63 protein-coding genes and 1 pseudogene are annotated in these 84,152 nt (G+C 63.7%); 18 read left to right on the forward strand and 46 right to left on the reverse strand.

Annotated elements, in window-relative coordinates:
• Positions 1-99: 99 nt before the first annotated feature.
• Positions 100-870 (reverse strand): Crp/Fnr family transcriptional regulator, encoded by a 771-nt coding sequence (locus F615_RS18080; protein WP_019560880.1) that lies wholly within the window; start codon positions 868-870, stop codon positions 100-102.
• Positions 871-1,139: 269 nt separating this feature from the next.
• Between F615_RS18080 and F615_RS0109150 the strand changes: the two genes are divergently transcribed.
• Positions 1,140-1,709 carry a hemerythrin domain-containing protein gene (locus F615_RS0109150; RefSeq protein ID WP_245558346.1) on the forward strand — a complete coding sequence of 190 codons (570 nt, stop codon included), beginning with the start codon at positions 1,140-1,142 and terminating at the stop codon, positions 1,707-1,709.
• Here the strand turns inward: F615_RS0109150 and F615_RS19400 are convergent.
• Together F615_RS19400 and F615_RS18090 are read right to left on the reverse strand one after the other, a co-directional pair.
• Positions 1,690-3,960, reverse strand: a complete 2,271-nt coding sequence (locus F615_RS19400; protein WP_019560882.1) for a PAS domain-containing protein — start codon at positions 3,958-3,960, stop codon at positions 1,690-1,692. The two genes, F615_RS0109150 and F615_RS19400, sit on opposite strands and share 20 nt — an antisense overlap.
• Positions 3,961-4,135: 175 nt before the next feature.
• The gene (locus F615_RS18090) at positions 4,136-4,630 is read right to left on the reverse strand and encodes a thermonuclease family protein (RefSeq protein ID WP_019560883.1); all 495 of its coding nucleotides are present in this window, start codon (positions 4,628-4,630) and stop codon (positions 4,136-4,138) included.
• A 133-nt stretch (positions 4,631-4,763) separates the two neighbouring features.
• On the opposite strand from F615_RS18090, the gene F615_RS0109165 reads away from it, so the two are divergent.
• Complete coding sequence (locus tag F615_RS0109165) at positions 4,764-4,928, forward strand: FmdB family zinc ribbon protein (RefSeq protein WP_019560884.1); 165 nt, start codon at positions 4,764-4,766, stop codon at positions 4,926-4,928.
• A gap of 64 nt (positions 4,929-4,992) precedes the next feature.
• Here F615_RS0109165 and F615_RS0109170 read toward each other — a convergent pair whose 3' ends face one another.
• Positions 4,993-7,449, reverse strand: coding sequence for a ligase-associated DNA damage response DEXH box helicase (locus F615_RS0109170; RefSeq protein WP_019560885.1), 2,457 nt, complete (start codon positions 7,447-7,449; stop codon positions 4,993-4,995).
• Positions 7,450-7,453: 4 nt separating this feature from the next.
• A complete protein-coding gene (locus tag F615_RS0109175) occupies positions 7,454-8,305 on the reverse strand; it encodes a DUF429 domain-containing protein (protein WP_019560886.1) in 852 nt (283 codons plus the stop codon).
• A gap of 70 nt (positions 8,306-8,375) precedes the next feature.
• On the opposite strand from F615_RS0109175, the gene F615_RS0109180 reads away from it, so the two are divergent.
• On the forward strand, positions 8,376-9,488 hold the full coding sequence (locus F615_RS0109180; RefSeq protein ID WP_051090223.1) for a DUF748 domain-containing protein: 1,113 nt from the start codon (positions 8,376-8,378) through the stop codon (positions 9,486-9,488).
• On the opposite strand, the gene F615_RS0109185 is transcribed toward F615_RS0109180, so the two are convergent.
• From F615_RS0109185 to F615_RS0109225, 9 genes are all read right to left on the reverse strand, one after another.
• Positions 9,466-9,897: a BLUF domain-containing protein gene (locus F615_RS0109185; protein WP_019560888.1), complete on the reverse strand. Its 432-nt coding sequence runs from the start codon at positions 9,895-9,897 to the stop codon at positions 9,466-9,468. The two genes, F615_RS0109180 and F615_RS0109185, sit on opposite strands and share 23 nt — an antisense overlap.
• 9 nt (positions 9,898-9,906) lie before the next feature.
• A complete protein-coding gene (gene folE, locus F615_RS0109190; protein ID WP_019560889.1) occupies positions 9,907-10,629 on the reverse strand; it encodes a GTP cyclohydrolase I in 723 nt (240 codons plus the stop codon).
• A gap of 95 nt (positions 10,630-10,724) precedes the next feature.
• Entirely contained in the window at positions 10,725-12,440 is a 1,716-nt protein-coding gene (locus F615_RS0109195; RefSeq protein WP_019560890.1) for an ATP-dependent DNA ligase, read from the reverse strand.
• 8 nt (positions 12,441-12,448) lie between these two features.
• Positions 12,449-13,444, reverse strand: a complete 996-nt coding sequence (locus F615_RS0109200) for a ligase-associated DNA damage response exonuclease (protein WP_019560891.1) — start codon at positions 13,442-13,444, stop codon at positions 12,449-12,451.
• Positions 13,445-13,448: 4 nt separating this feature from the next.
• Positions 13,449-14,768 (reverse strand): cardiolipin synthase ClsB, encoded by a 1,320-nt coding sequence (clsB, locus tag F615_RS0109205; RefSeq protein WP_019560892.1) that lies wholly within the window; start codon positions 14,766-14,768, stop codon positions 13,449-13,451.
• 3 nt (positions 14,769-14,771) lie between these two features.
• Positions 14,772-15,572: an endonuclease/exonuclease/phosphatase family protein gene (locus tag F615_RS0109210; protein WP_019560893.1), complete on the reverse strand. Its 801-nt coding sequence runs from the start codon at positions 15,570-15,572 to the stop codon at positions 14,772-14,774.
• Complete coding sequence (gene nudB, locus F615_RS0109215) at positions 15,569-16,057, reverse strand: dihydroneopterin triphosphate diphosphatase (RefSeq protein ID WP_019560894.1); 489 nt, start codon at positions 16,055-16,057, stop codon at positions 15,569-15,571. Before nudB ends, F615_RS0109210 begins: the two co-directional genes overlap by 4 nt.
• A 136-nt stretch (positions 16,058-16,193) precedes the next feature.
• The gene (aspS, locus tag F615_RS0109220; protein ID WP_026330182.1) at positions 16,194-17,993 is read right to left on the reverse strand and encodes an aspartate--tRNA ligase; all 1,800 of its coding nucleotides are present in this window, start codon (positions 17,991-17,993) and stop codon (positions 16,194-16,196) included.
• Between the two features lie 105 nt (positions 17,994-18,098).
• Positions 18,099-18,422, reverse strand: coding sequence for an FmdB family zinc ribbon protein (locus tag F615_RS0109225; protein WP_019560896.1), 324 nt, complete (start codon positions 18,420-18,422; stop codon positions 18,099-18,101).
• Positions 18,423-18,637: 215 nt separating this feature from the next.
• Between F615_RS0109225 and F615_RS0109230 the strand changes: the two genes are divergently transcribed.
• Positions 18,638-20,068, forward strand: coding sequence for a high affinity choline transporter 1 (locus F615_RS0109230; protein WP_019560897.1), 1,431 nt, complete (start codon positions 18,638-18,640; stop codon positions 20,066-20,068).
• Between the two features lie 28 nt (positions 20,069-20,096).
• Here F615_RS0109230 and ubiB read toward each other — a convergent pair whose 3' ends face one another.
• Together ubiB and F615_RS0109240 are read right to left on the reverse strand one after the other, a co-directional pair.
• Positions 20,097-21,653 (reverse strand): ubiquinone biosynthesis regulatory protein kinase UbiB, encoded by a 1,557-nt coding sequence (gene ubiB, locus F615_RS0109235; RefSeq protein WP_019560898.1) that lies wholly within the window; start codon positions 21,651-21,653, stop codon positions 20,097-20,099.
• Positions 21,650-22,198: a hypothetical protein gene (locus tag F615_RS0109240; RefSeq protein WP_019560899.1), complete on the reverse strand. Its 549-nt coding sequence runs from the start codon at positions 22,196-22,198 to the stop codon at positions 21,650-21,652. The genes ubiB and F615_RS0109240 overlap by 4 nt, the downstream gene beginning before the upstream one ends.
• Positions 22,199-22,299: 101 nt before the next feature.
• Here F615_RS0109240 and galE point away from each other — a divergent pair, with 101 nt between their 5' ends.
• From galE to F615_RS18095, 4 genes are all read left to right on the forward strand, one after another.
• Positions 22,300-23,316, forward strand: coding sequence for a UDP-glucose 4-epimerase GalE (gene galE, locus F615_RS0109245; RefSeq protein ID WP_019560900.1), 1,017 nt, complete (start codon positions 22,300-22,302; stop codon positions 23,314-23,316).
• Positions 23,317-24,127: 811 nt separating this feature from the next.
• The gene (locus tag F615_RS0109255; RefSeq protein ID WP_019560902.1) at positions 24,128-25,525 is read left to right on the forward strand and encodes an undecaprenyl-phosphate glucose phosphotransferase; all 1,398 of its coding nucleotides are present in this window, start codon (positions 24,128-24,130) and stop codon (positions 25,523-25,525) included.
• Between the two features lie 74 nt (positions 25,526-25,599).
• Positions 25,600-26,850, forward strand: coding sequence for a porin family protein (locus tag F615_RS0109260; protein WP_019560903.1), 1,251 nt, complete (start codon positions 25,600-25,602; stop codon positions 26,848-26,850).
• Positions 26,851-27,009: 159 nt separating this feature from the next.
• Positions 27,010-28,074 (forward strand): hypothetical protein, encoded by a 1,065-nt coding sequence (locus F615_RS18095; RefSeq protein WP_051090224.1) that lies wholly within the window; start codon positions 27,010-27,012, stop codon positions 28,072-28,074.
• On the opposite strand, the gene F615_RS0109270 is transcribed toward F615_RS18095, so the two are convergent.
• The 9 genes from F615_RS0109270 to F615_RS0109310 form a co-directional block, all read right to left on the reverse strand.
• Complete coding sequence (locus tag F615_RS0109270) at positions 28,068-29,351, reverse strand: glycosyltransferase family 4 protein (protein WP_019560904.1); 1,284 nt, start codon at positions 29,349-29,351, stop codon at positions 28,068-28,070. The two genes, F615_RS18095 and F615_RS0109270, sit on opposite strands and share 7 nt — an antisense overlap.
• A 9-nt stretch (positions 29,352-29,360) precedes the next feature.
• Positions 29,361-30,341 (reverse strand): glycosyltransferase family 2 protein, encoded by a 981-nt coding sequence (locus F615_RS0109275; RefSeq protein WP_019560905.1) that lies wholly within the window; start codon positions 30,339-30,341, stop codon positions 29,361-29,363.
• Between the two features lie 22 nt (positions 30,342-30,363).
• Positions 30,364-31,635: a glycosyltransferase family 4 protein gene (locus F615_RS0109280; RefSeq protein ID WP_019560906.1), complete on the reverse strand. Its 1,272-nt coding sequence runs from the start codon at positions 31,633-31,635 to the stop codon at positions 30,364-30,366.
• Positions 31,632-32,693 (reverse strand): glycosyltransferase 61 family protein, encoded by a 1,062-nt coding sequence (locus tag F615_RS0109285; RefSeq protein WP_169452424.1) that lies wholly within the window; start codon positions 32,691-32,693, stop codon positions 31,632-31,634. The genes F615_RS0109280 and F615_RS0109285 overlap by 4 nt, the downstream gene beginning before the upstream one ends.
• Positions 32,694-32,719: 26 nt before the next feature.
• Complete coding sequence (locus tag F615_RS18100; protein WP_019560908.1) at positions 32,720-33,451, reverse strand: 4'-phosphopantetheinyl transferase family protein; 732 nt, start codon at positions 33,449-33,451, stop codon at positions 32,720-32,722.
• A complete protein-coding gene (locus F615_RS0109295) occupies positions 33,438-34,547 on the reverse strand; it encodes a DegT/DnrJ/EryC1/StrS family aminotransferase (protein WP_019560909.1) in 1,110 nt (369 codons plus the stop codon). Before F615_RS0109295 ends, F615_RS18100 begins: the two co-directional genes overlap by 14 nt.
• 50 nt (positions 34,548-34,597) lie before the next feature.
• Positions 34,598-35,584, reverse strand: a complete 987-nt coding sequence (locus F615_RS0109300) for a glycosyltransferase family 2 protein (RefSeq protein ID WP_019560910.1) — start codon at positions 35,582-35,584, stop codon at positions 34,598-34,600.
• A 74-nt stretch (positions 35,585-35,658) separates the two neighbouring features.
• Complete coding sequence (locus tag F615_RS18105) at positions 35,659-42,237, reverse strand: type I polyketide synthase (RefSeq protein ID WP_019560911.1); 6,579 nt, start codon at positions 42,235-42,237, stop codon at positions 35,659-35,661.
• A 36-nt stretch (positions 42,238-42,273) separates the two neighbouring features.
• Entirely contained in the window at positions 42,274-46,962 is a 4,689-nt protein-coding gene (locus F615_RS0109310; RefSeq protein ID WP_019560912.1) for a MupA/Atu3671 family FMN-dependent luciferase-like monooxygenase, read from the reverse strand.
• Between the two features lie 601 nt (positions 46,963-47,563).
• On the opposite strand from F615_RS0109310, the gene F615_RS20285 reads away from it, so the two are divergent.
• Complete coding sequence (locus F615_RS20285) at positions 47,564-49,534, forward strand: PKD domain-containing protein (protein WP_156824590.1); 1,971 nt, start codon at positions 47,564-47,566, stop codon at positions 49,532-49,534.
• Positions 49,535-49,596: 62 nt separating this feature from the next.
• Here F615_RS20285 and F615_RS0109320 read toward each other — a convergent pair whose 3' ends face one another.
• From F615_RS0109320 to F615_RS0109340, 5 genes are read right to left on the reverse strand one after another with little or no spacing between them, the layout of a single operon-like run.
• Positions 49,597-50,871, reverse strand: coding sequence for a glycosyltransferase family 4 protein (locus F615_RS0109320; protein ID WP_019560914.1), 1,275 nt, complete (start codon positions 50,869-50,871; stop codon positions 49,597-49,599).
• A gap of 8 nt (positions 50,872-50,879) precedes the next feature.
• The gene (locus F615_RS0109325) at positions 50,880-52,142 is read right to left on the reverse strand and encodes a glycosyltransferase family 4 protein (protein ID WP_211211797.1); all 1,263 of its coding nucleotides are present in this window, start codon (positions 52,140-52,142) and stop codon (positions 50,880-50,882) included.
• Positions 52,135-53,784 carry an asparagine synthase (glutamine-hydrolyzing) gene (gene asnB / locus F615_RS0109330; RefSeq protein ID WP_026330186.1) on the reverse strand — a complete coding sequence of 550 codons (1,650 nt, stop codon included), beginning with the start codon at positions 53,782-53,784 and terminating at the stop codon, positions 52,135-52,137. Before asnB ends, F615_RS0109325 begins: the two co-directional genes overlap by 8 nt.
• A 38-nt stretch (positions 53,785-53,822) precedes the next feature.
• Positions 53,823-54,740, reverse strand: coding sequence for a glycosyltransferase family 2 protein (locus F615_RS0109335; protein ID WP_019560917.1), 918 nt, complete (start codon positions 54,738-54,740; stop codon positions 53,823-53,825).
• A gap of 31 nt (positions 54,741-54,771) precedes the next feature.
• Positions 54,772-55,797 carry a polysaccharide deacetylase family protein gene (locus tag F615_RS0109340; protein ID WP_083932439.1) on the reverse strand — a complete coding sequence of 342 codons (1,026 nt, stop codon included), beginning with the start codon at positions 55,795-55,797 and terminating at the stop codon, positions 54,772-54,774.
• A gap of 241 nt (positions 55,798-56,038) precedes the next feature.
• Here F615_RS0109340 and F615_RS0109345 point away from each other — a divergent pair, with 241 nt between their 5' ends.
• Both F615_RS0109345 and F615_RS0109350 read left to right on the forward strand, forming a co-directional pair.
• A complete protein-coding gene (locus F615_RS0109345; RefSeq protein WP_026330187.1) occupies positions 56,039-56,413 on the forward strand; it encodes a DMT family transporter in 375 nt (124 codons plus the stop codon).
• A 5-nt stretch (positions 56,414-56,418) separates the two neighbouring features.
• Complete coding sequence (locus tag F615_RS0109350) at positions 56,419-57,846, forward strand: UbiA family prenyltransferase (protein WP_019560920.1); 1,428 nt, start codon at positions 56,419-56,421, stop codon at positions 57,844-57,846.
• A gap of 12 nt (positions 57,847-57,858) precedes the next feature.
• On the opposite strand, the gene F615_RS19665 is transcribed toward F615_RS0109350, so the two are convergent.
• From F615_RS19665 to F615_RS0109430, 15 genes and pseudogenes are all read right to left on the reverse strand, one after another.
• Positions 57,859-58,476 carry a methyltransferase domain-containing protein gene (locus tag F615_RS19665; RefSeq protein ID WP_169452425.1) on the reverse strand — a complete coding sequence of 206 codons (618 nt, stop codon included), beginning with the start codon at positions 58,474-58,476 and terminating at the stop codon, positions 57,859-57,861.
• A gap of 89 nt (positions 58,477-58,565) precedes the next feature.
• Positions 58,566-59,873, reverse strand: a complete 1,308-nt coding sequence (locus F615_RS0109365; RefSeq protein ID WP_019560923.1) for an ArnT family glycosyltransferase — start codon at positions 59,871-59,873, stop codon at positions 58,566-58,568.
• 13 nt (positions 59,874-59,886) lie between these two features.
• On the reverse strand, positions 59,887-60,798 hold the full coding sequence (locus F615_RS0109370) for a hypothetical protein (protein WP_156824592.1): 912 nt from the start codon (positions 60,796-60,798) through the stop codon (positions 59,887-59,889).
• A 5-nt stretch (positions 60,799-60,803) separates the two neighbouring features.
• Positions 60,804-61,754, reverse strand: a complete 951-nt coding sequence (locus F615_RS0109375; protein WP_033371173.1) for a glycosyltransferase family 2 protein — start codon at positions 61,752-61,754, stop codon at positions 60,804-60,806.
• Positions 61,726-63,288, reverse strand: a complete 1,563-nt coding sequence (locus F615_RS18115) for an oligosaccharide flippase family protein (RefSeq protein ID WP_083932442.1) — start codon at positions 63,286-63,288, stop codon at positions 61,726-61,728. Before F615_RS18115 ends, F615_RS0109375 begins: the two co-directional genes overlap by 29 nt.
• A gap of 23 nt (positions 63,289-63,311) precedes the next feature.
• Entirely contained in the window at positions 63,312-64,889 is a 1,578-nt protein-coding gene (locus F615_RS18120; RefSeq protein WP_019560927.1) for an O-antigen ligase family protein, read from the reverse strand.
• Between the two features lie 87 nt (positions 64,890-64,976).
• Positions 64,977-65,879, reverse strand: a complete 903-nt coding sequence (locus F615_RS0109390) for a polysaccharide biosynthesis tyrosine autokinase (RefSeq protein ID WP_019560928.1) — start codon at positions 65,877-65,879, stop codon at positions 64,977-64,979.
• On the reverse strand, positions 65,876-67,291 hold the full coding sequence (locus F615_RS18125; RefSeq protein WP_019560929.1) for a Wzz/FepE/Etk N-terminal domain-containing protein: 1,416 nt from the start codon (positions 67,289-67,291) through the stop codon (positions 65,876-65,878). The genes F615_RS0109390 and F615_RS18125 overlap by 4 nt, the downstream gene beginning before the upstream one ends.
• Positions 67,292-67,300: 9 nt before the next feature.
• Positions 67,301-68,095 carry a polysaccharide export protein EpsE gene (gene epsE, locus F615_RS0109400; protein ID WP_019560930.1) on the reverse strand — a complete coding sequence of 265 codons (795 nt, stop codon included), beginning with the start codon at positions 68,093-68,095 and terminating at the stop codon, positions 67,301-67,303.
• Between the two features lie 204 nt (positions 68,096-68,299).
• Positions 68,300-68,680: pseudogene (locus tag F615_RS20765) on the reverse strand (Tim44 domain-containing protein); the annotation flags it as partial.
• A gap of 430 nt (positions 68,681-69,110) precedes the next feature.
• Positions 69,111-69,842, reverse strand: a complete 732-nt coding sequence (gene ubiE, locus F615_RS0109410) for a bifunctional demethylmenaquinone methyltransferase/2-methoxy-6-polyprenyl-1,4-benzoquinol methylase UbiE (RefSeq protein WP_019560931.1) — start codon at positions 69,840-69,842, stop codon at positions 69,111-69,113.
• A 73-nt stretch (positions 69,843-69,915) separates the two neighbouring features.
• Positions 69,916-70,332 carry a gamma-butyrobetaine hydroxylase family protein gene (locus F615_RS0109415; protein WP_019560932.1) on the reverse strand — a complete coding sequence of 139 codons (417 nt, stop codon included), beginning with the start codon at positions 70,330-70,332 and terminating at the stop codon, positions 69,916-69,918.
• A gap of 73 nt (positions 70,333-70,405) precedes the next feature.
• Entirely contained in the window at positions 70,406-72,103 is a 1,698-nt protein-coding gene (locus tag F615_RS0109420; protein ID WP_019560933.1) for a ShlB/FhaC/HecB family hemolysin secretion/activation protein, read from the reverse strand.
• 98 nt (positions 72,104-72,201) lie between these two features.
• Positions 72,202-72,687 carry an HIT family protein gene (locus F615_RS0109425; protein ID WP_019560934.1) on the reverse strand — a complete coding sequence of 162 codons (486 nt, stop codon included), beginning with the start codon at positions 72,685-72,687 and terminating at the stop codon, positions 72,202-72,204.
• A gap of 15 nt (positions 72,688-72,702) precedes the next feature.
• Positions 72,703-76,623, reverse strand: a complete 3,921-nt coding sequence (locus F615_RS0109430) for a DUF3683 domain-containing protein (RefSeq protein WP_019560935.1) — start codon at positions 76,621-76,623, stop codon at positions 72,703-72,705.
• Between the two features lie 277 nt (positions 76,624-76,900).
• On the opposite strand from F615_RS0109430, the gene ugpB reads away from it, so the two are divergent.
• From ugpB to F615_RS0109465, 7 genes are all read left to right on the forward strand, one after another.
• Complete coding sequence (gene ugpB, locus F615_RS0109435) at positions 76,901-78,217, forward strand: sn-glycerol-3-phosphate ABC transporter substrate-binding protein UgpB (protein WP_019560936.1); 1,317 nt, start codon at positions 76,901-76,903, stop codon at positions 78,215-78,217.
• Between the two features lie 110 nt (positions 78,218-78,327).
• Positions 78,328-79,209: a sn-glycerol-3-phosphate ABC transporter permease UgpA gene (gene ugpA, locus F615_RS0109440; RefSeq protein ID WP_019560937.1), complete on the forward strand. Its 882-nt coding sequence runs from the start codon at positions 78,328-78,330 to the stop codon at positions 79,207-79,209.
• A 1-nt stretch (position 79,210) separates the two neighbouring features.
• On the forward strand, positions 79,211-80,065 hold the full coding sequence (ugpE, locus tag F615_RS0109445) for a sn-glycerol-3-phosphate ABC transporter permease UgpE (RefSeq protein WP_019560938.1): 855 nt from the start codon (positions 79,211-79,213) through the stop codon (positions 80,063-80,065).
• Between the two features lie 12 nt (positions 80,066-80,077).
• The gene (locus tag F615_RS0109450) at positions 80,078-81,148 is read left to right on the forward strand and encodes a sn-glycerol-3-phosphate import ATP-binding protein UgpC (protein ID WP_019560939.1); all 1,071 of its coding nucleotides are present in this window, start codon (positions 80,078-80,080) and stop codon (positions 81,146-81,148) included.
• On the forward strand, positions 81,145-81,903 hold the full coding sequence (gene ugpQ, locus F615_RS0109455) for a glycerophosphodiester phosphodiesterase (RefSeq protein ID WP_019560940.1): 759 nt from the start codon (positions 81,145-81,147) through the stop codon (positions 81,901-81,903). The genes F615_RS0109450 and ugpQ overlap by 4 nt, the downstream gene beginning before the upstream one ends.
• A 41-nt stretch (positions 81,904-81,944) precedes the next feature.
• Entirely contained in the window at positions 81,945-83,237 is a 1,293-nt protein-coding gene (locus tag F615_RS18135) for an NfeD family protein (RefSeq protein ID WP_445662437.1), read from the forward strand.
• The gene (locus F615_RS0109465; RefSeq protein WP_019560942.1) at positions 83,227-84,006 is read left to right on the forward strand and encodes a slipin family protein; all 780 of its coding nucleotides are present in this window, start codon (positions 83,227-83,229) and stop codon (positions 84,004-84,006) included. The genes F615_RS18135 and F615_RS0109465 overlap by 11 nt, the downstream gene beginning before the upstream one ends.
• On the opposite strand, the gene F615_RS20290 is transcribed toward F615_RS0109465, so the two are convergent.
• Positions 83,972-84,152, reverse strand: a 181-nt coding sequence (locus F615_RS20290; protein WP_211211798.1) for a hypothetical protein, incomplete at its 5' end; no start/stop codon positions are given. The two genes, F615_RS0109465 and F615_RS20290, sit on opposite strands and share 35 nt — an antisense overlap.

Genomic DNA, 84,152 nt, shown 5'->3' on the forward strand with positions numbered 1-84,152 from the left:
CCCCCGGGGGGAGCCAGCCATGCCCGTTCGTCGATCTGCCAAAAGCCCAAGAGAGCCGGGAACGATGGCCGTGGCGCCGCGAACCGGCTCGCGCAAGCCTCAGGCAGGCGCAGGTTCTCCGAGCGGGGGCTCGGCCAAGCGGCGCAAGGCATCGACATCCAACACCTGGACGGTGTAGCCGGCCACGTCGATGACGCGCCGCTGCCGCAACTGGCGCAGCACGCGCGAGAAGGTCTCGGGCGTGACGGCCAGTTGTGAGGCAATGGCCCGCTTGCGCTCCCGCAGAGCAACCAGCGCAGTCTGGCTGCCGTCGTGCCCGGGTCGAATTTCGGCGTGTTCCAGCAGCCAGGTGGCGCAGCGCGCCTCGGCATCCTTCAGTATGAGATCCAAGTGCCCCTCGGTGAGGCAGCGCACGCGGCGCGCCAGCACGCGCAGCAGGCCATCGGCCAGGCTGGGATGACTGACGCAGCACTCGCGCACGGCCTGCACGTCAAAGGACCACAGCAGCGCTTGGCCTTGGGTGAGAGCATCTTCGAGATAGCAACCCCCGAGCCAGGCGCTGGCCACGTCCAACCACTGTCCGGGCTCCACCAATCGGGTCTGCTGGGCCAGGCGCCCTGCACGCAGCGTTCCCAAGGCCACTGACCCGGAAACGACCAGCCACAGCGCCGAGGCGTGCTGACTGCGATCCAGCACGACGCACCCGCCGGCCAGCGTGTGCTCGCGCGCCAGTGCGGCCAGTGCTTGGGCCGCATCCCGGCTGACTGGCGCCGGGGACAGCGCCGCTTGCAGCAGGGCGACGCGGGCATCGAAAGGAATGCCGCGCTCGCGCGGGGCCGGCTCGCGAGGATGGCCTCGGTATCGGTCCATGAGCCTGTTCATCATGTGCTCCACACACACGCACCATGAGATCGTCGAGCCCAGACTCTGGCAGGTCGGAACGCACCCGGTATTGCGTTGTCTCAAGAAAGCCGATGTGTGGTTGCGCGGCACGGTAGCGTTTGCGGGTTGTCCCCAGGCATCACACTTGATCCAGCGCAAGGTCGCTTGCCCCTGTGGGCCCACCTGCTGGCCCATCGGGCGCACAATGGGGGACGTTTGCCATGGGGCTCTTGGGGCCGATCCTTTCGCGTGTGGCCATGCTTGCCGGATTTCATTCCCCCGCCGTGGGCTTTGACCAGCCCTTCGAGATGCTCGAGGCCTGCCACGAGCGCGCGCAGCGCAGCGTGGCTCTGCTACAGCGCCTGATCGAGCATCTGCATCGACTGGGCAATGACGAGCCGGCGCGTCAGGCCGCAGTCGATGTGTTGCGCTATTTCGATATCGCAGCGCCGCATCACCATGATGACGAAGAACGTCATGTGTTCCCCCCTCTGCTGGCCTTGCCACGAGATGCTGTGCATGCCCCCGTGCTCGACGCGGTGCGCAGGCTGCAACAAGATCATCGACGCATGCGGCGGCTCTGGGTGCGCTTGCGCGAAGCGCTGCATCGTCTCGCGCAAGGGCTGCAAACCGATTTCTCGCCGCAGCAGCGCCGACTGGCGCAAGACTTCATCGCGCTGTATGACCGCCACATTGCGTTAGAGGAACGCGTGGTCTACCCTGCGGCCCGCCACCGGCTCGACGCCCAGGCCCTGTGGGCCATGGGTCGAGAGATGGCTTCGCGCCGGGGCGTCGGCCAGGTCAGATTCAACGCTGCGACACGCTGAACGCCGGCTGCAAGCGGGCGCTGGCCACCAAACGCAGCACGGACTGCAGGCGCTCCTGGTCCACCGGCTTGGTCAAGTAGTCGTCCATGCCGGCCTCCATGCAACGGGCACGGTCCATCGGCATGGCCCGCGCGGTCAGCGCCACGATGGGGCAATGCCAGCCATGCTGGGCCTGCAGGGCTCGGATGCGATGCGTGAGTTCGATGCCGCTCATCCCGGGAATCTGCACATCGAGGAAGATGAGGTCGAATTCTTCGGCATCGCATTGCGACAATGCCTCCTCGGCCGTCACCGCCGCACGGACCGAATGGCCGGCGCGACGGATCATGCGGCTGGCGATGAAGCGATTGACCGCATGATCGTCCACCAGCAGCACGGACAGGCCATGGGCGGTGTCGCTGGCCGTCTCGTCGTTCTCCAGCCCTGCCACGCCCAGATAGCCGGTGGATTCGAAGCGCGAGCGCGCCTTGTCGCGCGAGACATTGACCGTTGCAGACGCCGCGGCATGCCAGCCCTGCGTGAGCTCGTCTTCTTGGGCTTGCTTCGCCGCAGGGGTCAACGGCAGCAGTGGCAGGGTCAAGTGGAAGCGGCTTCCCACGCCGAGTTCGCTTTCGGCCCAGAGCTGTCCGCCCAAGGCCTGCGCCAAGCGGCGCGAAATCGTCAAGCCCAGTCCGGTGCCGCCAAATTCCCGGGTCGTGGAGTTGTCGGCCTGGGTGAAGGAGTCGAAGATGCGATCGAGCTTGTTAGGGGCGATGCCCACGCCGGTGTCAGCCACGCACAGGTGCAACATGGCCGAGCCGCCGCGCCCTTCGGGCCAGGCCGCCACCTCCACACGCCCTCGCCGGGTGAACTTGATGGCATTGCCCACGAGGTTGACCAGGATTTGTCGCAACCTCAGTGGGTCACTGACCAGCTGTGAGGGCACCTCAGGCGCAACGGTGCATTGCAAAGTCAGCCCCTTGTCGGTGGCGCGCGGCTGCAAGGGAGCCAGGACCTCATCCAACAGCGTCCGCAGGTCGAAGCCCAGGTGCTCCACGGTCAGGCGGCCGGCCTCGATGCGCGACAGGTCGAGGATGTCGTTGAGGATGTTCAACAAAGAGGTGGACGAGGATTTCACCAAGCTCAAATAGCGACGCTGGGTCTCGTTCAGCGGGGTCTCCAGCGTGAGATCCACCAGCCCCATGATGCCGTTCATCGGGGTGCGAATTTCGTGGCTCATGTTGGCGAGAAACTCGCTCTTGGCGCGGCTGGCCGCCTCGGCGGCGGCTTTGGCTTCACGCAAGGCGGCTTCGACCTGCTTGTGCTGCGTGATGTCGGTCACCACCCCCAGGATGCCGCCCACCTGGCCCTGGGCACCGGTGAACAGCGTGCGGCTGTGAATCAATTCGCGTGCCTCGCCCGAAGGCAGCATCAGACGCGTCTCGAAGGTCTGCACCCCCCCACTGGCCAACAAGCGCTGGTCCTGCGCTTCCTCCTCGGCGCCGGCGGCCCCCAACACATCGCCGGCGGTGCGCCCCAGAAAGTCTTCGCGACGCACGCCGATGAGCTCCTCGCACGCCCGGTTGCAACCGATATAGCGACCCAGCGCATCCTTGAAATAAATGGGGTTCGGGATGATCTCCACCAATTCCTCGATGAAGCGCAACTGGTGCAGCACCTCCTCCTCGGCTTGGCGCTGCAGCGTCACATCGGTGTGTGTGCCCACCATGCGCAGGGGCCGCCCGGTGGCATCGCGCGCCACCACACGGCCACGCGAGCGCACCCAGCGCCATCGGCCATCTCGGCTGCGCACACGGAATTCCCCTTGATAGCAAGGGGTTTCATTGCGCAGATGAGCCTGCAACTGCTCTCGCGTCTCACGCCGGTCTTCGGGATGCATGTGCTCGCGCCAGCGTGCCAAGGTCATCTCGATCTCGCCTGGCGCGTAGCCCAGGATTTCCAGCAAACGAGGGCTGAAGTAAGCCTCGCCGCGTTCCAGATCCCAATCCCAGATGGCATCCTGCACACTGTCCATGGCCAGGCGCATGCGCTGGGCATCACGGTGCTGTTGCCGGGCCTGTGCCAGCTCGGATTCCAGCGCCGCCAAGGCTGAGGCTACCGCTGCCAGGCAGCGCTGCAGCTTCACCACCGCTTGGGCACGCCCGGCTGGCTCGGCCCACCCGAGCGCGCTCAACCAAGCGGCCAGCTCCTCGGGCTGGCTGATGTCCAGGTGGGTGCGCATCAGCTGCGTCAGGGTCGACCCCCAGTTCATGCGGGCAAGCTCGGCGAGGGCTTCACGTTCGTCTGGCACGGTAAGGCACATTGTGCCGGCGAGTCGGCCAAGCGAAGCCGCCGAGAGGGAGCGCACTCACAAATTGCAACAGTGTCACCGCGCGCTGCGTCGATTTGTTCACTTTCTTCACGGCCGCCGCAGGAATTCACGCCCCTCATCGACACGGGCCATGCCATTGACGGAACACCCTCGGCGGCATCGGATCAGTGTGGGCGAAGAGTCCGCGTTGGGCCTGGCGGGCCTGGCGCTCCTCGGCGTCATAAGGGCCGCGGCCCGACGCAAAGCGATAGTTCCAGGCCCATCCCTGCGAGACCATCCACGCCCCGATATCTTCTCCTTCATGGTACAACCGTCCCAGCCAGCGCGCATAGGCGTCTTGGCGGGACAAGCGAATCGTCACCGTCTGCCCCAACACGCGTTGGGCCAAAGCCGCTTGCGCCTGTGGGCCGCCGCTCTGGCAGGACTCGGGAGCGTCGATGCCATCGATGCGCAGCTTGATGCGACCTTCAGGCCGCAAGCCGCTATCCATCATGTCGATCCAGACCGTGTCGCCGTCGGTGACATGAACCACCCTGGCAGTGCGCTCTGCCGGGACCGAAGCCGGCGCTGCCGCAGCCGGCAAGCCGGCCAAGCACACCGCCAGCACCATGCCCGAGGGCCCGATCCACGCCCTGCTGCGACCCGACCCTTGCCCCGACCGGGTCTGCCGCAGAACAATATGCGCTTGGGGGCCCCCCGGGCCCCGCGGGCCCGACGGCAGATCGGTTCCAAGGAGGATCGCCATGCCGACCTATCAGTACCGTTGCGAAAAGTGCGGGCATGTCTTCGAGCATGTCGAACACATCGCCGAGCATGACACCGTGCGATTGAGCTGCCCGAAATGCGGCAGCCAGGCCCTGCAGCATACGCCGACGCGCTTTTTCGTGCAGACGTCGAAAAAGAGCTGACCCCTCGCTGCTGCAGTGCCGGTGACGCAGCCAGCCAGCGAGCGCGCCCAAGCCGCCCCGCGGCTCACGGGTCCATGCCCCGCTGGGCGTCCTTCAGCAAGCGCGCCAAACGGTCCGCCAGCTTTTCGTTGCTGAGTTTTTCGCGGAAGCGCTCGACCATCAACGGCAGGCTCATCGGGCTGGGCTGGCGCAGGTCCACCATCACGCGGCGCCACAGCTGCAGCCTGCGCAGGGTAAGGGTCAAGCGCTGCAGCTCGAGCTCTTGGCTCAACACCTCCTGCTCGGCCTGGCCCAGCAGGAGGTTGCCAGCATCGTACTTGCGGAAGACCTCGAAGAACAAACTGCTGGAGGCCTGGAGCTGCTTCATGCTCTTGGGGGCCCCCGGGTAGCCGCTGAACACCAGCCCGGCCACCCGGGCGATCTCGCGGAATCGTCGCCGCGACAACTCGGTGGCATTGAGGCTGGCCCACACATCGTGCAGCAGATCGTCGATCGTGAAGATCGAGCCGTCCAGCACCGGCGCCACGTCCACCGGTTCGGCGCTGAGCAGCTCCAAGCCATAGTCGTTCACCGCGATGCTGAAGGTATTGGGCCGATCGCGAGCCAGCCGCCAGGCCAGCAGGCTGGCCAGCCCCAGGTTCGCCCATCGGCCGGCAAAGGGATAAAAGTAGAGGTGCATGCCTTCGCGAGAGCGATAACGCTCGATCACCAGCGTGCCGGGCCGCGGCAGCCGCGAGACGCGACGCTGCATCTCCAGCAGGGGCCGCGCCGCCTCCAGCTCGGGCTCGCCAAACTCACCCTGGTCGGCAGCAGCCAGCAATTCCAGCACGGCGTCGGCCATTTCGGTGGACAAGGGCATCTTGCCGCCCCCCCAGCGCGGCACGGCCCCACGATCCTTCTCGGCGCGGCGCACGTAGGCGGTCATGTCCTGCACGCGAACGAACTCCAACAGCCGACCCGCGAAAAGGAAGCAATCCCCCTTCTTCAAGCGCGCAATGAAGCTTTCCTCCACCGAACCGAGGCAGGCCCCGCCCAAGTACTTCACGTGCATCGACGCCTCGCTGACGATGGTGCCCACTTGCATCCGGTGGCGGCGTGCAATGCCCGCATCGGTGACTCGGTAGACGCCGTCGATGCATTGCACCCGATGGTATTCCGGGTAGGCCTGTAGGCTGGGGCCGCCTCGTTCGACGAACGTCAGCGCCCAGCGCCATTGGGCATCGGTGAGCTCCCGGTAGGCCCAGGTGCTGCGCACCTCGGCCAAAAGGTCGTCCGCTTCGAAGCCCCCGCCCAGGGCCACGGTGACCAGGTGCTGCACCAGCACGTCCAAAGGCTTGTCGGGCGACGAACGCGCCTCGATGCGACCGGCCCGTGCGGCGCGCCGAGCGGCCGCGGCTTCCACCAGCTCCAGCGTGTGGGTGGGCACCAGGGTCACCCGGCTCGGCCGCCCCGGCGCATGGCCGCTGCGGCCGGCTCGCTGCAACAAGCGCGCCACCCCTTTGGCCGAGCCGATCTGCAACACCCGCTCCACCGGCAGGAAGTCCACCCCCAGGTCCAGGGAAGAGGTGGCCACCACCGCCTTCAACCGCCCCTCCTTCAGGCCCTGCTCCACCCAAGCCCTCACGTTCGGGTCGAGCGATCCATGGTGCAGAGCCACGATGCCGGCCCAGTCAGGCCGCGCTTGCAACAGCATCTGATACCAAAGTTCGGCCTGCGAGCGAGTGTTGGCGAAAACCAGGGTCGTGCCGGAGCGCTCGATGTCCTGCACCACCGGCGCGAGCATTTGTCCCCCCAGATGCCCCGCCCAAGAAAACCGCCCGGGGTCGGCCGGCAACAAGGTGTCGATCACCAAGTCCTTGTCCACCCGCCCCTGCACCAACACGCCCTCGTGCTGATGCCCCAGCAACGCAGCCATGGCCTCTTGCAGATGCCCCAGCGTGGCGCTCAACCCCCAGATGACCAGCCCGGGGTGCCAACGCCGCAGCCGCGCCAAGGCCAGCTGCACTTGCACGCCGCGCTTGTTGCCCAGCAGCTCGTGCCATTCGTCCACCACGACCGTGTGGACCCCGGCCAAGCGCTCACGCGCATCGGGCCGTGTCAGCAGCAGGCTCAAGGACTCGGGCGTGGTGACCAGGGCCTCGGGCAGGCGGCGGTCCTGCCGGGTCCGCTGCGCGCTGGGCGTGTCGCCAGTGCGCAGGCCCACGTGCCACGACGGCGCCAGATCGGGCAAGGGCTGGGACAAGGCCCGCACCGCATCGGCCGCCAGGGCCCGCATCGGCGTGATCCACAGCACCCGCGCGCCGGACGGCGCCGGGGCCACGACCCGATCGCGCATCAAGGCCCCCAACCACACGGCATAGGTCTTGCCCGCGCCCGTGGTCGCATGCAGCAGCCCGCTGCGCCCATCCAGCATGGCTTGCCACACCTCGCGCTGAAAGGCAAACGGCTGCCACCCTCGACGGGCCATCCAAGCCTCGGCTGGCGCAAGGTCCGGGAAGCGGGAATGCGGCAGCGCGATCATGATCTCAGGCCGTCAGGATCCAGCCTTCGAGACCGTCCACCTGCGGCGGCCAACCCCAGCGGGGCTGATCCAGCGCCCAGGCTGCCTGCATCAGGCACAGCACGGCATCGAGCCGGTCGCCGGCCGCATCGGCCGCCAGCGCGTCATGCTGCGGCGAGCTCAGTTGCAGGCGCAGCCCAAGGCGGCCACGCCCTTGCACCAGTGCCTCGATGAGGTCTTTGCGGGCGATCCAGCGCTGGCTCGTCTGACCGGAGGCCTTGTCGCTCTTGTAGCTGCGCGCCCCGATCAACTCGCGTGCCAGCATCCCGGGGTAGCCCTCCAAGGCCACTCGGCTGGGATCGCCAGCTTGTAGGCCCGGCAGATGAACACCGGCACGGCGCAGCGCCGACACCCCGGCGTGCAGCATGTAGGCCACCGGCGGATGAACCCACTTCATCGAGGGCGACGACCCCGCCCGCCTGTCGGTGGCTCGGTGGGCGAACTTGCTGCCCGCCGGCCGCGCTTGGCAAAAAGCCGCAAACGTCGCGCGAATCTCGGCGCGCGTCAACGCGGCGTAATGGTCCATCAGCGCCGGCCAGTCGGTCGGCCAGCCCAAGTGCTCCACCAGCTCACGCGGCAGCCCGAAGGGAAAATCGAAAGCCCCCACCCAGGGCCCCGGCTGCGCCAGCCAGTCCTCGAACGCGGCCGCATCGCTGAGCGCCAACAACTGCAACAAGCGCACCCGCGCACCCTGACGCTGGCCGACGGCAATGGTGATGGGTTTGCGCCGCGTGGGTCGGCTGGTGAAATCCACCCCCAGCACGCGCAACCCTTCGGGCCACGATCGGCCCGCTCGATTCAGCCACAAATCTTGCACCCGTGCATTGTCCCGGAGCCGACACCGCTCGCAAAGCTCCCCCACAATGGTGGGCCACTCCACCGCCGCCATGGAACGACAACCTCCACCTGCTGCTGCACCACGCCGACTGTGGCGACGCCTCGCCTGGGCACTGGCGGCCCTGCTGGTGCTGGGTGTTGGCGGCTTGCAGTTGGCAGCCTGGCAGCTCAAGGCTCAGGTCGAACAGGCCTTGGGGCCGCGCGCCAGCGTCGGTAGCCTGCGCATGACCTGGGCCGGCGTGGAAGCCACCGAGGTGCGCGTGCGCTCCGACCGCAGCCAGCGCACCAGCCATTGGCCCGCCGAGGACGAGCTGCGCGCGCAACGCGTCGTGCTCACTCCCGACCTGTGGAGCCTGCTTGGCGCCGAGCTGCGCATCCATCGGGTCCGCATCGATGGCGCGTACCTGTCGATGTGGCGCACCCGCGAGGGGCGACTGCGAGTGCTGCCAGCCCTCTTCGACCGCCCGCAGTCCCCCCAACCGTCGGACACGCGCGACCGCGGGCCGGCCTTGCACATTGCGCAGATCGAACTGCATGACGCGGCGGTGGAATTTTTCGATGCCTCGGTGCGCCAGCCTGCGCTGCAGCTGCGTCTGGAAGGCCTGCAGGTGCGCGTCGGGCCCTTGGATCTGCCGCGCCTGGACCGGCCCACCGCCATCGAGCTCGACGGCATGCTCAAGGGCGTGCACCGCGACGGCCGGGTGAGGTTGGCTGGCGAAGTGACCCTGGCCACCGCCGATGCGCGTCTGAAGGCCGATCTGCGCGGCGTGGATCTCGTCGCCCTGCAAGCCTATCTGATCAAGGTGTCCGAAGCCGGGGTGCGGCGCGGCACCATGGACCTCAGCCTGGAGGCCCGCGTACGCGATCAGCAGCTGCATGCCCCCGGCCGCCTCACGCTGATCGGGCTGGAACTGAACCACGGCGGTGGCGTGCTGGGCACCTTCGCAGGGGTGCCGCGTCAAGCGGTGCTGGCGGCCATGAGCCGCAACGGCAAGCTGGAAGTGGCGTTCACGCTGGAAGGGCGCCTGGACGACCCGAATTTCTCGCTCAACGAAAACTTCGCGCTGAAGGTCGCCGGCGGCATCGCCTCGGCCCTGGGCGTGAGCCTGGGCGGCGTGGTCGAAGGCGTGGGCAGCGTGATCAAGGGCCTGTTCGGCCGATGATCGAGGCGGTGGCCATCAGCTCCTCCAACAGCGCCATCGAGACCCGGCCCGGAACCGTGTAGGGATCGAGCATCGGCTTTTCTGAATATTTCAGCACGATGGACGGGTTGATCTTGGCCAGGTTCACCTGTCCCATGGTCCAGCCGGCAAACCGGCGTTCGGCGATTTCTTCGTAGTGCAGCAAAACCACGTCCTTGTGACGCTCATCACGGACGATCTGGCCATACAGTTCATTGACCGGATCGCGTCCACCTTCGAGCACCTGCATGAACAAGCCGCCGTTGTGGCACAAGATGCCGGTGATGCCCAAGCCCGGGTTGCGCGCGCGCGACTGCGCCAAGATGGACTCGATGACTTCATTCGTGAGCGGCTGGGCCGCACGGCTGGCATAGAGCAGACGGACGAGCATGGAAGAACCTCAGGGCTTCTTGCTGTTGAGCAGGGCCAGGAACTCGCGGCGCAGATTGGCATCTTTCAGAAAGCTGCCACGCATCACGCTGTTGATCATCTTGGAGTCCATGTCGCGCACGCCGCGCCACTGCATGCAAAAGTGATCGGCCTCCATCACGATGGCCAGCCCATCGGGCTGCATTTTTTCTTGCAGCAAGTCGGCCACCTGCGTGACCGCCTCTTCCTGGATCTGCGGGCGGCTCATGATCCATTCGGCCAGACGCGCGTACTTGGACAACCCGATGAGGTTGGAATGTTCGTTGGGCATCACCCCCACCCACAAACGCCCGATGATGGGACAAAAATGATGCGAGCAAGCGCTGCGTACCGTGATCGGGCCGACGATCATCAGCTCATTGAGCCGCTCCACGTTCGGGAACTCGGTCACCTCAGGCTCGGGCACATAGCGCCCCCTGAAGACCTCGCGCAAGTACATCTTGGCCACACGGCGTGCGGTGTCCTGGGTGTTGTGATCACTTTCGGTGTCGATCACCAGGCTTTCGAGCACGCCGGCCACTTTGGCCTGCACTTCGTCGAGCAAGGCCTCCAGCTCCCCGGGCTGGATGAACTCGGCAATGTTGTCATTGGCATGGAAGCGGCGCTGTGCCGCCTTGATACGCTGGCGAATGCGCACCGAGACCGGCACGCCTTCATCGTCGCTGGGTTTGGGGACGGAACTCAGTACGGTCATGGATGAGGTCCTCTCGAGGACAGACGGCGATCGTAGCAGCCGGGCCGTGGCCCGCCGAGCATCCTCGCGCAATGGCCCCCGAGTGTCCAGGCCTATCAGAGCCAGGCCGCCAGCGACTCCAGGCTGTCGGCTTCGTGCACCGCCTTGTCGTCGCGCACACGCAGCATGCGAGGGAAACGCACGGCCAGACCACTCTTGTGGCGGGCACTGCGGTGGATGCCTTCGAAACCGATCTCGAACACCAGCGTCGGCCGCACACGGTGCACCGGCCCGAAGCGCTCCAGGGTGGTTCGGCGGATGACTGCATCGACGCGCCGAAACTCCTCGTCGCTCAGCCCCGAATACGCCTTGGCAAACGGCACCAACTGCAATCCCCCGGGCGACGCCGGCTCGCGCCGAGCGATCGCCTCCAGCACCGCCTCAGCCTCGGCCGGCTCGCGCGGCTGGCGGCTCCACAGCGCAAAGGTGTAGTCGGTCAAGAGATTGGCCCGCCGCCCATGGCCGCGCTGGGCGTAGACGAGCACCGCATCCACGCTCATGGGGTCGACCTTCCACTTCCACCACAGGCCTTCGGCCTTGGTGCGGCCAACCCCGTAGCGGGACTGCCGCTGCTTGAGCATCAAGCCCTCCACCCCCCGCTGGCGCGAGCCTTCGCGCAGCCGCGCCAACTCCGCCCAGTCAGCCGCCTGCACGAGGGTGGACACTGACAGCACCACCGGTCCATCGGCCTGCGGGCCCCAGCGCGCAGCCAGGGCCTCGAGCCGCCTCCGCCGCACCGCCTGGGGTTGCATCCGCTGGTCCTGCCCCTCCCACTCCAGCAAGTCGAAGGCCATCAGCCTCACCGGCGCATCGGCCAGCATGCGCCGGCTGAGGTGTTTGCGGCCGATGCGCTGCTGCAAAGACGCAAAGGGCGCAGGGCGCTCATCGGCCCACACCAGCAATTCCCCATCGACGACCGTGCCCTCGGGCCAGGCGCGCGCAGCCTGCACCACCTCGGGAAAGCGGTCGGTCATCAACTCCTCCCCGCGCGACCAGATCCACACCTGTCCAGCGCGACGCACCACCTGCACGCGCATGCCGTCGTACTTCCACTCCACCAACCAGTCCGACACCGGCCCTAGCATGTCGTCCATGAGCTGCGGCGGCACATCCAATGGATGGGCCAAGAAAAACGGATAGGGCTGACCCACCTGCAGCCGCGCATCGATCATCGGCGACACCAGGGCCTCGAAGCGGGCCGCATCGGGGGGCGTGCCGGCCGCGCCCACGGTGCTGGCCCAGCCCATCAAACGCTGAGCCATGACCTGGGCCGGCACGCCGGCATGCTCGGCCAGCGCGCGCGTCACCAACAGGCGCGACACCCCGACCCGCAGCCCCCCGCCCATCAGCTTGCCCAACAGAAAACGGCCCGGCGTGTCGAGCTCGTCCCACCACTGGCGTAGACGCTCACGCTGCAGCTCGGGAGGCGCCCCGCGCAAGGGCAGCAGGCGCTGCTCCACCCACTGCGCCAGCCCCAGGTCACTGGAACGCGTCGGCGCGGGCAGGACGAGGGCGATGGTCTCGGCCAAATCTCCCACACTCTGATAGCACTCCTCGAACAGCCACGGGTCGATGCCCGCCCTCTCGCACGCCCAGGCCTTGAGCTGCGACGTCCCCACCAGCTGCCGCGGCCGGCCGCCACACAGGAAATACACGGCCCAGGCCGCATCGGCCGCCGCCGCCCGCTCGAAATAGCGACGCAGCGCCGCCACCTTGTCGCGGGTGGACGTGCTGGCATCCAATTCGGCGTACAGCTGGGCAAAGTCACGCATCACACGCCTCAGCCTTCATCCCCATACTCGGTGCGCAAGGCGCCGGCCTCCCAACCCCGTTCCTGCAGCCAGCGCACCATGGCCGCCTCATACCCATGCGTCACGATCACGCGTGCGGCCCCACTGTCACCGATGGCCTGCAGCAAAGCGGGCCAATCGGCGTGGTCGCTCAGTGGGAAGCCCCGGTCCACGCCCTGCCGCCGCCGGGTGCCACGCAAAAGCATCCAGCCGCTCGCACATCCGTCGCGCGCATCGCCCAGACGGTGCGCCCAACCACTGCGCGAAGCCGCCGGCGGAGCGATGACCAGAGCCCGGGCCAGTGTTTCGGCCGTCAGATCCGGCCCCAACGTCAAGGTCGGCGGCAAGCACACGCCGGCGGCCACATAGGCACGATTCACCGCCGCAACCGACGGGTGCACCACCAGCGGCCCTGGGCCCTCGCGCAGACCGTGCAGCAAACGCTGCGCCTTGCCCAAGCTGTAGGCATAGAGCAGACTCGGGCGGCCCTCGGCGGCATTGGCCGCCCACCAGGAGCGAATCTCGTCCAGCACGCGCGCCGGGGACGGCCAGCGATAAATCGGCAGCCCGAAGGTCGATTCGGTGATGAAGCAGTGGCAACGCACCGGCTCGAAAGGCGCGCAAGTGCCATCGGCATCGAGCTTGTAGTCCCCCGACACCACCCACACCTCGCCTCGATGCTCCAGTCGCACCTGAGCCGAGCCCAGCACATGCCCGGCCGGATGCAGCGACACCGAGACCGCCCCGATCCTCAGCACCTCGCTATAGGCCAGGGTCTGCAGTGAAATGTCCCCCAAGCGCTCGCGCAGCACGCCTGCACCTGGTGCGGCCGCCAGATAATGCTGATGGCCTGCACGCGCGTGATCGGCATGGGCATGGGTCAGGACCGCGCGTTGCACCGGCCGCCAGGGGTCGATATAAAAATCTCCGGCGGGGCAATACAGCCCTTGCGGACGCCACACCACCAGATCGGTGCACTCGCCCATGCCTTCAGTACCGGCCGGTGGCCCCGGCCACCCGCATGAAAAGACGCGCCACCCAGGCCACGAACCCACGCCGCAAGTAGCGTCGCCAGGCCGGCAGGCCCAGGGTCTGCACCGTGACTTCCCGTGAGGCCGCCACGGCCTGATCGATGTCCCGGGCCAGCTCCTGGACGAAGTGCGCGTCTTGCACGATCACATTGCCCTCGAGGTTGACCAACAGCGACAAGGGATCGATGTTGGAACTGCCCACGGTGGCCCAATCCTCGTCGACCACAGCCACTTTGGCGTGCAAGAACGCCGGGGTGTACTCGAAGATGCGGATGCGATGGCTCAACAGCTCGTCATACAGGGCCTGAGCCGCCCATGCGGCCATCCGATAATCCACCTTGCCCTGCAACAGCAAGCGCACCTGCACCCCCCGCTGCGCCGCTTGGCGCAAGGCCCGGCGAAAAGCCCGCCCTGGGTAGAAGTAAGGGCACACCAGGTCCACCCGCCAGCGCGCGCTGCGAATGGCCTCGATATAGGCACGCTCGATGGTGCGACGCTGCCACAAATTGTCGCGCACCACGAAGGCCACCCGCACGGGGCAGGGATCGTTCAGCGCCTGCTCGACCACCTGCCAGCGCGTCGCACGCAAGCGCCGCAGCATGCGCCGCGCCCGCGCCACCGGATGCGAACTGCGCGCCAGCTCCACGAGCTCATCGCGCCAGTCCCGCCCCAGGCGCGACCGTGTCCACAACGCCCGCGCGGTCTGCTCCATCATGGCCACCACCGGCCCACGCACCTCCACCGCAAAGTCCAGCCTGGGGCTATCGCTCCAGCCATGATGGATGTCGAGCCGATCGTCGATGATGTTGATGCCCCCGACGAAACCCACGTCCGCATCGACCACGCACAGCTTGTGATGCAAACGGCGCCACTGCCCCGGTTGCAGCCAACTGCGCCAGCCCTGCAGCGGACGGAACACCGAAAACCGCACCCCCGCTTCCGTCAAGTCACGGCCGATGCGCTCCAGCGTTTGCCCCGAACCGAAACCATCGACCACCACGCTGACCCGCACCCCGCGCCGCACGGCCCGCGCCAGGGCGGCCACCATGGCCCGCCCGGCCACGTCGTCATGAAAAATGTAGGTGAGCAGCCAGACCCGGTGCCGGGCGCGGGCAATGGCCTCATGCATCGCTGGAAAGAGTTGATCCCCGCCACGCAGCAACCGCACCTGGTTCGACCCGGTGAACAGCGCGCGCGCCTGGGCATACCACGACAGCACGTGGCGATCCGATTCCAACAGACCGTCACGGACGGAGCTTGGGTCGGCAGGGGCGCTCATCGCTCAGGCCGGCTCCAGTTCGGCCACCAAGGGCAGGTGGTCGGACATGCGCGCCCAGGACGTGCCCCGCGGCACGAAGGTGGACAAGCAACGCAGCCCGCGGGTATAGACGCGATCCAAAGCAAACACCGGCACACGCGATGGAAACGTCGGCGGCCACCGTCCCCGCGGATCGCCGGCACGCTGCAAACCCAGCTCGTGCAAGGCTGGGTCGAGTTTTTCGCTCCAATCGTTGAAGTCACCGGCCACCACCAACATGGCATCGGACGGGACATGCCGTTCGATGAAGTCCGCCAAGCGCTCCACCTGACGCACCCGGCTGGCGTGGATGAGGCCAAAATGCGCCACCACCGCATGCAGCTCCATCCCCTGCCACTGCACGGGCACATGCAGCAGACCCCGCTGCTCGAAGCGGTGGTCGGACACATCATGGTGTCCGACCTCGCCGATGGGCCAGCGCGACAGCAACGCATTGCCATGCTCGCCATCGCGCGTGACCGCATTCGTGCGGTAGGCCGCCACATAGCCCTCGGGCGCCAGAAAGTCGGCCTGCGACTGCTCGGGCCAACCGAACCACGTGCGCGCGAAGCGACGGGCATCACGGCGGTGGAAGCGGCGCACTTCCTGCAGAAACACGAGATCGGCGTCCAGCGCCTCCACGCCCAAACCCAGGTTGTGGATTTCCAACCGCTTCAGCGGTCCCACGCCACGCACCCCTTTGTGGATGTTGTACGTGGCCACCCTCAAGCACCGGCCCTCGGTGCCGCCGCCCGCCGGAAGCTGGCTCGACTGCAAAGGATTCATGCCCCCTCCCCGGGCACCTGAGACGCAAACCGCGGCAGCATCAGCACGGCCTCGGCATTCGAGGGCGAAAAACAGCGGTCGGCCGCCTCTCGCCACGGCAGCCAGACGTACTGCAAGTGCTCCCGAGGCGCCAGGCGGATCGGCGTGTCGCGCGGTACCCGCAAACCAAAGACATGCTCGGTGTTGTGCGTCACCCCCGCCGCGTAGCGATGGCGCCAGACCGGATAGATCTCATAAACGTTGCGCAGCCCCCAATCGACCAAATTCGTCATGGGCACCGCCTCACAGCCGATCACGATCCCGGTCTCCTCGGCCACCTCGCGGATGCAGGTCTGCACCAGCGGCTCGTCCAGACGCTCCTTCGAGCCGGTGACACTTTGCCAGTAGCCTGGGCGGTCCGCCCGCTCCAGCAGCAACACTTCCAACGCCGGGCTGTGGATGACCACCAGGACGGACTGCGGAATCTTTGGCGGACGTTCACTCACGACGGCAACTCCTTGTCTGGGCCAAATTTTGGATCATCCATCCCCCAAGCCCTCCCCCACAGCGCGCCTGCGCACCCCGAAAACGCCAAGGGGTGGCGCAAGGCCACCCCTTGGACAACCGCGCGCCCCTGGGCGTTCAGCTGCCTGCCGAAGCCTGCTGCGGATTGCGCAGGCGAATGTGCAGCTCGCGCAGCTGCTTCTCGTCCACGTAGGACGGCGCCCCAGTCAGCAGACACTGAGCCCGCTGGGTCTTGGGGAAGGCGATCACGTCGCGGATGGACTCGGCCTTGGCCATCAAGGTCACCAAACGGTCCAGACCGAAGGCCAAACCGCCGTGAGGTGGCGCACCATACTGCAGGGCATCGAGCAGGAAACCAAACTTCTGGCGGGCTTCCTCCGGCCCGATCTTCAACGCATTGAACACCTTGCGCTGCACATCGGCACGGTGGATGCGCACCGATCCCCCGCCAAGCTCCCAGCCATTGAGCACCATGTCGTAGGCCTTGGCGATGCACTTCTCCGGAGCGGTGTCCATGAGATCCTCATGACCGTCCTTCGGGGCGGTGAACGGATGATGCACCGCGTTCCAGCGCTGTTCGTCCTCGTCGAACTCGAACATCGGGAAATCCACCACCCACAGCGGTGCCCAGCGATCCTCGAACAGGCCATGTTTGCGGCCAAACTCGCTGTGGCCGATCTTCACCCGCAGCGCACCAATGGCATCATTGACCACCTTGGCCTTGTCCGCGCCGAAGAAGATCAAGTCGCCATTGCGCGCACCGGTGCGCGCCAGGATCTCGGCAATTGCGCCATCGTGCAGGTTCTTGACGATGGGCGACTGCAGGCCCTCGCGGCCTTTGCCTGCGTCGTTGACCTTGATCCAGGCCAGGCCCTTGGCGCCGTAGATCTTGACATACTCGGTATACGCATCGATCTCGCTGCGGGTCATCTCACCGCCGCCAGGGATGCGCAGCGCCACCACCCGACCGCCGACGGTGTTGGCAGGGCCCGAGAACACCTTGAACTCCACGTCTTTCATCACGTCGGTGAGCTCGGTGAACTCGAGCTTGATGCGCAGATCGGGCTTGTCCGAACCATAGCGATGCATCGCATCGGCGTACTTCATCACCGGATAGACCGGCAACTCCACGCCCATCACATTGCGGAAGACCGTGCGGATCATGCCCTCGAACATGCCGCGGATCTCCTCCTCGGTGAGGAAGGAGGTCTCGATATCGATCTGCGTGAACTCGGGCTGACGGTCGGCCCGCAAGTCCTCGTCCCGAAAGCACTTGGTGATTTGATAGTAGCGGTCGAAGCCCGCCACCATCAGCAATTGCTTGAACAGTTGCGGCGACTGCGGCAGCGCGAAGAACATGCCGTCGTGCACCCGGCTGGGCACCAGATAGTCGCGCGCGCCTTCGGGCGTGCTCTTGGTGAGCATCGGCGTCTCGATGTCGATGAAGCCATTGGCATCCAGGAACTTGCGCACCTCCATCGCCACCCTGTAGCGCAGCATCAGGTTTTTCTGCATGTACGGGCGGCGCAGATCCAGCACCCGATGCGTCAAACGGGTGGTTTCCGACAGATTGTCGTCATCGATATGGAAAGGCGGCGTCACGCTGGGGTTGAGCACCTCCAATTCCTGGCACAACACCTCGACCTTGCCGCTGGTGAGGTTGGCGTTTTCGGTGCCGGCCGGACGGGCGCGCACCTTGCCCACCACTTTCAGGCAATACTCGTTGCGCACGCCCTCGGCGATCTTGAACATCTCGGGGCGATCCGGATCGCACACCACCTGGACGAGGCCCTCGCGGTCACGCAGGTCGATGAAGATCACGCCGCCGTGATCCCGGCGACGATGGGCCCAGCCCATCAGGGTCACGGTCTGACCCATCAGCGCTTCACTGACGAGGCCGCAATAGGTGGTTCTCATGCAATCACTCCAATTCGAGGAGGGGCGCCGCCACATGGCACCCAAGGGCCCCACGGCCCTGAACGAACACCGGGCCTGGTGCGGCCCGGCGCAAACATCGGTCGATCAATGACAGGCGCAGGCGCTGCCACAGGGCGTCGAAGCTGCGCTGGAGCCTGACGTCGAACTGGACGACGCCTCGCCGCCGCTGGACGTCGCCCCCCCGTCGGACGAAGCGCCCGAGCTGCCCGCCCCTTGATTGGACGACCCGCCGCGGAAGTCGGTCACGTACCAGCCCGAGCCCTTGAGCTGAAATCCGGCGGCGGTGACCTGCTTGCGGAAGGTTTCGGCGCCGCAGCGCGGACAGTTCGTCAGCACGGGATCGGAAATCTTCTGGAGCACGTCCTGCCCATGCCCGCAGGACTCGCACTTGTAAGCATAGATGGGCATACCGTCACCAAGATGGAAACGCAAAACTCTAAATTATAGGCGGGCAGGCTGGGTTCAAGTCCTGCCCACGCCGGTGCGCCGACCGCCGCAACCCGCTTGCCACACCCGGCCTTCCGGCGGCGCCATCGAGGCACGTTTCCTGCTTTGCCCCAAGAACACCCCCCCCCTATAATCCGCGCGCATCGTCCCCCCCCATGCCGCGAAAGGATGCCCCGATGCTGCTGACCCTCGTGTTCGTCTACCTGGCATTGTCGATTGCCATCGGTTTGTACGCTTCGCGGCAGGTCCACAGTGCGCGTGACTACATCACCGCCAGCCGCCATCTGCCGTTCCCGGTCGTCATGGCCATGGTGTTTGCCACCTGGTTCGGCGCCGAAACCGTCCTGGGCATCTCGGCCACTTTTCTCGATGAAGGCTTTCGCGGCCTGATCTCCGACCCGCTGGGCGCCTCCCTGTGCCTGGTGCTGTTCGGCCTGATTTTCGCCCGCCCGCTGTACCGGTTGAATCTGCTGACGCTGGGCGACTATTTCCGTGTGCGCTACAGCCGTGCGGTCGAGCTGGCCGTATCCATCTGCATCGTGCTGTCCTACCTGGGCTGGGTGGCTGCGCAAATCACCGCCCTGGGACTGGTCTTCAACGTCCTGTCGGCCGATGCCATCTCGATGAACCAAGGCATGCTCATCGGCATGGGCGTGGTGCTGCTCTACACGGTGTTCGGCGGCATGTGGTCGGTGGCCGTGACCACCTTCGTGCAGATGATCGTCATCGTCGTGGGGTTGCTGCTGGTCAGCTCCGAGGCCGCCCAGCAAGCCGGGGGAGTGGCCACCGTCATCGCCAAGGCGGCCGCCGATGGCAAGTTCGAATGGCTGCCCACCCTGGACGCGGTGGACCTCCTGGGCTGGACCGCCGCACTGTTGACCATGGCCTTGGGCTCCATTCCTCAGCAAGACGTCTTCCAGCGCGTCAACTCCTCCAAGAACGAGTTCGTGGCCGTCTGGAGCACGGCGCTCGGCGGCGTGGCCTACTTCTTCTTCGCCGCGGTGCCCTTGTTCCTGGCCTACAGCGCCCACCTGATCGACCCGACCCTGGTGGCGCGGCTGATGGAAGTGGACTCCCAACTCGTGCTGCCCACGCTGGTGGTCGAACACATGCCCTTCTGGCTGCAGGTGGTCTTCTTCGGTGCGCTGCTGTCGGTGATCATGAGCACGGCCTCCGGCACGCTGCTGGCCCCGGCCGTGACCTTCGCCGAAAACGTGCTGCGCCCCTTCATGAAGGGCTTGAGCGACCAACAGTTCTTGAACATGACCCGCCTCATCGTGGCCGGCTTTGCGGTGCTCGTCACCACCTACGCGGTGGCCACCGACGCCACCATCCACACGATGGTCGAAAACGCCTACCGCGTCACGCTGGCCGGCGCCTTCGTGCCCCTGGCTTTCGGCCTGTTCTGGAAACGCGCCAACAACCGCGGCGCCGTCCTGGCATTGGTGTTCGGGCTGGGCACCTGGTTGGTGCTGGAGATCCTGGGCATCGACGAGCCGGTCGAGCCTCAGCTCTTTGGCTTGCTGGCCAGTGCCGTGGGCATGATCATTGGCGGCCTGAGCGGACCGGCGCCCCAGCAGCTGCAAGCCGCCACCCAGCGCGCCTGACGACGACGATCCCTCCCTGCAGCCCTCTCTACCACCAGGGCCGCACCCGAGTCAGGGCCAGCATGGCCAGCATGCCCAGCGTGAATCCGATGCCGCCGTAGAGGATCGCCTGGAGCAAGCGATTGGTGCGGCGCTGTTCCTCGATCAAGCGCCGCAACTCCTGCCGGTGCAGCGCCGGGGGATGCTGCAACGCGTGGTGCAGCAGGCGTGGCAGCTCGGGCAGCAACTTCGCGTAGCGTGGTGCCTCCTTTTGCAGCCGCGCCCACATGCCCTTCCAGCCCACTTGCTCATGCATCCAGCGCTCCAGGAAAGGCTTGGCCGTGCTCCACAGGTCCAGATCGGGGTCGAGCTGCCGCCCCAAGCCTTCCACGTTGAGCAAGGTTTTCTGTAGCAACACGAGTTGCGGTTGGATCTCGACGTTGAAGCGTCGGGAAGTCTGGAACAAGCGCAGCAACACCTGGCCCAAGGAAATGTCCTTCAACGGCTTGTCGAAGTGCGGCTCACAGCAGGCCCGAATGGCCCCTTCCAGTTCGTCGATCCGGGTCTGCGGCGGCACCCAGCCGCTTTCCAGGTGAAGTTCGGCCACGCGCTTGTAATCGCGCCGGAAGAAGGCGATGAAATTCTGTGCCAGGTACTCTTTGTCGAACTCGGTGAGCGTGCCGATGATGCCGAAATCCAGCGCGATGTAGCGGCCAAAGCTGGCCGGATCGACACTGACCTGGATGTTGCCCGGGTGCATGTCGGCATGGAAAAAACCATCGCGAAACACCTGGGTGAAGAAGATGGTCACGCCGTCGCGGGCCAGCTTTTTGATGTCCACCCCTGCCTCGCGCAGCCGCTGCACCTGGCTGATGGGGATGCCGCGCATGCGCTCCATCACGATGACCTGCTCGGCGCACAGATCCCAAATCATCTCGGGCACGATGACCAGGTCCAAGCCCTCCATGTTGCGCCGCAACTGTGCCGCATTGGCTGCTTCACGCACGAGATCGAGCTCGTCGTGCAAATATTTGTCGAACTCGGCCACCACCTCGCGAGGTTTGAGCCGCTTGCCATCGGGCCACAAGCGTTCCACCCAGGCCGCCAAGATGCGCAACAGGCCCAGATCCTCCTCGATGACCCGCAGCATGCCCGGCCGCAACACCTTCACGGCCACATCGCGGCCATCACGCAAAGTTGCAAAGTGCACCTGAGCGATCGAGGCACTGGCCACCGGCACATGATCGAACTCGGCGAACAACGCCTGTAGCGGCCGACCAAAGGCCGTCTCGATCGTGCGAACCGCCTGCTCTGCCGGAAACGGCGGCACGCGGTCCTGCAAGCGCGCCAGCTCATCGGCCACCTCGGCCGGTAATAGGTCCCGCCGTGTGGACAACACCTGGCCGAACTTGACGAAGATGGGGCCCAGACGTTCGAGCGCCTCGCGCAACCGTTGCCCAGCCGGCCGCCCGAACCGTCGGCCCCCCCCCATCATCCGCGCCAGCAGGCGCACCGCCGGCTGCGGCGCCTCCCGCAGCACGATCTGGTCCAGGCCGAAGCGCCAGACCGTCCAGAGGATGAACGTCAGTCGCAGCAGGCGTTTCATCCGGTATGCCCGGGCCGATTCGCCCCACCGTCCATGCGGGCCGCCAAAGGCGCCATAGCCTTCAACGCAGCCCGCACCGCCGCCCCCAGCGCACGCAGCACGGTGGCCGCCTGTCGGGCGGCGACATCGCCCATCAGCCGCGACAAATCCTCCTCGACATCCCAGCGCAGGTGGTCCATCAGCCAGGCCAGCGTCGCGGCCAATTCGGCATCGCCTTGCAGACTCACCGATGAGCGGTCTCCGGCGACCCACTGGGCCGCCAGCCGCACCGGATTGGACGCATCCACCACCAGATCCAAAACGCCGGGCGCATCACCCGCTGCCTCCACCCGCTCCAGCAAGCCGGCCCGAGTGATTTCCCAGCACACCGGCGGCGCCGGCGGCAACAATGCCGGCCAGCCGCGCAGAATCAGGCGCACCCGCCGGCCCGCCTGCGGCGCCAGCCGACGCGTGGCCTCGGGCTCGGCGGCCAACAAATGGTTCAGCGCAAGAGTGAGGCGATCCAGCACCGCTGGGCCGAGCAGTTGGGCAAGGGGTTCGAGCATGGGCGGGATTGTAGGTGGGCCGCCAAGCCTCGGCGGCGGAAGCATGCCGGCTTGGCCGCTTCTGGAACAATGTGCACTCCGCACGCTTGCCTCATCATCCCATGTCTCGTATCTTGCTGACCGGTGCCACCGGCTACATTGGCTCCCACACTTGGCTGGCCTTGCATGCCGCAGGCCACCAAGTCATCGGCCTGGACAATTTCGCCAACAGCTCCCCCGCGGTGCTGGATCGAATCGGCGAACTCACGGGTTGCGAGCCGACCTTCGTGCAGGCCGACGTCTGCGATGCCACGGCCATGGACGCCGTGTTCCAGAACCACCCCATCGACGCCGTGGTGCACTTTGCTGCCTACAAAGCAGTGGGCGAATCGGTGCAGCGGCCGCTGGCCTACTACCGCAACAACCTCGGCGGCCTGCTGACCGTGGCCCAAGCCATGCAGGACCACGGCGTCTTCCGCGTGGTCTTCAGCTCATCGGCCACCGTGTACGGCCAGCCCGAACGCCTGCCCATCACCGAAGACGCCCCACTGGCCACGACCAACCCTTACGGCACCACCAAACTGATGGGCGAACGCCTGCTCGAGGAGCTGCGGCGCTGTGACCCGCGCTGGCAAATCGCTTGTCTGCGCTATTTCAACCCGGTCGGCGCCCACGAAAGCGGTCGCATCGGCGAGGACCCCCGCGGCACCCCCAACAACCTGATGCCCTACGTGTGCCAAGTGGCCGTCGGCCTGCGCCCCGAGTTGCAAGTCTTCGGTGGCGACTACGACACCCCCGACGGCACGGGCGTGCGCGACTACATCCACGTGATGGATTTGGCCGAAGGCCATGTGGCATCGCTGCGCCATTTGCTCGACACCGGCCAGTCCCATACCGTCAACCTCGGCACTGGCCAAGGCTACAGCGTGTTGCAAGTGATCCGTGCCTTCGAGCAAGCCAGCGGACGCCCCATCCCCTACCGCATCGTCGCGCGGCGCCCCGGCGATGTGGCCGCTTGCTATGCCGATCCGGCGCGGGCGCACGAGTTGCTCGGATGGAGGGCCAAGCGCGACCTGGCGGCCATGTGCGCCGACGCCTGGCGCTGGCAACGCACACATCCTCGCGGATTCGCCAGCTGAACCTCGCACAACAGCCTCTGACGTCCACCATGTGACAGGCCGGCGTCCCATCCCCCCTCAGGCACGGGATGTGACAAATGCACGCCATGCCGGACACTTTCGGTCACATTCGGGGGAAAAGTCCATGAGAACGCTGCTGGTCCTGGTCGCGCTTGCAACGCCCATCGTGGCGGCTGCCGTCGACCGCGACATCGACAGCCGCCCGGCGGGCAGCCCCCCTTCCGAAGCGTCCCCGCTGACCACTGCCTCGTACCAGGCCGCCGCTGCGATGGCTCGGGCCCCGGTCCGAGACGCCCTATTGCCCACATCGATGGCTGCCACTCCCGAACTGCGGTCTCCGAACGCAGCGGTCGGCCCATGGCCGGGCGTCCAAGGGCTGCCCACGCGGCCCCCTTTGAACGTGCCCGCCCTGAGCGGGCCTGCGCAGCTCGCTGCAGAGCCATCGCGCTTGCCACAATCAGGCCCGCAGTGGTATGCGCTCATCGCCGCCGGCATCGCCGCCATCGGCTTCATGGCCCGTCGGCGCACCCGCGGCTGACCCCCCCCACACACCGCCCCCCGTCGGCAGCCGCCCCAGGCCAGGGCGGCCGCTGCGCTTTGGGCCCCGTCGTCGCAGCCCAGGCTCCCCTCATTCGCGGGTCTGGCCCCGGCTGCCCCCCAACTCGCGTGGGTCGCCGCCGATGACTTCCAGCCCACAATGCCACGAGGCTGGTACCCCCGGGTGTCTGCGCGCCGCCGAGCCGTTGGGCGTCATCGCGTCGGACACCGAGCCCGGGTCCCTGCGCTGCCGCTCCATGCCCTGAAGCTCCGCATGTTCGACGACCGCAACAGCCCCAAACGGACCTTCTTCGGTGCCCCGCAGTCCGTCACGTCCATGGTGGCCGCGCTGCTGGAGCCTGGCCTGATGGTGGTCTCGCTTTTGCTGGCCTATGCCTGGTTCGATCGGCCAGTGGGCCACCCCGAGCTCGTTCTGAGTTTGCTGGTGTTCGCGCTGGCCTTCCCCGGACGTGACCGCTTTCGCTACACCCCGCTGGCCGCCGCCACCGACATTGCACTGAGCTGGTTCACCCTGATGGCCATCTTCGGTCTGCTCGGCTACGCCACCAGCAGCTTCGGCTTGTTCGACACACGCGCCTTGCTGCTTTGGGCCGTGGCCACCCCGGTGCTCCAATGGCTGGCGGTGTGGATCGGGGCGCGCATCGTCAACTACCATGCCAACCTCCCGAGCTCTCGGCGCAGCGCCGTCGTGGTCGGCGCCGGCCCGCTGGGGGAAAAAGTCTCGCGAGCGCTGGCCGAAAGACGCGACCGGGGCATCGACTTCCTCGGCTACTTCGACGACCGCACCGACGAACGGCTGCATGAAGGTGCCGCACCGCACCGCTTGGGCATGCTGCGCGACGTCGGCGCCTTCGTGTCGGCCCATGGCGTACGCGATGTCTACATCACGCTGCCCTTGGGATCCCAGCCACGCATCGTGCGGCTGCTCGAGCAGCTCCAGGGCACCACGGCCAGCCTGTACTACGTTCCTGACGTCTTCGGCATCAGCATCATCCAAGGCCGGCTGCAGGACATGGGCGGGGTGCCGGTGGTCGGCATCTGCGAGACGCCTTTCACCGGCACCAATGAACTCGTCAAACGACTGAGCGACATCGTGATGGCCAGCCTCATTCTGGCGTTGGTCTCCCCGCTGATGCTGGCCATTGCCATCGGTGTGAAGCTGAGCTCTCCCGGCCCGGTGATCTTCAAACAACGCCGCAACGGCCTGGACGGCCGCGAAATCATTGTCTACAAGTTCCGAACCATGCGAACACTGGACGATGGACCCGTGGTCAAGCAAGCCACCAAGAACGATCCACGCATCACCCCCTTCGGCGCCTTCCTGCGCAGGACCTCGCTCGATGAACTGCCGCAATTCATCAACGTGCTGCAAGGCCGCATGAGCATCGTGGGCCCGCGCCCGCACGCCGTGGCGCACAACGAGGAATACCGCCGCCTGATCAAGGCTTACATGGTCCGCCACAAGGTCCGGCCGGGCATCACCGGCTGGGCACAAGTCAACGGGTACCGCGGCGAAACCGAGGTCATCGAAAAAATGCAAGCGCGCGTCGAATACGACCTGGAGTACCTGCGCAACTGGTCTTTGGGCTTGGACCTACAGATCATTGCGCGTACGATCCGCCTGATGCTGTTCGATCGGCATGCGTATTGATGCCCAACGCAGCAGCACACCTCGCATCCACGCTCCAGAGCCCAGTGGCTCACTCATCTCACCGGGAGACCTCCGTGAAGCATGAAACCCATCGACGTCCGCTGGACGTCCTGATTCGACGTCCCCGCATCTGCTTCCTGGCCTGGAGTTTGATTGCAGCGGGTTCCGCGTCGGCTCAGGAGCGCCCATGGACCTTGATCGCCAGCCAGGCCGTGCGCTACGACTCCAATGTGTTTCGCGCCGAACGAGGCACTCCTTCTGAAAGTGACGTCTCTTCCATCACCAGCATCGAAGGCCGTCTGCGGGCGCGCTTGGGGCGGCAAGTCGCTTATCTCTCAGCCGGCGCGAGTGCTCATCGTTACCGCGATAACGATCAGCTGGATTTCACAGGCTCCATGCTTGAAACAGGCGTGAACTGGGCCACGGTGGAACGGCTATCTGGCACCCTGCGCTACGTGCAGCACCGCGGGCTGGCCGTATACGGCTTGGCAGGCGTTCCGCAAACGACCGACCGCGTCTTGGAACGGGCACAGCTGAGCGAAGCCACCGTTCGCTTCGGCATCACTTCTCGCTCGGCCCTCCTGGGTAGTTTGGCGCAGCGCCGTGTCGATTATTCAGCGGTTCAGTACCAGGATCGCGAGTTTGATCAGAACATCGCATCACTGGGCTATCAGCACGGTATCGATCGGGCCCTGACCCTGGGTGTGGGTGCACGCTACACCCGGGAACGTACCCCACGCTATGAAGAGCCCACCCCCGGCAACTTCATTGCCAACCGGGGCACGCGTCGGGATCTCGATGTCACCGCCCTTTGGCAGGCCTCGGGCCTGAGCACCATTTCAGCGCGGCTCAGCGTCACTCGACAACGATATACCCAAGCCGAAGCCGCCGATTTCTCGGGGCTCACGGGTTCCTTGCGTTGGTCTTACCAACCCACCGGCCGGCTCCGACTGAACGCACAGTTCGATCGGGATACCGGCGCAGAAACCCGTTTTGCCGACTTTTCTGGCAGCGGGGACACCTCCAGCCAGGCGGCCGAAAGCCGCCGACTGGCCAACAGTGCCCAGCTTGAAGCGTTCTATGAGCTCACAGGAAAAACCCGCCTGAACACACGCCTGCGACACACGCGGGCCCAACTGAGCGACGGATCCAACTCAGGACACGACACCACCAACATTTACGGGCTGGGCATCGAATACCAACCCACACGCACACTGCTGCTGGGATGTGAAGCCGCGCGAGAAAACCGTTCGACCCGCTCGCCGCTTTCATACAGCTACCGGGCCACCATGGCGCAATGCCTCGCGCGCCTGACACTGGACTGACCCATGCACGATCCGGCGACCACATCCAAGGCTTGGCTCTCGAGAGTCGCCCAGGTCGGCCGTTCCAACAGGTTGCTCTTGTCGTTCAGTAGGTTCTTGTGCCTGTGGTGGTGGATCCTCACCGCGTTTTGCGCGCCCAGTGTCGCCAGCCCAAGTGACATGCCACCCATCAAAGCTCGAATCTTCATTTCAGGCCACAGCCTGACCGATCGGCCCCTGCCTGATCATCTCGAGAAAATCGCCGAAAGCCTGGGCACCCCCATCCTGTGGAACCGGCAATACGTGGTTGGGTCTTCCATCCGGCGTAGAGTGCAAGGCGACAACCCACACTCCACCGCATTCGAAGGGTATCGGCAGGGCTACAACCGCGACACCGAAGGCCTCGACGTGATCGCCGAGTTCAGATCACCGCGAACCACCGACGGACAGCCCTACGACACCCTCCTGATCACAGAACAGCATGGTCTGCTCGGAACCTTGATTTGGAACGACACGGTGCGCTACCTGCGCCACTATCACGATCGATTCATCGATGGCAACCCCGAAGGGCAGACCTTCTTTTACGAGCCATGGATCAGCGTGGACGACAAGAACGCTCCGTGGCGGTGGATCGCGTACGAACGTGCCGCATCTCCCATCTGGCACTGCATCGCCGAGCGGGTCAATCTCTCGCTGGCGGCCGAAGGGCGTCGCGACCGCATCACGCCACTGCCGATGGGGCTGGCGCTGGCTCAACTGATCGAAGACAGCCTCAGCCCTTCAGGCCCCTCTGCTCTGAAAGCTGGCTCCACGCTGGAGACGGTCAGCCAGTTCATTGGTGACGACGTCCATTTGGGCCCCCTGGGCATGTACTACGCAGCATTGGTGACCTATTCAGCCCGCTTCAAGCGCTCCCCTATTGGCGCTTGGGCACCGAAAGATCTGCGCCCCGAACAAGCGCGTACCCTGCAAGACCATGCCTGGGCATTCGTCAGCAGGTATTACCGCGATCTACGCCCCCGTACGATGGAAGAGTGCCGAGATTTGATTCGTGACGATTTCGCTTGGCGCTATTGGTCGTACATCCGCGACACCTACTGGCGCCGAGAAACGAATGTCTTCGTGGCCTACGCCAAATGGATCCGCCATTACATCCAATGGCGGTACATGCTCTCACGACAAGCCCCCGGCAACCCCTTCCACTACGACGCTGCCCAAGACGCAAATTATTGGTTGTCTCAGTGAGACTCGAACCTCAGCGGATCGACCGGAGGGCGAACTACCTCCTGCATCCACTTGGCGCGGCGCTGCAACCATATGGACTGGGTGTTGGCGCGAGCAAACTCGACACCTCGTGCCGCCATGTCGGCCAAGCGCTGAGGGTCGGCGGCCAGCTGCTCGAGGCATTTCGCCAGGGCCTCGGGGTCCGGCCAAGGTGACAAGACGACAGATTGGCTGGCCTGGGCCAGATCCCGGAAGTAGCTGATATCGAAAGCCAATAGAGGAATCCCGCGGGCCAAAGCATCGAAGGCTGCGCGAGGCGTATCTTCGACCAATGGAGTGGCCACACACACATGCATGGAACGTAAACGTTCAAAGAGCTCTGGGCCATAAGGAACCGGTGACATGAAACTTACGGCGTCGTCCAAATCGGCATCGATCACCTGCGCGCGCAAATCCGCCTCGCACTCCCCTGATCCAATCAACGTCAGGCGGACGTCGGCCCCTCGTTGCCGGGCAATTCGAACCGCCTCGATGGCTTTGTCCAGCCCCTTGTATGGTACGAATCGACCGAAATACACCACCTGGAGCGGATGCCCAGCACAGCGCAACTCTTGAATACGCACCTGCAGCTCACCCTCGGTCAGCACATCCTCAAGACAATGTGCCACGTCATAAAAGTTCTTGACGTGAGGACGGCCTTTACCGAAATGTTTGACCATGGATGCGCTTTTGAGCAAGACGAGTTGAAACATGCGCGGGGCAAGCCACACCTGCGCATACACCAGAGGGTCGTAAACCAAACGGTTGACCAAATACTGCCTAAAGTTCCATAGTCCCACCTGGCGGAAACGACGAGAATGCTCACGAAAGTCGATGTCGACCAAAAACATGACTGGCCGACGTTGCAGCCACGCCGCAAAGTTGACCATGGCCATCAGAGGACGCCAGATGTCGTCAGCCACGCCTGAATGCACCACACCAGCACGACGTACGATACAAAGGATGCGGCGCCACAATTTCAGTGATTCACGCAACCAGAATCGCTTGGCCGACGTATCCGTCCGATGAGCGGGAACGAACAACACTCCGTCACGCTCGAAGTCCACTTCACTCAGGTGACCCGCACCCGCTGCATACTGCGCATCGGTCATCGCCGGAGCCAACAGTACGACCCGATCGAACGCACTGCCGATGCTGATGCGCAACTGCTTGAGGTGTTGCGCAAACGCACTTTCCGTGGCGAAGCGAGTGGCCGAGAACGGGTAAGCCGGGGCTTGTACGGCGATCACGTAGTCCATGAGCGAGTGTCACTTGTATTCAATCAACTGAGCACGGCGACCTTGCCACTGGTCACGCCAAAACTGGAGATGGCCGACCAGTTCTGGAAAACGACTCAGGGTATGAAAAACAGCCTGCAGAATGCGCTCACGCGCGGACCCTCGAAATCGCAAAAATAGGCGCAACACCTGCAAAGGGTAGATCAGCAGCACCAACAAGGCCGCGGCGGACCACCATGGCCACAGCGCAAGCACCGCCCCGAGAGGCCCCAAAGACCACACCCAGGTCCGGCGGGTTTCACGCACACAATGTCGCTGCGCCGACGCGCCGTGCAGATACCGACCTGCCGCATAAGCATAGCCACTGCGAACCATGCGCAGCCACCACTGCCGAAAGCGCGTCATGGCTGCGTCATGCAAAGTCATCTCCAGCGGCAATGCATAGAGCTCCCAGCCTGCGGTGCGCAGACGCACACACAGCTCTGGTTCCTCACCCGCAATGAGGTCATCCCGGTAGCCTCCGACCTGCTCCAGCGCTTGGCGGCGCAACATCACGTCGCCGCCAAAAGACTTCAACTTCCCTGGGGGCTTGTACCACTCCAGGTGACACAGCAAATTGAACACCGATCGTTCCGGGTAGCGTTCACGGCGCTGACCACACACAGCGGCCACCTGTGGATGGGCCGCCAAAAAGGACTGGGCCTGTTCCAACCAACCGTCCACCACCTCGCAGTCCCCATCGACGAACTGGATCCACCGGACCTCAGGGGCCAACTGCAACAGCCGGCGCCAGCCGGCGTTGCGCGCGCGAGCTGCAGTGAAGGGAAGGGTCATGTCGAGCTCGACGCAGGCCACCCCCATCCCCTGCGCCAAGGCCAGCGACCCGTCGGTCGAACCGGAATCCACATACACCACATGGTCGGCCTGCGAGCACACCGACTCCAGGCAGCGCCGCAAGCGTTCCCCCTCATTGCGGCCGATGATCACCACACCCAGTTGCGATCGTTCCATGCGCGCCCCGCTCAAGCAATACTCACACCTGAAGTGCTTTGCTAACCATCGGCAAGCGACTTGCGGCCATCATGTGCCGGACCCTGGCCGCAAAGGTGTCTTCGAACGCATGGCGCAGGGCAAACTCACGCCCGCGGCGAGCAGCAGTCGCAAGCTCCTCACGATCCCTAGACAAACGCGCTACCTGCTGGGCCAAATGCTCCACGTTCCCCATGGGGCTGAGCCATCCACTGCCGGAATGCTGGACGATGCCTTTGAACGCCTCATTGTCATACCCGGCGATCGGAACACCACAGGACATCACCTCAGGGTAGGTGCTCGAGGGATCACCTTGCGTGTGGCAGCAGATGAATAGATCAGTGCTTTGTTTGAGCAAAGGAATCCATTGCTGCTTGAAGTCCAGAACACCCATCAGACGGACTTCGTTGGACACTCCCCGCCGATCAATCTCTCTCGCGAGGCGCTCTTCGAGAGTACCCCGACCATAGATATCAAGTGTGAATGAAATACCCAGTCGTTTGAGTGCCTGCGCAAAGCGCGGTAAATCGAGCACCCCCTTCATTGGAATCAAACGTCCACCAAACACCAAGCGCAATGGCCCACCTTCCCTTAGCGCCGCCAGCTTGATATTCAGACTGTCCTCATCGATCACGTTGCTCCGTGACACACGATTGTCGAAAAAGAGCATCACATTCGAGTGAAGGTGACGATATACCTCATATGTTGGTGATCCACTGCACTGCAATCCGGCTGACAGCGCCAACGCACGGCGACGCTTCGCCTCGGCCTGCATCAACCACAACTTGCGCCGCCAGCGACGAATGGGGTTGCTCACCTCCGCATCGACGATTTGCATTTCCGTCTTCAAGGTGTACTCACTGGTGAACACGATGGGAACGCCGAGGCGTCGACACAAGCGTGCCGTCTCCAACTCGAAGGGTGACAAGAAGGCCATCACCAGGGCGGCCCGATGAATGCGCGATGCCAGATCGTCCAGACGGCTCGGGCGCAGCTCGAACGCCGGAGAAAACTTCTCTGGCATGATCTCGACATGGTCCATGTCCGTTCCCATGGTGTCGGTGAGTCGAACCAGCGTGGTCACCGGCCCAGGCCAAGACTGCGCATAAGAATTCACACCATCGATGAACTTTTGGGTGAGGATCAAGCCTCCATGGGACCCACGGGCAGCCTTCAGGCTGGGCAGCAAGATAAGTTCGTGGCTGGGATCTGATTGAACCTCGGCTGAGAGCGGCTGTTGCCACGGCGCTGGCATGAACTCGACCACGTGATTCATGACAGCCGCTCCAACAAGCGAAGAACCTCGTCGATCACCACCTTGAACCCACCGGGGGCTGGCTCGGCCACCACGAATGCAAACCGCATATGCATGCGATCGGTGTATTCCTTGTACGCCAAAGCGAAGCGGTCGGGCGGCTGGATGACCAGGAGGCTCGCGCCATCGGCCACCGAGAAGATGGCATGTGACAAATGGCTCCCCTCGACGGCAACGACCACGGGAGCATCCAAAGAGCGCCACGCAATCTCGTTCGCGCTCAGGTGTTCCGGGTCGAGAATGTCATACCCCAGTGCGCGCAGGGTCTGCTCCAGGTCGTCTTCATTGACCAGGCTGCGCGGCTCACCCAGGACGCCGCGGCGCAAATAGACCCCTGCGGGCGGTGATCGATTCGGTTGCTGCTTCAGGCTTGCCCGCAAGCGGCGACGCAGCTCTACGTAACGCCGGAGTTTGAAAGTGTTCTGCGCAAAGTCGGTGTAGTAGACCAAGCGCCGGATGCGCGCCCTCAGCGGCACATGGTGCTGCGGCAGTTGCAGCAAACTCCGATAGCCCGCTTCGTGAAGGTAGGGCTTGGAGACCATCGCGATGCACGGGCTGCCAGGCTCAGGAATGAGGCTCAATGGCATGTCGTCGAGCATCATGGTTCCGAAGAAATGGCTGCCGGAGTGGCTGGTCATCAAGTGCACTTCGTCCAAGCTTTCGACAGGGGCTGCCCCCATGTCGAGCACTTTTTCGTCGCCATATCCGACCTTGAGCTTGGACGCGCCGCGGTAGAGAAACGCCCCGACCAGGTCGACATCGGTCACCAGATGCGCCACCGAGGCCGCATGTTCGATGAAACCGCCGGCCAATAGCGTGTGCTCGGCATCCCAGTTCCGCCACGGCGACAGGGCAGCAATCCGCTCGATCGCACCGGGCAAGAACAGCGCAGGCGGCACCATGGTGCGCTGCGCAGGACACAGCACCCACTCACGACTGGCCATGCGATGAAACTCCGGTGAGCGGCCGGCCACCACACGCCGAAACACACGCTTGACCATGGGCAGGTTCAGTTGCATCACATCGCTCCGCAAGACGACTTGGATCACGCCGGCCCGAGTCGCCGGGCAAGGGCCCCGACCCACCGGACCGTCCCGCCTCCAACATCCCCGCCCCAGAAGCTTCGAACGCAGAGTCGTTCGATGCGCTGCCCGACCTGGATCTGAACCTGCGTGACGCCGCCGCTCAAGCCCACCTCGAACGAACGGGCGTTCAGGTTGAAGCCCTCTCCCAACGCTTTGAGGCAGGCCTCTTTGCGGGTCCATCCCTGCAAGAACAGCCGATCGCGAACCGATCCGTCAGCCCGGAGCAGCTCGGCTTGCTCCTGAGGTCCAAACACGGTCATGGCCAGATCGTGCGCATCCTCGATGCTGCGCATCACCTCCAGATCGACACCCACCTCACCGTCTTTGCATAGCGCGATCAATGCCACATCGACGCTATGGCTGAGGTTGAAGTGCCATGACGCCCACGCCGGGTTCGCCAAGTAGGGCTTGCCACGCGGCCCGGTGTCGAACCGGAGCTCGACCGGACTGCACCCCAGATGACGGGCCAGTCGATCCCGCAGGGCGACATGGGCTGCCACGTAGCGACGTCGATCCCTATCCAACCTGAATCGCTCGCCACGCTCGCGTTCTCGTGGCGACAAGCCGGCCTGCGCCTGCTCGCTGGGCCAATGTTCCAGCCCCGCCAGCCAAAGCGCCACCCCATCGCAGCACACCGGATGGGAATCTCCGACACGTAGCGAGATCATCTCGGGCAGATCAAGCTCGATCATGTCGAAGCAACTCGATGATGCGAGACTGTTCACTCGTTTGCAGTCCCGGGTAAATGGGCAAGCACAAAATCTGATCGGCCACGGCCCGGGCCACGGGCAGCAGGCGCGATGCCGGCGACACGCGGTCCCGGTAACGCGGCAAATCGCTGACCAGCGGGAAGAAGTAACGGCGCGCATGGATGCCGTTGGCCTTCAAGCGCTTCAGAACATCGTCCCGAGTCTGTCCATACGCTGGCTCGACCCGAATCGGAAAATAGGCGTGATTCGGTTCTTCCTCCGGCACCGCCCTTGGAAGAACGATCCCGGGTACACCGGCAAGCCCTTCCCGGTAGTAGGCATCGATGTGAGCCCGCTGCCTGATGGATGCATCGATGTGTTCGAGCTGCAACAAGCCCAGTGCAGCGCAGAACTCGTTCATCTTGCCATTCAGGCCCAGGCCTTCCACATGGTTGTCTTCGACGATCCCGAAGTTTTTGAGCCGGTCGAGCACGGCCTTCGTGTGTTCATCCCGAGCCACCATCGCTCCCCCCTCGAAGGTGTTGAAGACCTTGGTGGCGTGGAAGCTCATCACCGAGACGTCGCCCCAAGACATCAATGAACGTCCTCTCAGCCTCACGCCGAAGGCATGCGCAGCGTCGTACACCAGCCTCAAGCCATGAGTGCTTGCCAGCGCTTCGAAGGCATCCACGTCGCAAGCGTGACCAAAGCAATGCACCGGAAGAATGGCACAGGTGTCCGTGGTGATGGCTCGCTCGACGGCTCCGGGGTCCAAATTCAGGCTGACAGGATCGATGTCTGCAAACACAGGGGTCAATCCAGCCCATTCGATGGCCTGAACCGTGGCCACGAAGGTGAACGGCGTCGTGATGACCTCGCCGCGTAAACCGAGCGCCCGCAGCGCCAACATGAGCCCGATCGTCGCGTTGGTGCACAGGCTCAGATGCGCCACCCCCAGATGACGCATCAGTGCAGCTTCGAATCTCTGGTGAAAGGGGCCGCCATTGGTCAGCACCCGGCTGGACCAAATCTCCTGCAGGCTGGGCAGCAGGGATTCCAGAGGGGGCAGTTCCGGTCGCGCCACGTGTACTCGATGCATGGTGTTCCTGACCCCGTCTCGCATGCAGCCACCACCGATCGCGTAGACCGCTAGCGGTGGATGAGCGTGAGCCCGTCTTCGGCGTCGGGCTTCCACAGAGGACGCCACAGCACCGAATGAGCAATGAAGTCACTCAGCATCTTCGGCGGGTCCGGATCTTCCTTGCCCTGCAAACGCCGACGCACTCGCCAAAGAGAAAATCCCAAGATCCACGCAAGATCCGCGATCGAGCCGTAAAGCCGACCATGGTGCTTCACGAAATAGCGACGGCGAGATTCGAACCAATACGCTGGCCGTCGTGGTACGACCGCAAGACGAGCGGTCACCCCAGTGCTCTGCCCGGCGATGTGCATCACGCGGGCGGTCGGCTCGTACCACACCTCCCATCCGGCTCGGCGGGCGCGGCGGCAAAAATCGGTTTCCTCGTAATAGAGGAAATAGCCCTCGTCCATCAGCCCCACCTGCTCGAACACCTCACGGCGCACCATCATGCTGGCACCGCAGACCCAATCGACCGTTTGCGGCTGTGAGCCCATGCGTCGGGCCACGAGCTTGGCACGCAACAAGCGCGTCACCCAACCGAGGCGAATCGCATGCTCGAACTCGCTGGCGATGGAAGGAAAACGAAACGCATAGGGCCAGGGCTGACCATCGTCATTGTCGATGCCACTGCCGACGATGCCCGCACGCGGATAACGCTTCACAAACTCGGTCAGCGCGGCCAAGGCCCCAGGCCGCACCACGGTGTCCGGGTTGAGCAGCCAGAAATAGTCTGGGGGGCGATCGCAACGAAGCGCCGCACGCAGCGCGAGGTTGTTGCCATAAGCAAAGCCGCCGTTGCGTTTGGACTCCAAGACCGACGCCCATGCTTGCCATCCGTTCGTCTCGATGGCCTGACGGATCCGCGCCTCCGAGCCGTCACCGGAGGCATTGTCCACCACGACCACGCGCGCGCGCCCCTCCGGAACGCCGGCTTCTGATGCGAGTGATCGAAGGCAGTCGATCACCAGAGCCGCCGTGCGGTAGTTGACGATCACGACCAGCGTCTCTACCCCGGCAGGACACCGATCGTCCGACTGTACGTGGGGGGCCGGTACGGGCGACACACCCATCATTCCACCTCTGCCGGCTGGCGCTGCTCGGACCGCACGAAGGCCGGGCTGGCCGCGGCCGATCCATCGCTTCGAGGTGGCACACGCTCATGCGAGCCCCCATGACGCGACACGGCCTCATCGATGCATTGCTGCATGTGCTGGGCCAACACGCCCACATGCGGCTCCTGCAGCATGCTCGTGTGGCCCCCCGGCACATCGATCACTTTCACGGTGCCGTCCACACGCGCCCCCCAGCCCAGTTGGTCGTCGCTGTAGATGTTCTGGTACGGCTCATCGGCCTCGCTTCCATCGCCCTGAGTGCCTCGGAACACCACCACGTCCCCGCTTCTGAACAGACCTTGGGGTCGATGCTCCCTGTGAGCGACTTCGTACATCTTCAGGAAGTCCAGCCCATGTTCCTCGTCGGATGGCGAGGAGCCCACCTCACTGCGCTGGGCCTGATCCCGCATGGCTTTCACTTTGCGTGCCGTCTGGAAGCGCTCCAGGCGGGACTGCACTTCGTACAGCGCGAGGTTGCGGGTCTTGGCCAGCATTTTCGGCACGGCTCTGCCGATGCGCTGCAAGGTCGAGCCGGCACTCGGATCATTGAGCGTGCCCAAGAAACGGTGAATCCGTTTCTGAGTTTGTCGGAAGGGGCGCTCCTCGGCTTGCACGTCCGCGGCATCCATGATGCCGACGAAGATGGCTTTCTGTCCCGCGTCTTCGAGCTGGCGCGCCATCTCGAAAGCAATCACACCGCCCGCACACAGCCCCGTCAGCAGATACGGCCCTTCGGGCTGCACGCTGCGCATCGCCCGCACATGCGCCGCGGCCATATCGACGATGCGGGTGTGGACGTATCGGCCATCATGATGCATTTCGGGCTGCAAGCCGTAAACGGCATGGCCTTGATCGAGCTTGAGAGCCAAGCTGCGGTACAGCAGCGTTTCTCCCTTGCCATCATGGACGAAGAAGATCGGCAATCGCTCGCCGCCGGCGCGAATGCGTACCACCGTCTTGGGCAAGGTCGGCGCATCCACACCGACCGTGCGCTCCGCCGACGCGACACTGCCGCCTTGCGCCGCGCCGCCTGCGACGGGATCGGCTGGCGGGGGCTCGATCAAAGCGGCCAATGTCTCCACCGTCGGAGCCTCGAGCAGCGCCGTCAGTGGCAACGCCTTGCCCGTCTTGCGCTTGAGCTTGTTGATGACCTGCACGGCCAGCAGCGAATGGCCGCCCAAATCGAAAAAGTTGTCGCTGGCACTGACCTGGGCCACACCCAGCATGTCTGCCCACATTTGCGCGATGAGACGCTCGGTGTCGGTTCGAGGCGCTTTCCAGTTGGGGCGCGCGTTTTCCGCTGCAGCCTGCGCCGCGACCGACGCCGGGGGCGTTGCCGGCATGCGCAGCTTCTCCAGGGTGGCGTGCAGATCCTGCGGAGACACGGCCACCTGGGCCAGGCGGCCATGCGCCAGGACACGCTCGAACACCTCGGCGCCCTCGACGCTGCGCAGTCCTTCGGACAAGCCCATCTCCAAGACCTTGTTGGCCGTCGCGCGGGGCCGCTGCGCGGCCACGGTGCCCGCATCGGCCGGCGCGTCGAGCAAGGCTTTGTCGCGCACACGCACCATCGTGAACTCGCGAATGTCCACCAGCACTCGGCCGCTTTCGTCCATGATCGTGACGTCATAGACCGCAAACTGCGGCGGGGTCTGCGCCGGAGGGCGTAAACGGATGTGGCTGTACACCTTGGCCGTCAGCGGGGCAAAAATCTGCAGGCAGCCATACGAGGCGGGCACGAAGAAGTCGCGCGCCTCGTCAAAGCCAGGAATCAAGGACTGCGCACCGGCCGTGGCCATGTCCATCATGGCCGGGTGCAACTCGAACTGCAGCAAGTCGTCGCTGAAAGTCGGCGGCAGCTCCAGGGTTGCCAAGGCCTCGCCGTGGCCAAACTCGATGCGGCGCAAGTTGCTCCAGCGCGGCCCGAACTGCAAGTGCAGCGCTTGTTCATCGCCGCGGAAATTCTGCACGCGCATGGTGCAGCGCCCGGCAATCGCCGCAGGTGCGGGTGTCACCGGCGGCATGGCGTCCACATAGCCCACTTCGCCTCGCACGTGGTCGGTCCATTCACCTTCAGCAGCGCCGGCGGTGGCGCTGCGCAACGCGAAGTCGTACTGACCGCCCGGCAGCGACCGCAGGTGCACGCGCAGTTCACGCTGCTCACCCTCGCGCACCACGAAAGGGGACTGGAACGTGACATCGCGCAATTCCAGCGCGCGGGGTTGGGCTCGCCGAGTCGCTGCGGCCCGCACGATCTCCAGGTATCCCGTGCCGGGGATGAGCGCATGCCCCCCGCGGAGGCGGTGTTCGTCGAGCAGCCAATGCCGATCGACGGAAAAGCGGGGGCTGTACACACGCTCTTCTTCCGTGTCCAGCAAGCAGCGCTCCAGCAGTGGATGATCCACCGGCACCCCGTCGTCCGAGGCCTCGTCGGCCGCACCCAGGCCCAGCTGGCGCGCCAGTTCGGCCGCCATGCCCACTTCCTGCCACTGGCTCCAGTTGATGGCCACGGTGTGGCACCCCTCGCGGGTCATGCGATCTTGGGCAAAAGCATCGAGGAAGGCATTGGCCGCGGCATAGTCGAACTGCCCGGCCAGACCAGCAAACGAACTGATCGAGGAAAACAACACCAGAAAGTCCAGCGGCATGTCGCCCAGCACTGCATCCAGCGTGAGCGTGCCCTGCACTTTGGGCGCCAGTACCGCGGCGGCGGCCTGGGGATCCTTCAATTGGATGACCCCATCATCCAGCACCCCCGCGGTGTGCAGCACACCGTGCACAACGCCGAAGCGCGCCACCGCCTGCTTGACGGCCTGGCGCATCTGCGCGAGATCGGTCACATCGGCCTGGACCACCATCACTTCCGCACCGGCGGATTCCAGCGCCATCACATCCCGGATCCGCCGGCTGGTGGCTTCGTGCGACCCTTTCACGCGAATCCAGTCAGACCAATCGTCGCGTGGCGGCAGGCCTGTGCGGCCCACGAGCACGAGCCGCGCTTGCACCGAGCGCGCCAAGTGCTTGGCCAAGGCCAAGCCGACACCCCCGAGCCCGCCCGTGATCAAATAGACCCCACGCTCCCGCAAGCAGGCCTGAGACGAGCGGGCTCGCTCCAGCCGCACCGGCGCAAAGTCTTGCAGCCAGCGCTCGCCCACGCGCAAGGCCACCACCTCGTCGGATGGCACCGCCGCCAACTCCGCAGCGACATCGGCCGCCAGGCTTGCGATGCGTGGCGAGCCTTTGGGAGGCAGCAGCACATCCACCGTGCAGCAGCGAATGTGGCGGAACTCTTGGGAAATCACCCGACAGACCGCTGCTGCCGTGGCCTTGACCGGCATCAGGCCGGATTCGGCCCCGATACGCTGCAACTTGTCGGTGACCACCGCAAGCCGCATTGGCTCGCTCAAGTCCTCTCGCCCAATGGCCTGCGCAAGTTGCAGCAAGCTGTAAAAGCCCAAACGGAGCAATTCCTCCGCCGTCTTGAGACTGCCGTCGAGCCGGCGTTCACCGGTCACCGACCACAGGTGGAAGATCCGATTGGGCAAGGCGGCACTCGCACGCAAGGCAGCAAAGAGCCGGTCGTAATCGCCGGCAGCGTCCGGCACGATGGTGAACCGTCCGTCGCCCCGTTGCGCATAAGCCTTGCCCGCACGCACACACGTGACGACATGACCGGCCGCGCGCAACTGGCGGGCCAACTCCTCGCCCAGACCGGCCTCGTCTTCAAACACCAACACGGGACCGTCCATCGGCTCTGGCGCAGGCCGCGGCACACGCTTCCACACGGGTTCGTAAAACCAGTCGGCCATGTCGGTACGACGCACCAGACGTTCCTCCAGCGTTGGGGCCGCCTGCAAGGACAGTCCTGGCTCGATCCAATGGCGTTGCCGGTCGAATCGATACGTGGGCAGTGGCAGACGCAGCCGGCGCTCTCCCTGGCGGAAGCGCGCCCAGTCGATGGGCGCACCCGCCGCCCACAGCCGCCCCAGCACGCCCAACACATAGGCCTGGTCATCGACGGTCTCGTCCGGGTGACGCAGGGAATTCAAGACCACCTGCCGAGGCTTGCGCGCACTGTGCTGGCGGGCCAGCGATGACAAGGTACGGCCAGGGCCAACCTCCAGCAGGATGAGGTTGTCGTCCTTGAGCAGTTCTTGCAACCCATCGGCAAAACGGACGGTATGGCGTAGATGCCGCACCCAGTACATCGGATCGGTCGCTTCGGCCGGGGTGATCCAGGTGCCCGAGAGGTTGGAGACGAAGGGCAAGGTCGGGGGCTTCATCGTGACCCGCCGGAAGAACGCGCCGAATTCCTCCAGAATGGGTTCGAGCATGGAAGAGTGCGCAGCCACGTTGATGCGCACTCGGGCCGCCTCGATATCCTCTGCCTGTAGCGCTTGCTGCAAGGCCTCGATGGCATGCACCGGCCCCGACACCACGGTCAGTGAGGGGCCATTGACCGCGGCGATCGACAGCTGTGGACCGATGCGTGCCTGCACCTCGGCCTCGGGCAACGGCACGCTGAGCATGCCACCTTCGGGAAGCGTCTCGAACAGGCGGCCCCGCAATTCAACCAAGGTCAGCGCATCTTCGAGGCTGAACACCCCGGCCAAATGGGCCGCCGTGTATTCGCCCATGCTGTGGCCGATCATCGCCGTGGGCATCAAACCCCAGGACATCCACAACTTCGCCAGCGCGTATTGGGTGGTCAGCAACAGCGGTAGAGCCAGCGACGGCCGCTCGATTCGACGCGCGGCTTCCTGCTCTTGCCCGGCAGGGGGAAAGAGCAATTCCTTGTACTCGGCGCGGCCACGCCGAGCCAACAGGGCCAGGCATTCGTCGACGGCTTGTCGATAGACCGGTTCGGTGCGGTAAAGATCGGCCCCCATGCCCGGGTACTGCGCGCCGCCGCCAGCGAACATGAAAGCCACACGGTGAGTGCCGCAAGCGCCTGGCATGCTGATCACGCGCTGCGGATCCATCGCCTCGAGGGCCTGAGCTGCATCGGCCACATCGCGCGCGACGACGAAGCGCCGCAGCGTCATGGGCTCGCGCCCCACCTGCAAGGTGTAGGCCACGTCGGCCAGATTGATCTGCGGGTGTGCCCGCAGATGGGCGGCCAGCGCCGCCGTGTTCGCATCCAGGGAGGCCTGAGACTTGGCCGACAGCAGCAACAGCTGGTGCTGGCGCGAGGGCCCTGACGGTGGGCGCGGCGGCGCCTCTTCCATGATGAGATGGGCATTGGTGCCCCCCACCCCCAAAGAGCTCACGCCTGCACGGCGCGGCACGCCCGGCGGCGGGGTCCAGTCCTTCAGCTGGGCATTGACATAGAAAGGACTGCGCTCGAACTCGCAGGCCGGGTTGGGCTTGGAAAAGTTCAGAGACGGTGGCAATTGTCGATGCTGCATCGCCAAAGCCACCTTGATGAAACTGGCCACGCCGGCAGCCGTGTCGGTGTGCCCGATGTTGGTCTTGACCGAGCCGATCCCGCAATAGCCGACCTTGTCGGTGCCTTGACGGTAGGCCTGCGTCAGCGCGGCGACTTCGATCGGATCGCCCACCGGCGTGCCCGTACCATGCGCCTCCACGTAGGTGATGGTCTCCGGCGAGACATTGGCGATCGCCAGCGCCTCGGAGATCGCCTGGGCCTGCCCATCGACGCTGGGGGCCATGTAGCCCACTTTCATCGAGCCATCGTTGTTGATGGCCGACCCTTTGATCACCGCATGGATGTAGTCCCCATCGGCCAGGGCATCGGCCAACCGACGCAACACCACCACGCCCACGCCACTGCCAAACACCGTGCCTTTGGAGTCCGCATCGAAGGCATGGCAATGGCCATCGGGCGACAGGATTTCGCCTTCCTGGTAGACATAGCCCTGGCGATGCGGCAGCTCGATGGTCACGCCGCCGGCCAGGGCCATGTCGCATTCCCCGTTGAGCAGACTCTGCACCGCCAGGTGGATGGCCACCAGCGACGTCGAGCAGGCCGTCTGCACGTTGACGCTCGGGCCCTTGAGGTTGAGCAGGTACGACACCCGGGTGGTCAGAAAGTCCTTGTCGTTGCCGGTGTGACGGATCAGAAAGAAGCCCACCGACGAGACCAGCTGCGGATTCGTCAGCAGGTTGTAGGGCATGTAGGCGTTATGGCCGGAGCCGCCAAACACACCGATCGAGCCTTTGAACTGCGAGGGCATGTGGCCGGCGTTCTCCAGCGCTTCCCACGCGCATTCGAGGAAATGCCGATGCTGCGGATCCATGATGGCGGCCTCGCGCGGGCTGAAGCCAAAAAACGCGGCGTCGAACATCTCCATGTCGGGCAACACGGCGCCCACCGGCACGTAGTTCGGGTCGCGCAACTGCGCGGGCTTGACGCCTGCAGCCAGCAATTCCTCCTCGGTGAAGCGGGTCAAAGACTCCACGCCATCGCGCAGATTGCGCCAGTACTCGTCCAAGTCACGAGCTCCAGCGAATCGCCCCGCCATGCCGACGACGGCGATATCGGTGTCCAGGCCGTGGGCAGACGTGTCGTTCATACGATCATTCCATGGACAAGCAATCGATCCAGGGGCTCAGGTGCCCTGGTCCGTGGTGAGCGCCGCACGCTGGCCCAAACGACGCTGCAGGGCCGCCCGACGCCCCTGAGCACGATCTCGGCCTTGCTGTGCGGCTGCGCCATCGTCTCCTTCCCGGCCCAAGTAAGCGCTCAGGCTCTCGATCGTCGGGAAGCGGAAGATGTCGGTGATCGACAGCTCTCGCCCCAGGGCCTCTCGCAGGCGGCGATGCGCCTGGACGGCCAACAGGGAATGCCCCCCGAGGTCGAAGAAGTTGTCGCGCGTCCCAACCTGCGGCAGCTTGAGCACGTCTCTCCAAATCGCGGCGATGGCCTCTTGCAAACCGCTGGCCGGCGCCACGAAATCGGCCGCCGGTGCTGCCGCCGGTCCGTGGTCGGGGGCAGGCAAGGCCTTGCGATCGATCTTTCCATTGGGCGTTTGCGGGAGGGCCGGCAGCCAAACGAAATGCGATGGCACCATGTACTCGGGCAGGCCGGCGCGCAGATGCTCTCGCAGGGCGGCCACGGGCGGCGTCTGGCCCGCATGGGGGGCGCAGTAAGCCACCAATCGCACATCACCCGGGCTGTCTTCACGTGCCACCACGACCGCCTCGCGCACTGCCGAGTGGCTCAGCAGCCGGGCCTCGATCTCGCCCAGCTCGATGCGATAGCCCCGCACCTTGACCTGGTGGTCCAATCGCCCCAGGAATTCGACCGTGCCATCCGGGCGCTGGCGCGCCAAGTCCCCCGTGCGATAGACACGCCCGCCGGCCGCACCACGGAACGGGTGCGGCAAAAAACGCTCGGCGGTCAACTCGGGACGATGCAAATAGCCCCGCACCACGCCCTGGCCGCCGATCACCAGCTCGCCCGGCACCCCCACTGGCACGGGCTGCTGCCGGCGATCGAGGATGTAGATTTCCTGGTTGGCCAGCGGTCGGCCCAGTGGCACGATGCCATCGACCGCGTGCACCGGCTGCACGGCCGACCAGATCGTCGTCTCGGTCGGACCGTACATGTTCATCAACACGCCAGGCACCAAGGCTTTGAGATCACGGGCCAAGGACGGAGGCAACGCCTCGCCACCGACCATCATGCGACGCAGCCGCCTCAGACCTGCGACGGCCTTGTCGTCATGCGTCAACATGCGAGCCATCGAAGGCGTGCATTGCAGATGCGTGACCGAGTGGCGCTCCATCTGAGCCGCCAGCGAATAATCACCCGTGACGATACGCCGTGGGGCCGACAGTTTGCGCAACTGGTTCAGATACTCCAGATGCGACAGCACGGTCTCGGTATCGACCCCGAAATCGATCAGGCAGGCGATCTCGTCCACACCAATGCCCTTGATGCGATCGACCATCGCCAAACAGCCCTGCGGCGTGCCGAACAAACCGCTGGTTTCATAGTAGCGGTTGAACGAATGTTCCAGCAGCGCGGTCATCTCATCATGGCTGAGGCTTTGCAAATCGATGTTGGCGCTGGCCTCGTCCATGCCTTGGCGACGTTTGAACGCCGGGAACGACCACGCATATTGCTTCACCAGGTTGAGTGAGCTGCGCAGATATTCGATCAGCGGCTGGCGCACCGTCTCACGCACCCTGTCTTCGTCGGGGCCCACGAAAGTGTGCAACATCAGGGTGACATGACCTTCGCCAGGATGGCCGGCTTCCTTCCAGGCTTTCCTGTAGGCAGCCAACTTGTCGGCCAGCTCTTCCACCGATTGACCGAGCAGATGGGTCAAGACATTGGCGCCGAGACGCCCGGCTGCAACGAAGGTCTCCGGGTTGCCCGCCGACGTCACCCAGAACGGCAACTCGGCTTGGACCGGGCGCGGCAGCGTGCGCACTTCCACCGGCTGGCCCGTCGCACCGGAAAAACTCACGGTCTCGCCACGCCACAGCCTGCGCACGATGTCGATGCCTTCGAGCATCACTTGCTTGTTGTGGGCAAAGTTCTCTGGCTTGAGCACGAAGTCATTGGGCTGCCAACCCGATGCAAAGGAAATCCCGACGCGCCCCTTGGACAGGTTGTCCACCACCGCCCATTCCTCGGCGATGCGAGCCGGATGGTGCAACGGCAGCACCACGCTGCCCGAACGGATCTTCACCCTTTGCGTGATCGCCGCAATCGCTGCGCTGGTCACCGAGGGGTTGGGATACAAGCCGCCAAACGCATGGAAATGCCGCTCCGGCGTCCATACGGCCGCAAACCCGTGCTGGTCGGCGTACTTGGCCCCCTCCAGCAAGAGCCGGTACTTGTCACCACCGCCTTCGGATTCATCGCTCGAGAAGTAGAACAGGCTGAAGTCCACCGGACGGTCGGCATGTGGCCCGCGGGCAGGCGAGGCCGCGCTGCGGTCTTCGTCGGAGGCAATCACCACCTTGAAGCCGCGCGTGAGCGTCCAGCACAGCTCCAACACCGAGATGTCGAAACTCAGGCTGGTGACGGCCAGCCAGGTGCCCGGTTCATCCTCACCGAGATGGCGGTCCATGCCCGCAAAGAAATTCACCACGTTGCGGTGCTCGACCATCACGCCCTTGGGGCGCCCCGTCGAACCGGAGGTATAGATCACATACGCCAAGTGGTGCGGCTGCGCCCCACCGTCGAAGGTCTCGTCGGATTCCGTGGCGATGGACGACCAGTCGCTGTCCAGGCAGAGCACGGCGGCATGATGAGGGGGAAGCTCATCGCGCAGACGCTCCTGGGTCAACAGCACCGGAACCTTGGCGTCCTCGATCATGTAGGCAATGCGATCGGCAGGATAGGCAGGATCCAGCGGCACATAAGCTCCCCCGGCCTTGTGCACCGCCAACAGACCCACCATCATTTCCACCGAACGCTCGACGAACAGCCCCACCAGCGCGTCCGGCCGCACGCCCAGCCGAGCCAGGCGCCGAGCCAGTTGGTTCGAGCGGCGATCGAGTTCTGCATAGGTCAGGCACTGGTCTTCGCAGACCACGGCCACCGCATCGGGGGTGCGAGCCGCCTGTTCGGCCATCAAGTGATGGATGCAAGCATCGGCGCGCACCGGCCAGGCAGTGTCGTTCCATTCGCGAAGCACGCGATCGCGCACCGCATCACTGAGCAAGGGCAATTCACCCACTGGGCACTGCGGATGCGCTTGCGCATGGGTCAGCAGGGTGAGCAACTGCTCGTGCAGCTCGCCCACCTGTTGATGGGTCAACTTGCTCGCATCGAACACCCAGCGGATCCGCCGGCCATCCTCGGAGATGCCCAGCGTGCACTCGCTGCCGGGCAAGGCGCGCGTGTCGGCAAGGTTTGCCACCACCTCGATGGCCACTGGAAAGACACCGGGGTCGCCGGCGGCAGCCGCCTGCGCGCGCAGCTCCACGCTGCGAGCCACCAAATCCACCGGGTAGCTGCCGCGACGACGCAATTCGCCCAGCTCGGCGCACAGCGTTTCGCACCACCGCGAAAAAGACTGTGCAAAGTCCACGACGGCACGCAAAGGCACCTGCGGGGCAAACCAGAGACCGAGATCCTGGGCGCGCTGTCCGGCCTGGGCATCGGCATAGCCGAGGTCGAAGCCGTCGCGATCGGCCAGACGAGCCAGATGCGCCACCACCGCGGCAATGACAAAGGCCACGTCGCCCCCTGGCAACTCGGCATCCCGGTGCACATAGACCGGCTTGGCATGCGGGCGGCTGCGATCCACATACGGCAATTCCACCGGGTCACGGGTTTCCAGGCGGTCCCGCCAGAAACCCTCGTGCACACTGGCCAAGGCATCCAGCTCGCTCAGGCGCTGTGCCAGCGCACCGGCAGGCGCCTGCAAACGCACCCCCGGCACCAGCGCGGCGTCTTGCGCCAGAGACTGCGGGGTCAGTGGCCGACCCAAAGCATCGCTCAGTCGCCGCAGCTCCACATCGAAAGATGCCGTCGCCACCGCGAGGCTTTGATCGTCCAGCCGCAACACCGTGCCAGCGGGCAGGCCAGATCGTGTTTCCAAAATGCGCGCCTCGCCCACGCAGACCAGCCGGCCGCCATGAACGAACTTGGGCAACCCCACCGGATTGGCATAGCTGCCGAAATCGAGCGCTCGCACGAACGTGCAGAGGCGTTCGGCCTCTTGATCGAACATCAAGGCACAAGCGGCCGCCGGACGGTCCTTGCGGCGGAAATAGCGCTGCGGTGGGGCTGTCTGCGGCAAGGCCGACAAGTGGGCCGAAGTCAGTTGAGGCAACAACTCCTCGAAACCCGCAATCCCTGCCTCGAAACACTTGGTGTTCAGACTCACGGCCGTCTCGTTCTCATCGATCGCAAAGCGCCGCTGCACGAGGATCGCCCCCTGATCGACCTTGTCGGTCATCAAGTGCCAGGTGATGCCATATTCACGCTCGCCGTTGAACAAGGCCCACACCGGGGTGTTCAAGCCTGCGTACTCGGGCAACGGGCCATCGTGGAAGTTGATGGCCGCCACTCTGGCGACCGAGATCACCTCCGAAGGCAGGACCGAGAGATTGCTGACGCTAAAGAGATAGTCGAGCGGCTGAAGCTCAGGCGACTCGCACAATTGCCCAGCCTCTTGCAAGACCCGAACCCCTTGCTGGCTGGCCCAATGCCGGATGGCTGGACGCCGACTGACGACAGCCACGATGACATGCCCCGCCTGCTGTAGGATCTGGGCGCATTGGATGAGAAGCGATTCGTCGCCGATGAAGGCTGCGCGCATCGGGTTGTGCATGGAGATGTTCCAGAGAGCCCACGAAGGCAAAACATGAGCCGCGTTGGGTCGCAGGCTCCACGTTGACGAAGGAATTCTCTTCGAGCGATGAGAGGCCAACATCCCCCTAGATGGGTGCGAAAGCCAGATCCATCCGCCACCCGCCCACCGCGCCGATACGCATCCCCCAGATCTTGCGACACGCCCAGCCGCCGCCGCCACGCATTCCTGACTGCGCATGCCGGGCAACCGCAAAGTTGTTTCTAGTTGTAATCAAATCGTCCTCACAAGGCGAGAAGGATCGCCTTCAGCTGGCCCCAGACCCCCCCCTGATTTGAGGGGAAAGTCACACCCGGCGCACGCCCCTTGGAGAAACGTTTTGTTTCTTTCTTTGATCCCCCCTTACGGGTGGGTTGCCCAGGGGCTTTAGCATCTTCGCAAGCTTCCGTGCTCCCTGGTGCCCAGCGCACAGACTCCGTCTGACAACACCGGGTTGCAGCAGCGCCCACACGCTCGAGACCCGAGCGGTCGCTCTGCCGTCCATCCATCCCCCTCCACCTTCAGTGCTTACCGCCGCTGCGCGGGAGGGTGTCGTCTGGTCTTGTCAGAAAACGTGATTACCATGCAACTCGCAGTCAATTCTTCACTACGTCTTTCGATGCTTGCCGAGGTCATGGCCGCCTGCGTCCTGCTGTCCGCCTGTGGTGGTGGCGCAGGCGGCGCAATGGACGAGGCTCCGTCCTTCACGCCCGTCAATGGGCAGGACGAATATGTCGATGCGCAAGGCAAGCGCTGGTATTGGAATGGCACCCGCTGGGTCCAAGGCAGTAAACCCTCGGTCATCTCGCCAAGCCCTGCCCCCAGCCCGGCGCCAGCACCGTCCCCCACCGGCTGGACGTTCTGTGCCAACGAATACCAGTTCTGCTCGTTCTCTGGCACGGCCCAAGTGCGCTATGGCGCCAATGGGGTTTACGCCTACGGCACGTTCACCAACGGGGTGGCCTGCAGCAATGACGTGTTCGGTGACCCTGTGCGCAACGTTCTGAAGACCTGCGAGGTGGGGACCACCGCGGCCGCAGTGGCACCTGCACCTGCACCTGCACCTGCACCTGCACCTGCACCTGCAGCGGCGCCGGCACCCGCACCCGCACCCGCACCCGCACCCGCACCCGCACCCGCACCCGCACCCGCACCCGCACCCGCACCCGCACCGGCACCCGCACCGGCACCTTCGACAGGCGCAGCCCCCATCGCTCGCTTGCAGGCGACCCGTACGATCGGACCCGCGCCTTTGGCTGTGATATTTGATGCCACCAGCACCTCGGCCCCGTCCGGCATCGACGCTTTTCACGGCCTCACCTACGAGTTCGATTTCGGCGATGACAGAGGATTGACCTGGTCACATTCGGGTCGCCCCAAAAACACCGAGTCTGGCGGACCTTTGGCAGCCCACGTTTATGACCTGCCAGGAACTTACACGGTGCGGGTACGTGCTCGCACGCCTAGTGGCGCGTACTCAGACGCCACGATGACGATCACTGTGCAGAATCCGTCCGACGTCTTCCCTGGCCAGAACACCATTTGCGTGTCCACAATGGCCGACTACACCGGGTGCCCAGCTGACGCGGCAAGAGCCACTGGACTCCCCTCCAGTTATGCTGGCAAGCGTGTCTTGTTGCGGCGAGGAGAAAGCTTCCCCGCCATCAACATCAACCGTCAGGATGATCAAGTGATGATCGGCGCCTACGGCTCCGGCGCCAAGCCGCGAGTTCCCAGCGTCTTCATCAACGCAGGTCGCTTGGGTACGGGTTTTGCGGATGATGTCACCGTGATGGACCTCAGTATCACAAATGAAGGCATCTATCACAGCGACTCGGGATCCCGCTATCTGTTCTATCGGAACGATTTGGTCACCCCTGGTGGAAACAATCGTATCGATATTGGTGGTGCACTCGATTTTTACGGCGAACGCAACCCGTCGATTCCCTTCTACTACCCGCGTGAAATCTTCATCGTAGAGAACAACATCCTGGGGCAAGTGAACAACACTCAAAGACCGTTCTTGAACATCTCCGGTCAAGGGTCGAGATTCGCCGTGCTCGGCAATGACGCCAGCCGTGCCGAGGAGCATACCAGTCGCTTCTTTTCGCTTCACAAAAGCGTGATCTCACACAACGCTTTGCGTGGGCAGGCCTACAGCGGCAGCGGCCCGTCCATTCGACATGCGCTGAAGATCCACTCTCGCGGCCTAGGGACCTACAACGACCTCTGGCACGTGAGCAACCGCTGGGCCACCAGCCAGGTGATCATTGCCGACAACATTTTGGGCGACCCGGCAGACAATGGTTCCTGGACGGCTGCTGCGGGCCCACAGAACCGGGATCCTGGCACGGATGAAGGCATCGAAGACCTGATCGTCGAGCGCAACACCTTTATCCGTGGGCCTTACACCAATACGGAGATGTATTTGGTGGGTCGCCGGGTCACTGCGCGAGGCAATGTTCGGGCTGATGGGGGGCGTCCCAATCTCAGCATCGGAACTCCGCCGGTGACGATGCCTGCCGAGTGGCACGGTCCCTACTTCCTACAGTAATGCTGGTCAAAAACAACACCGATTGTTTTCAAAAGGGCGCAACAGCGCCCTTTTTTTACACATCAGCGGACCCCTGATCTCTTGACCTTGCCCCACCTGACCACAACTTGTTCGTAAATGGATCGAATCTGCTGAGCCTTGCGATTCCATGTATAGCGCTCGAGCACTCGCGCCAAAGCCCGCGCGGAAAGCTGCCGTCTGCGCTGAGCGTCGTTCAGCAGCTCCTCGATGGCCATCCGGACCGATTGGATGACCGACGCACGCGAGCCCAAGGGGATGCGGTATCCGGTATCTGCATCCACCAGCTCGCCCGGCCCACCATAGTCCACCACCACCGGGACGACGCCAAGAGCCATCGCTTCCAGCACCACGCCGCCGCCAAACTCTCGGATACTGGGAAACCCGAGCACATGGGATCGGCTCAGAACGCCTCTGACGGCTTCGTGTGACTGCCACCCGTGCAACGTGACACACTCCGAGAGCCCGTGCTGGCCCACGAAAGATTTGAGCTCGGCCATCATCGGGCCATCACCAACGATGTCGGCACGGACCTGCCCCGCTTTCAAGAAGGGCAGCAAGGCTTCCAACAAAAGGTCCGGACCTTTGTAGGGGACCAGGCGGCCGACGAAGCAAACATTCAGCGCGCCGCCTTCTGGCTGCGCCGGCCGCGCAGCGAGAAACTGCTCGCTGATGCCATTTTCCGGCATGTAGAACACATCATCGCGACGGCCTAGCCGAGACAGCTCTGTCTGCGTGTGCCTCGAGCCGGCGATCACGGCAGCAGCGCGCGAGACCGTCGAACGAACGCCTGGCCAAAACTTGTAGGCCGACCGGACGTAGGACAGCCATTCCTTTTCCTTGCGGCGCACATCACCATATCCGGGGGGCCAAGGCAAGCCTCCGTTCAGTGGCCCCAGGATGAATGGAACACCGGCCTTCAAACACTTGCGATGCAAGGGGCTGGGCGCCGTTGGCGTCAGAGGGGTCAACCGATGCACCACGTCGAACTCCCCTCGGTGGATGGCATCGCGATATCGCTTCCACACGAGGCTTTCAAAGTACGGGTACACCATGCTGCTCAAGGCCGTCTTCGTGGTCCAGCCCAGGGTGCTGCCGCCTCTGAGCACGCCAGCCAGGGCGTACATCGGGCGCTCGACCCGTTCGGAATCGATGGCGGTGAAATCGATGCCTTCCCTCAACCCCTGCCGCAGAAATGCATCTCGGTTGCGAACCTGCGTGACGATGTGTGCATCGACCTCTTTGGCAATGGCCGTGGCCAGGGACCAGCCGACCAAGGGGACGCTGACCCACTCGGGATTGGCCTGCTCCGCGATCAAAAGAACTCTCATGCCGAGCTCCGAGAGTGAACTCGCCCATGGGCCGCCAGCAGCCTGACCAACCTGCTGGCTTGGGTGTCGATATCATGCCGCTCCAAGGCGCGTCGATGGGCCGCCCGCCCCATGTCGAGAAGCTGGAGACCATCGGCCTTCAGGCAGGCCCTCAACGCATCTGCAAGACGTTCCACATCACCGGCCGGGGCCAACCAGCCGCACTGCCCTTCAAGCACCAACTCCGGAATTCCCGCCACAAAGGTCGCCACCACCGGCCGGCCCAGGGACATGGCCTCCATCAGAACCACCGGCAGGCCTTCGCAGAAGCTGGGCAGCACCAGCGCGCGCGAACGCAGGATTTCTTCTCTGACCTGGTCGCTGCGGATCCACCCCGTCACACGGACTTGGTCGGCGATATCCAGTTCCTGGGCCAAGCGTTCGATCGCGGGCCTGAGCTCACCATCGCCGGCCAGCACCAGTTCGCACCCAACGCCTTCGTCCTTGAGTCGCCGCAACGCATGCAGCAACAGGAGCTGCCCTTTCTCCGGGCTCAAGCGACCGACGCAAACCAGCCGAGCCGCATCGACCGGCTGGATGGTCACACCCTCATGAAAGCTTCGGTCCAGTCCGCAGTGAATGACATGGATCTTGGACCACAAAGACGCATCGCACCATCGATACAGCTGAGCACGCCCATAGGAACTGACGGCCACCACGAAGGCCGCCCGGCGAATTTTCTCGGGCAAGCCGATGAACTGGGGTTTGTCGGTCTCACCAGACCCATGCGCCGTGAAGCTGTAGGGCAAGCCGGTGAGCACCCCCGCCAGCATGGCCACCTCGGCCGGATTGGTGCCGAAATGGGCGTGCACATGGGACACGCGGGCCGCCTGCAGCCAGCGCGCCAGCAGGCAAGCCTCGGCCAGATAGATCCAGTGCACGGGCAAGGGGCGGTCGGATCTGCGGCTCATGCGTGTGGCCAGCCACCAAGCCCGCATGAAGCGTCTGGGGGCCGCCACAGCCATGCGCAAGCTTGCCAGCACGAGGGCCACCACACCCGCATGAAGCACATAGCGCGTCTTGGACCGCTCGCTGACGTCCTGTGGGTCGACGAGCGGCTCGTCCCAGCCTCTCAACGCAAACCGTTCGATGATCACGCCCTGACGCTCCAAGGCGAGGATCTCGCGGCGAATGAAACTGTGACTGACCTTGGGATACTGGTTGATCAGGTAGGCCACGCGCAGCGCCTGTCCCCCAGACGCAGAACGAGATTCAGACATAAACACGATGGCGATGACACCAATGCACCAGGACATAGAGTGCCCAGATGCGTGACCAATACAGGCCGGGCGCCCCCTGTTTGAAGGCACGCCACAGCCGGGCGACGTTGTCGGGGTCCGGGCCGGCCGGTCGCACCAGATCGGGGTCATTCAGTGTGTCGTCGATGCGTTGGCCCAAGCGGCTGCGCAACCAGTGGTCATAGGGCAGTTCGAATCCCGACTTGGGACGCTCGAACAACGCCGCAGTCAGGCCTGTGAGGCCGACACGCCTGAGCAGCGCTTTGCGACATAAGGCATACGCCATTTGATACAGACCCAGCAGATCGGCTCCACGAGCCACCATGTCCGGTAGCTTGGCCCAACGGGTCTGGGGGGGAAACCCACCGCAAGAAGGCTGAAGCATCGCGGCCATGGCCCGGGCCAGCGCATGCTTGAGCGAGACTGGGATCCACCGCGTCCGGCGGGCCCAATGCGCCAGAACGGGCAGGTCCCGAAAACTCGCGTAGCCGCCAAAAAGCTCGTCGCCACCGCTGCCAACCAAAGCGACCTTGAATCCCGCATGGGCCACCGCATGCGACATGAAATATGAGTTCAGCCCATCGAAGCTCGGTTGATCGAGGCTGGACAGTGCATCCTCCAAACGGGAAGTGAACAGAGATTCCGTCAACAAAAGTTCATGGTACTGGGTGCCGATGGCCTGAGCGACGCGTCGGGCATGATTTCCCTCGTTGTGCTCTGCTTCCTCGAACGCCAGTGTGAACGTGTGCACCGGGGTCTGCGAGGACCGTTGTGCCAGATTCGCCACCACCGAGGAATCCACGCCCCCGGAGAGGAAAATGCCCAGGGGAACATCGCTGGCCAAGTGCAGGCGCACGCAGTCCTTCAGCGACGCTGCCAGTTCCGCTTCAGAGGCGGGGACGCCATCCTCTGAGGGCAAGCGCCAGTATGGGCGGCGCTCGACCAGCGCGCCCCGTGCGTCGAGCACTTGCAGCTCACCGGGCCAGAGGGTTTCGATGCCTGAAACGATGGTCCGGGGGGCCACGGTAAAGCCATTCCAGACGACACAGGCCACGCTAGCCAGATCCAAGCGAGGTTGGGCCATCAGGCCACTGGCCAGCAACGCACGCACTTCGGAAGCAAAGGCCACCGACCACTGACCCGCCGGATCAGGGTTGCGCATGATGTACAGCGGCTTGATCCCCAGCGGATCGCATGCCAGGATGAGTCGACGCTCCCGCCGGCACCAGTATGCAAAAGCAAACATGCCCCGCAGCGCAGGGATGCCCGCAGTACCTTGCAGACTCAGCGCACGGAGCATGACGGCCGTATCCCCGCTGGAGCCCAGCTCAGATCCACCATGGGGCAACCGGGCGCGCAACTCGAGGTAGTTGTAAATCTCTCCGTTGAGCACCACCACATCGCCGGACATCGGGTCGATCATGGGCTGCACGCCGTTGGGCGAGAGGTCGAGAATGGCCAAACGTCGATGGGCCATCATCGGCCCCCAGCCTCGCTCATCCGGCTCGGCTTCCCAGAACCCATCGGCATCGGGGCCTCGATGCCTCATGGCATCGGACATTCGCCGTAACGCGGCGCGGTGATTCTCGTCGATGTACCCAATGATGCCAGCAATGCCGCACATGATTCGTCAAGGGATGAAAACGGGAGGCATGCGAGAAATCAATAGGGCAAGGGCTCATAGAGTTGGCGCATTTCCTGCACCGCTTTACGCTTGCCAACGAGCAGAACGCGGCGGTGGTAACGCCTCAGAAAGGCCCGGAACGCCACATCTTGATAGCGGGGCTTTCGCTGGATGGCACTGCTCAGCCAGCCCCACAGCATGGCCAAGCTTCCGAGCACATAAGGTTTCTGATGGATGCGGGACACGGCACTGGCAGCCATGAACAAGAATCCGGTGCCCATGAAATACTGCCCATAGCCATGACGCATACGCCCGGTGAGGATGCCTCTCTGGCTGGATCCCATGGGCCGCAAATGAATGAAGCGCAACTCGGGCTCATCCCAGCTGCAGGCCTGCCACCCACGCATGCGGCATTGATGGCAATCGATGCCGTCCCACATCACCTCCCGAACAAACCCACCAATGGCCCGAAAACAGGCTGTCCGGTAGAACTTGGTCATGCCCAGAGATGTGTCATCTCCGTGGCGCTCGCTGATCAGTCTGCCGCCTTCTTCGACATAGGCTTTGCCGCTACACGTGGCGATGCTGCGGTCTTCGTTCATGCGATGCATCAAGATTTCGAAATACCTCGGGGGCAGCCGCAGATCGAGATCGAGCTTGCACAGAAAGTCGTACTCCGCAGGATCGATGGCTGCATAACCGCTGTAAAAGGCATCCACCACTCCGGGGCCGACGGCGCGGTAACCACGGTCGGCTCGCGTGATGACTTCGATCCAGGGGTAGCGCTGCACGTACTCTTTCAAAATCGTTGGGGTATCGTCCGTCGATCCATCGTCGACGATGACCCATTTCGCCGGTAGCACCGATTGCGCCAAAACACTGTCCAACGTCTGGCGCATATAGCGGGCCTCGTTGCGGCACGGCGAAATCAGGACGTAGCGCTGGCCACTGTTCATGGAGACTTGTCCACCTTCGGGAGCCAGAAGGTCAATGGCGCCATGGGCTCCCCAGCAAGTTCAATTTGAACCGGGTCAGATCGTCATAGCGACCCACCGGTATGCGGCCAATGGCAAAGAAGGGATCGCCGCGACGCCACAGCCCTTTTCGGGTGGTCAGCGCCGTTTGAAAGCCCACAGACCGGGCGCATTCCATCAGCGCTCGGTTGTGATTGCCATTGGGATAGGCAAAGTGAACGATATCGCGCCCGGTCCACTCACGCAGCCGCCGAGCCGAGAGCACCATGGATGCCAAGGCATCGTCGATCGAAATCTGATCGAGCAAGTTGTGACAATCGGTATGAGCGCCAAGCGTCACCCAAGGAGAACGCGACAGCTGTCGCAGCTGCTCGATGCTCAGAGGCGCAAGCGGCTCGAAGTCGCTGCGTCGATACGGCTGCAGCTGACGCACCACGTCATCGGCCGCCACTTCGCGCTGCTCAGGGCCCAGCCCTTTGAGCGCTTGCAGTAGCGTCCCCAGCAACTGCCAGCGCACCGGACCGGATCCGGTCGGCACGACGAAGGACTCCAGGCCGTAGCAGGAAAGCTCGAGTGTGACGGCCTGACAAACCTGCAAGGCATTCATCACGCGGTCGAACCAATACGGACGACCATTTGCGATATGTCCGGTCGCCACATAAATCGTGACCGGCAAGCGCAACCCATCCAGCAGAGGCAGCAGGTATCGGTACAGGCCGGTGTGTCCATCATCGAAGGTCACGACCACTTTGGGGCGAGCAGAATAGGTGCTGCCGCGGACGTGGGCCACCGCCTCATCCAAGGAAACGATGTCGTAATGCAGCCGCAGCCATTGCATCTGCGCAATGAAATCGGACCGGCGAACGACGGTCCATGCGTCGAATTGCTCGTCGTCAGGCCCCAGGGTGTGATACATCAGGACGGTCACCGGATCGCCACGCAGCACTCGGCGACGCGCTAGGGCATAGATGCCACCGGAGGTCAGGACTCGGCGACCCAGCTGCTTGGGAAACAAAGCTGTCAGTGTCGCTAGCGGCATGGAAGGATGAACCCGCAATCACGTGAATGGCCACGGCGGACAATGTTCGGCCACCTACCGAGCGGCCGACGCACTGGAAGAGTGCTCTGGATTATTTCCTCGACCCGGGCGGCGTACGACCCCCTACTTGGGCGTGTACCGGTCAGGCGATCCTGCGTCACACTGCGCTCGCCGACGGGGACATGGCAGTGCTCGGCGCAATCCGTCCCGTCCGTCGGCACTCGTCGATATGGATGCCAGCATGTCCCGTTCGGTGCTCGGTCTGATTCTCGTCAATGTGCTCTTGACCTCGATGGCACAAATCATCCTCAAAGCAGGCATGAGTGCCGACACGGTGCAAGCTAGCTTGGCCCAAGGCGCTCGATGGTCCACGGCCTGGACGGTCGGGACCCACCCATTCGTACTGTGCGGTTTGGCGCTGTATTTCGCTAGCGCGGTTCTCTGGCTGCTGATCCTCGCCAAGGTCGAGGTCAGTCTGGCTTATCCGTTCGTGGGTTTGGGCTTCGTCATCACTATGCTGCTTGCTTGGTGGATCCATGGAGACAGCCTGACTCTCACACGCATCGCTGGCACCGTGCTCATCGCCGTCGGTGTAGCAATACTCGCGCATCAATGAGCCGAATGAACGCCTTGCATCACGACGTGCCGCTTTGCGTCGATTGTGACGGCACCCTGCTTCGCACGGATTTGCTCCACGAAGGCGTGCTTTTACTGCTCAAAAACGCCCCGTGGAAGATTTTTCTCCTGCCGATGTGGCTCTTGAAAGGGAAAGCCTATCTGAAGGCACGGCTGGCGCAATCCGTGTCATTCTCATGGAGCACGTTGCCGCTGAACGATGATGTGGTCGACATGGTACGTCGAGCGCGCGTGGAGGGGCGAACCGTCGTCCTGGCCACGGCTTCACACCGGTCTCAAGCCGAAGGCATCGCCAGCCACCTGGGTCTGTTCGACGATGTGGTGGCCTCCGATGAGAAGGTGAACCTCTCGGGTCAAACCAAGGGCCAGGACTTGGTTTCTCGCTACGGAGAGCGTGGCTTCGACTACCTCGGCAATGACCGGGCGGATCTACCCGTTTGGCAACATGCTCGCCGAGCCACAGTGGTATCTGCCAGCGATTCACTCATCCAGGCCGCGCGGCGAGTCACCGAAGTCGAACGGGTGATCACCCCGATTCGTCCGGGCTCGATGACTTACCTGAAGGCACTGCGAGTTCATCAATGGCTGAAGAATTTGTTGGTGTTCGTCCCCTTGATCGCTGCGCATGCCTGGGGCCGCATCGACGAGTTGCAAGCCGCTGTGATGGGCTTCTTGGCGTTCAGCTTATGCGCATCGGCCGTCTATGTGCTCAATGATCTCGTCGACTTGGAGTCCGATCGTCGGCACGTGCGCAAACGTTTTCGGCCTTTTGCTTCCGGGCTGATCCCCATATGGCAAGGCTGCTTGATGGTCCCGGTTCTTTTGGCAGGCGCTTTCGGTATCGCAGCCTCACTGCCTGCCAGGTTTTTGCTGGTCTTGGTCTTGTATTTCTTCCTGACGCTGGCCTACTCGCTTCTCCTGAAGCGGCAGGTCATTGTGGATGTCTTAATGCTTGCTGGCCTTTATACACTGAGGGTCATCGCGGGCGGGGCTGCCACGGGCATCGTGCCGTCGTTCTGGCTGCTGGCTTTTTCCATGTTCATCTTCCTGAGCTTGGCGGTAGTCAAACGCTACTCGGAGTTGTTGGTCACGCTGCAGCAACGACAGGGGCAGCCTGCGGGACGTGGCTACACCGTCAAAGACCTGCCCGTCCTGATGTCGATCGGGACGGGATCTGGCATGGTGTCCGTGCTGGTGTTCGCCTTGTACATCAACAATCCGGAGATCTCCAAGACCTATGGCAATCCCCTTTGGCTATGGCTGGTCCCCCCCTTGTTGTTGTACTGGGTAAGCCGGCTATGGATGAAAGCGCACCGCGGCGAAATCGATGATGACCCGGTGGTTTTCGCCGTACGAGACTGGCAAAGCCTGTTGGTCGTCACCTTGTCCACCATATTTTTTTTGCTGGCATGACGCGCCATGGACTCAAAGCGAAGGCCTTTCATACACCATGGTCCAGTGCCCATACCACCAGCGATCGATGCGACTGTTGTAAATCCGGCGCAAGCCGTGCGACGCGACCCAGGCATCGACTTGATCGGGGCCGACGTGATGCACCCATTGGCGAGCCAGCACCAGGTCATGCATCTGGTTGGCAAGTGCGCGCCAATATGGACGGCTTACCATGTCTTTGATGATCAAACGACCACCCACGGGAACCCGATCGCATAAAGAGGCCACGAAACTGCGCTGATGTGGAGATGGCACATGGTGGATCACATCCACGACGCTCACCACATTCCAAGGTCCAGAAGGTATGCCATCTTCAATGGATCGAACCTGAAAGTCCAGGCAGTCCGCCAGCCCAGAATCCCGTGCCGCCCGCTGAGCAGCTTGAATCGCGGGTGCAGCCACATCGAAACCATATCCCTTGTCGACTCTGCCTTGACGCGCAAGCAGCAACAGAAACAATCCTGCGCCGCAGCCAACGTCGAGCACGCGAGATCCCACAGGAACCTGCTCCATCACATCTTCCAAAGGACAGATGTGTGGACGAAGCCCCTGAAACAGCCGCACCCTGGCGTTGGGCTCGCGTCGATACACGAACCGAGCCTCGGTTGCAAGAACCGCTGCGTCCAACCGAGACGATGAAGGGATACGGTTTGCAACCATGAGGTGGCGTCCTCGGAAGATCAATGTGAACGCAAGACCCGCCCAGACTCATGGACGGCGCGCGCAAGCCGCGACGAATTACGCCATTGGTGAGTGAGATGGGCCATGCCGATTCCAAAAAACATCGCAATCTGACCCGCAAAGTTCAGGTGGTAGCGATCCTGAGACACGACAACCGCATGAATCACCGTGTAAGCGACGACCGTCAGCATGACGGGTGAGAACACAACGCGCACCCATCCTTCGCGACGAGAGATCACCCAAACACCGTACAGGCTCATCAGGAAAAGTGCAGCCCATGTCACTTGGGTAAATCGTTTGAACCATAGCACGGAGGACTCCCCGAAGCGCTGAGCAATGCCTTCGGCGTTCCATCCCACTCCGATCGATTCATTGCCGTAAAGCAAAAACAATTTTCTGAAAGCACGAACGACGAATGCCACCGGATCGGCCAAGATGTACTCGCGCGCCATGGCGCCCAGCACGCGGGCTTGCACGTTGTCGGGCAATTCCGCAATGGATGGGGGCACGTTCATGTGGCTGCCTCCGGTGCCTGGCGTATTACCCATCCATAACGTGATGCCTCCATTGGTGGAAATGAGAACCAGCTCGCCATAGAGCTGGTAGTTGCGCCAAGTCCATGGGGCAATCACCACAGCCATGACCACACCTGCCATCAGAGCCGTTCGTAGCTGATGCCCCAGATGACGACGGGGAACCGACGAGGTCAACACCATGGCCATCGCGTACACGCCCGGCAGCATGAGCGCTTGGGGGCGAACCAGAGCAGCCATGCCCAAGAGCAATCCGGCCCAGGCTCCCCGCCGCCAAACCGAGCCTCGAGGCATCGTCCAGACATCCAAGGCCGCCACCGTCAACGTTGCGAACAGCAACTCACTGGCCAAGATGGTGGTGAACATGATCAAAGTAGGCCATGCTGCCAACAAACCGGCACACCACAGGGCCGCCGACTCCCCATAAAAACGGCGGGCGACCCGAGCCGAGGTCAGAATGAGAGCCACGGAGATCATGATGTGCACAACGACCAAGCTCGCGTAGCCATAGCCGAACATCCAGTACATCGCGGCATAAACGAACGATGTCCCAGGAGGCCAGAAAGCGAATGGATGCTCCGGCGTCCAGCCAAACACGGCGTGCTCGACGAGGTTGCGAGCAAATATGTCGTAGCCGGCACTGTCCGACAGCGGGATCACTGGGATGAGCAGGGCCCACACCAGTCTCAGCGACACGGCCATGACAATGATCCACATCAAGCGTCGGGCATCGGACCAGCGCTCTTCTCCACGTGAAAACAAAGCATCTTGCATCGCGAGATCCTGTCTATTGGCATTGCGGATGCCCATGCGCTTTGAGCAATGCACGCACTCGATCGGGCTGCTGGAATCGCATCATCTTGCCAAGCAAAGACTTCTTCATAAACGGAAAACCGGCGTCCACAAGCTCGAAAGGTCGCCGTAGGCACGGATCGTCGATCGACGTCCCATCGCTGTACCAATAAGCGCCCACCGACATGGATTGGTAGGCCACGCGAGCCATCAAGAGCTCTTGGACCCAGATGACCTGATCAGCCCCATCAAACGCATGATCTGAAAAAAAGACTGCGCGTAACTGACTCAACCGAGTGCCGGTGACATGCCGAACGATGAAGGCATACGACTGAAGATGGTTCTCATTGAGCGCCGACCCAGTAAAGCCGGTCAGGTCCCAACGCGCCTCCCGCAAGAAAGGCAACACGGGATGAAACGGACCGAACATCGAATCATTGAGAAGGAGCACGTCCGCATGAGGGGAATGCTCGGCAATCGTCTCGAGTGCCAAGGTGTAAGCAGAAAAGTCGTACCCTCCCAACCCTTTCCAATACAGAGCATTGGCATACGAATGCAGCTCTTCGGGAACAGCAGACGCGTCGGAAGTGGCGCACACGACGAGAACGCTGCACCCCTCATCGCGCAAGCGGCTCAACGTGAAGCGGTGGGCTTCACTCAACTGACCCCATGGAAGGAAAATGAAATAGGCCACCCAACGCTCACGGGCAAAGGCCGGCTTGATCGCCACCGAGGGGGGCCTCGGACGCCGGTAGAACCGGCAAGCGACCCATCGCTTCCAACGAATACGCAAACTTGGTTCGCTCGGCTCGAAGTCCCACCATGTTCGAAGGCCCGCGACATCGCCAAGGCGCAAACCACCAGTCACGCCCCCACCGTCCGATGACTGTTGCAGCATGGCGTTCATCAGGTTCAGCCTCCCAACACAATCTGCATGGAGCGACCAAGCTGGCCGATCAAATCACGCTTTTCGCGTAGCGGGCGAGGACCAAGCAGCGTTCGGATCGCGACCAGGATGGCCGACGTGAGAATGATGGCTTTGGCAGCGAACGCGTGGACGACGCCTCCATGTTTGCGAAAGTAGCGCACCTGGTTGCGCATGAACTCCGCCCTCCACAACGGATGGCGAACGATGGAGGCACTCCCCACATGAAAGATGCGCGCCTCGGCCAAGAATCGAATCGGACGCCCCGAGCGCCAGATGCGCAGGCAAAGATCCACATCGCTATAAAACAGAGGCATCGATTCGTCGAAACCACCGATGGCATCGACGTCGCTGCGACGCATGAGCAGGCACGCACCGGGCGGCTGCTCTACATCGGCTGACGACAGGTGGTCGAAGTCTTTCATCGACGCATGGTCGCGGTATCGTCGAGCGAACTCGAACCGCTCAAAACCGAACTGGTCAATGGCGACTTCGATGAGCTTTGGGAACCTTCGGCAGATGGGCTGTACGCTCCCATCCGGATTGTCCAGACGAGGAGCGACGGCCCCGTAGGCCGGGTGGGTTTCGAGAAACTCCATCATCCGTCGCAATGCCTTCGGCGTGACGATGGTGTCGGAGTTGAGGTAGCAAATGTAGCGCCCCTTGGCAACGGACGCTCCCTGATTGCACGCCTTCGAGAAATACTCGTTGCGCTCATTGCGAATGAGCAACACCTGCGGGAACTCTCGTGCCACCATGTCGGCCGACCCATCATGGCTGCCGTTGTCCACGACAATGACCTGCAGCGTGCAGCCCTGGTCTTGATGGAGGAGCGACCGCAGGCAGTCGCGCGTCAGTTCCAGAGTGTTCCACGAAGGAATCACCACGGAAATGTCCGGCTGCACACCTTCAGAGTCCTGCAGATGGAGACTGTTCATAGGCATGGGAGCGTGTTTGAGTTTCTTCGGCGGGTGGCCTGACCTGCTGCAACCATTCGCCTGCCATCTTGGCCAAAGGCCATCCAAACACTGCGGTCGCAAGCAAGGCCTGGGCAAGCAACCGCCACGCAGGGTGGAGGTGTTGCAGGATTCCGATCTGCGCGGGCAACACGAGGATGAAACAGACGGTCATGGCGATGACCAGGGTGTAGCGCAGCTCAGGCCACACGTCGAGCAATTGGATGCGCCGCGCCAGATACATGGCCAGCACGAGCTTGATCAGGTCAGACAGCGCAGCGGCCCACACCGCACCGACGAGCCCTCCCCAAGCGATTGCCGGCGCAAGCAAAATGCAAAATGACGCCACCTTGGTTCCATTGACGGCTGCCACCCAGTGGGCTCGTCCGCTGGCCAGGAAAGCCGCGCCATAAATGCCATCGATGATGGCAAACCACGCGCCAATCGACAGAATCACGATGTAGGTCCCGGCATCGGCGTAGCGATGGTCATACGCCAAGTCCACGAAGCTTTGAGCGCAAACGATCACGGCCGTCACCAGGTAGGCACCCGCCAAGAGCATGGGAGGCTTGGATCTGGCCACGATCCGACTCAGCGGTTCATGGCGATCGAGCATGCGTGCATACAGAGGAAAGGCAATCGCCATCTGTAAACGCCCCATGAGCATGGGCGTCATGATCGCCAGGCTGGCGGCAATCGCGTACACGCCGACTTGGTCCAGTGGAAACAAGCGCGCGAAAACCAACTTGTCGATCTGCAACGCAAAAAAGCTGATCACTGTGCTGAGGAACACCCACTTCCCGAAATGGACGATGTCGCGCACCGCAGACCGATCCCAACAGAATCGGTTGCCAGCGCCAGGAAGCATGAGATGGCTGAGCACGCAATGCAGCAAGGCGCTGACGATCGCCCCCAGGGCCATTGCCAGCACGGAACGAGTGACCCACGCCGTCAACAGCATGACAACCATGCCGCCGAGTTGCGCGGCCAGCTCGATGAACGTCACCCGCGACAAGTTGACATGCCGCGCCGCGGTCTTGAGCTTGGTGGACTGGAATGCGTCCACCAGTGTACCTATAGCCACCAGCGGAATCAGCCATCGAAGGTTCCAAGCGGCAGGATCGTTTTGAGCATAGAACGCTGCCACTGGCCATGCCAAGGCTGTGGCCACCGCGGCGAGCACGAGGCCACGCAGCACTTGAAGTGTCCAAGCCGTATCGAGAAAATCCCTCTCGTCGCCGCGCTTGTTCTGAACGATGTTCGGCCCCAATCCGATGTCGGAAAACATCACCAGGCCTTGCATGATGGCCGCCACGATGGCCATCAATGCGAAAGCTTCTTGGAAGAGAAGCGCGGCCAAAAGGATGTTTCCAACGAGGCGGCCCACCTGCGAAAGACCAAATCCCAGCAGCACCCAGGCCGTGCCTTGAGCGACCCGATGACCCAGATCCTTCGCACCACTGGCTTGGGTGGATGATGAGGATTGCGATGCAGTGAGTGCAGCGGGTTCGGACATGGGCGTCTTTCTCACGGGGGGCTTTACTGCGACAGGGCCCCGAGATAGGGGTTGTCATGCCGCGCACCGTAGGTCGCAGCGCGAACGTCCGCATGTGATTTGTCTTTGACAGATGCAGCATCCGCTTGGCGGACAAAGGTCACGCAAAGTGCCAGCAGCATCCAGTAGAACACCGGGATCACGGTGATGCTGCTGACCGTCGCGATCGTGACGGCCACCCCCACCAGCGCCCCCAGCAGGGATCGCCCCAAAGGCTGAAGCTCTTCGTCTCGACAGGCCGGTTTGCGCAGCGAACGCCACAGCAGCAGCCCTATCCACAAGAAAGGCGCCACGAACAAACCCAGGCCCACCGCACCGGAAGACAAGGCCACGCCGATGTAAGTGTTGACGATGTCGATGATGCCTTGGCCTTGGCGCATCACCTGCATCGCGGGGTGCAACAGGAAATCGGGCACACCAAAAATCGGACTTTCCCAAAACACGATCATCGACACATCGAAAAGCCGTTGTCGATACTCGACACTGCCCGGCTCCACCGTACCGACGAAGGGCAAGAGATCAATGAAATCGTCCGCATACGGCGTCAACAGCAAGACGCCAAACCCCATCGCGCCCAAGACCACCAAGGCCACCAGACGCTTGAGGCCCCCGGGCCCCAACGCCATCGCGGCCACGATCCCGGCAGCAGCCCCCACCCAAGGGCCTCTGGACAAGGCAGCAAACAATCCTGCGGCCAGCACCAGCATCGAAAACAGCGCTTGCCACCGTGCAGCCAACTGTCGTGCGAGCCCCATCGAAAAGATCAGGGCGATCATCATCGTGTAACCCAGCGCAATTGCGTTGAGCGAAGTGACATTGGCCCGCAAGGCTCCGCCTTCCCCTCGGGTGAGGTACATCGGCAGTGAAATCGGTAAACCGAGGGCCTGGCGCAGACTTTCGTACAGCAGCCAATGGCGCGTCATCTCGAAGACCGCGAGCACCGCAGTGATGGACACCGCCAGGGTCAAGGATGCCATGCATTCTTTGAGCGCTGCCACGGACCTCACCGTGCGCGTGACGACGAAGTAAGGCAACCAAATGTCAAGCCAGAGATAGAACCCGAATCGCATCGTCCCGGTGACCGAATCGAACATCGACCGGTGCACGAACGAATACAGCAAGTAGGTCAGCAGCAAGCCATCGCATATCCGCCACGGTCCACTTGCCGGATCGGACGGCTGCCTCGCCAAGCGCAGTGCGGCAGGCAGCAAGATGGCCAGATGAAGCATGCGCACATGGTTGATGGCGAAGATGTGTTCCATCAGGCCCATGCCGGGGATGGGTTGCTCGAAGCCTGGAACCGCCACGACCAATAGCGCATACAACGCCGCCGGGTTGTGTTCTTTTTTTCCAGCCATCAGCAACACGAGGCTGGCGAAGATGGTGTACAGCCAAAAGTCGTGGGACAAGAAGGCCAGCAGCGTGACGGCAAACCACAGTTTGCAGCGACGATTGAAGTCCTCCCTGCCCATCAAGCGGCCAACCACTGCCCGGCGAGCCACCCAAAACGCTGGAATCGCCACCCCCAGCACGACGATGAGGGCCCTGAAATGCTCTGGCATGACCGATGACCTGCGCGTTTCAAAGACCCCGAGTCCAGCGTTTCCGCGTCGATCCTGAGCGACGATGCACCGATGTGTTGGATGCCATCATCGAGTCTTGGCCCGACGCGATGGCACAGTGTTCAATACCGTGCCGGGCAGCTGGATGCCCATGGCTTTCATTTCAGCCATGAACTGACGCAATGGCTCCACCCTGGTATGACCGTTACGCGCCACCGGCAAGGCAGCACCAACACGTGCAGAGATCAAAAGGGCATCCTCACCGTCGGACAAACTGGGGGTGTCGATCAACACGACATCGAAACTGGCCCGTGCACTGCCAAGAAAGTCGGCAAACCCGATTTGTCCCAACAATTCCAGTGGATTGGGGGGTGTCGGCCCGGCAGGCAGCACGAACAATCCGGCCAAGTCCGTGATGTGAACGATGGCCTCGTTGCCGCATCGGCCCGACAGCAGCGTGGACAATCCGTTGCGGTTTTCCAGTGCGAAGAGTTCATGCACTCTGGGTTTGCGCAGATTGGCATCGATCAAGAGCGTGCGCTCCCCCGCTTGGGCAAACACGACGGCCAAATTGGCAGCCAGATAGCTCCTTCCTTCTGACGGGCTGACGCCGACCACACACAACATCTGCCGTCTATCGGCTTTATTCAGCCAATGCAATGTCAAATGGTTGCGCAAGGAGCGAAACCGTTCGGCCGCAGGGCCGAACGGTTCATAGGCCGTCTCCAACTCGGCACTGAGCAGACGCTCTCCGGGACTGGGCCTCAGGTAAGGAAAAGCGAACTGCGCGGCCAAAGCATGTTGAACATCCTCTGGCGAAATCAGTTCGAGCTTGACGGCCATCTCTCCAAACCGCATGCCGTGCTGGCGCTGCGCTTGGAGCACACGATCAATGTCGTGAGCCTTCAGCTTGCCCGCATCCACCAAGATCGCCCCAATCGGCCGACTGATGCGCTGGAGGGCTGGGACGACAGACATCGACATCTTCATGCACTGCTTCCCGGCAAACGCAAGACGGTTGGCCCACTGGGCGGATGGGACCGGGGCAGCATTGGGCGATGCCTGGTTCGAGTCGGTTTGCCTCCAAACGCCGCAATCAGGGGAACGCCTTCGACACCATCCAAATCTTCCACGCCCCGGATGCGCCGATCCCACAACTCCAACCCTAAGGCCAGCAACAACCCCAAGCCCAATCCTCCGGCCAGGGATCCCAATATCCCAACCTTCACCTTGCGGCTGACGTACTCCATGGGTTCGATGGCCGGACTGAGCATGCGCAAAAACGACTGGCTCGACTGGCTTTCGAGATTGAGTTGACCGGTGCGTTGGCGCACGGCGTCATAGGCTCTTTGCGCAGTTTCCACGTCGCGCATGAGCACGGCGATCTGGTCCCTTGCCGCGCGCATTTCCAGCAATCGACGTTTCTGTGCCTCGATCATTGATCGCAGCGCTTCGACTTTCTGGGCGCTGGCGCGGCTGACCACCGAGGTGCTGTTGGACACACGGCGGATCTCGGCATCCAGTTGTTGGCGCAATTCCTCGATCTGAGCCTCCAATTGGATACGTTGCGGGTGGTTGCGCCCCAGGTTGCGGCTGATCTCGCTCAAGCGGGCTTCGGCCTGACTGAGTTGACTGCGGATCTGGGTCACCCCCGGATTCATGAGCACATCCGGAGACGCTTCACCGGCATTTCTTTGTCGCGTCACGGCATCGACTCGCTCGGCTTGAGCCGCCGCAAGCTCGCTCATCAGGGCATTGAGCCGGGCCGTTTCTTGGTCCAGCCGCTCGTCGGTGACCACGATGCCTGCTTGCTGTTGAAACTTTGAAAGCCGGGCTTGGGCGGCCTCAAGTTCGTTGCGCAATGCACGCGCTTGGTCTTCGAACCAGGACGCCGACTGCCGGGCCGGCCCCACACGCATCTCGACCGACACATCGATCGCCGCCTGAGCCAAGGCATTGGCGGCGGCCGCCGCGACAGCGGGCTCGCCATGCGAGAACTTGACTGCAATCACATTGCTGCCGCGCACCGGTTCCACCGTCATGCTGCGCTGGATGAATCCGGCGAGGTAGCGGTCCAGCGGCATCTTGGCGTCGGTTTTCTCGCGCCAGTCTTGGATCACCTTGGGATCGTCGAGCATGCCCAAGGCTTTGACCACCCGCGCGGCAACGACATCGCTGCGCAGAACTTCCAACTCGGTGGCCATGCTGAATGGCGCCGCCAAGCCACCCAAGACCGGGTCGGGTCGCATGTCCACCACCAGCCTGGCCTCGGCGGTGTACTGCTTGGGCAGGCTCAGCACCGTGGCGATGCCGGCAGTCGCCACGGTGACGAACACGGCCAGGACCAGCCACTTTCGGGCCCAGATCATCCGCAGGTACTGGAGAGGCGTCAGTTGGGGCATGGTGCGGGCCTAGAAAATGGATTCGCGGACATAGATCACGTCGTCACGCTCGACGACGTCGGTCAGCTTCAGCTCCAGCACACGCACGTTGCCATGGCCGTCTTTGCGGTGCACACGCAAGCCACGTTCGGTGCCGCGCTGCGTCAGTCCGCCGCCTTGGGCCAGGGCTTGCATCAGGGTCGTGCCGCGCTCGAGCCGATAGGCCCCAGGGCGCTGGACTTCACCGTAGATGTAGAAGACCGGGTTGCGGTCGACGAACAAGGTGTCTCCATGGGCCACCACGACATCGAGATCGGCCCGCCCGCCTTGCAGAACCGCCGGCAGGTCGATCTCCAGCCGAACCGGCTGACCATCGCGCATGCCGGTCAGTGTCACGATGTTGCCCCCTTCCGGGGTGATGCCGCCGGCGGCGGCGATCATTTCGGACACCTTGGTATTGACGCTCTCGATGGGATAGCGACCCGGCCGCGCCACTTGACCCAGGATCGAGACCTGCGCACTGCGCACTTGCACGAGCAGCACGCTCACTTGGGGGTTGTTGACGAAGTTGCCTTCACGCAGCAACCGTGCGATTTCGCTCTGTGCCGAGGTCGTGGACCGTCCAGCAAGCTTGATCGTGCCCACCAGAGGAAACGCAATTTCGCCAAGCTCGGAGATGCGGGTTTCCAGGCTGAGGTCGGGGTTCTGATACACCGATATGCGGATCACGTCGCCCGGGCCGAGGATATGCTCGGCGCGCTGAGCCTGGGCGGCCGAACACAGCCCGAGCAAGAAAGACAGGAGGATCAGCCAGCGTCGCATCATCGTGTGTTTCCTAGGAGTCAGTCGACGGGTGGACTCGTACGGCTTCACGGACCGAAGCGAAACCCACGGCAGCACACACCTGGACATCCACCCGGCGCAACCCAGCGCCCAGGATAGGACTCGAAGGCAGTCTAGCCCCGCCACCTTGGTGCGGGCCAGCCCTCAATTAAGGGAGAAGGTCGAGGAAGAAGGGAGGATGAGACCTCACTGCAGGGCCTGGACACCGGCCAGCAGCCAGCCCTGATGCCCACCACGGGCTTTCGTGAGGTTCCAGATTTCGCGGAAGGGAGAGGCGCCAGCGCTCACTTCCTCGCGGATCATTCCCGAGAATTCGACACTGGCGAGATAGTGGCCCCCCAGGTCTTCCACGCCGAGCAAGGTGGCCTGCAGGGTCACGACATCCGTGCGGTTGGGCCGATCGCCCCGTTCGGCAAGCTGCGCGCGCACGTTGGCCAGCATGTCATCGGTCATCAGCTCCCCCAGTCGGACCAGATCGGCCTCGTCCCAAGCTTGCTGAAGGATGACGAAGTTGCGCTTGGCTGCATCCAGGAAGCTGACCGAATCGAAACCTTCAGGCACCCCCCACCACGGGGTCGGCACACGTTCGCTGGGCTGCGACGTACGGACGAGGTGCACACTGGACTCGGGAGCGAAATGCGAAGGATCGTATTCGCTGTGCGCCAACGAGGATCGCGTCAGGCGACGGCCACGCCCCGGCACTGCGGCCGACGCGGTCGGCCCGGCCAGGGGCCGGCGGCGCCAGCCCCACCAGGCCAGCCCCCCGACCAATGCAGCCAAAGCCAGTCCAAGCAACCATTCGGCCACCCCACCCCCCCATCCAAGGGAATGGGTCAGTTGTGACAGGCCGAGCCCAGACGCCAAACGGGAAAGCACACCTGCATCAGCCTGCGGCTGGGCCTGGGCCAGACCAGGCAGACTTCCGGTCAAGGCCAGCCACAGGCCCGGCCACGGGTCGGCTTGCCCACTGGTGGCCCGGCGGTCTCTTGGGCCCACCTCAGCACTTGATACCGACATGCAGGGCCACCACGCCAGCCGTGAGATTGTGCACGTCCACATGGCCAAAGCCCGTCTCCTTCATCAGTGCCTTGAGCGCCTGCTGGTCCGGGTGCATGCGGATGGATTCGGCCAGATAGCGGTAGCTGTCGGCATCGCCGGCCACCCATTGGCCCAGTCGCGGCAACACATTGAAGGAATACCAGTCGTACACCTTGGACAAGGGCGCAGCCACTTTGGAAAACTCCAGCACCAGCAGCTTGCCGCCAGGCACCAGCACTCGGCACATCTCGGCCAGCGCTTTGTCCTTGTGCGTCATGTTGCGCAGACCGAAGGCCACACTGACGATGTCGAAGCTGTCGGAGGCAAACGGCAAGCCCTCGGCATCGCACAACGCGGTGGGCAGCAAGCAGCCTTCGTCGATGAGGCGGTCGCGGCCCACGCGCAGCATGGATTCGTTGATGTCGGTGTGCACGACCAAGCCAGTCGGTGCCACCCGTTTGGCGAACCCACGCGCCAAATCGCCCGTGCCGCCGGCAATGTCGAGCACTTTGTGCCCGGGACGGGCGCCCGAGACGGCCAAGGTGTATGCCTTCCAGACCCGATGCAAGCCCGCCGACATCAGGTCGTTCATCACATCGTAGCGCTTGGCCACCGAGTCGAACACGCCGCGCACCCGTTGCGCTTTTTCCGCTTCGTCAACCGTCTGAAATCCGAAATGTGTGGTGCTCATGGTTCACATCGTAAGTGCGGCCGCAGCGCACCGCGCCGACAACCCCGTGGGGCCACGGGACATGGTGAAGTCCTCAATGAGGGTGCCCGCATCCCCCCGTGGTCTTGTCCGGCATGGGCGCGTCGCGATCGAGTCCGGCTTCGGCCAGGCGGCGCTCGTAGTCGGCCCACAGTCGATCCTGCTCGGCCCCAAGGAAGTAAAGGTAGTCCCAGGAATAAATGCCGGAGTCATGGCCGTCGCTGAAGGTGGGCTGCACGGCATAGTGGCCGACCGGTTCCAGCGCGACGATCTCGACTTCGCGCTTGCCGGTCTGCAAGACCTCCTGCCCCGGGCCATGGCCTTGCACTTCCGCCGAGGGGGAATACACCCGCATCAATTCGAACGGTATGCGGAAATGCGCTCCATCGCTGAAACGCAGCTCGAGCACCCGCGAACGCTGGTGCACCGTGATCTCGGTGGGAACGGGGGAGGATTTGTCGAGGCCAGCCATGAAGTCATTCCAAGCGCTCGGGCGCTTTGCAGACAGAGTGCATGCAGTGCTTTGGATGAGCTGCAAGAGCGACTCAAAACACCAGGGACACGTTCACATGCAGTTTATCGTCGCCTGGAATGGGCGAGGTGGGAAGAAGGTTGTGGTCGGCGCGGCTGCCCGTCACCACGCGGGCATAGTCGGCCCGCAGGCTTGCCCCGCTGGCGTGGGCATATCGTAAGCCCAGCCCCATGCTGGCCAGGCGGTCCTCGCGGCGGCGCAAAGGGCTGTCGGGCTGATCGCTGCGCACCCAACCGGCGTCGATGAAGGCCAGCGCACGCAGCCCCGGCCACCGTGTCGGGGCGGTCAGCTCCAGTGTGGCTGCCATGCCGGAGTCCCCATACAGCGCGCGCTCGGGCACGCCGCGCACCGAACCGATGCCGCCCAGCGCAAAAGCTTCACCGGCCAACAACAGGTCGGTACTGCTCTGCGCCTGCAAGCGACCCGACAACTGCCAGCCAGGGCCCAGCGAGGTCGTGGCCTGGGCCGCGCCCCGCCAGGCCGTCCAACGGGTGGTCTCGATCGAGGGGTTCTCGGTCTGATAGGCAGCCAACTCGTTGGCCCGACCGTGCGGCAGGTTGAACGCCAGTCCCAAGCGCCCCTCCCAAGACCAGAGCCCGTCGGGTTCTTCTTGCTGCACCGCATACTCCAGCGCCAGCACCCGGGTGCGGCGATCCGAAGCCCACGACCCGCTGCCGGCCAGCTGGCCAGCACGAAACAGACGGTCTCTGAGGCTCACCGAGGCTTTGGCACGCCAGTCGATGGCAGCGGCCAAATGGTAGGTATAGCCCAAGGCCGTTTCGTGGCCCGCCCCTACAGACACAAAGGTCGAAGGCGCCTGCTCGGCCGGCTCGAGCCCGAAAGGGCCGACCCCATCGGTGCGCATGTGCTCGACCGACACCACGCCCCCCCAGGCATACACCGGCACGCGGTAGCGCAGGCCGAATTGATCGATGTCATGAGGGCGATCCGTCGAGCTGGCGTAAACCCCCACGAAACGATGGTCCAAGCCGAAAGGCTTGTCATGCCCCAAGGCCATGATGAGGCGATCGCGCCCGGTGTCTGGCGTGCCGTCGTTGTTCCACGCCACGCCGGCGTGCCAGGGCCGACGCTCTTGCACCTGCACGGTGGCCGACACGGTGTCGGCGCGGGCCCCTGGCGAAAGCGCCACTTGCAACTGGCGCGAGGGATTGTCATTGGCGATGACCATCTCGCGTGCCAGCCGTCGCAGGTTCGGGGTGGTCTGCTCTCGAAGTTCGGGCAGCGCCGCGCGCACTTCGGCGACGTCGAAGTACCGCCCCGCCCCTTCGACCCGGACGCTGTCGATGGTTTGCCGCAGCACCTGCAAAGTGATGGTGTCGGAGAGGTTCTGCGGCGGCAACACCACCCGGTACAGCCCATGGCCTTGGTCACGCAGGGCCTGCTCCAGCGCCGCCCCCACCCGTCGCAACATGGCCGGCGAGCTTTCACGGTGCAGGAAAGGCGCCAGTAATGCCGCGGTATCGGCCGCGCTGAGCGGATTGTCCCCCGTGATCGCAAAGCCCTTGATGGTCGATGGCGCGTCCCCGTGCTGCAGTTGGGCAGACGCCGCCGGTCCTGCAGCCGCCAACGCCAGGGTGAGCCCCCCCAACCGCAGGGCGGCACCACGCGCCATCAGAAGAATGTCCCGGGAATGCACCCTCAGGCCATCCTGCAGGCGTGTCAGGAAACGATCGATGCAAGCGAAATCCATGAGCCTGTGGCCGGCATGGCTGCCGGAGGTCCAAACCACGGATTACATCACCGAAGCCTTCGGTGGCCAACCCTCGTCCTTGGGGAGGGCGCCGCCGCTCAGGGCCACCCGCCCAAGGCCAAGGCCATGGCCATGGCCCGATCCACCGCCGGCAGACGCTCTCGCAAACGACCAAGCGCCGCGGCCTCGACCCCGCGCTGGGCAGCGCCCCACACGGGCTGCGGAAAATGGCTGTCCCACTCGAAGCGGGCGATCACATGCCAGTGCAGGTGGGGCACGACATTGCCCAACGAGGCCAGGTTGATCTTGGTCGGCGCCAACTCACGGCGCAGCACGCCCTCGATGGTCATCAGCCATGCCAGGCAACGCTGCTGCTCGGCCGGCTCCAGATCGCTCATCTCGCAGGCGTGTTCACGGCGCACGAGCCGGTAAAAGGCCGGAAAGGCTGCGTCGTCCACTCGAATCACGCGCCAACCCGGCAGCTGCGTGACGATCCAGCCCCCCGGCTGATGGCACAGCGGACAACCGGTCACCGGGTGCCGAGCGGCTTCAAAGTCGTCGCACCAAGACGCTTCCGCTTGCATGGGAGGCCTTCCGCTTCAAACCAACACGCGCTCGATGCCCCCATCGTTGGCGGCTTTCACGTAGTCGGGCATCCAGTTCTCGCCCAGGATCTTGCGAGCCATCTCCACGACGATGTAGTCCGCCTCCAACAGCCCATGGTTCAGATCCTCGCCATAGCGCGACAACCCTTGCAAGCAGCTCGGGCAGGAGGTCAGGATCTTGATGTTGTCCTGCGGCCGCACGGCACCGGTGCTGCGCAACGCGGCCTCGCCCTTGCGGATCTCTTGCTCTTTGCGGAAGCGAACCTGGGTGGCGATATCCGGCCGAGTCACGCCCAGCGTGCCCGATTCACCGCAGCAGCGCTCGCTTTTGAGCACTTGCTCGCCCACCAGGGCCTTGACGGTCTTCATCGGATCTTGCTGCTTCATCGGGCTATGGCAGGGGTCGTGGTACAGGTAGGCCCCCTGCCCCTCGAGCTTGATGCCTTTCTCCAGCAGGTATTCGTGGATGTCGATGATGCGGCAGCCGGGGAAGATCTTGTCGAACTCGTAGCCCTGGAGCTGGTCGTAGCACGTGCCGCAGCTCACCACCACGGTTTTGATGTCGAGATAGTTGAGCGTGTTGGCCACGCGGTGGAACAGCACCCGGTTGTCGGTGATGATTTTCTCGGCCTTGTCGTATTGACCCGAACCTCGCTGCGGGTAGCCGCAGCACAGGTAGCCCGGCGGCAACACGGTCTGCACGCCGGCATGCCACAACATGGCTTGGGTGGCCAAACCAACCTGGCTGAACAGGCGCTCCGAGCCACAGCCGGGGAAGTAAAACACCGCCTCCGTCTCCGGCGTGGTGGTCTTGGGGTTGCGGATGATCGGGACATAGTTCTTGTCCTCGATGTCCAGCAAGGCGCGCGCGGTCTTCTTGGGCAGCCCGCCCGGGAGCTTCTTGTTGATGAAGTGAATCACCTGCTCTTTGACTGGCGCGGCGCCCACCGTGGCCGGAGGACGGACGGTTTGTTTGCGCGCGACGCGCTTGAGCAAGTCATTGGCCAAACGCTGGGCCTTGAAGCCCACGCCCACCATGGCCGTGCGCAGGAGCTTGATGGTCTCCGGGCGTGTGGCGTTGAGCATCATCATCGCCATTTTGTTGCCCGGACGGAAACTCTTCTTGCCCATCTTGCGCAACAGGTTGCGCATGTTCATGGACACGTCGCCAAAGTCGATTTTCACCGGGCATGGGGAGAGGCACTTGTGGCACACCGTGCAGTGGTCGGCCACGTCCTCGAACTCTTCCCAGTGCCGGATCGACACGCCGCGGCGAGTCTGCTCTTCGTACAGGAAGGCTTCGACCAGCAGCGAGGTGGCTAGGATCTTGTTGCGCGGGCTGTACAGCAGGTTGGCTCGCGGCACGTGCGTGGCGCACACCGGCTTGCACTTGCCGCAACGCAGGCAGTCCTTGACCGAGTTGGCGATGGCGCCGATGTCCGACTGCTGCATGATCAGCGACTCATGCCCCATCAACCCGAAGCTCGGGGTGTAGGCATTGGTCAGGTCGGCATGCAAGGTCTCGCCGCCGACGGCCACACCGCGCATCAGCTTGCCTTTGTTGAAGCGGCCTTCGGGATCGACACGCTGCTTGTACGCGATGAAGTCGCGGATCTCCTCGTCACTGAGGAACTCCAGCTTGGTGATGCCGATGCCATGCTCGCCCGAGATGACCCCGTCGAGGCTGCGCGCCAGCTTCATGATGCGTGCCACCGCCTCATGGGCGGTTTGCAGCATCTCGTAATCGTCGGAATTGACCGGGATGTTGGTGTGCACATTGCCATCGCCGGCATGCATGTGCAAGGCAACCCAGACGCGGCCGCGCAAGACCTCTTTGTGGATGCGCCGGCATGCGTCGAGGATGGGCGCAAACGCCGCCCCGGCGAAGATCGTTTGCAGGGGTTTGAGCACCTGCGTCTTCCACGAGGCGCGCAGACTGTGGTCTTGCAGCTGTTCGAAGTAGCTGCGACCCGGTTGGCCATCGGCCCCGGGTTGCACCACGTCGAGCTGATGCATCCAGCGCGACCACAGTTCGCGCACTTCGCGCAACAGCGCCAAGGCCTGCTGAACGCGGTCTTCCAGCAATTCGGCGCTTGGGATCTCGCTGGCATCGTCGGTCTTGCCCAGCGGCAAGTTGCCCTGGGTAAAGAACGCCTCCAAGCGGTCGAGCAGCGCCAGCTTGTTGCGCAGACTCAACTCGATGTTGATGCGCTCGATGCCGTTGGTGTACTCACCCATGCGGTGCAGGGGGATCACCACGTCCTCGTTGATCTTGAAGGCGTTGGTGTGGCGGCTGATGGCAGCCGTGCGCTTGCGGTCGAGCCAAAACTTCTTGCGCGCATCGGCCGAGATGGCGATGAAACCCTCGCCCGAACGGGCATTGGCAATGCGCACCACTTCCGAAGCGGCACGGGCCACGGCGTCGGGGTCGTCGCCCACGATGTCGCCGATCAACACCATCTTGGGCAAGGTGCCGCGTTTGGATTTGGTGGCATAGCCCACGGCCTTGAGGTAGCGGTCGTCGAGGTGTTCCAGCCCCGCCAGAATGGCGCCACCGGGCTTCTTCGCCTCGGCGAACATGAAGTCTTTGATTTCGACGATGCTGGGCACGGCGTCACGAGCATTGCCGAAGAACTCCAGGCAGACCGTGCGCACATGCGCGGGCATGCGATGCACCACCCAGCGTGCGCTGGTGATCAGGCCGTCACAGCCTTCTTTTTGCACGCCGGGCAAACCGGCCAGGAATTTGTCGGTAACGTCCTTGCCCAGGCCTTCCTTGCGGAAGGCTCGCCCCGGGATGTCCAGACGCTCGGTGCGCAGGAGCGTTTTGCCATCGGCTTCGTAGTAGCGCAGCTCGAAGCTGGCCACCTCGACGTCGTGGATCTTGCCCAGGTTGTGGTTCAGACGCACCACCTCCAGCCACTGGGCGTCGGGCGTCACCATGCGCCAGGAAGCCAGATTGTCCAGCGCAGTGCCCCACAGCACGGCTTTCTTGCCCCCGGCGTTCATCGCGATGTTGCCGCCCACGCAGGACGCTTCGGCCGAGGTGGGATCCACCGCGAACACATAGCCGGCCCGCTCGGCGGCATCGGCCACGCGCTGGGTGACCACACCGGCTTCGGTCCAGATGGTGGGTACGGGATGGTCCACCCCCGGCAGCATGACCATCTCGACCTCGGTCATGGCTTCGAGCTTCTCGGTGTTGATCACCGCGCTCTTCCACGTCAGTGGCACGGCCCCGCCGGTGTAGCCAGTGCCACCGCCGCGCGGGATGATGGTCAGCCCCAGCTCGATACAGTCCTTCACCAAGGCGGCCATTTCGGCTTCAGTATCGGGGGTGAGCACGACGAACGGGTACTCCACCCGCCAGTCGGTGGCATCGGTGACATGGGCCACGCGGCTCAGGCCATCGAACTTGATGTTGTCGCGCCGGGTGTGACGACCCAGCACGCGCAGGGCCCGGCGGCGCAGGGCGGCCACTTCCTCGAAGCGGCGCGCGAAGGTCTCGACGGCACGACCGGCGCAGTCCAGCAGCTCGCCCACCAAGGCATCCCGTTCGGGATCGAGCTGCGGCGTGCGGCGTTTTTCGATCTCGCGCAAACGGTGATGCAGGGCTTCGATCAGCAGCCGCCGGCGCTTGGGGTTGTCCAGCAAGTCGTCCTGAAGATAGGGATTGCGCTGGACCACCCAGATGTCGCCCAGCACCTCGTAGAGCATGCGAGCCGAGCGGCCGGTCTGACGCTCGTCGCGCAGGCGCTGCAACACCTCCCAGGCACGCGCCCCCAAAATGCGAATGACGATCTCGCGATCTGAAAAGGAGGTGTAGTTATAGGGAATCTCGCGCAGACGCGGCTGCGCGTCGAGCGGGGCGTCCGCGGAAGCGACAAGATCCTTCAGAGGCAGCGGTGCATTCATGGGCGCCTGGCGCGTGGGGCTGAGAGTGTGAGGGCGCAAAGGCGAATCGTACCGCAGCGCAGCAAGCCCGCCGGGGCCCCGCCGGGGAAACCGTGTGCGCACCGTGCCTAATGCCTGCCCTGCGTTGGCGCAAGTTGACGCCTTTGCGCCGGCTCAAACCATGGGACTAACCCGCTTGCGGGCCTGCACCTTCCATGACAGAAACGCTGCTGTCACAAACAGGCACTAGCCTTCGCGGACTTTGAGTGGTCCTGCATCCTTTTTTCACGGAGTCGTCATGAAACGCAAACTTCTCGCGCTGTCCTCGGTCCTGGCCGCCGTTGTGGCCACACCGGTCCAGGCCCAGGTCGAAATCCAATGGTGGCATTCGATGGGCGGCGCCCTGGGTGAGTGGGTGAACGATCTGGCCAAGGATTTCAATGCCAGCCAGAGCACTTACCGCGTCGTGCCCATTTTCAAGGGCAGCTACGATGAGTCGATGACGGCGGCCATCGCGGCCTTCCGGGCCGGCAACGCGCCGCACATCCTGCAGGTCTTCGAGGTCGGCACCGCCACCATGATGGCCAGCCGCAATGCCATCGTGCCCGTGGGAGAAGTGATGAAGAAGGCGGGCGTGACTTTCGACCCCAATGCCTACGTGCCGGCCGTGGCCAGCTACTACACCGCCCCCAACGGTCAGATGCTGAGCTTCCCCTTCAACAGTTCGACCACGGTGTTTCATTACAACAAAGATGCTTTCCGCGCAGCCGGACTGGACCCGAACAATCCGCCCAAGACCTGGCCCGAAGTCGCGCTGGCCGCAGCCAAGCTCAAAGCCAGTGGCCACAAGTGCCCGTTCACCACGAGCTGGGTGAGCTGGACCCAACTGGAGAGCTTCTCGGCCTGGCACAACACCGAGTTCGCCACCAAGGGCAATGGCATGCGCGGCATCGATGCGCGGCTAACCTTCAACAGCCCGCTGCACGTGCGCCACATCGAGAACCTGGCCAACATGGCCAAGCAGGGACTGTTCGTCTACAAGGGGCGCGGCAATGCGGCCGACGCGACCTTCGTCTCGGGTGAGTGCGCGATGATGACCGGCTCGTCGGCCTTGTACGGCAACATCAAGCGCAACGCCAAGTTCGAAAGCGGGATCTCCACCCTGCCTTATTACCCCGACGTGCCTGGCGCGCCACAAAACACCGTGATCGGCGGAGCCAGCCTGTGGGTGATGGCTGGCAAGAAAGACAACGAGTACAAGGGCGTGGCAGAGTTCTTCGCTCACCTGTCCAAGCCCGAGGTGGCCGCCAAGAGTCATCAGCGCACCGGCTATCTGCCAGTGACCAAAGCAGCTTATGAGCTGACGGAAAAATCGGGCTTCTACAAGCAAAACCCCGGCACTGACGTGTCGGTGGAGCAAATGATCCGCAAGACGACCGACAAGTCGCGCGGCATCCGCCTGGGCAACTTCGTGCAGATTCGCACCATCAACGACGAGGAGCTGGAACAGGTCTGGGCCGGACGCAAGACCGCCAAGCAAGCCCTGGATGACGCGGTGCGCCGCGGCAACGAACAGCTGGAGCGCTTCGAGCGCGCCAACAAGGGTCGCTCGTAATGGGTCGCTCGTAAAATCTCGCGCCTTTGCCCGAAAACTCCCTGCGGGCTTTGCTCCTGCTGCGCCTGCCCATGCCTGCGTGCATGCGGCAGGCGCTGATGGTTTGAACCATGGAAAAACGCGTCCGATTCAAATCCTGGTGGCTGCCCTGGCTGCTGGTGGCCCCCCAGATGGCCGTGGTGCTGGTCTTTTTCTTTTGGCCGGCAGCACAAGCGCTGTACCAAAGCGTGCTGTCCCAGGATGCCTTTGGGATGTCCACCGAGTTCGTCGGGCTGGAGAACTTCGAGCGCCTGCTCCACGATGAGACCTACATCGCCTCCTTCCGGACCACGGCGGTGTTTTCGATCTCGGTGGCCGTCATCGGCCTGACGGTGTCGCTGCTGTTGGCCGTGATGGCCGACCGCGTGATCCAAGGGGCCGGCCTCTACAAGACGCTGCTGATTTGGCCCTACGCCGTGGCGCCCATGGTGGCCGGCGTGCTGTGGCTGTTCATGTTCGCCTCGCCCTTTGGCACCATCGCCTACTTGCTGCGCCTGCTGGGCCTGGACTGGAACCATTTGCTCAACCCCAACCATGCGATGGCGCTGATCGTGATGGCGGCGGTATGGAAGCAGATTTCTTACAACTTCTTGTTCTTCCTGGCGGGTTTGCAATCCATCCCCAAATCGCTGATCGAAGCAGCCGCCATCGATGGCGCCGGCTTTTGGCGGCGGTTCTGGACCGTCGTCTTTCCGCTGCTGTCACCCACCACGTTCTTCCTGCTGGTCATCAACATCGTCTACGCCTTTTTCGACACCTTCGCCATCATCGATGCGGCCACGCAAGGTGGGCCCGGCAAATCGACCTCCATCTTGGTCTATCGCGTCTACTACGATGGCTTCAAGGCTTTGGACATGGGAGGATCGGCCGCACAGTCGGTCGTGCTGATGGCCATCGTCATCGGCTTGACGGTGATCCAGTTCCGCTTCGTCGAGAAAAAGGTTCAGTACTGACATGATCGAACGACGCCCGGGGCTGACCTTTCTGTCCCATTTCATCTTGATCGCCGGCGTGGCCATCGTGGCCTTTCCGGTGTACCTGACGCTGGTGGCCTCCACCCAGACGGCCCAAGAAATCGCCTCCACCGTGCCGATGTCGCTGCGGCCGGGCACGCATTTCTGGGAAACCTACAAGATCGCGCTGTTCGGTGGGGAAACCGCTGCCGGCAGCACCGTGCCGGCAGCACTGCCCATGATGGGGGTCAGTTTGGTGATGGCCGTGGTGATTGCCGTGGGCAAGATCGTGATCTCGCTGCTGTCGGCCTTTGCCATCGTCTACTTCCGCTTCCCGCTGCGCAACCTGGTGTTCTGGATGATCTTCGTCACGCTGATGCTGCCGGTGGAGGTGCGCATCGGGCCGACCTACGAAGTGGTATCGAACCTGGGCATGCTCAACACCTACGCGGGCCTGACCATTCCGCTGATCGCCTCGGCCACCGCCACGTTCCTGTTCCGGCAGTTCTTCCTGACGGTTCCCGACGAGTTGGTGGAAGCGGCGCGGGTCGACGGCGCAGGCCCCATGCGCTTCTTCTGGGACGTGCTGCTGCCCATGTCGCGCACCAGCATCGCCGCGCTGTTCGTGATCCAGTTCATCTACGGCTGGAATCAATACCTGTGGCCGCTGCTGATCACGACCAACGAAGACATGTATCCCATCGTGCTGGGCATCAAGCGCTTGGTCTCGGGCGAGGCCTACACCGAGTGGAACGTGTTGATGGCCACGGCTTTCCTGGCCATGCTGCCGCCGGCCTTGGTGGTCATCCTGATGCAAAAGTGGTTCGTCAAGGGCCTGGTCGACACCGAAAAGTAAAGCACCCAATTCATGGCATCCCTGACTTTCAAGAACGTCGTCAAGCGCTACCAGCAGGGCAAGCAATCGCTGCAGGTCATCCATGGGGTCACTGCAGAAATCGCCGACGGCGAGTTCATCGTGATCGTCGGCCCCTCCGGCTGCGGCAAATCCACGCTGCTGCGCATGGTCGCTGGTCTGGAGGAAGTGTCCGAAGGGCACATCTTGATCGGCTCGCGCGTGGTCAACGACCTGGAGCCGGCCGATCGCGACATCGCGATGGTGTTCCAGAACTACGCGCTCTATCCGCACATGAGCGTGTTCGAGAACATGGCGTATGGCCTGAAGATTCGCAAACTGCCCGCACAGGAGATCCGCCGGCGGGTGGACAAGGCCGCCCGCATATTGGAGCTGTCGCACCTGCTGGACCGCAAGCCACGTCAGCTCTCGGGCGGCCAGCGCCAGCGCGTGGCCATGGGTCGAGCCATCGTGCGCGAGCCGCAGGTCTTTCTGTTCGACGAGCCGCTGTCCAATCTGGATGCCAAGCTGCGCGTGCAAACACGGCTGGAAATCCAGAAACTGCACCGCGAGCTGGGCATCACCTCGCTGTTCGTCACCCATGACCAGGTCGAAGCCATGACCCTGGCCCAGCGCATGATCGTGATGAACGCCGGCCACATGGAGCAAATCGGCACGCCCGACGAGGTCTACGCCCAACCGGCCAGTACGTTCGTCGCCGGCTTCATCGGTTCGCCGCCGATGAACCTGCTGGAAGGTCAGGCCACGGCAGCCGGGCGCTTGGCCGTGGGCGGCCTGGAGATCGACCTGCCATCGGGTGAAGGCTCGCCGGTGTCCGGAGCCGTCATTCTCGGCGTGCGCCCTGAGCATCTGGTGCTGGGAAATTCGGGCTGGCCTCTGGTCGTGGAGATGGTCGAAGTGCTGGGCGCCGAGCGGTTGATCTACGGCAAGCTGGGCACGGCCATGATGGTGGTGCGCGCCGACGACAGCCACCAACACCCACGAATCGGTGAGACGCTGTACATGACCCCCCAGCCCGGCAAGCTGCACTGGTTCGACATCAACACGCACAAGCGCATCCCATGATCTGGCCCTACCCCTTGTGGATCGCCCACCGCGGCGCCGGCCGACTGGCCCCGGAAAACACCTTGGCGGCTTTTCGGCAGGGCGCCAGCTTCGGCTACCGGGCCTTCGAATGCGATGTCAAGCTCAGCCGTGATGGACAGCCCTTCTTGCTGCACGACGCCACGCTGGAGCGCACCACCGATGGTCAAGGGGTGGCGGGCGAACAAGACTGGTCGGCTTTGAGCCGCTTGGACGCAGGCGGCTGGCACAGCCGGGCGTATGCCGGTGAGCCGCTGCCAACCTTGGAGGCCATTGCCCGCTACGTGCTGCGCAATGGCTTCATGCTCAATGTCGAGATCAAGCCCACCCCTGGCACCGAAAGTCTCACCGGCGCAGCCGTGGCTCGGCGCTGCGCCCAGCTGTGGGCGGACAGCCGCACCGTGCCGGTGGCCCCACCGCTGCTGACGTCTTTCCAACCGGCGGCCTTGCAAGCCGCCCAAGCGGTCCAGCCCGCCTTGCCACGCGGGCTGCTGCTGGAACACTGGTGCGCCGACAGTCTGGCCCAGGCCCAAGCGCTGCAATGCGTGGCCATCGTGGCCCAGTACGCCTTGCTCGACCGCGGTCGGATCGAAGCCATCCATGCAGCGGGGATGAAAGCCCTGGCCTACACGGTCAATGATCCGGCCGAAGCACGCCGCCTGCTCGGTCTGGGCATCGATGGCCTGATCACCGACGCGGTGGACCGTTTCTCTCCGGGCACCGGGGTGCACGACTGACACTGCCCGGGGCCTCGCCCCGGGTAGACGCCGAAGAGCGGATCGGCCCGGCCACGGCCGAGCATGTGCGGCGCGGACTGACCCATGCCCAGCGCGACGGCGCCCAATTGGTGGTGCTGCAGATGGACACCCCCGGGGGCCTGGACACCTCGATGCGCCGCATCATCCGCGACATCCTGGCCTCCCCGGTGCCCGTGGCGAGCTTCGTGGGGCCCAGCGGCGCGCGCGCGGCCAGTGCCGGCACGTACATCCTCTACGCCAGCCATATCGCAGCCATGGCCCCAGGCACCAACCTCGGCGCCGCCACGCCGGTGGCCCTGGGCGGCTCGCCCGAACCGGCGCCGCCTCCAGCGCGCTCCGGGCGCCCTGCGCAGCCGGCGGCCTCGGGGGCTTCGGGGCCGGCACCGCAGACCGGACCCACGCCCACCGTGTCGGGCCAAAAGCAGCTCAGCGACGCGGTTGCCTACATCCGTTCCTTGGCGCAGATGCGCGGACGCAATGTCCAATGGGCTGAGAAGGCCGTGCGCGAAGCCGCCAGCCTCAGCGCCGAGGAAGCGCTCGCGCAAGGCGTCATCGAGTTCGTGGCGCGCGACCTGCCCACGCTGCTGGCTCAGATCGACGGCCGGCGCCTGGACATCGAGGGCCGCTCACTGACACTGCGCACCGCGGGTGCGGCCCTCGTGCACGAGGAGCCCGACTGGCGCATTCGCCTGTTGGCCGTGATCACCGATCCCAGCGTGGCGCTCATCCTGATGATGCTGGGCATCTATGGCCTGTTTTTCGAGTTCTCCAACCCCGGCGCGCTGGTGCCTGGGGTGTTGGGCGGCATCTGTCTGCTGCTGGGGCTGTACGCCCTACAGTTGCTGCCGGTGAATTACGCCGGGCTGGCCTTGATCGCCTTGGGCTTGGCTTTCATGGTGGCTGAAGTGCTGATGCCCAGCTTCGGGGTGTTGGGCCTGGGCGGCATCGTCGCCTTCGTGCTGGGCGCGGTCATCCTCATCGACACGGAAGTGCCCGGCTTCGGCATCCCCTTGGGTTTGATCGCCGCCATGGCGGTGCTCAGCGCTGCAGTGGTGATCGGCCTGACGGCCATGGCCGTGCGCTCGCGCCAGCGCGCCGTGGTCAGCGGCGATGCCACGGTCATCGGCCAGCAGGCCCGGGTCCTCGAGGTTGGCGTTGACGAGGCCTGGGTCGAGGTGGCCGGCGAACGCTGGCGCGCGCGCAGCCACACCAAGCTGCACACCGGGCAGACCGTGCTCGTGCACGGTCGCGACGGCCTGGTTCTGCATGTTCGACCTGTCGCCCCCCTCCAGGAGAGTGATCATGATCGTTGACCTCGGTTCGCTCGGCTTTGGCGGCCTGCTGCCCATTGCAGTGCTGGCGTTGCTGGCCGCTTCATTGCGCATCCTGCGCGAGTACGAACGCGGTGTCGTCTTCCAGCTCGGCCGCTTCTGGAAGGTCAAGGGCCCAGGCTTGGTGATCGTGATCCCCGGCGTGCAGCAGATGGTCAAGGTAGACCTGCGCACCATCGTGTTGGACGTGCCCACGCAAGACGTGATCTCGCGCGACAACGTGTCGGTGCGGGTCAATGCGGTGGTCTATTTCCGGGTGGTGGATCCGCAGAAAGCCATCATCCAGGTCGAGAACTTCATGGTGGCCACCAGTCAACTTGCACAGACCACCTTGCGCGCCGTCTTGGGCAAACACGAGCTCGACGAAATGCTGGCCGAGCGCGAACGACTCAACCTGGACATCCAACAGGTGCTGGACGCCCAGACCGATGCCTGGGGCATCAAGGTGGCCAACGTGGAGATCAAGCATGTGGATCTCGACGAGTCGATGGTGCGGGCCATTGCCAAGCAGGCCGAGGCCGAGCGCGAGCGGCGCGCCAAGATCATCCATGCCGATGGCGAACTGCAAGCCTCGGAAAAGCTGATGCAGGCCGCCCGCATGCTCGGCCGGGAGCCCGGCGCCATGCAGTTGCGCTATATGCAGACCCTGAGCACCATCGCCAGCGACAAGGCCTCGACCATCGTCTTTCCGATGCCCATCGACCTGCTGACGCTGATCAAGTCATCCGGCCCCGAGCAACCCACGAAATGACTAGGGAAACGCTGATCAAGTCCTGCGCCTGGCAGTAGTCCGTCTTGTCGCCCTGGTGATGGGCGGCGATGATTACGGTCATGAAGCAGATGACCTTGGCAGCGGCGGCCGATGCGTCCGCGGGATTCGAGCGTTTTCGCAAGCCC

It is taken from the genome of Caldimonas manganoxidans ATCC BAA-369, assembly GCF_000381125.1.
Taxonomy (GTDB): Bacteria; Pseudomonadota; Gammaproteobacteria; order Burkholderiales; family Burkholderiaceae_C; genus Caldimonas; species Caldimonas manganoxidans.

Coding starts and splice junctions, on each gene's coding strand:
- ugpB (WP_019560936.1), top strand. CDS start 76,901: ATGAAACGCAAACTTCTCGCGCTGTCCTCGGTCCTGGCCGCCGTTGTG.
- epsE (WP_019560930.1), bottom strand. CDS start 68,095: ATGATGCGACGCTGGCTGATCCTCCTGTCTTTCTTGCTCGGGCTGTGT.
- F615_RS0109415 (WP_019560932.1), bottom strand. CDS start 70,332: ATGGCTGGCCTCGACAAATCCTCCCCCGTTCCCACCGAGATCACGGTG.
- ubiB (WP_019560898.1), bottom strand. CDS start 21,653: ATGAAACGCCTGCTGCGACTGACGTTCATCCTCTGGACGGTCTGGCGC.
- F615_RS0109465 (WP_019560942.1), top strand. CDS start 83,227: ATGATCGTTGACCTCGGTTCGCTCGGCTTTGGCGGCCTGCTGCCCATT.
- F615_RS0109210 (WP_019560893.1), bottom strand. CDS start 15,572: ATGAATCCTTTGCAGTCGAGCCAGCTTCCGGCGGGCGGCGGCACCGAG.
- asnB (WP_026330186.1), bottom strand. CDS start 53,784: ATGTGCGGCATTGCTGGCATCATTGGGTACATCGACGAGAATCACCGC.
- F615_RS18105 (WP_019560911.1), bottom strand. CDS start 42,237: ATGAACGACACGTCTGCCCACGGCCTGGACACCGATATCGCCGTCGTC.
- clsB (WP_019560892.1), bottom strand. CDS start 14,768: ATGAGCGCCCCTGCCGACCCAAGCTCCGTCCGTGACGGTCTGTTGGAA.
- F615_RS0109280 (WP_019560906.1), bottom strand. CDS start 31,635: ATGAATCACGTGGTCGAGTTCATGCCAGCGCCGTGGCAACAGCCGCTC.
- F615_RS18120 (WP_019560927.1), bottom strand. CDS start 64,889: ATGCCAGAGCATTTCAGGGCCCTCATCGTCGTGCTGGGGGTGGCGATT.
- F615_RS18125 (WP_019560929.1), bottom strand. CDS start 67,291: ATGCCCCAACTGACGCCTCTCCAGTACCTGCGGATGATCTGGGCCCGA.
- F615_RS0109340 (WP_083932439.1), bottom strand. CDS start 55,797: ATGCCGCTAGCGACACTGACAGCTTTGTTTCCCAAGCAGCTGGGTCGC.
- galE (WP_019560900.1), top strand. CDS start 22,300: ATGTCTCGTATCTTGCTGACCGGTGCCACCGGCTACATTGGCTCCCAC.
- F615_RS0109255 (WP_019560902.1), top strand. CDS start 24,128: ATGTTCGACGACCGCAACAGCCCCAAACGGACCTTCTTCGGTGCCCCG.
- F615_RS18090 (WP_019560883.1), bottom strand. CDS start 4,630: ATGGTGCTGGCGGTGTGCTTGGCCGGCTTGCCGGCTGCGGCAGCGCCG.
- F615_RS0109170 (WP_019560885.1), bottom strand. CDS start 7,449: ATGATCGCGCTGCCGCATTCCCGCTTCCCGGACCTTGCGCCAGCCGAG.
- aspS (WP_026330182.1), bottom strand. CDS start 17,993: ATGAGAACCACCTATTGCGGCCTCGTCAGTGAAGCGCTGATGGGTCAG.
- folE (WP_019560889.1), bottom strand. CDS start 10,629: ATGACCGTACTGAGTTCCGTCCCCAAACCCAGCGACGATGAAGGCGTG.
- F615_RS0109325 (WP_211211797.1), bottom strand. CDS start 52,142: ATGTCTGAATCTCGTTCTGCGTCTGGGGGACAGGCGCTGCGCGTGGCC.
- F615_RS0109275 (WP_019560905.1), bottom strand. CDS start 30,341: ATGGAACGATCGCAACTGGGTGTGGTGATCATCGGCCGCAATGAGGGG.
- F615_RS0109365 (WP_019560923.1), bottom strand. CDS start 59,873: ATGCAAGATGCTTTGTTTTCACGTGGAGAAGAGCGCTGGTCCGATGCC.
- F615_RS0109345 (WP_026330187.1), top strand. CDS start 56,039: ATGTCCCGTTCGGTGCTCGGTCTGATTCTCGTCAATGTGCTCTTGACC.
- F615_RS0109375 (WP_033371173.1), bottom strand. CDS start 61,754: ATGAACAGTCTCCATCTGCAGGACTCTGAAGGTGTGCAGCCGGACATT.
- F615_RS18080 (WP_019560880.1), bottom strand. CDS start 870: ATGGACCGATACCGAGGCCATCCTCGCGAGCCGGCCCCGCGCGAGCGC.
- F615_RS0109230 (WP_019560897.1), top strand. CDS start 18,638: ATGCTGCTGACCCTCGTGTTCGTCTACCTGGCATTGTCGATTGCCATC.
- F615_RS0109450 (WP_019560939.1), top strand. CDS start 80,078: ATGGCATCCCTGACTTTCAAGAACGTCGTCAAGCGCTACCAGCAGGGC.
- F615_RS0109225 (WP_019560896.1), bottom strand. CDS start 18,422: ATGCCCATCTATGCTTACAAGTGCGAGTCCTGCGGGCATGGGCAGGAC.
- F615_RS18095 (WP_051090224.1), top strand. CDS start 27,010: ATGCCACCCATCAAAGCTCGAATCTTCATTTCAGGCCACAGCCTGACC.
- F615_RS0109180 (WP_051090223.1), top strand. CDS start 8,376: ATGGAACGACAACCTCCACCTGCTGCTGCACCACGCCGACTGTGGCGA.
- F615_RS0109335 (WP_019560917.1), bottom strand. CDS start 54,740: ATGAACAGTGGCCAGCGCTACGTCCTGATTTCGCCGTGCCGCAACGAG.
- F615_RS0109195 (WP_019560890.1), bottom strand. CDS start 12,440: ATGCGTGACTTTGCCCAGCTGTACGCCGAATTGGATGCCAGCACGTCC.
- F615_RS18100 (WP_019560908.1), bottom strand. CDS start 33,451: ATGATCGAGCTTGATCTGCCCGAGATGATCTCGCTACGTGTCGGAGAT.
- F615_RS0109200 (WP_019560891.1), bottom strand. CDS start 13,444: ATGGGCGAGTGCACCGATCTGGTGGTGTGGCGTCCGCAAGGGCTGTAT.
- ugpA (WP_019560937.1), top strand. CDS start 78,328: ATGGAAAAACGCGTCCGATTCAAATCCTGGTGGCTGCCCTGGCTGCTG.
- F615_RS0109270 (WP_019560904.1), bottom strand. CDS start 29,351: ATGGACTACGTGATCGCCGTACAAGCCCCGGCTTACCCGTTCTCGGCC.
- F615_RS0109185 (WP_019560888.1), bottom strand. CDS start 9,897: ATGCTCGTCCGTCTGCTCTATGCCAGCCGTGCGGCCCAGCCGCTCACG.
- F615_RS18115 (WP_083932442.1), bottom strand. CDS start 63,288: ATGTCCGAACCCGCTGCACTCACTGCATCGCAATCCTCATCATCCACC.
- ubiE (WP_019560931.1), bottom strand. CDS start 69,842: ATGAGCACCACACATTTCGGATTTCAGACGGTTGACGAAGCGGAAAAA.
- F615_RS0109240 (WP_019560899.1), bottom strand. CDS start 22,198: ATGCTCGAACCCCTTGCCCAACTGCTCGGCCCAGCGGTGCTGGATCGC.
- F615_RS0109390 (WP_019560928.1), bottom strand. CDS start 65,879: ATGAAGATGTCGATGTCTGTCGTCCCAGCCCTCCAGCGCATCAGTCGG.
- F615_RS0109425 (WP_019560934.1), bottom strand. CDS start 72,687: ATGCAAGCGGAAGCGTCTTGGTGCGACGACTTTGAAGCCGCTCGGCAC.
- F615_RS0109165 (WP_019560884.1), top strand. CDS start 4,764: ATGCCGACCTATCAGTACCGTTGCGAAAAGTGCGGGCATGTCTTCGAG.
- F615_RS19400 (WP_019560882.1), bottom strand. CDS start 3,960: ATGAACTGGGGGTCGACCCTGACGCAGCTGATGCGCACCCACCTGGAC.
- F615_RS0109295 (WP_019560909.1), bottom strand. CDS start 34,547: ATGCATCGAGTACACGTGGCGCGACCGGAACTGCCCCCTCTGGAATCC.
- F615_RS0109150 (WP_245558346.1), top strand. CDS start 1,140: ATGCTTGCCGGATTTCATTCCCCCGCCGTGGGCTTTGACCAGCCCTTC.
- F615_RS0109370 (WP_156824592.1), bottom strand. CDS start 60,798: ATGAACGCCATGCTGCAACAGTCATCGGACGGTGGGGGCGTGACTGGT.
- F615_RS0109285 (WP_169452424.1), bottom strand. CDS start 32,693: ATGCAACTGAACCTGCCCATGGTCAAGCGTGTGTTTCGGCGTGTGGTG.
- F615_RS0109350 (WP_019560920.1), top strand. CDS start 56,419: ATGAACGCCTTGCATCACGACGTGCCGCTTTGCGTCGATTGTGACGGC.
- F615_RS20285 (WP_156824590.1), top strand. CDS start 47,564: ATGCAACTCGCAGTCAATTCTTCACTACGTCTTTCGATGCTTGCCGAG.
- F615_RS0109310 (WP_019560912.1), bottom strand. CDS start 46,962: ATGCACAACCCGATGCGCGCAGCCTTCATCGGCGACGAATCGCTTCTC.
- F615_RS0109420 (WP_019560933.1), bottom strand. CDS start 72,103: ATGGATTTCGCTTGCATCGATCGTTTCCTGACACGCCTGCAGGATGGC.
- ugpE (WP_019560938.1), top strand. CDS start 79,211: ATGATCGAACGACGCCCGGGGCTGACCTTTCTGTCCCATTTCATCTTG.
- ugpQ (WP_019560940.1), top strand. CDS start 81,145: ATGATCTGGCCCTACCCCTTGTGGATCGCCCACCGCGGCGCCGGCCGA.
- F615_RS0109430 (WP_019560935.1), bottom strand. CDS start 76,623: ATGAATGCACCGCTGCCTCTGAAGGATCTTGTCGCTTCCGCGGACGCC.